At 62.5% G+C, this 114,178-nt stretch carries 104 protein-coding genes and 2 pseudogenes (2 of these 106 only partly in view); 54 read left to right on the top strand and 52 right to left on the bottom strand.

Annotated features, from left to right (window positions below; translation table 11 throughout):
• A protein-coding gene (polA, locus tag IT775_RS03320) for a DNA polymerase I (protein WP_212699657.1) crosses the window boundary here: on the bottom strand, positions 1-141 show its 5' end (the start). Its footprint begins 2,661 nt before the window's first position; 141 of the gene's 2,802 nt are visible here — the first part of the coding sequence; it begins with the start codon at positions 139-141; its stop codon lies beyond the left edge, outside the window.
• A 135-nt stretch (positions 142-276) separates the two neighbouring features.
• Positions 277-459: a zinc-finger domain-containing protein gene (locus tag IT775_RS03315; protein WP_212699656.1), complete on the bottom strand. Its 183-nt coding sequence runs from the start codon at positions 457-459 to the stop codon at positions 277-279.
• A 76-nt stretch (positions 460-535) separates the two neighbouring features.
• Here IT775_RS03315 and IT775_RS03310 point away from each other — a divergent pair, with 76 nt between their 5' ends.
• The 3 genes from IT775_RS03310 (at position 536) to IT775_RS03300 (ending at position 3,368) form a co-directional block, all read left to right on the top strand.
• Positions 536-1,462, top strand: a complete 927-nt coding sequence (locus IT775_RS03310) for an ABC transporter ATP-binding protein (RefSeq protein WP_212699655.1) — start codon at positions 536-538, stop codon at positions 1,460-1,462.
• A 9-nt stretch (positions 1,463-1,471) separates the two neighbouring features.
• Positions 1,472-2,389 carry a cation diffusion facilitator family transporter gene (locus IT775_RS03305; protein WP_212699654.1) on the top strand — a complete coding sequence of 306 codons (918 nt, stop codon included), beginning with the start codon at positions 1,472-1,474 and terminating at the stop codon, positions 2,387-2,389.
• A gap of 82 nt (positions 2,390-2,471) precedes the next feature.
• Complete coding sequence (locus IT775_RS03300; protein WP_246525283.1) at positions 2,472-3,368, top strand: acyl-CoA thioesterase; 897 nt, start codon at positions 2,472-2,474, stop codon at positions 3,366-3,368.
• Positions 3,369-3,377: 9 nt separating this feature from the next.
• Here IT775_RS03300 and IT775_RS03295 read toward each other — a convergent pair whose 3' ends face one another.
• The 3 genes from IT775_RS03295 to IT775_RS03285 form a co-directional block, all read right to left on the bottom strand.
• Positions 3,378-4,067 (bottom strand): helix-turn-helix transcriptional regulator, encoded by a 690-nt coding sequence (locus IT775_RS03295; RefSeq protein WP_212699653.1) that lies wholly within the window; start codon positions 4,065-4,067, stop codon positions 3,378-3,380.
• Positions 4,067-4,438 (bottom strand): VOC family protein, encoded by a 372-nt coding sequence (locus IT775_RS03290; protein WP_212699652.1) that lies wholly within the window; start codon positions 4,436-4,438, stop codon positions 4,067-4,069. Before IT775_RS03290 ends, IT775_RS03295 begins: the two co-directional genes overlap by 1 nt.
• A gap of 126 nt (positions 4,439-4,564) precedes the next feature.
• A complete protein-coding gene (locus IT775_RS03285) occupies positions 4,565-5,158 on the bottom strand; it encodes a DUF1285 domain-containing protein (RefSeq protein ID WP_212699651.1) in 594 nt (197 codons plus the stop codon).
• Positions 5,159-5,227: 69 nt separating this feature from the next.
• On the opposite strand from IT775_RS03285, the gene IT775_RS03280 reads away from it, so the two are divergent.
• Genes IT775_RS03280 through IT775_RS03265 form a run of 4 tightly spaced genes read left to right on the top strand, consistent with a single transcriptional unit; the run spans position 5,228 to position 11,920 of the window.
• The gene (locus tag IT775_RS03280; protein ID WP_212699650.1) at positions 5,228-6,235 is read left to right on the top strand and encodes an AAA family ATPase; all 1,008 of its coding nucleotides are present in this window, start codon (positions 5,228-5,230) and stop codon (positions 6,233-6,235) included.
• Complete coding sequence (locus tag IT775_RS03275; protein WP_246525281.1) at positions 6,232-7,107, top strand: DUF58 domain-containing protein; 876 nt, start codon at positions 6,232-6,234, stop codon at positions 7,105-7,107. The genes IT775_RS03280 and IT775_RS03275 overlap by 4 nt, the downstream gene beginning before the upstream one ends.
• Positions 7,077-9,875, top strand: a complete 2,799-nt coding sequence (locus tag IT775_RS03270; protein ID WP_246525279.1) for a DUF4159 domain-containing protein — start codon at positions 7,077-7,079, stop codon at positions 9,873-9,875. The genes IT775_RS03275 and IT775_RS03270 overlap by 31 nt, the downstream gene beginning before the upstream one ends.
• The gene (locus tag IT775_RS03265) at positions 9,872-11,920 is read left to right on the top strand and encodes a hypothetical protein (RefSeq protein ID WP_212699649.1); all 2,049 of its coding nucleotides are present in this window, start codon (positions 9,872-9,874) and stop codon (positions 11,918-11,920) included. Before IT775_RS03270 ends, IT775_RS03265 begins: the two co-directional genes overlap by 4 nt.
• 108 nt (positions 11,921-12,028) lie before the next feature.
• On the opposite strand, the gene IT775_RS03260 is transcribed toward IT775_RS03265, so the two are convergent.
• Genes IT775_RS03260 through IT775_RS03250 form a run of 3 tightly spaced genes read right to left on the bottom strand, consistent with a single transcriptional unit; the run spans position 12,029 to position 13,560 of the window.
• Entirely contained in the window at positions 12,029-12,391 is a 363-nt protein-coding gene (locus IT775_RS03260; RefSeq protein WP_212699648.1) for a hypothetical protein, read from the bottom strand.
• 35 nt (positions 12,392-12,426) lie between these two features.
• On the bottom strand, positions 12,427-13,146 hold the full coding sequence (locus IT775_RS03255) for a DUF599 domain-containing protein (RefSeq protein WP_212699647.1): 720 nt from the start codon (positions 13,144-13,146) through the stop codon (positions 12,427-12,429).
• 3 nt (positions 13,147-13,149) lie between these two features.
• Positions 13,150-13,560, bottom strand: coding sequence for a CopD family protein (locus tag IT775_RS03250; protein ID WP_212699646.1), 411 nt, complete (start codon positions 13,558-13,560; stop codon positions 13,150-13,152).
• Positions 13,561-13,677: 117 nt separating this feature from the next.
• Here IT775_RS03250 and IT775_RS03245 point away from each other — a divergent pair, with 117 nt between their 5' ends.
• The 6 genes from IT775_RS03245 (at position 13,678) to IT775_RS03220 (ending at position 20,730) form a co-directional block, all read left to right on the top strand.
• Positions 13,678-15,117 (top strand): FAD-linked oxidase C-terminal domain-containing protein, encoded by a 1,440-nt coding sequence (locus tag IT775_RS03245; protein ID WP_212699645.1) that lies wholly within the window; start codon positions 13,678-13,680, stop codon positions 15,115-15,117.
• A 64-nt stretch (positions 15,118-15,181) separates the two neighbouring features.
• The gene (locus tag IT775_RS03240; protein WP_212699644.1) at positions 15,182-16,309 is read left to right on the top strand and encodes an FAD-binding protein; all 1,128 of its coding nucleotides are present in this window, start codon (positions 15,182-15,184) and stop codon (positions 16,307-16,309) included.
• 3 nt (positions 16,310-16,312) lie between these two features.
• Positions 16,313-17,614, top strand: a complete 1,302-nt coding sequence (gene glcF / locus IT775_RS03235; RefSeq protein WP_212699643.1) for a glycolate oxidase subunit GlcF — start codon at positions 16,313-16,315, stop codon at positions 17,612-17,614.
• 61 nt (positions 17,615-17,675) lie between these two features.
• Positions 17,676-18,491 carry a trypsin-like serine peptidase gene (locus IT775_RS03230; protein ID WP_212699642.1) on the top strand — a complete coding sequence of 272 codons (816 nt, stop codon included), beginning with the start codon at positions 17,676-17,678 and terminating at the stop codon, positions 18,489-18,491.
• Between the two features lie 391 nt (positions 18,492-18,882).
• Positions 18,883-19,350, top strand: a complete 468-nt coding sequence (locus IT775_RS03225; protein WP_212699641.1) for an Hsp20 family protein — start codon at positions 18,883-18,885, stop codon at positions 19,348-19,350.
• 138 nt (positions 19,351-19,488) lie between these two features.
• Entirely contained in the window at positions 19,489-20,730 is a 1,242-nt protein-coding gene (locus IT775_RS03220) for an aminotransferase-like domain-containing protein (RefSeq protein WP_212699640.1), read from the top strand.
• A gap of 218 nt (positions 20,731-20,948) precedes the next feature.
• On the opposite strand, the gene IT775_RS21545 is transcribed toward IT775_RS03220, so the two are convergent.
• On the bottom strand, positions 20,949-21,377 hold the full coding sequence (locus tag IT775_RS21545; protein WP_212699639.1) for a hypothetical protein: 429 nt from the start codon (positions 21,375-21,377) through the stop codon (positions 20,949-20,951).
• Positions 21,378-21,461: 84 nt separating this feature from the next.
• Between IT775_RS21545 and IT775_RS21540 the strand changes: the two genes are divergently transcribed.
• A complete protein-coding gene (locus tag IT775_RS21540) occupies positions 21,462-22,073 on the top strand; it encodes a Hint domain-containing protein (RefSeq protein WP_212699638.1) in 612 nt (203 codons plus the stop codon).
• Positions 22,074-22,144: 71 nt separating this feature from the next.
• Here the strand turns inward: IT775_RS21540 and IT775_RS03205 are convergent, their stop codons facing one another.
• Complete coding sequence (locus IT775_RS03205; RefSeq protein WP_212699637.1) at positions 22,145-23,626, bottom strand: NAD-dependent succinate-semialdehyde dehydrogenase; 1,482 nt, start codon at positions 23,624-23,626, stop codon at positions 22,145-22,147.
• Positions 23,627-23,706: 80 nt separating this feature from the next.
• Between IT775_RS03205 and IT775_RS03200 the strand changes: the two genes are divergently transcribed.
• Positions 23,707-24,501, top strand: a complete 795-nt coding sequence (locus IT775_RS03200) for an alpha/beta hydrolase (RefSeq protein WP_212699636.1) — start codon at positions 23,707-23,709, stop codon at positions 24,499-24,501.
• A 92-nt stretch (positions 24,502-24,593) separates the two neighbouring features.
• On the opposite strand, the gene IT775_RS03195 is transcribed toward IT775_RS03200, so the two are convergent.
• Positions 24,594-25,595, bottom strand: coding sequence for a P1 family peptidase (locus IT775_RS03195; RefSeq protein WP_212699635.1), 1,002 nt, complete (start codon positions 25,593-25,595; stop codon positions 24,594-24,596).
• Positions 25,596-25,758: 163 nt separating this feature from the next.
• Here IT775_RS03195 and IT775_RS03190 point away from each other — a divergent pair, with 163 nt between their 5' ends.
• From IT775_RS03190 to IT775_RS03135, 12 genes and pseudogenes are all read left to right on the top strand, one after another.
• Positions 25,759-26,967 (top strand): aminopeptidase P family protein, encoded by a 1,209-nt coding sequence (locus IT775_RS03190; RefSeq protein ID WP_212699634.1) that lies wholly within the window; start codon positions 25,759-25,761, stop codon positions 26,965-26,967.
• Positions 26,968-27,147: 180 nt separating this feature from the next.
• Positions 27,148-28,224 (top strand): coiled-coil domain-containing protein, encoded by a 1,077-nt coding sequence (locus tag IT775_RS03185; RefSeq protein WP_212699633.1) that lies wholly within the window; start codon positions 27,148-27,150, stop codon positions 28,222-28,224.
• Positions 28,225-28,234: 10 nt separating this feature from the next.
• Positions 28,235-28,726: a DUF4279 domain-containing protein gene (locus tag IT775_RS03180; RefSeq protein WP_212699632.1), complete on the top strand. Its 492-nt coding sequence runs from the start codon at positions 28,235-28,237 to the stop codon at positions 28,724-28,726.
• Positions 28,727-28,865: 139 nt separating this feature from the next.
• On the top strand, positions 28,866-29,996 hold the full coding sequence (locus tag IT775_RS03175; RefSeq protein WP_212699829.1) for a hypothetical protein: 1,131 nt from the start codon (positions 28,866-28,868) through the stop codon (positions 29,994-29,996).
• A gap of 97 nt (positions 29,997-30,093) precedes the next feature.
• A complete protein-coding gene (locus tag IT775_RS03170; protein WP_212699631.1) occupies positions 30,094-32,031 on the top strand; it encodes an ATP-binding protein in 1,938 nt (645 codons plus the stop codon).
• Positions 32,028-32,840 carry a hypothetical protein gene (locus tag IT775_RS03165; RefSeq protein ID WP_212699630.1) on the top strand — a complete coding sequence of 271 codons (813 nt, stop codon included), beginning with the start codon at positions 32,028-32,030 and terminating at the stop codon, positions 32,838-32,840. The genes IT775_RS03170 and IT775_RS03165 overlap by 4 nt, the downstream gene beginning before the upstream one ends.
• Positions 32,837-32,944, top strand: a pseudogene (locus IT775_RS03160) (DUF6638 family protein); the annotation flags it as partial. The gene IT775_RS03165 and the pseudogene IT775_RS03160, both read left to right, overlap by 4 nt.
• A 17-nt stretch (positions 32,945-32,961) precedes the next feature.
• Complete coding sequence (locus IT775_RS03155; RefSeq protein WP_212699628.1) at positions 32,962-33,285, top strand: hypothetical protein; 324 nt, start codon at positions 32,962-32,964, stop codon at positions 33,283-33,285.
• The gene (locus IT775_RS03150) at positions 33,282-34,649 is read left to right on the top strand and encodes a DUF6638 family protein (RefSeq protein ID WP_212699627.1); all 1,368 of its coding nucleotides are present in this window, start codon (positions 33,282-33,284) and stop codon (positions 34,647-34,649) included. The genes IT775_RS03155 and IT775_RS03150 overlap by 4 nt, the downstream gene beginning before the upstream one ends.
• Positions 34,650-34,658: 9 nt before the next feature.
• Complete coding sequence (locus tag IT775_RS03145; protein ID WP_212699626.1) at positions 34,659-34,925, top strand: hypothetical protein; 267 nt, start codon at positions 34,659-34,661, stop codon at positions 34,923-34,925.
• 12 nt (positions 34,926-34,937) lie between these two features.
• A complete protein-coding gene (locus IT775_RS03140; protein ID WP_212699625.1) occupies positions 34,938-35,585 on the top strand; it encodes a DUF1523 family protein in 648 nt (215 codons plus the stop codon).
• A gap of 301 nt (positions 35,586-35,886) precedes the next feature.
• The gene (locus IT775_RS03135) at positions 35,887-36,852 is read left to right on the top strand and encodes a homocysteine S-methyltransferase family protein (RefSeq protein WP_212699624.1); all 966 of its coding nucleotides are present in this window, start codon (positions 35,887-35,889) and stop codon (positions 36,850-36,852) included.
• Positions 36,853-36,868: 16 nt separating this feature from the next.
• Here the strand turns inward: IT775_RS03135 and pdxR are convergent, their stop codons facing one another.
• Entirely contained in the window at positions 36,869-38,323 is a 1,455-nt protein-coding gene (gene pdxR / locus IT775_RS03130) for a MocR-like pyridoxine biosynthesis transcription factor PdxR (protein ID WP_212699623.1), read from the bottom strand.
• 109 nt (positions 38,324-38,432) lie between these two features.
• Between pdxR and IT775_RS03125 the strand changes: the two genes are divergently transcribed.
• The 3 genes from IT775_RS03125 to IT775_RS03115 all read left to right on the top strand — a co-directional run bounded on the left by IT775_RS03125 (position 38,433) and on the right by IT775_RS03115 (position 40,754).
• Complete coding sequence (locus IT775_RS03125) at positions 38,433-39,323, top strand: ketopantoate reductase family protein (protein WP_246525277.1); 891 nt, start codon at positions 38,433-38,435, stop codon at positions 39,321-39,323.
• Between the two features lie 95 nt (positions 39,324-39,418).
• On the top strand, positions 39,419-39,730 hold the full coding sequence (locus tag IT775_RS03120) for an ArsR/SmtB family transcription factor (protein WP_212699622.1): 312 nt from the start codon (positions 39,419-39,421) through the stop codon (positions 39,728-39,730).
• Positions 39,723-40,754, top strand: coding sequence for a permease (locus IT775_RS03115; protein WP_212699621.1), 1,032 nt, complete (start codon positions 39,723-39,725; stop codon positions 40,752-40,754). Before IT775_RS03120 ends, IT775_RS03115 begins: the two co-directional genes overlap by 8 nt.
• A 43-nt stretch (positions 40,755-40,797) precedes the next feature.
• On the opposite strand, the gene IT775_RS03110 is transcribed toward IT775_RS03115, so the two are convergent.
• From IT775_RS03110 to IT775_RS03100, 3 genes are all read right to left on the bottom strand, one after another.
• A complete protein-coding gene (locus IT775_RS03110) occupies positions 40,798-41,358 on the bottom strand; it encodes a HupE/UreJ family protein (RefSeq protein ID WP_212699620.1) in 561 nt (186 codons plus the stop codon).
• Between the two features lie 103 nt (positions 41,359-41,461).
• Entirely contained in the window at positions 41,462-41,812 is a 351-nt protein-coding gene (locus tag IT775_RS03105; RefSeq protein WP_212699619.1) for a hypothetical protein, read from the bottom strand.
• 266 nt (positions 41,813-42,078) lie between these two features.
• On the bottom strand, positions 42,079-43,476 hold the full coding sequence (locus tag IT775_RS03100; RefSeq protein ID WP_212699618.1) for an aminotransferase family protein: 1,398 nt from the start codon (positions 43,474-43,476) through the stop codon (positions 42,079-42,081).
• A 385-nt stretch (positions 43,477-43,861) separates the two neighbouring features.
• On the opposite strand from IT775_RS03100, the gene IT775_RS03095 reads away from it, so the two are divergent.
• The 4 genes from IT775_RS03095 to IT775_RS03080 all read left to right on the top strand — a co-directional run bounded on the left by IT775_RS03095 (position 43,862) and on the right by IT775_RS03080 (position 50,538).
• Entirely contained in the window at positions 43,862-44,872 is a 1,011-nt protein-coding gene (locus tag IT775_RS03095) for a glycosyltransferase (RefSeq protein WP_343231103.1), read from the top strand.
• 143 nt (positions 44,873-45,015) lie between these two features.
• On the top strand, positions 45,016-47,931 hold the full coding sequence (locus IT775_RS03090) for a calcium-binding protein (protein ID WP_212699616.1): 2,916 nt from the start codon (positions 45,016-45,018) through the stop codon (positions 47,929-47,931).
• Between the two features lie 108 nt (positions 47,932-48,039).
• Positions 48,040-49,551 (top strand): calcium-binding protein, encoded by a 1,512-nt coding sequence (locus IT775_RS03085; protein ID WP_212699615.1) that lies wholly within the window; start codon positions 48,040-48,042, stop codon positions 49,549-49,551.
• 204 nt (positions 49,552-49,755) lie between these two features.
• Positions 49,756-50,538, top strand: a complete 783-nt coding sequence (locus IT775_RS03080) for a hypothetical protein (protein ID WP_212699614.1) — start codon at positions 49,756-49,758, stop codon at positions 50,536-50,538.
• Positions 50,539-50,583: 45 nt separating this feature from the next.
• Here IT775_RS03080 and glf read toward each other — a convergent pair whose 3' ends face one another.
• Positions 50,584-51,723 (bottom strand): UDP-galactopyranose mutase, encoded by a 1,140-nt coding sequence (gene glf / locus IT775_RS03075; RefSeq protein WP_212699613.1) that lies wholly within the window; start codon positions 51,721-51,723, stop codon positions 50,584-50,586.
• Between the two features lie 223 nt (positions 51,724-51,946).
• Here glf and IT775_RS03070 point away from each other — a divergent pair, with 223 nt between their 5' ends.
• From IT775_RS03070 to IT775_RS21240, 3 genes are all read left to right on the top strand, one after another.
• On the top strand, positions 51,947-54,286 hold the full coding sequence (locus IT775_RS03070) for a M10 family metallopeptidase (RefSeq protein ID WP_212699612.1): 2,340 nt from the start codon (positions 51,947-51,949) through the stop codon (positions 54,284-54,286).
• 146 nt (positions 54,287-54,432) lie between these two features.
• Positions 54,433-55,905, top strand: coding sequence for a calcium-binding protein (locus IT775_RS03065; protein ID WP_212699611.1), 1,473 nt, complete (start codon positions 54,433-54,435; stop codon positions 55,903-55,905).
• A 188-nt stretch (positions 55,906-56,093) separates the two neighbouring features.
• Positions 56,094-58,376 carry a hypothetical protein gene (locus tag IT775_RS21240; protein ID WP_212699610.1) on the top strand — a complete coding sequence of 761 codons (2,283 nt, stop codon included), beginning with the start codon at positions 56,094-56,096 and terminating at the stop codon, positions 58,374-58,376.
• Positions 58,377-58,432: 56 nt separating this feature from the next.
• Here the strand turns inward: IT775_RS21240 and IT775_RS03055 are convergent, their stop codons facing one another.
• The 3 genes from IT775_RS03055 to IT775_RS03045 all read right to left on the bottom strand — a co-directional run bounded on the left by IT775_RS03055 (position 58,433) and on the right by IT775_RS03045 (position 62,755).
• Entirely contained in the window at positions 58,433-59,584 is a 1,152-nt protein-coding gene (locus IT775_RS03055) for a hypothetical protein (RefSeq protein WP_212699609.1), read from the bottom strand.
• A gap of 109 nt (positions 59,585-59,693) precedes the next feature.
• Complete coding sequence (locus tag IT775_RS03050; RefSeq protein WP_212699608.1) at positions 59,694-61,478, bottom strand: hypothetical protein; 1,785 nt, start codon at positions 61,476-61,478, stop codon at positions 59,694-59,696.
• 104 nt (positions 61,479-61,582) lie between these two features.
• Entirely contained in the window at positions 61,583-62,755 is a 1,173-nt protein-coding gene (locus tag IT775_RS03045; protein WP_212699607.1) for a hypothetical protein, read from the bottom strand.
• Between the two features lie 144 nt (positions 62,756-62,899).
• Here IT775_RS03045 and IT775_RS03040 point away from each other — a divergent pair, with 144 nt between their 5' ends.
• The 4 genes from IT775_RS03040 to kdsA all read left to right on the top strand — a co-directional run bounded on the left by IT775_RS03040 (position 62,900) and on the right by kdsA (position 69,114).
• The gene (locus IT775_RS03040) at positions 62,900-66,379 is read left to right on the top strand and encodes a GH12 family glycosyl hydrolase domain-containing protein (protein ID WP_212699606.1); all 3,480 of its coding nucleotides are present in this window, start codon (positions 62,900-62,902) and stop codon (positions 66,377-66,379) included.
• Between the two features lie 147 nt (positions 66,380-66,526).
• Entirely contained in the window at positions 66,527-67,486 is a 960-nt protein-coding gene (locus tag IT775_RS03035; protein ID WP_212699605.1) for a KpsF/GutQ family sugar-phosphate isomerase, read from the top strand.
• The gene (locus IT775_RS03030; protein ID WP_212699604.1) at positions 67,483-68,274 is read left to right on the top strand and encodes a 3-deoxy-manno-octulosonate cytidylyltransferase; all 792 of its coding nucleotides are present in this window, start codon (positions 67,483-67,485) and stop codon (positions 68,272-68,274) included. Before IT775_RS03035 ends, IT775_RS03030 begins: the two co-directional genes overlap by 4 nt.
• A gap of 3 nt (positions 68,275-68,277) precedes the next feature.
• Positions 68,278-69,114: a 3-deoxy-8-phosphooctulonate synthase gene (gene kdsA / locus IT775_RS03025; RefSeq protein ID WP_212699603.1), complete on the top strand. Its 837-nt coding sequence runs from the start codon at positions 68,278-68,280 to the stop codon at positions 69,112-69,114.
• A gap of 40 nt (positions 69,115-69,154) precedes the next feature.
• Here the strand turns inward: kdsA and ilvD are convergent, their stop codons facing one another.
• On the bottom strand, positions 69,155-70,996 hold the full coding sequence (gene ilvD / locus IT775_RS03020; RefSeq protein ID WP_212699602.1) for a dihydroxy-acid dehydratase: 1,842 nt from the start codon (positions 70,994-70,996) through the stop codon (positions 69,155-69,157).
• Positions 70,997-71,087: 91 nt separating this feature from the next.
• On the bottom strand, positions 71,088-72,263 hold the full coding sequence (locus IT775_RS03015; protein WP_212699601.1) for a nucleotide sugar dehydrogenase: 1,176 nt from the start codon (positions 72,261-72,263) through the stop codon (positions 71,088-71,090).
• A 42-nt stretch (positions 72,264-72,305) separates the two neighbouring features.
• On the opposite strand from IT775_RS03015, the gene IT775_RS03010 reads away from it, so the two are divergent.
• Positions 72,306-72,500, top strand: coding sequence for a hypothetical protein (locus IT775_RS03010; protein ID WP_212699600.1), 195 nt, complete (start codon positions 72,306-72,308; stop codon positions 72,498-72,500).
• On the top strand, positions 72,482-73,597 hold the full coding sequence (locus IT775_RS03005) for a polysaccharide biosynthesis/export family protein (RefSeq protein ID WP_246525275.1): 1,116 nt from the start codon (positions 72,482-72,484) through the stop codon (positions 73,595-73,597). Before IT775_RS03010 ends, IT775_RS03005 begins: the two co-directional genes overlap by 19 nt.
• 132 nt (positions 73,598-73,729) lie before the next feature.
• On the opposite strand, the gene rfbA is transcribed toward IT775_RS03005, so the two are convergent.
• The 5 genes from rfbA to IT775_RS02980 form a co-directional block, all read right to left on the bottom strand.
• Positions 73,730-74,602 carry a glucose-1-phosphate thymidylyltransferase RfbA gene (gene rfbA / locus IT775_RS03000; RefSeq protein ID WP_212699599.1) on the bottom strand — a complete coding sequence of 291 codons (873 nt, stop codon included), beginning with the start codon at positions 74,600-74,602 and terminating at the stop codon, positions 73,730-73,732.
• Positions 74,599-75,441: a dTDP-4-dehydrorhamnose reductase gene (gene rfbD, locus IT775_RS02995; RefSeq protein ID WP_212699598.1), complete on the bottom strand. Its 843-nt coding sequence runs from the start codon at positions 75,439-75,441 to the stop codon at positions 74,599-74,601. Before rfbD ends, rfbA begins: the two co-directional genes overlap by 4 nt.
• Entirely contained in the window at positions 75,438-76,499 is a 1,062-nt protein-coding gene (gene rfbB / locus IT775_RS02990; RefSeq protein ID WP_212699597.1) for a dTDP-glucose 4,6-dehydratase, read from the bottom strand. The genes rfbD and rfbB overlap by 4 nt, the downstream gene beginning before the upstream one ends.
• Entirely contained in the window at positions 76,496-77,062 is a 567-nt protein-coding gene (gene rfbC / locus IT775_RS02985; protein WP_212699596.1) for a dTDP-4-dehydrorhamnose 3,5-epimerase, read from the bottom strand. The genes rfbB and rfbC overlap by 4 nt, the downstream gene beginning before the upstream one ends.
• A gap of 86 nt (positions 77,063-77,148) precedes the next feature.
• Complete coding sequence (locus IT775_RS02980; RefSeq protein WP_212699595.1) at positions 77,149-77,901, bottom strand: ABC transporter permease; 753 nt, start codon at positions 77,899-77,901, stop codon at positions 77,149-77,151.
• 281 nt (positions 77,902-78,182) lie between these two features.
• Here IT775_RS02980 and IT775_RS02975 point away from each other — a divergent pair, with 281 nt between their 5' ends.
• Positions 78,183-79,331 carry a KpsE/RkpR family capsule polysaccharide export protein gene (locus tag IT775_RS02975; protein WP_212699594.1) on the top strand — a complete coding sequence of 383 codons (1,149 nt, stop codon included), beginning with the start codon at positions 78,183-78,185 and terminating at the stop codon, positions 79,329-79,331.
• 15 nt (positions 79,332-79,346) lie between these two features.
• Positions 79,347-80,003, top strand: a complete 657-nt coding sequence (locus IT775_RS02970; protein WP_212699593.1) for an ABC transporter ATP-binding protein — start codon at positions 79,347-79,349, stop codon at positions 80,001-80,003.
• Positions 80,004-80,087: 84 nt separating this feature from the next.
• On the opposite strand, the gene IT775_RS02965 is transcribed toward IT775_RS02970, so the two are convergent.
• From IT775_RS02965 to IT775_RS02895, 15 genes and pseudogenes are all read right to left on the bottom strand, one after another.
• Positions 80,088-81,119, bottom strand: a complete 1,032-nt coding sequence (locus IT775_RS02965; protein ID WP_212699592.1) for a glycosyltransferase family 10 domain-containing protein — start codon at positions 81,117-81,119, stop codon at positions 80,088-80,090.
• Positions 81,116-82,147, bottom strand: a complete 1,032-nt coding sequence (locus tag IT775_RS02960) for a hypothetical protein (protein ID WP_212699591.1) — start codon at positions 82,145-82,147, stop codon at positions 81,116-81,118. Before IT775_RS02960 ends, IT775_RS02965 begins: the two co-directional genes overlap by 4 nt.
• Positions 82,144-83,112: a glycosyltransferase family 2 protein gene (locus IT775_RS02955; RefSeq protein WP_212699590.1), complete on the bottom strand. Its 969-nt coding sequence runs from the start codon at positions 83,110-83,112 to the stop codon at positions 82,144-82,146. The genes IT775_RS02960 and IT775_RS02955 overlap by 4 nt, the downstream gene beginning before the upstream one ends.
• Positions 83,109-83,642, bottom strand: coding sequence for a hypothetical protein (locus IT775_RS02950; RefSeq protein ID WP_212699589.1), 534 nt, complete (start codon positions 83,640-83,642; stop codon positions 83,109-83,111). The genes IT775_RS02955 and IT775_RS02950 overlap by 4 nt, the downstream gene beginning before the upstream one ends.
• A 371-nt stretch (positions 83,643-84,013) precedes the next feature.
• Entirely contained in the window at positions 84,014-85,447 is a 1,434-nt protein-coding gene (locus tag IT775_RS02945) for a mannose-1-phosphate guanylyltransferase/mannose-6-phosphate isomerase (RefSeq protein WP_212699588.1), read from the bottom strand.
• 47 nt (positions 85,448-85,494) lie between these two features.
• Complete coding sequence (locus tag IT775_RS02940) at positions 85,495-86,193, bottom strand: sulfotransferase family 2 domain-containing protein (protein ID WP_212699587.1); 699 nt, start codon at positions 86,191-86,193, stop codon at positions 85,495-85,497.
• A gap of 119 nt (positions 86,194-86,312) precedes the next feature.
• Positions 86,313-87,323, bottom strand: a pseudogene (gene fcl, locus IT775_RS02935) (GDP-L-fucose synthase); the annotation flags it as partial.
• Between the two features lie 42 nt (positions 87,324-87,365).
• A complete protein-coding gene (locus tag IT775_RS02930) occupies positions 87,366-87,920 on the bottom strand; it encodes a hypothetical protein (protein ID WP_212699586.1) in 555 nt (184 codons plus the stop codon).
• 13 nt (positions 87,921-87,933) lie between these two features.
• Entirely contained in the window at positions 87,934-88,248 is a 315-nt protein-coding gene (locus tag IT775_RS02925) for a hypothetical protein (RefSeq protein ID WP_212699585.1), read from the bottom strand.
• Entirely contained in the window at positions 88,245-89,360 is a 1,116-nt protein-coding gene (gene gmd / locus IT775_RS02920; RefSeq protein WP_212699584.1) for a GDP-mannose 4,6-dehydratase, read from the bottom strand. Before gmd ends, IT775_RS02925 begins: the two co-directional genes overlap by 4 nt.
• 57 nt (positions 89,361-89,417) lie before the next feature.
• Complete coding sequence (locus tag IT775_RS02915; RefSeq protein ID WP_212699583.1) at positions 89,418-90,113, bottom strand: acyltransferase; 696 nt, start codon at positions 90,111-90,113, stop codon at positions 89,418-89,420.
• A complete protein-coding gene (locus IT775_RS02910) occupies positions 90,110-90,853 on the bottom strand; it encodes a sulfotransferase family protein (protein WP_212699582.1) in 744 nt (247 codons plus the stop codon). Before IT775_RS02910 ends, IT775_RS02915 begins: the two co-directional genes overlap by 4 nt.
• Before the next feature lie 38 nt (positions 90,854-90,891).
• Positions 90,892-92,586, bottom strand: coding sequence for a WcbI family polysaccharide biosynthesis putative acetyltransferase (locus tag IT775_RS02905; protein WP_212699581.1), 1,695 nt, complete (start codon positions 92,584-92,586; stop codon positions 90,892-90,894).
• 62 nt (positions 92,587-92,648) lie between these two features.
• Positions 92,649-95,537, bottom strand: coding sequence for a glycosyltransferase family protein (locus IT775_RS02900; RefSeq protein WP_212699580.1), 2,889 nt, complete (start codon positions 95,535-95,537; stop codon positions 92,649-92,651).
• Entirely contained in the window at positions 95,534-96,274 is a 741-nt protein-coding gene (locus IT775_RS02895) for a hypothetical protein (RefSeq protein WP_212699579.1), read from the bottom strand. The genes IT775_RS02900 and IT775_RS02895 overlap by 4 nt, the downstream gene beginning before the upstream one ends.
• Before the next feature lie 373 nt (positions 96,275-96,647).
• Here IT775_RS02895 and IT775_RS02890 point away from each other — a divergent pair, with 373 nt between their 5' ends.
• The 3 genes from IT775_RS02890 to IT775_RS02880 are packed head-to-tail and all read left to right on the top strand — an operon-like array spanning position 96,648 to position 99,815.
• A complete protein-coding gene (locus IT775_RS02890; RefSeq protein ID WP_212699578.1) occupies positions 96,648-97,799 on the top strand; it encodes a hypothetical protein in 1,152 nt (383 codons plus the stop codon).
• The gene (locus IT775_RS02885) at positions 97,792-98,877 is read left to right on the top strand and encodes an FkbM family methyltransferase (protein WP_212699577.1); all 1,086 of its coding nucleotides are present in this window, start codon (positions 97,792-97,794) and stop codon (positions 98,875-98,877) included. Before IT775_RS02890 ends, IT775_RS02885 begins: the two co-directional genes overlap by 8 nt.
• Complete coding sequence (locus IT775_RS02880) at positions 98,874-99,815, top strand: sulfotransferase family protein (protein WP_212699576.1); 942 nt, start codon at positions 98,874-98,876, stop codon at positions 99,813-99,815. Before IT775_RS02885 ends, IT775_RS02880 begins: the two co-directional genes overlap by 4 nt.
• Before the next feature lie 14 nt (positions 99,816-99,829).
• Here the strand turns inward: IT775_RS02880 and IT775_RS02875 are convergent, their stop codons facing one another.
• Genes IT775_RS02875 through IT775_RS02865 form a run of 3 tightly spaced genes read right to left on the bottom strand, consistent with a single transcriptional unit; the run spans position 99,830 to position 101,317 of the window.
• Complete coding sequence (locus IT775_RS02875) at positions 99,830-100,135, bottom strand: hypothetical protein (protein ID WP_212699575.1); 306 nt, start codon at positions 100,133-100,135, stop codon at positions 99,830-99,832.
• 12 nt (positions 100,136-100,147) lie between these two features.
• Entirely contained in the window at positions 100,148-101,017 is an 870-nt protein-coding gene (locus tag IT775_RS02870) for a DUF2793 domain-containing protein (RefSeq protein ID WP_212699574.1), read from the bottom strand.
• 51 nt (positions 101,018-101,068) lie between these two features.
• Complete coding sequence (locus IT775_RS02865) at positions 101,069-101,317, bottom strand: DUF2793 domain-containing protein (RefSeq protein ID WP_212699573.1); 249 nt, start codon at positions 101,315-101,317, stop codon at positions 101,069-101,071.
• Between the two features lie 394 nt (positions 101,318-101,711).
• Between IT775_RS02865 and IT775_RS02860 the strand changes: the two genes are divergently transcribed.
• On the top strand, positions 101,712-102,980 hold the full coding sequence (locus IT775_RS02860) for a glycerate kinase type-2 family protein (RefSeq protein ID WP_212699572.1): 1,269 nt from the start codon (positions 101,712-101,714) through the stop codon (positions 102,978-102,980).
• A 25-nt stretch (positions 102,981-103,005) separates the two neighbouring features.
• Here IT775_RS02860 and IT775_RS02855 read toward each other — a convergent pair whose 3' ends face one another.
• From IT775_RS02855 to IT775_RS02840, 4 genes are read right to left on the bottom strand one after another with little or no spacing between them, the layout of a single operon-like run.
• Positions 103,006-103,941 carry an OmpA family protein gene (locus tag IT775_RS02855; protein ID WP_212699571.1) on the bottom strand — a complete coding sequence of 312 codons (936 nt, stop codon included), beginning with the start codon at positions 103,939-103,941 and terminating at the stop codon, positions 103,006-103,008.
• Entirely contained in the window at positions 103,941-104,513 is a 573-nt protein-coding gene (locus IT775_RS02850) for a peroxidase-related enzyme (protein WP_212699570.1), read from the bottom strand. The genes IT775_RS02855 and IT775_RS02850 overlap by 1 nt, the downstream gene beginning before the upstream one ends.
• Positions 104,510-105,244 (bottom strand): GNAT family N-acetyltransferase, encoded by a 735-nt coding sequence (locus IT775_RS02845; RefSeq protein ID WP_212699569.1) that lies wholly within the window; start codon positions 105,242-105,244, stop codon positions 104,510-104,512. The genes IT775_RS02850 and IT775_RS02845 overlap by 4 nt, the downstream gene beginning before the upstream one ends.
• The gene (locus IT775_RS02840; RefSeq protein WP_212699568.1) at positions 105,241-105,963 is read right to left on the bottom strand and encodes a competence/damage-inducible protein A; all 723 of its coding nucleotides are present in this window, start codon (positions 105,961-105,963) and stop codon (positions 105,241-105,243) included. Before IT775_RS02840 ends, IT775_RS02845 begins: the two co-directional genes overlap by 4 nt.
• A 46-nt stretch (positions 105,964-106,009) precedes the next feature.
• On the opposite strand from IT775_RS02840, the gene sfsA reads away from it, so the two are divergent.
• Both sfsA and map read left to right on the top strand, forming a co-directional pair.
• Positions 106,010-106,711 carry a DNA/RNA nuclease SfsA gene (gene sfsA / locus IT775_RS02835; RefSeq protein ID WP_212699567.1) on the top strand — a complete coding sequence of 234 codons (702 nt, stop codon included), beginning with the start codon at positions 106,010-106,012 and terminating at the stop codon, positions 106,709-106,711.
• Positions 106,712-106,790: 79 nt separating this feature from the next.
• On the top strand, positions 106,791-107,639 hold the full coding sequence (gene map, locus IT775_RS02830) for a type I methionyl aminopeptidase (RefSeq protein WP_212699566.1): 849 nt from the start codon (positions 106,791-106,793) through the stop codon (positions 107,637-107,639).
• A 99-nt stretch (positions 107,640-107,738) separates the two neighbouring features.
• On the opposite strand, the gene IT775_RS02825 is transcribed toward map, so the two are convergent.
• A complete protein-coding gene (locus IT775_RS02825) occupies positions 107,739-108,602 on the bottom strand; it encodes a DUF2189 domain-containing protein (RefSeq protein ID WP_212699565.1) in 864 nt (287 codons plus the stop codon).
• Positions 108,603-108,924: 322 nt separating this feature from the next.
• Between IT775_RS02825 and IT775_RS02820 the strand changes: the two genes are divergently transcribed.
• Together IT775_RS02820 and IT775_RS02815 are read left to right on the top strand one after the other, a co-directional pair.
• Positions 108,925-110,409, top strand: coding sequence for a SulP family inorganic anion transporter (locus IT775_RS02820; RefSeq protein WP_212699564.1), 1,485 nt, complete (start codon positions 108,925-108,927; stop codon positions 110,407-110,409).
• Positions 110,410-110,419: 10 nt separating this feature from the next.
• Positions 110,420-111,268 carry a universal stress protein gene (locus IT775_RS02815; protein WP_212699563.1) on the top strand — a complete coding sequence of 283 codons (849 nt, stop codon included), beginning with the start codon at positions 110,420-110,422 and terminating at the stop codon, positions 111,266-111,268.
• Between the two features lie 67 nt (positions 111,269-111,335).
• Here IT775_RS02815 and IT775_RS02810 read toward each other — a convergent pair whose 3' ends face one another.
• Positions 111,336-112,511, bottom strand: coding sequence for an acetyl-CoA C-acyltransferase family protein (locus IT775_RS02810; RefSeq protein WP_212699562.1), 1,176 nt, complete (start codon positions 112,509-112,511; stop codon positions 111,336-111,338).
• Positions 112,512-112,603: 92 nt separating this feature from the next.
• The gene (locus IT775_RS02805; RefSeq protein ID WP_212699561.1) at positions 112,604-113,335 is read right to left on the bottom strand and encodes a metallophosphoesterase family protein; all 732 of its coding nucleotides are present in this window, start codon (positions 113,333-113,335) and stop codon (positions 112,604-112,606) included.
• A 375-nt stretch (positions 113,336-113,710) separates the two neighbouring features.
• Here IT775_RS02805 and IT775_RS02800 point away from each other — a divergent pair, with 375 nt between their 5' ends.
• Positions 113,711-114,058, top strand: a complete 348-nt coding sequence (locus tag IT775_RS02800; RefSeq protein ID WP_246525271.1) for a hypothetical protein — start codon at positions 113,711-113,713, stop codon at positions 114,056-114,058.
• Between the two features lie 61 nt (positions 114,059-114,119).
• Here the strand turns inward: IT775_RS02800 and serA are convergent, their stop codons facing one another.
• Positions 114,120-114,178: the 3' end of a phosphoglycerate dehydrogenase gene (gene serA, locus IT775_RS02795; protein ID WP_212699559.1), read on the bottom strand. 1,537 nt of this gene lie beyond the right edge of the window; 59 of the gene's 1,596 nt are visible here — the last part of the coding sequence; its start codon lies off the right edge, out of view — the gene reads right to left on this strand; it ends in the stop codon at positions 114,120-114,122.

The raw sequence follows: 114,178 nt of genomic DNA, 5'->3' as shown, positions 1-114,178 counted from the left end.
CAGCATGTTGCAGAACCCGGCCACCGCCCCGATCGGCAGCCCGTCGGATTTCCGCGTCAACGGCGGCAGCGCGTGATAGGCGCGGAAGATGAAGGCCGATCCGTCGATCAGGTGCAGGTGGCAGCCCTTGCCAAACGTCATGCTTTTTCTCCGATCCTGAGGCGCATGGTCCTACATGCCATGCGACCAGCCGGATCGCCAGATGGCAATCCGGTTTCTGCTTTCATCGTTCGATAAATCTTCGAATGCGGCGCCGGGGCACGCGGGTTTCGGGGATCAGCCCTGATCCGCTTTCGATCCCTTCAGGATGTATTTCGCATCGCAATAGGGGCATTCGACATAACCGGCGTCTTCCGGGATATGCAGCCAGACGCGGGGGTGGCCCAGGGCGCCTTCGCCGCCGTCGCAGGCGATCTTGGAATTCTCGACAATCTTGGTTTCGGGCGCTTGGGTCGTCATCCGGGGCGTTTCCTTTTGGCTGCAAAAGAATTAGGTGCTGTTATGAGCGATCACAACGCCAGGGGCAAGTAGGGCCATGAGCAGCAATGCCATCGAAATCCGAGGTCTGCGCAAGACCTATCGCGGCAGCAAGGGGCAGCCGGAAAAGCAAGCACTGAAGGGCATCGACCTGGATATTCCGCAGGGGTCCGTCTTCGGGTTGCTGGGGCCGAACGGGGCCGGCAAATCGACCCTGATCAACATCCTTGCCGGTCTGGTGGTGAAAACCGCGGGCCAGGTGACGATCTGGGGCTTCGATCAGGATGTGAACCCGCGCCAGAGCCGCGCTTCGATCGGGGTGATGCCGCAGGAACTGAACCTCGACGCCTTCTTCACGCCGCGCGCGGCGCTGGACGTGCAGGCCGGGCTGTATGCGGTGCCGAAATCGCAGCGCCGGACCGACGAGATCCTGAAGCTGATCGGGCTGGAGGACAAGGCCGATGCCTATGCCCGCACCCTGTCGGGCGGGATGCGGCGGCGGCTTCTTTTGGGCAAGGCATTGGTGCATGCGCCGCACATCCTGGTGCTGGACGAACCGACGGCGGGGGTGGATATCGAGCTGCGCCAGATGCTGTGGACCAACATTCGCAAGCTGAACGATGAGGGCATGACCATCATCTTGACGACCCACTACCTGGAAGAGGCCGAAGAGATGTGCGACGAGATCGCCATCATCAACCAGGGCGAAGTGGTGGCGCGCGACAGCAAGACCAACTTGGTGAACCGGATCGATGCCAAGACCATGGTGATCCATGCCGAAGAGACCGTCACGACCCTGCCAGAGGCCCCCGGCATCACGGTGGAAACCCGCCCCGACGGTGCCGTCGCGCTGAGCTATCACGCTCATCAGACCAGTGCCGAACAGGTGCTGGCGGCGGTGCGCGACGCCGGGATCAGTATCCGCGACGTGAAAACCGAAGAGGCCGATCTGGAAGACGTGTTCCTCGAACTGACCCGGAGCTGAGGGCGCGACATGCCGCATGATCACCACCACGGCCATCATCATCCCCATCCCGATCTGGACGGTGGCGACCGGCGGGTGGCGTGGGCGGTTGCGGTCAACATCCTGCTGACTCTGGCGCAGATCGTGGCGGGGGTGATTTCAGGATCGCTGGCGCTGATCGCCGATGCGATCCATAACCTGTCCGATGCCCTTTCGCTGTTCATCGCCTTCTTCGCCCGGCGCATCGGCAAACGGCCGGCGGATGCGACGATGACCTTCGGCTATGGTCGGGCCGAGGTGGTGGCGGCGCTGATCAACTACACCACGCTGATCGTGGTGGCCTTCTACCTCGCCGCCGAGGGGGTGCAGCGGTTGTTCAACCCGGTCGAGGTCGAGGGCTGGATCGTGGTTGCCGTGGCCGCCGTCGCGCTGGTGATCGACACGGTCACGGCGCTGCTGATCTGGCGGCTGAGCGGCGACAGCGTCAACATGCGCGCCGCCTTCCTGCACAACCTGGCCGACGCACTGGGGTCGGTGGCGGTGATCGTCGGCGGTACGCTGATCCTGCTCTATGACTGGCGGCTGGTCGACCCGATCGTGACGCTGCTGATTTCGGGCTACATCCTGTGGCATTCCTGGCAGGGTATCCTGCCAGTCATTCGAATCCTGATGATGGGGGCACCGGAAGATACAGACCTGGAAGACGTCGCAGCGACCCTGCGCGGGATCGACGGGGTCGGAGATATCCATCATCTGCATATCTGGCGCATGCAGGAACACGAAACGGCGCTGGAAAGCCACGTGGTGCTGGACGGATCGGTCGAGGCGGAAGCGGTCAAGAAGACCGTCAAGCAAACGCTGAAAGAGCGTCACGGCATCGTCCATGCGGTATTGGAGCTGGAAAGCTTCGGAGCGGTCTGTGCCGACACCCAGCTGATCGGTCACTGAGACACGCGCCGGCTGCCGACGTCCCGTTTGCCCTTGCACTTTCGACCGCATTGGAGTCGATTAACGGGCAATGAAGGCTGCGATGGGAAAGAAGATGGCGGAACAGACCGACACCGACATGGTCAAATGGCTTCACGACGTTCTTGAAGTCGAAACGGTCGAAGACAATTTCTTCCGCGGCATCGCCACGCCGCAGGGGCGGGGCCGGTCCTTTGGCGGGCAGGTGATCGGGCAGGCTCTGATGGCGGCGATCCGGACCGCCGATCCGGACCGGCCGGTGCATTCGCTGCACGCCTATTTCATGCGTCCGGGCGACGCGACCAAGCCGGTTCTCTACCGCGTGGAACGCGACCGCGATGGGCGCAGCTTCGCCACCCGCCGGGTGGTGGCGATCCAGTCGGGCAAGCCGATCCTGAACCTTGCCGCCTCCTTCCATGTTCGGGAGCCCGGGCTGGCGCACCAGGCGCAGATGCCCGACGTACCCATGCCCAAAGACCTGATAAGCGATGAACAGCTGGGCGAACGGATGCGCGATGACCTGCCCGAGGCGTTCCTGAACTGGCTCAACATGCCGCGCCCGATCGAAATGCGCCCGGTCGGTTTGCGGCCGCCCTTCACCCGCGAAAAGCAGGATCCGGTTCAAAACATGTGGATCAGGGTGCGCGGGGATTTCGGCGACGATCCCGACCTGCACCGCGCGGCGCTGGCCTATACCTCGGATTACGGGCTGCTGGGCACCTGCGTGTTGCCCTTCGCCAAGGCCTTCGTCGATCCCGACATGCAATTCGCCAGCCTCGACCACGCGATGTGGTTCCATGACGATTTCCGCATGGACGAATGGCTGCTTTACGCGATGGACAGCCCTTGGGCCGGTGGCGCGCGCGGCTTCAACCGTGGTCAGATCTTCACTCGCGACGGGCGGCTTGTCGCCTCGACCGCGCAGGAAGGGCTGGTGCGGAACGTCACGCCAAGGGATTAAGACAAGGGATTAAGACCGGCGCTTGTAGGCTTCCAGCCGGTAGAAATCGCGCAGGGTCTGGCCCGGGCGCGGTCTGAATACGTCGCCTTCGCTCAAGGCTTGAATGCGATCGAGCCGGAACATGCGGAAATCCTCGCGCAGCTCGCACCAGCAGACCATGGTCCAGACCCGGCCCCAGAACCACAGCCCCAGCGGCCGCACGCTGCGGCTGGACGCGCTGCCGGTTTCGTCCTCGTAAGCGATATGCAGGCTCGTGTGGGAATTGGCGGCGGCTTCGACCCGGTCGATCCGGTCGCGCAATTCATCGGTCATGTCGTGCAGCGCCAGCGCATGAACCTGCACCTCTTTCGCCCTTGATCGGGCCGCTTCGGGCAGCACCGCGTTGATCTTGACCAGCGCTTCCTCGGCCGCTGCCGCCATCGAGGTGCCGCCCCAGGCGCGGATCATCCGCGCGCCGGCGACCAGCGCCACGATTTCATCCGACGAAAACATCAGCGGCGGCAGGTCGTAGCCGTCGCGCATGACGTAGCCGACCCCGGCCTCGCCCTCGATCGGCACGCCGGAGCCGATCAGGTCGGCCACGTCTCGGTAGATAGTCCGCGGCGTGACCTCCAGTTTCTCGGCCAGTTGCGCCGCCGTCACCAACCGCCCGCCGCGCAGATACTGAACGATCTGGAACAGGCGGTCGGCGCGGCGCATCAGGCGGTCGCCGGTTCAAACAGGCCCAGCGAATTGCCGTCCGGGTCCTGGGCATAGACATAGCGGCCCGGCGGGATCGCGACCGGTTTGCTCAGCACGGTGCCGCCTGCCGCCGCGCAGCGTTCGGCTGCGTCTTCCAGCGCGCCGGGCACCGCCAGATGAAGGGTCGGGCCCTGGCCGGTTTCGGCCGGTTTGCCCGGATAGAGATGCCCGCCCACCGTGTCCATCGCGTTGCCCAGAATGGCGATGCGGTTGGGGCCGGATGCGTCCAGCTTCATGTCGTATCCAAAAACGGTTTCGTAGAAGGCCATGGATTTCTGCATATCCGAAACCGGGATTTCGGACCAGACGATGATTGGTTGTTGGGTCATTGCGCGAACTCCTTGTGTGAATGACAAGGAGGGTATGACACAGGGCTGCTGACAGCATTCTGTCAGCATGGTTTCAGGGGGCTGGAAAAAGTTTGCCACAGCCGAGCGGGGCGATGGAAATGGGGATCAATCGGGCAATTCGTCCGACGGGATCACCGGGAAGAATTCGCCGCCCGACCACAGCCCGAACCAGCTTTGGCCCTCCACCTCGTGATGGGTGCCCAGATCGATCAGCCGGTAGAAACTCTTGCGGTCGATCAGCGCTTCGAGGTTGGCGCGCACCAGGACATAGGGCGAAGGTTCCCCGGTCTCGGCGTTGCGCTCAACGCGGATCGGCGCCTGCGGCCCCGCCTTGGTGTAATCGCCGACATTGGTGGTGAAGCTCAGCACCTGATCGCGACCCGTCCCCTCGACCTCGAAATCCACCGCGACGAAGGGCGCGTCGTCGACGGTGATGCCGACCTTTTCCACCGGGGTGACGAGGAAGTACTTGTCATCGTCCTTTCGCAGAATCGTGGAAAACAGGTGGACAAGTTCGGGCCGCCCGATCGGGGTGCCCTGATAGAACCAGGTCCCATCGCGGGCGATGCGCATGTCCAGATCACCGCAGAACGGCGGATTCCACAAATGCACAGGCGGCAGGCCCTTGCCCTTGGAAGCGGCGCGGGCGGCGGCGGTCAGGCTTTCGGTCGATGGCTTCACGGACATTTGTTCGCTCATAGTTTTTGCCATTTGCGTTTGGCGCGATACACTCGTTTCCAACAATATAGTTCACGGTGGAGTTTGACCATGTCCGATGCCAACGACCTGCTGGCCGAAATCGAAGCGCTTGAAGTCAAGCTGGCGGAGGCGAAGGCATCGATCACCCGGCGCTTCATCGGTCAGGAACAGGTCGTCGACCTGACCCTGTCGGCGCTTCTGTGCGGCGGTCACGCGCTGCTGATCGGGTTGCCGGGGCTGGGCAAAACCCGCCTTGTCGATACGCTGAGCACGGTGATGGGGCTGGACGGCAACCGCATTCAGTTCACCCCCGACCTGATGCCGGCCGATATCCTCGGCTCCGAGGTTCTGGAAACCGATGCCGAAGGCCGCCGGTCGTTCCGGTTCGTGCCGGGGCCGATTTTCTGCCAATTGCTGATGGCCGATGAAATCAACCGGGCCAGCCCGCGGACGCAATCGGCGCTGCTGCAGGCGATGCAGGAACATCACATCACCGTGGCGGGCGAAAACCGGGCGCTTGGCGCACCGTTCCACGTGCTGGCGACGCAAAACCCGATCGAACAGGAAGGCACCTATCCTTTGCCCGAGGCGCAGCTTGACCGCTTCTTGGTGCAGATCGACGTCGCCTATCCCGACCGGCAGACCGAACGCGATATCCTGCTGGCCACAACCGGGGTTGCGGAAGAAAAGGCGCATGAGGTTTTCACCGCCGAGGAACTGATCCGCGCCCAGTCCCTTTTGCGGCAGATGCCGGTCGGCGACAGCGTGGTCGAGGCGATCCTCGATCTGGTCCGCGCCTTCCGCCCCGATGACGAAACCGCCGACGAACGGGTGAAACAGACCGTTGCCTGGGGACCGGGGCCGCGCGCGGCGCAGGCCCTGATGCTGACGGTGCGGGCGCGCGCCATGCTGCAGGGGCGGCTGGCGCCGTCGGTCGAAGACGTCGTCGCGATGGCGCGCCCGGTGCTCAGCCATCGGATGGCGCTGAACTTCGCCGCCCGGGCGCGCGGTGACAACCTTGCCGATCTCATTGAAACCACCGTGGCGCGCACCACCCGGATCGAGGCCGCAGCTTGACCCCGTCACCGCCCCTCCGGGCGCGGGCCGAGGAACAGGCCGCGCTGCTGCCGCCGCTGCTGGCACGGGCCGAACATCTGGCCGGAAACATGCTGCTGGGCGAACACGGGCGGCGGCGCTCCGGCATGGGCGACGATTTCTGGCAATACCGGCCGCTGCAGCCGGGCGATACGCGGCGCATGATCGATTGGCGCCGCTCGGCCCGCGGCGATACGCAGTATGTGCGCGAACGCGAATGGCAGATCGCGCAAAGCGTGATGCTGTGGGTCGATCAGGCCGCTTCGATGCGCTACGCGTCGAACAAGGACCTGCCGGAAAAGGCCGACCGGGCACGGCTTCTGGCGCTGGCAGTGGCGATCCTGCTGGTGCGGGGCGGCGAACGGGTCGGGCTGACCGGTACCCTGCTGCCGCCGCGCCGGGGCAACAACCAGGTGCTGCGCCTGGCCGAGCTTTTTTCCCACGATGACGCGGCAGATTACGGCGTGCCAGAAGCCCGCGCGATGATCCCGCAGGCGCGTGCCGTGTTCCTGTCCGATTTCATGGGCGATATCGACGCGGTGCGCGAGGTGCTGACCAAGGCCGCCGATCGCGGCGTGCGCGGTATCCTGCTGCAGATACTGGACCCGTCCGAGGAAGCGTTTCCGTTCCAGGGCCGCACGATCTTCGAAAGCGTCGGCGGCACGGTGTCCCATGAAACGCTGAAAGCGGGCGAATTGCGCGACCGCTATCTGAAACGGCTGGAACGGCGCAAGGCGGCGCTGGCCGATCTGTGTGCCGTCACCGGCTGGCAGTTCCACACCCACCACACCAGCGACAGCGCGCAGGTGGCGCTGCTCTGGCTATGGCAGGCGCTGAACCGGGGAACGGCGTGATGGGCGGGCTGGCGCAGATCGGGTTCGCCGCGCCCTGGCTGTTATGGGCGCTGGTGGTGCTGCCGGTTCTGTGGCTGCTGCTGCGCGCGGTGCCGCCCGCACCGTTGCGCCGCCGCTTTCCCGGCGTGGTGCTTCTGCTGGGGCTGAAGGACGACGACAGCGTTACCGACAAGACGCCGTGGTGGCTGATCCTGCTGCGGATGCTGGCGGCGGCGGCGGTGATCGTTGGGCTGGCCGGGCCGATGCTGAATCCCGACACGGATGAACAGGCGCGGTCCAGCCCGCTGCTGCTGCTGCTGGATGGCGGCTGGGCGGGGGCGCGCGACCGGGACGCGCGGATCGAACTGGCCGATCGTTTGCTGGCCGACGCGGATCGCGACGGCCGCACCGCAGCGCTGCTGATCCTGACCGATCCGCAACCGCCGGTGTTCCAGCCGGCGGGCGATCTGCGGCAGCAACTGGCCGGGGTGCAGCCGGTGCCGTGGGCGCCTAGGGAAACGACGGTTGCCAAGGCGCTTGACGCGCTGCGTCGGATCGAGGGCGGGTTCGACACGGTCTGGATGTCCGACGGGTTGGATTTCGCCGGGCATGACCAGCTGGTCGCAGACCTCGCGCAGCGCGGTCGGGTGCAGGTGTTCGAAGATGGGCGCGGCGCGGTGGCGCTGCTGCCGCCAACCTACGAAGACGGCCAGATCGTTCTGACGGCCACCCGCAGCCGGGCGGACAGCGGCCTGTCTCTGGACTTGCGAGCGCATGGCCGCGACCCGGCTGGTGCGGAACGGGTGCTGGCCACCCTGCCGCTGCGGATCGAAGCCGGCGCGACAAGTGGCGAGGCCCGCCTGTCGCTGCCCGCCGAACTGCGCGCGCGGGTCAACCGGTTCGACATCGCGGGGCAGCGCAGCGCAGGCGCCGTGGCCATAAGCGATGACAGCCTGCGCCGCCGCGAAGTGGCGCTGATCACCGGGCGCGACGACCGCGAAGGGCTGGAGCTGCTGTCGCCGCTGCATTACCTGCAACAGGCATTGGAACCTTCCGCCGACCTGTTGCATGGCGCGCTGACCGATATCTTGCCGGCCAATCCCGATGTGATCGTCCTGGCCGATGTCGCCGGTCTGCCTGCTGCCGAGGAACAGGCGCTGCGCGACTGGGTCGAGGCGGGCGGCTTGCTGCTGCGCTTTGCCGGGCCGCAGCTGGCCGCCAGCGACCTCAGCCGCCGCGAAGAACACCCGCTGATGCCGGTTCGGCTGCGGTCCGGCGGGCGCACGGTGGGCGGCGCGATGAGCTGGGGCGAACCGAAGACCTTGGCCCCCTTCGCAGAATCCAGCCCGTTCTATGGCCTGCAGATTCCCGAAGACGTTACCGTGTCGTCGCAGGTGATGGCGCAGCCCGATCCGTCGCTGGCCGACCGGGTGATCGCGGAACTGTCCGATGGCACGCCTCTGGTGACCGCGAAACCGCTGGGGCAGGGGCGGGTGGTCCTGTTCCATGTCTCGGCCAATGCCGAATGGTCGACCCTGCCCTTGTCGGGCCTTTTCGTGCGGATGCTGGACCGGTTGGCGGTGTCGTCGGTCACCGGGCAGCCCGAGGTCGGGGACCTTGCCGGATCGGTCTGGCAGCCGCTGAGGGTGCTTGACGGGTTCGGCCGGTTGCAGGATGCGGGGAACCTCGCCGGTGTGGCGGGCGAGGACCTTGTCGCGGCACCGCTCGGCCCCGATCTGCGCCCCGGCCTGTACGAAGGCGAAACCCGGCGGCTTGCCCGAAACGTGATGCGCCCCGACAGCATGCTGATCGCCGCCAACTGGCCCGCCTCGGTTTCGGTGGCGGGGCTGGAACGGCCCGAACAGGTGCCGCTGGCGGGATACCTGCTGGCGCTGGCGGTGCTGATCCTGCTGGCCGACGTGATCGCCGCGCTGGCGCTGTCGGGGCGGTTGTCGCTGCGCAGCCGGCCGGCGGCATTGGGCCTGGTTCTGGGGCTGGCGTCGCTGTTCCCCTATCAGGCGCGGGCCGAGGATGACGATTTCGCGCTGAACGCCACTTCCGAACTGGTTCTGGCCTACGTGATAACGGGCAACCGCAAGGTCGACGATGTGTCGCGCGCGGGATTGATCGGCCTGTCCGACACGCTGTTTTTCCGCACCTCGGTCGAACCGGCCCTGCCGGTGGGGGTCGATCTGGAACGTGACGAACTGGCGTTTTTCCCGCTGCTTTACTGGCCGATCACCGAGGATCAGCCGATCCCGTCGGTCGAGGCCTATGACCGGCTCAACCGTTATCTGCGCACCGGCGGCATGATCCTGTTCGATACCCGCGACGCCGATATCGCCGGCTTCGGCGCGGCCAGCCCGAACGGGCGCAAGCTGCGTCAGCTGGCCGAACCCTTGGCGATCCCGCCGCTGGAATCCTTGCCGGGCGATCACGTGCTGACCCGCACCTTCTACCTGCTGCAGGATTTCCCGGGCCGGTTCGCGGGCCGCGATGTCTGGGTCGAAGCGGCGCCGCCGGGGGCGGAAAAGATCGAGGGGATGCCGTTCCGCAACCTGAACGACGGGGTGACGCCGGTGGTGATCGGCGGTAACGACTGGGCGGCGGCCTGGGCCACCGACGATCAGGGCAATTCGCTGTATCCGGTCGGGCGGGGATTCTCGGGCGAACGCCAGCGCGAACTGGCATATCGCTTCGGTGTCAACCTGGTCATGCATGTGCTGACCGGCAACTACAAATCCGACCAGGTCCATGTGCCTGCGCTGCTTGACAGGTTGGGCCAATGACCGGGGAAATCACATTCGATCCGCTGTTGCCATGGACGGTGCTGGCCGTGCTGGGGGCGGTGGTGCTGATCGCCGCCGGGCTGGCCCTTTGGCGCGGACTGGCGGGGTGGGCGCTGCGCCTGCTGGCGGGGGCGGTGATCGTCGCGGCGCTCGCGGGGCCGTCGTTGCGGCAGGAAGACCGCGACGCGCTGAGCGATATCGTGCTGCTGCTTGAAGACAAGTCGGCCAGCCAGAAGCTTTCCGATCGCGCCGCGCAAAGCGCCGAGGCCGCCGATCTGCTGGAAGCGCGGCTGACCGCGCGCCCGAATACCGAGGTGCGGCGGGTGGAGGTCGGCGACGGACCGGACAATGCCGGGACCATGCTGCTGGGCGCGCTGAACGAGGCGCTGGCGCAGGAACCGCGGGGCCGGATCGCCGGGATCGTTGCGATCAGCGACGGGCGGGTGCACGATCTGGACCGGGTGCCGGATCTGCCCGCGCCGATGCACCTGCTGCTGAGCGGGCGGCCGGACGATTGGGACCGCCGACTGGTGGTCGATACAGCCCCGGCCTTCGCCATTCTGGGCGAACCGGTCACGTTGAAATTCCGGATCGAGGATACCGGCAACGCGCCGCCCGGCCTGTTCGAGGTTCCGCTGGAAATCGCGCTCGACGGGCAGGAACCCAGCCGGGTGATGGTGCCGCTGGGCGCGAGTTTCGAATTGCCGATCACCCTGCCGCATGGCGGGCGCAACGTGATCCAGTTCTCGACCCCCGAAATGGATGGCGAACTGACCGGCCGCAACAATTCCGCGCTGGTGCAGATCAACGGCGTGCGCGACCGGTTGCGGGTGCTGTTGGTCAGCGGCGAACCGCATCCCGGCGGGCGGACATGGCGCAACCTGTTGAAATCCGACAGTTCGGTCGACCTGGTGCATTTCACCATCCTGCGGCCGCCGGAAAAGCAGGACGGCGTGCCGGTGGCGGAACTGTCTCTGATCGCCTTTCCGACCCGCGAACTGTTCCTCGAAAAGATCGACGATTTCGACCTGATCATATTCGACCGCTACCAGCGACGCGGCATCTTGCCGTCTCTCTACCTTGAAAATGTCGCCCGCTACGTCCGCGACGGCGGTGCGGTCCTGATCGCAGCGGGGCCGGATTTCGCCAGCGCCGCGTCGCTGTTCCGCTCACCACTGTCCGCGATCGTGCCGGCGAGCCCCACAGCGCGGGTGATCGAACAGGGCTACCGGCCCGAGGTCACCGATCTGGGCGACCGTCACCCGGTGACCGCCGGGCTGCGCGGTGAATGGGATGGCGACTGGGGGCGCTGGATGCGCCAGATCGAGGTCGACCCGCAGGATGGCAACGTGGTGATGACCGGGGCGGAGGACGCGCCGCTGCTGATCCTGAACCGGGTCGGCGACGGACGGATCGCGCTTCTGGCCTCGGACCAGGCCTGGCTTTGGGCGCGCGGCTTCGAAGGCGGCGGGCCGCAGCTGGAACTGCTTCGGCGGCTGGCCCACTGGATGATGAAGGAACCCGAACTGGAAGAAGAGGTGCTGACCGCCTCGGCCGTGGGGCAGGACATGCGCATCCTGCGCCGGACGCTTGAAGACGTGGCCGGCCCGGTCGAAGTGACCTCGCCGTCGGGCGAAACTGTGACGTTTGAGATGCAGAAGGTCGCGCCGGGACAGTTCGAGGCGCAATATCAAGGTGCGGAGATCGGGCTGTATCGCTTGCAACAGGGCGAGGTCGAAGCGGTTATCGGGCTGGGCCCGGCCGCGCCGCGCGAATTCGAGGCAACCATCGCCACCGGCGAGGTGTTGGCCCCGGTGATCGATCCGCTGCGCGGCGGGGTGCTGCGCCTGTCGGACGGGGTGCCGCGCATCCGTGACGTACGCATGGGCCGTCCCGCTTCTGGCCGCGGATGGATCGGGATCACGCCGCGCGAGGCGGCGGAAACCCGGTCGGTCACCCGCATCCCGTTATTGCCGCCCTGGCTGGTCCTGATCTTGACGCTGGGTTTGATTCTGGCTGCATGGTTGCGTGAAGGGCGGCGATAGCGGCCGCCGGCAAGACGCGGCCGGAACGCGGGTCGGGCCGGCCAAAGCGCCCAGGCCCGGGCGATGTCGCGTTTGGGGAGGGTCGGACCGCTCGGGGCTGGCCGGTGATTATGGTTTCAGCCGAAGCCGGAACGTTTCCCCGGACCATCCATCCTCCGAACAACGGGCGCGGATGAAAACCTCGCGGATTCCGTCGGGCACCACCACACTGCGGAGCGACCGTGTGAAGGGTTGTTCGTTCACATGCGGGTGCATCAATTCGCGCACCCCGAGCCGGTGGCCCGTCGAATCCACAACCTCCCAGCCGTCGGCATAGTGATCCCAGCCGGTATCGGGATGCGTCATGGTCACGTCGATGCGCCACCCCATTGCAGACCGGGTCGTTTCGACCGCGATTATGCGCGGCGAACCTGCCTGGGCATGGCCGGTGGACAGGGTGAGGCAGAACAGGGGAACGATCAGCCGTTTCATCGCATCATCTTAGCAGTCCAGCCGGCCAGTTGGGGTCACGACTGCGTGTGTCCCATGTGGTCGTCATCGCCCACCAGAACCGACCGCGAATGCGACGCGAATTCCCGCCGCCACAACACCGCGCAAGTCACCGCCGTGGCGACGATCAGCGGGATGGCCCCCACCAGCCAGGCGGCGCTGGCCAGCGCGAAATAGATCGAGCGCAGTCCCTGATTGTAGCTGCGTGCGGCGGTGATGTTGATCTCGGCTGCCTTCATCGCGCGCGGCAGGGCGAGCGGATCGTCGATTTCGTTGGGGACCGACCCCATCAAAACCGCACAATAGCCGAAAAGCCGGTGCGACCAGACGAAATTCAGGAATCCCTTGGCAAGGAACAGCAGCGTGATCAGCAGCTTGACCTCCCAGACGAATGTCGGATCGGCGCTGAGCGTCAGGTCTTGGGCTACGCCGGCCAACTGTTCGGCATTGCCGATCGCGGCCAGCGCCCCGCCGATGGCGATCAGGGCGGCAGAGGCGAAAAAGGACGTGCCCTGGCGCAATGTCGATAGGGTCTGGGCATCGAAAATGCGCGGTTGGCGGGTCACCATCTGGCGCATCCATTCGCGCCGGTATTCCGCCATCAGGACCGATACCGAAGGTCTTTTGCGGCCCGGATGCTGGATCAGCCAGCCGATCACGCCCCAAGTCAGGAACAAGAACGCCAGTGCGGCGAAATCCGGGGCGGCGAACAGGGCCAGGCGGTCGCCGATCAGCATGGCTCAGAACGGTTTCACCACCACGACCCAGAGAATCGCGATGGCGCCGAAAACGCTGACTTCGTTGAAAATGCGCAGGAACAGGTCGCTTTCGCGGAACACGCCCTTGCGGGCGGCCATGACCAGTTTTCCGGTCCAGGCGTAATGCGCCGCAAGCGCCGCGACCAGCGCAAGCTTGAGCCAGACCCAGTCGGGAAAACCCAGCGACCAGCCAAGCCAGATCCCCGTCGCCAAGGCGATCACGCCCAGCCCGGCGGAAAAGCGGTACAGGCGAATCGTGAGATCCCCCAAGGGCCCGAAATCCCCCAGCCGGTCATATTCCCGCTTCCAGTAGATCAGCGCCCGCGGCACGGCGAATATGCTGGTCATCCAGCCCATGACGCATAAAATATGTATGATTTTTACCCACTGCATGGTGCTTTACTGCCCGCGACGCCCCATTTAGGCAAGAGCGGCAGTCGAGCGGGCCGAAAAGAATTGCGGTCGCCGCAATATTGGTTATATTAATTTACCAATTCTAGGAGGTGCGTCATGGATATGCCAAGGCCCGACGCCAATATTTTGGCCAAGAAACCGGTACTGGTAAAACGACTGCAACAGGTTCTGCCCAAGGATGCGGTGATCCATGAAGAGGCCGAAACCCGCGCCTACGAATGCGATGCGCTGACCGCTTATCGCTGCCCGCCGCTGGTGGCGGTGCTGCCTTCGAATACCGAAGAGGTGGCGGCAGTGATGAAGATCTGCCACGACATGGGCGTGCCGGTGGTGCCGCGCGGCGCGGGCACTTCGCTTGCGGGCGGGTCGCTGCCTACCGCCGACAGCGTGATCCTCGGCGTGGCGCGGATGAACGAGGTGCTGGAGACGGATTACGAAAACCGCTTCATCCGGGTCCAGACCGGGCGCACCAACCTCAGCGTCACCGGCGCGGTGGAGGAAAACGATTTCTTCTATGCTCCCGACCCGTCGTCGCAGCTGGCCTGCGCCATCGCGGGCAATGTCGGCATGAATTCGGGCGGCGCGCATTGCCTGAAATACGGCGTGACCACCAACAACCTGATGGGCGTGACCATGGTGCTGATGGACGGGACCGTGGTGGAACTGGGCGGGGCGCATCTGGATGCCGGCGGGCTGGACCTGTTGGGCGTTGTCTGCGGATCCGAAGGCCAGCTGGGCGTGGTGACCGAGGCGACCCTGCGCATCCTGCACAAGCCCGAAGGGGCGCGGCCCGTTCTGATGGGCTTCGATTCAAACGAGGTCGCCGGCCAATGCGTCAGCGATATCATCAAGGCCGGCGTGTTGCCGGTGGCGATCGAGTTCATGGACCGCCCGGTCATCCGCGCGACCGAGGCTTTCGCCGGTGCCGGTTATCCCGATTGCGAGGCGCTGCTGATCGTCGAGGTCGAGGGCAGCGAGGCGGAAATCGCCGAACAGCTGGACAAGATCCTGACCATCGCCCGGTCGCACAACCCGGTCGAGTTGCGCGAAAGCACCAATGCCGATGAAAGCGCCCGGATCTGGTTGGGGCGCAAATCGGCCTTCGGCGCGATGGGGCAGATCAACGATTACATGTGCCTCGATGGCACGATCCCGGTGAACCAGCTACCTTACGTGCTGCGCCGGATCGGCGAGATGAGCCAGCATTACGGGTTGGGCGTGGGCAACGTGTTCCACGCGGGCGACGGCAACATGCATCCGCTGATCCTGTTCGATGCCAACAAGCCCGGCGATCTGGAACTGTGCGAACGCTTCGGCGCCGATATCCTGAAGCTCTGTGTCGAGGTGGGCGGCTGCCTGACCGGCGAACACGGGGTGGGGATCGAGAAGCGTGACCTGATGGTCGATCAGTTCGATCCCGACGATCTGGACATCCAGATGGCGGTGAAGGACGTGTTCGATCCCGATTGGTTGCTGAACCCTGCCAAGGTGTTCCCATTGGCGGCAAGCGAAACGCGGCGGATGGCGGCGGAATAGGGGGCTTTGCCACCCTGCGCGCGGCGCGCATTCCCCCCAGGATATTTTTCAAAAGAAGAAGATCATGAAACCACAGACAGAGGCCGATCTGGCCGAGATCATCGCAGGCGCATCGGGGCCATTGCAGGTACAGGGTGGCGGCACCCGGCCGATCGGGGTGCCGGTCGAGGGTGCGCTGCTGCAAACCGGCGGGTTGAGCGGGATCGACCTGTATGAGCCCGGCGCGCTGACCATCGTGGTCAAGGCGGGCACGCCTCTGGCGGAGGTCGAGAAGGTGCTGGAGGCCGAGGGCCAGCGCCTGCCGTTCGAACCGATGGACCACCGGGGGCTGCTGGGCAGCACCGGCGAACCGACGGTGGGCGGCATGGCGGCGGCCAACGTGTCGGGGCCGCGGCGGATCCAGGCCGGGGCGTGCCGCGATTTCATGCTGGGCGTGCGGTTCGTCGACGGCATGGGCCGGGTGTTGAAGAACGGCGGCCGGGTGATGAAGAACGTGACTGGTTACGATCTGGTCAAGCTGATGGCAGGGTCCCATGGCACGCTGGGCGTGATGAGCGAGGTCAGCTTCAAGGTGCTGCCAAAACCCGAAACCGGCGCCGTGATCCTGATCGAGGGGCTGGACGATGGGCGCGCCGTCGCGGCGATGTCGGCCGCGTTGGGATCGCCTTTCGACGTGACCGGGGCTGCGCACACGCCGAAGGGGATCGACGGCGCGCCGGTGACCATGATCCGCATCGAGGGCTTCGAGAAGTCGGTGGCCTATCGCGCGGAACGGATGAAGGCGCTGCTGGCGGAATTCGGCGAAATCGAGGTGGAAACGCAGGCGGAGCGGATCGCCGCGGGATGGAAATGGGTGCGCGACGTCGAAGCCTTCGCGGACCAGCCCGGCGATGTCTGGCGCATTTCGGTGAAACCGTCGGACGCGCCCGCGGTGGGCGCGGCGCTGCAGGCCAGGGGGCTGCTTTACGATTGGGGCGGCGGATTGATCTGGGCGCTGGTCGAGGCGGGTCGTGATATCCGGCCCGCGATGGCCGGTGTGGGTGGTCATGCGACTCTGGTCCGCGCCAGCGATGAAACGCGGCGGACCGTCCCGGTGTTCCAGCCGGAACCGGGACCGGTGGCGGCCCTGTCTCAGGGCGTGCGGGCCAAGTTCGATCCGCGCGGTATCCTCAATCCGGGGCTCATGGGGTAAGCGATGCAGACGAATTTCACCGAAGAACAGCTCAAGGATCCCGGCATCGAGCGGGCCAACGAGATCCTGCGCGCCTGCGTCCATTGCGGGTTCTGCACCGCGACCTGCCCGACCTACCAGGTTCTGGGCGACGAATTGGACAGCCCGCGTGGCCGGATCTACCAGATCAAGGACATGCTGGAAAACGAACGCGTGCCGGACGCCAAGACGGTCAAGCATGTCGACCGCTGCCTGTCCTGCCTGGCCTGCATGACGACCTGTCCCTCGGGCGTGCACTACATGCACCTGGTCGATCATGCGCGCGACTATATCGAGAAGAATTACAAGCGCCCCTTCTCCGACCGTGCCCTGCGCTGGATCCTGGCGCGGATCCTGCCCTATCCCGGCCGGTTCCGGCTGGCGCTCTTGGGGGCGAAGATCGGGCGGTCCTTTGCCTTCCTGATGCCCGATGCGCGGTTGAAGGCGATGCTGGAAATGGCGCCGAAACACATCCCGCCGGTCAGCCGCAACGACGATCCGCAGACGTTTCAGGCGGAACAGCCGCGGCGCAAGCGGGTGGCCTTGATGACCGGTTGCGCGCAGCGTGCGCTCAACACCGATATCAATGACGCCACGATCCGGCTGCTGAAGCGGCTGGGCTGCGACGTGGTGATCCCCAAGGGGCAGGGCTGCTGTGGCGCGCTGACCCATCACATGGGCAAGACCGATGAAAGCCACGCGACGGCGGCCAAGAACATCCGCGCCTGGGTGGCGGAAATGGATGGCGACGGTTTAGATGCCATCGTCATCAACACCAGCGGCTGCGGTACCACGGTGAAGGATTACGGCCACATGTTCCGCAACGATTCGCTGGCCGCAGATGCCGCGCGGGTGTCGGACATCGCGATGGATGTGTCCGAGGTGCTGATGCAACTGGACCTGCCGGAAGGGGCCGACAAGGGCATGACCGTGGCCTACCACGCCGCCTGTTCGCTGCAGCACGGGCAGAAGATCAAGACCCACCCCAAGGACCTGCTGAAAAAGGCCGGGTTCACCGTGGTCGAACCGGCCGACAGCCATCTGTGCTGCGGCTCGGCGGGGACCTACAACCTGATGCAGCCGGAGATTTCCAAGCAGTTGAAGGATCGCAAGGTGCGCACGCTGGAGGCCAAGGATCCTGACGTGATCGCGGCCGGCAATATCGGCTGCATGATGCAGATCGGGTCGGGCACCGGCGTGCCGGTGGTGCATACGGTGGAGCTTCTGGACTGGGCGACGGGCGGGCCGCAGCCGCCGGCACTGGGCGGTGCGCCGATATTGCGCTGACGCCCTAATTTCGCCAAAACTCGGGGCTAGGCAGATGGGACGTCACAAAGGACCCCGCCGCATGCTGCACCGAATTGTAGTCTTGGTATCGTTTCTGTTTGCCGCCGGTATCGCGCAGGCGCAGGACACGATGCTGCGCCGTCTGTCTACCGGCGAAGACAGCAAGGGATGGGAAGCGGTCGGGCGACTGGACCTTGCCGGAGCCGGATTCTGCACCGGGGCGCTGATCGCGCCCGACTTGGTGCTGACCGCGGCGCATTGCCTGTTCGACCCCGAAAGCGGCAACCGCATCGACCAAAGCCGGATCGAATTCCAGGCCGGGATGCGCAATGGCCGGGCCGAGGCCTATCGCTGGGTCCGGCGCGCGGTGGTGCATCCTTCCTACCGTTACGACGGGCCGGTGTCGGCCGAACGGGTGCGCAACGATCTGGCGCTGCTGGAACTGGAGCAGCCCATTCGCAACGGTACGGTGACGCCTTTCAAGGTGGCTCGGGTGGCGCGGCCGGGCGATCAGGTCGGCGTGGTGTCCTATGCCCAAAACCGGGCCGAGGCGCCCTCGATGCAGGACGTCTGCAGGGTGAAGGGGCGGCAGCAGGGCGTGTTGGTGATGTCCTGCGATATCGATTTCGGGTCCTCGGGATCGCCAGTTTTCAGCTTCGCGGGCGGGCAAAAGCGGATCGTGTCGGTGATTTCCGCCAAGGCGCAGGCCGAAGGTGAGCGGGTCGCCCTGGGCAGCCAGATCGACGGCAGCATCGATTTGCTGCGCAGCCAGCTTGCAAACGGTGTCGGCATCCTGAAACCGACCATATCGCAGGCCCGGCGCGTCCGGGTGGGCGATGCGCGCGAGACATCCGGCGCGAAATTCCTGAAGCAATGAAACCCACCGGTACCGTCATGGCAATCCTTGCCGTTCTGGCGCTGGCGCTGCCCGCCGCCGCGGACTGGCTGTGGCGGCTGACGGATCGTTAAGACCTGTTGGGGTGGGGGCGGTCGGGCGGCTGGATCCGGATAGCAGGGGGTTTTGCACCGGCAGTCCCTGATTGCGGCCGATCCGGTTGCGGCCCCGGACCGGCGGATCAAGCGGTTGAAGGCAGGTGCCGGGTGCTACGGTGCCGGGGCGCGTTTCATCCGCCCCGGTGGGGGTTGAAACCGCTTTTGGCGCTTCCCACATCTGGATGACCGGGGTGCCCTACGGGCCCCGGTTTCATCACGGCCTGTCCAGTCGGAAGGCCATCCACAGGTATCGCTCAGATGGAGGATCACCGTTTATGCGTAGTTTTGATTTTGCACCGCTTTATCGCGCCAGCGTCGGTTTCGACCAGATCGCCGACATGATGGACCGCGTTTTCGCCAACGAGGCGCCGCAGCCCAGCTATCCGCCCTACAATATCGAAAAGACCGATGAAAACGCCTACCGCATTTCGATCGCGGTGGCCGGTTTCACCGATGCCGACCTGTCGGTCGAGGTCAAGGAAAACGCGCTCGTCGTTGCCGCCCGCAAGGCGGATGACGAGAAGGAACGCGTCTACCTGCATCGTGGGATCGCAACCCGCGCATTCGAGCGCCGCTTCACGCTGGCCGATCATGTGCGGGTGACCGGGGCCACCCATGCCGACGGCATGCTGCATATCGATCTGGTTCGCGAAATGCCCGAGGCGTTGAAACCGCGCCGCATCGAGATCGCCAGCGGCAAGGCCGCTGAAAAGGACGTGGTCGACGCCAAGACCGTCAACTGAACCGGGTTGTAGCGTGATGAGTACGGGGCGGACCTTGGTTCGCCCCTTTTTCATGTCCGGGATGCCGATCACGATTTATGTCAGGTAGATTGACTTAAAATCCGAAGCGGCTCATCCTCGGTCGAAAAAGGAAATCGAATGTCGCTTGATCAGCTTTTCGCCACGCGCATGGGGCGCATGAAGGCGTCAGAAATCCGGGAGCTTCTGAAGCTGCTGGATCAGCCCGATGTCATTTCCTTTGCCGGCGGTATCCCCGATCCGGCCCTGTTCCCGGCGGCGGCGTTCCGCGATGCGATGGTGCGGGCTCTCGGCGACGTGCAGGCGGGCGTTTCGCTGCAATATTCGACCTCCGAAGGATACCCGCCGCTGCGCCGCTGGATCGCGGATCACATGCGCGGGCTGGGTGTGGAATGCGGCGAGGACAACATCCTGATCACCTCCGGGTCGCAGCAGGCGCTGGATTACCTCGGCAAGCTGTTCCTGTCGCCCGGCGATACCGCACTGGTCGGCTGGCCGACCTATCTGGGCGCGCTTGGCGCGTTCAACGCTTATGAACCGGTCTACGATCGGCTGGACCCGAAAAGCAACCGTGCGCCCTCGGATTTCAGGGCCCAGGCCGAAACGCGGGGTGGGCGGGTGAAATTCGCCTACCTGTCGCCGGATTTCGCCAATCCGACCGGTGTGACCCTGACGCGCGAGGAGCGGGAAAGCGTCCTGCGGCTGGCCGATGACCTGGATTGCGCGGTGATTGAGGACGCCGCGTATCAATCGCTGCGCTATGATGGCGAACCGGTGGCGCCGATCCTGGCGCTGGAACTGCAACGGCGCGGCGATATCGACGCCTGCCGCACCGTATATTGCGGGTCGTTTTCCAAGACGCTGTCGCCGGGGCTGCGCATCGGTTGGGTCTGCGCGGCGAAAACGCTGATCAACCGGATGGTGCTGTTGAAACAAGCCGGCGATTTGCACACCCCGACCCTGAATCAGATCGTTGTGGCCGACGTGGTCGCTGATGGGTTCGAGGATCACGTCGAAACCCTGCGCGCCCATTACCGGGTCAAGCGGGACCGGATGCTGGCGGCGCTGGAGCGGCACATGCCGGCGGGTGTCGAGTGGACCCGCCCCGAGGGCGGCATGTTCGTCTGGATGACCTTGCCCGAGGGGTTGGACGGGGCCGCCCTGCTGGCCGAGGCGCTGCGCAGCGAACGGGTCGCCTTCGTGCCCGGCGCGGCGTTTCATGCCGACGGGTCGGGGCGAAATACACTGCGGCTGAATTTCTCCAGCCCCGGCCCGGATGAGATCGAGGAGGGCATCACCCGGCTTGGGCAGGTGCTGCGGGCATCGATGGCGGTTGCGCGGGCCGGGGCGCAACAATCCTGATTGCAGCTGACACCTGATTGTTCGCCGTTCTTGTCAGCGGTTGCGCCGGTGCCGTGACGGCAGGAATTCGCGCGGTCCGCGTATGGGAAATACCACAACCGATCATGCCGTAAGACATCTGTCGCGCGTCCCCGATTATTTACTGCAATCCGATAAGACAGCGGCCAACTCAGCCGTTCGTACTGTTGAAATGGTCTGTCCTGCCTGTGACGGCGGGGTCATCCCGCGGCAATGTCTTTATGTGGTGGGACAAAGTTGTGTGCAACTGTTGCCGGGTAGGGGGGGTATGAATGAGTGATGGGAAAAAGGGTGGCGGCCACCGTGAAAAAGGCGGGCATGATGATGAGCACGATCACGAAGATGGCCATCACGAAGGCGGCGGTCACGACGATGAAGAGTACCATCACGACCACCGTCACGACGATGAGGAACATGACCACGATGATGACCGCCACGGTGACGACGATGACGAGAAGGATGACGACCGCCACGGTGACAAGCATGATCACGAAGGTCATGGTCACCACGGCGGCAAGCATGGGCATGAGGGTGGCGGCCACCACGATGACAAGCACGATCACAAAGATCATGGCCACCACGGCGGCAAGCACGGGCACAAGGATGGCGGTCATCACCACGACAAGCACGATCGCGAAGATGATGAATCAGGTCATCATGAACACAGCGATCACTCGGGGTCTTGCGACGAACACAACCCGCCACCCTGCTTCGTGAAGGGAACGCTGATCGAAACGCCCGGCGGCGCGATGCCGGTCGAAAGGCTCGGGGCGGGGGACAGGGTGATATGTGCCGATGGATCGGTCCTGCCGATCCTGTGGGCCGGTGGTCGCGTTCTTGACGAAGCCGAACTGCAGGCGCGGCCGCAGCTGCGCCCTGTGGTGTTCCGGTTTGGCAGCCTCGGCAACCGGCGCGAATTGCGCTTGTCGCCGCAACATGCGGTGGCTCTGCATACGGTCGAGGGTACAAGACTGGCGCGCGCCATCCATCTGGCCCGGCGTGGCGATGGGGCGTTTCGCGTGGCGCAAGGGGTGAAATCGGTTTCCTATCACCACCTTCTGTTGCCCCGGCACGCGCTGTTGCTGGCCGAGGGCGCGGTGGTCGAAAGCATGTGGCCCGGTCCGATTCCGATGGCGGCGGTGGGCGTTGAAAACCGCGCCGACATCCTGCGCTGCGCGCCGCGACTGAAGCCTGCGCTGGACGGCGATGCGGCGGTCGAAAGCCTTTACGGTCCGCGCGCCGCGCCGGTGCTGAGCGGTCGCGAGGTCAAGGCGATGGCGCGGATAGAGGCGCCGCAAAGGCGCCGGTTGCAGCAGGCCGCCTGACCTGACACTTGGCCAAGGAAAAAGGGCGGGGTGTTGGTCCCGCCCTTTTCATGTCCTGCCTGTGTTGTCGGTCACACCGAAATGCAGACATATTTCATTTCGAGATATTCCTCGATGCCGTGATGGCTGCCTTCGCGGCCCAGACCCGATTGTTTGACGCCGCCGAACGGCGCCACCTCGGTCGAGATGATGCCGGTGTTTACGCCGACGATGCCGTATTCCAGTGCCTCGGCCACCTTGTAGACGCGGCTCAGGTCCTTGGCATAGAAATACGAGGCGAGGCCGAAGATGGTGTCGTTGGCCATCGCGATCACCTCGTCCTCGTCCTTGAAGCGGAACAGCGGCGCCAGCGGGCCGAAGGTTTCATCGGTGGCGAACAGCATGTCGTTGGTCGCGCCGGTCACGATGGTGGGGGGCAGGAAATTGCCCGGCCCCTGCATCGGGTCGCCGCCGCCCAGGATAACCTTGGCGCCCTTGGCGGTGGCGTCGGCGACATGTTCCTGCACCTTCTTGATCGCGTTGTCGTTGATCAGCGGCCCCAGGTCTGTGCCCGCTTCCAGCCCGTCGCCCATCTTCAGCTTCTCGACCGCCGCTTTCAGCTTCTCGGCGAAGGCGTCATAGACGCCGTCCTGCACATAGATCCGGTTGGCGCAGACGCAGGTCTGGCCGTTATTGCGGAACTTGCACATGATCGCGCCTTCGACGGCGGCGTCCAGATCGGCGTCGTCGAACACGATGAAGGGCGCGTTGCCGCCCAGTTCCATCGAACATTTCATCACCTGGTCGGCGGCCTGGCGCAGCAGGATGCGGCCCACGTTGGTCGACCCGGTGAAGGTGATCTTGCGCACGGTCGGATTTTCGCAGAATTCCTGACCGGTTCCGGGCGCGTCGGTGGTCGGCACGATCGACAGGATGCCCTTGGGCAGGCCCGCGCGTTCGGCCAGAACGCCCAAAGCCAGCGCCGACAGCGGTGTCAGCTCCGACGGCCGCGCCACGAAGCCGCAACCAGCGGCCAGCGCCGGGCCAACCTTGCGGGTGATCATCGCGTTGGGAAAATTCCACGGCGTGATCGATGCGGCGACGCCGATCGGCTGTTTCATCACCGTGATCCGCTTGTCACGCTGGTGGCCGGGGATGGTTTCGCCATAGATCCGCTTGGCTTCCTCGGCGAAGAATTCCACGAAGGAGGCGCCATAGGCGATTTCCCCCTTGGCCTCGGCCAGCGGCTTGCCCTGTTCGGCGGTCAGGATGGTGGCGAGGTCGTCCTGGTTTTCCATCATCAGGTCGAACCAGCGGCGCAGCACGGCGGCGCGTTCCTTGCCGGTCCAGCTGGCCCAGTCCTTCTGTGCTTCCGCAGCCTTTTCGATGGCATAGGAAACCTGCGCGCGGGTCGGGTCCGCGACGTTGGCGATGACGTCGCCGCGTGCGGGGTTGGTGACCTCGTAGGTGGCGCCGGTTTCGGAAGCGACCCATTCCCCGGCGATGAACGCCTTGTCCGCCAAAAGTGACGGATCCTTCAACAGAGATTTAAGATCGGTTTTTTGATCCAGCATCGGCTTCCCCTCCGGTTTTTTAACTGGCACAGGGAAAACATCTGGCGCTAGGGTTGTCCAGAGAAAGTGAGAGGCAAAACATGGAATTGGACGACGCCTACGCCAATGCGGCGCATATTGAGGGTGCAGAGGCTTATCCGGGCCGTTGGGCCGAGGCTGCGGCGGGGTTCCGCGAAGGGATGCTGGAACAGGGGCTGGCCGAGCTTGCCATTTCCTATGGCGACAGCCCGCGACAGGTGTTCGATCTGTTTCAGCCCGCGGGCAAGGCCAAGGGACTTCTTGTCTTCGTGCATGGCGGTTACTGGCTGAAATTCGACAAATCTTACTGGTCGCATCTGGCCGCCGGGGCGCTGGAAAAGGGCTGGGCGGTGGCGATGCCGTCCTATGACCTGTGCCCGGATGTGAGCATTGCCGATATCAGCCGCCAGATCGCCCATATGATCCCGCAGGCGGCGGCGATGGTTTCGGGGCCGATCCTGCTGGCCGGCCATTCGGCGGGCGGGCATCTGGTGGCGCGGATGGCGACGCCCGGGATGCTGCCGGCGCAGGTGGCGGTGCGGGTGGCGCGGATCATGCCGATTTCGCCGGTGGCTGATCTCAGGCCGATGGTGAAGACCTCGATGAATGCCGATTTCAAGATGGAAATGTCCGATGCAGCGATGGAAAGCCCGACCCTGATGCTGCCGATGCCGGGGATGGACGTCGTGGTCTGGGTCGGCGCCGAGGAACGGCCCGCGTTCCTGGAACAGGCGACCGCCTTGGCCGAGGCCTGGCGCTGCGATTGCGTGGTCGATCCGGGGCGGCACCATTTCGACGTGATCGACGGGCTGGCCGACACCGACAGCCGGATAATCGCGCGACTGCTGCCGGAGTAAGACGCCGGAAACGGGACTCCTTTGTGGTGCCCCGGTCCGGAACAATGCCGTCGGGCCAGCGCCACCCCGCGGACTGGCGCTGGCCCGGCTCGCTAGCCGTGTTTGTCCGACCAGCAAGGTTGCATGTCGCCCGTTGCGGGGCTTGCATGGAACACCGCCCTTGCGATGGCGCGGGCCATGCAGGTGGCGGCGGCATGGCCGAGATAGAGCGTATCTGCGATTGGATGCCCCAAGGATTTCGCGCCCGAGGCGGCGGCGAAGATTAGGTCGCCATCCATCGGCGTATGGGACGGGAAAAGCGCCCTAGCAAATCCGTCATGCGCCGCTGTGGCGAGCCGGGTGCATTGCGCCTGGCTGAGCGTAGCATCGGTGGCGACGATGCCGATGGTGGTGTTGGCATGGGCGGCCAGTTTGGTCGGCGGCAGGTGCGGTTCGGGATAGTCGGTGGCCACGCCACGCCCGCCGAATTCGTCACCCTGTTCGAACGGTGCGGCCCAGAAATGCGGCCCCTCGCCGACCACCGCCGAGCCGAGCGCGTTGACCGCCACCAGCGCCCCCACCGTATGCCCCGAGGGCAGCGTAACCGAGGCCGATCCCAACCCGCCCTTGAAATTAGCGGTGGTCGCGCCCGCACCCGCGCCAACGCTGCCCAGATCGAACTGGGGCGATGCGTTCGACAGCGCCTCGGTCCCCAGGCGCTTATACGGATTTTCCGGCCAGTCCTTGTCGCCGCCATTGATCAGGTCGAACAGGATCGCGCCCGGCACGATCGGCACCAGCTGATCGCCAACCGCAAACCCGCACCCCTGTGCTCGCAAAGCGTCTGCCACGCCCGACGCCGCATCCAGCCCGAAGGCCGATCCGCCCGACAGCACCAGCGCATTGACCTGTTCCACCGTCTTGTCGGCGGCAAGCAGGTCGGTTTCCCGCGTCCCCGGGGCGCCGCCCATCACATGGACCCCGGCGGTGAAGGGCGCGTCCGCCACCAGCACCGTCGCGCCGGTCTTGATCCTATCGTCCTGCGCGTTGCCGACGCGGAACCCCGCGACATCGGTGATCAGATTGCGGGCACCGGGGCGGGGTTGAACGGTCATGGTCTGAAAATTCCTCTGATTGGTCGCAAAACATCTTGCCAGATCGTGCGGGATGGGCAAGGAAAGGCTCAGGGCGAGGCGATGGCGTCGCCACATGGCCGTACGCCATGCGCCCGGAACCCGTCCTGAACGCCGGGACCTTTCTTTTCCAAGGAGGGTCGAAATGACATCCCGTCCAGAAATGTACCGTTTCCACAATGGCGAAAAGGCCAAGCTGCAGTTTTCGTCCGACGAATACGAGGCGCGCCTTGCCGGTCTGCGCAGCACCATGGCCGACAATGGGGTTGACGCGGTCGTGTTGAGCTCGATGCACAATATCGCCTATTACAGCGGCTTCCTTTATTGCGCCTTCGGCCGGCCCTATGCGCTGGTGGTGACCGCGACCGACAACGTGACGATCAGCGCCGGCATCGATGCCGGGCAACCCTGGCGGCGCTGCCACGGCGACAACATCACCTATACCGACTGGCAGCGCGACAATTACTGGCGCGCGATCCGGTCCGTGACCGGAACCGGCAAGGTCGTCGGGTATGAGGCCGATCACTTGACGCTGCTGCAGAAGGGCAAGCTGGACGCCTTCCTGAAGCCGTCGCGCACGGCGGATGTGTTCGAGGCGACCATGCGCCAGCGCATGCACAAGAGCCCGGCCGAAATCTCGCTGATCCGTGAAGGCGCGCGGGTGGCAGATGTCGGTGGTTACGCGATCCGCGACGCTGTGAAGGAAGGCGTGCGCGAAATCGACGTGGCGATGGCCGGGCGTGACGCGATGGAAGCGGAAATCGCCCGCAGCTTCCCCGATGCCGAATACCGCGACACCTGGGTCTGGTTCCAGTCGGGGCTCAACACCGACGGCGCGCATAACCCGGTGACCAGCCGCGTTTTGCAAAGGGGCGATATCCTCAGCCTCAACACCTTCCCGATGATCAGTGGTTATTACACCGCCCTCGAGCGCACGATGTTCGTGGGCGAGGTGGACGAGGCCAGCCTGAAGATCTGGCAGGCCAACGTCGCCGCGCATGAATTCGGGATGAGCCTGCTGATACCCGGAGCCAGCTGTGCCGAGGTGACCGAGAAGATCAATGATTTCTTCGCCGCACGCGACCTGCTGCAATACCGGACCTTCGGTTATGGCCACAGCTTCGGCGTTCTGTCGCATTACTATGGCCGCGAGGCGGGGCTGGAACTGCGCGAGGACATCGACACGGTGCTGGAACCCGGCATGGTGATTTCGATGGAACCGATGCTGACCATCGCCGCCGATCAGCCGGGCGCGGGCGGCTACCGCGAACACGACATCCTGGTGATCACAGAGGATGGCAACGAAAACATCACCGGTTATCCCTACGGACCCGATTTCAACGTGGTCGGCTAGGGCATCCTGACCCGGTCGCGGCGGAAGGCGGACCCGATTCCGCCGCGATCGTCCCTGAAAAACCTTCCCATCTTCCAAGGCATTTGCCACACTTCGTGAAAATTGCACGCGCCGGGGGATGTAAATCGTCGTAACATTCCCCATATAGGCGTTAAGTTATTGACCCAACGGGAGAAGGTGATGGCAAATTTCGATGCCCAGGTGATGGAATCCCAGAAACAGATGGCCGAGGCGCAGGCAAAGGTCGCGGAGCTGACCACGCGTATCGAAACCGCGCGCGGCAAGATCACGGCGGGCGAAGACGCGATGATAGACATCGAAAACGCCACGCTGGAAGACGTGCACGCCCATACCGAGGTGATGAACGCCAATATCGCCGAACTGATCATGGGGCTGGACGACGTCACCGCCGCCTTTTCCAAGGATTTCGACGAAATGAGGACCAAGACGGGCTGGGAAAGCTTCGTCGGCGTGTTTTCCAAGGCGAAGTCCGAAGCGATGCGGCAGGACCGGATGCGCACCGCCAATATCGACGACAAGCTGCAGGATCTGATCGCGAAATCAGACGTGATCACCAAGCTGCTGGAAAGCCAGCTGACGACGCTGAACGACCAGAAATCGCAGGTTGAAACCAACCTGTCGGAAACGTTGGTGGAACGCGAATACACGGTCGGCGAACTGGAAGACATCCGCTCGCAGATCGTGGCGATGGACCCGAAGATCATCGAGCTGGAAAACAAGATTTCGGTCACCCAGGACGCGGCGGAGCGCACCAGCCTGGAAACCGATCTGGCCAATATGAACAAGGCCTATAACGATCTGGTGCAGTCCGAGCAGGTGAAGCTGGCCAAGTCCCAGACGCTGGAACGCTATATCGAGAAGGGCAAGACATGGGTCGATTCACTGCAGAACCAGGCGGCCACCCAGATGGTGCTGATCAACAAGCTGCAGACGGACACCAAGCAGCGTGTGGTGCTGTATGACGCGCTGTCGAAATCGCTGAAGACGGCGCAGCAGCAGGACGTGGCGCACCGGATCAACGAAATCGGCGTGCAGACCGACAAGGAAGCCCAGGCCGCCATGGCCGCGATCGGCACGGCGACGAACCAGCGCATGGCCGACATGATGGAAAAGCACGAGGAACACATGGTCTTCGCCCGCGAGGTGCTGGAAGCCAAGGCCAAGGCCGACGAACGTTTCGCCCGCCGGTTCCAGGCGATTGTCGAGAAGCACGACAAGAACCTGTATGGGGCGTAAGGTGGCTATGGTGTCGGAAAAGATCGACAGTCGCCAAGCATTCCTTTCGGCCTCCGAGTATCGGCAATACGCCTATTTCAGGGTGATGAGCAGCCTGCCGCTTGGACATGTAGGCGATGTTCTCGAATTGGAGCCGATCCGGTATTGGGACAAGGGCGACAGCTTCGAGAGCAGAGGCAAAACCTTTGAACGGAAGTTTTCGAATTGGGCGCTTGAGAGCGGATGCTTGGAGACCGAGCCTTTCGAGGCTCACTTCAATGCGCTGCTCGAAATGCTTGAACCAAGAGCACAGCAACTGGCGATCATCAACGAGCAACACGAATGCGCCATTGTTTGCGTCGCATACAGTCTCCAGAGTTGCGGTTTTGAAATGTCGGCAGATTTGATGCGGCGCTTGGCGGCTCTGGGATTGAGCGTTGAACTCGATGCTTACGGGATGACTGATCCGCATGACGAGATTGAGAACCTCCGGTCGCTAATTGAAACGGCGCAAAGCATCTAACTTGGTCTAAAGGACGTGAAATGAGTGCGATTTGCAACTCCAATCCCACCAGTGACCATGTTTGCCTGACCTTCTCACCCGCAAGGATGGGAATACGATGACGGATGACAAATCACTCCCGCGGCTCGATGCCTCGCACATGAAGCCTAAAGAGGTAAACCTCACCCAAGATCATGTAACGGTGACCGACACCTTCGCCAGCCGCCGCTATTTCCGCAAATTCGAGGTCATCACCTCGCATCTGGGCAGCATCGCGGCGCAGATGCAGGCTGAGGGCGATCTGGGCGCGGAGGAGGTCAAGATCCTCACCCGCTACATGGCTGAGATCGGTTTCACCTTCCGCGTGCTCAGCATGAAATACTTGCTGGCCGGGCGCGATACCGGGCAGTTCTTCGGGTCGCTTTCCATCGACACGGTCGACAGCGGTTTCCCGGTGTTCAACGAGCTTCTGGTGATGGCCAATGACGCGATGCAGGCCGAAAGCCATCTGGAAAACATGCCCTCGGTCGAGGCGCTGAAGCGGCAGATGGTGGGCCAGATCGTGGGCGAGCGGGAAATCCCGACCCGGCTGCAATTCGCGCTGTCGCAGCGGCTTTATTACGAGGAACTGGTCAAGGGGCGCCTGTTCTGGGCCCGCAACGATCCGCGCGCGGTCTGGCTGGGCGGGGATGAGCGGCGCCGTTACCTACTGCACTGGGCCGTTTACGACAGCGCGGTCAACCTGCCGGTCGTTTACCTGATGGAGCTGGAAGACACCGGCCGCCACGGGCTGCCCCGGGACGAAAAGCGCTGGCCCGAGGTGCAGGCGCACCTGATGGGGCAGGCTTTGGGTGGGCTGAAGCTGGTGACAATCGCCAAGGGTTTCGACGAACGCTTCGACGACCTGCACCCGAAACGGTTCCGTCGGCTGCATCTGGGGCCGATGTATTCGCACGCCTTTACCCGGCAGTCGGGACCCCTGCGCGAGGTTCTGGCCGAGGCGGAAAGCCCCGAGGGGCAGGATTGGGCGCTGGCCTGGACTGTGGAGGAGCTGGAAAGCGAGCGGGTGGAGGAGGAAAAATCGGGTTGGTTTTCCACCGTCGAACGCGAGGTTTTCGCGCTCGACCCGTTCGGCGGGCGCGGCGCGGATACCGGGGCCACGCGCACCGAGCGCAGCGTCATCCTGCCCGAAAGGCCCTATCAGGTGCTGGCGGAAAAGAACCCGGCCGGGTTCGCCAACGTGCGTAAGTTCGTGGTGAGCAATGCGGGGCGGGTTTTGAGCTACCGATGATCCCGAAACCGGCAAGCCATTGCGAAGATGTTGCCGGAAGATTTGAAGTTTTCCGCGCCTCCGGCGGGGGTATTTGAGCCAAGACGAAGGTGATTGAATGAGCCTGACAAGCGACCAGATGGAATTGCGCGAGGACGACATCCGCGTCCATTATCCTGCAGCCCTGGCGATGCTGGAGGGGATCGATCACACCCCGCGCATCGCCAAGGGGAAGGACGCCCCGGTGGCGCAGGGACGGTCCCCCGGCATCAGCGGGCATCGGCGCTTCCGCTCGACCACGCCCGGCATGGTGACGCGGTCGACCGCGCGGCCCGAAGGGGTCAAGCTGATCGAGCGGATCGAGCGGGCGGATGGCGATGACGCGCTGATTTCGCCGTTGCAGGCGCATGTGATGACCGCGCTGCGCCGGGCGCTGGCGATATCGCTGGCGATGGGGGCGGCCTATGCGGCGCAGACCGGTCTTGATGCGCTGAAACGGGCCAATCTGGAAGGCGCCTTGCCCGCCGACCGCAAGCAGGAGTTTTCCGGCCTGCTGGCGGCTGAATCGCTGGTTTGCCTGCATGTCTTCGCCAATGCCGCCGCCTTCCTGCTGGCGCCGCATATGAGCGAGGTGACGGTAGAGGTCGGTCAGGTCGAGGAGATCCTGACCGACAACGCGCAACTGGCGCTGCATGGGGCGATCTGGGAACTGGACCAGGAACTGGCAAGCTTCTCCAAGGACGACGCGACGCTGGTCGCCACCGTCACCGCCTTTGCCGAACAGTTGATGGAAAAGGTCGCCCTGCGCGCCCAGACGGTGGGGCGGCTGGAGGCCTTCGGGCGGGCAAGCTGGAAAGTCGAGGCGGACGATTTCACCATCCAGGGCTTCACCCCTGCGCGCAAGGCGCGGGGCACGACCCTGACCATGCAGTTCAAGAAACCGCATCAGGTGGTGGGCAACCACATCGCCAAGTATCAGGCGATGCGGCTGTCCAAGATGCTGATGGCCTATGATTTCGACCGCCGCCTGAACCCCTTTGCCGAACTGGGCGGCTTCATCTTCACCTTCATGGGCGACGGCAAGCCGGGGACCGGCAAGACCACGCTGATCCAGATGATGGCGGGGCTGATCCACGATTATTGCGCGGTCGCCGACTACCCGTTCCGCTACCAGAACCTGAGCACAGAGAATATCGACAGCTACCAGGGCAAGTCGGGGCAGAACGCCAAGGCCTTCATCGACAACATCATCGACCCGAACGTGATCGGCTTCGGCACCATCGACGATATCGACCAATTGGCGGGCAAGCGCGGCGACCGGCAGTCGAGCGCCGGGCAGTTGGAAATCACCGCCGTTCTGATGGAAAGCTTCGCCGGGGCCAACACGGTGGTGCGCGGCAACTGCACCTTCGGGATGTTTTCCAACTACCCCGAGAATGTGGACGACGCGCTGCGGCAAAGGGCCGGGGCGCGGTTCCTGGTCGATGGGCCGCAGACGCGCGAGGATTACATCGACATCCTGCACCTGCTGATGGGCAAGAACCACGACATCCCGCTGGGCGATCACGACCTGTACGCGGCGCAGGAAATCCAGAGGGCCGTCGCGCGGTCCTTCGAAGCGCATTCACGGCCGCAGGAAACGGGACTTCTGAACGTGTTCGACCGGGTGCATGACCGGATCGGGGAACTGGACACGATCACCAAGATGGGCACCTACCTGAAGGCCATTCAGGAGGCCGACGAGCGCTTCACCGGCCGGGCGATCAAGAACATCACCGACGCGGTGAAGGTTCGCGCGATGGATTTCGAACTGCCCGACGAATGGATGGAAAATCCCGAGATCTTCCTGTTCCAGAGTTACGAGCGGAAAAAGGACATGATCGCGGCTTTGCGGGTGCCGATCACCACCGACATGGTGCTGCAGGAAATCAACCGCTACGCCGACAGCGAATTCCGCTATGCCGACAAGTCGGACGAGGCCGCCATCGACGCGATGGTGCGGGAATTCGGACGGCAGGAAGAGGCGAAGAAGCGGTATCTGGAGGGGAAGGGATGATACGTTCGCTTTCCAACCATCCCGTTCGTGTCGGCTGGATTGTCACCGCAGTTATCGTGGGACTGGCGGTCTGGCTGGGATTTACGAAGCCATTGGGTTGCGTCGGTGACGACTGTCATACGAGGTTCGTGGTTCTTCTTTCTTCAAAGCCCAATGAGGTTGGGGATGCCTTGGCGGGATTTTCAGGGGCGCTGGCCTTTGTTTGGATCATCGTGACCGTTTGGTTGCAGAGCAAGGAACTGGCTGCGCAAAGGGAAGAATTAAACCTGACTCGGATAGAGATGCATGAGCAAAGTTTAGCAACGCAGGAAATGGCCAAAGCAATGTCTGCACAAACTCATGTATTTGAAGATGAGTTGAAACAACGAGAACAAATTAGAGCTGGCGAACTTCTCGAATACAAACTGAATCGATTAAAAATCGTTGCAAGATCGCTGGGGTTTGGCGCGGCAAAGCTTGGATCAACTGAAATTGCAGAAGTTGGTGAACTGGTCAATTTGAACGATTCTGAGTTGGAACTATCCACAGATATTCAAAACGTCATGGCGGCCGTTTTGAGAACGGATCAAGACGATCTAGAGACAATAGCGTCGAAACAGGAGGGCGACGTCGACTATTTTATTAAGCAGGTAGAAGAAATCAGTGCGCTTTTAAACGATGTCACTGAAATGCAGTTTGAATTAAGTGCCGGTCAGGTTCAAAGGCTTTACAATATGGATTTCGATCGACTGGAAACAGTTGTTTATGAAGCGCGTTCACACTTGTGGAACGAAAAGGTTTTGTTGAAGCAACTAAAGGCGACAATATGAAACGCCTCATCGACCGTGGCCTGATGTTGGGCAACCTGATCCATGTCAGCAGCCCCGCGCTGGTGGAGCGCTATAACCGCGCGCTCGCCCATCTGACCGGCAAGCCGGGCAGGAGGTGCGCATGGACGGGCCACTGACCCTGATCGACATCTACGTGTCGCTGTTCACCGTTCACTTGGTGTACACTTCCGTCGGCGTGGTCAGCGCCGTGATCGTGTCAATCGTACTGGTCCAGCGGTTTCCGCGCGCACCGTGGAAGGCGTTCATCATCAGCGTCATCGCGCTGTGGATCTGGATCACGGTGTTGTACGGTGGTTTGTGGTTGGGAGAAGCATTGTTCTGGGCGGGTATGGGGGCGACCTATACCGGACTTGTTTGGCTGCCGGTTCTGGCAGCGGTCCAATACGCCATGCGCCGTTATGGCTGGGGAATGGGAAAGCGATGAAACGCCTTATTGAAAAGGGCCTGATGTTCGGCAACCTGATCCATGTCAGCAGCCCCGCCTTGGTGGAGCGCTATAATCGCGCGCTCGAACACCTGACCGGCAGGCGAACGGAGCTTTCCGATTTTCACATCGACATTTCCGGCTATTCCCCGGAAGTGGGCGACGAGCTTTCCGATCCGCTCTATCTCAACCCCAACGGCGTCAATCGGCAGTTCATCCTGCTGACCACGGCGCAGAAGACCGCGCCGCTGTTGAACGTCAAGTTCTCCATGTCCCGGTCGATCCTGCGCCGGTTCATCGAGGAAAACGAGGCGCAGCTTTTCGCGCTGACCGCGCGCGACGCGGTGGCGGGGGAGCTGTTGAATTCCGTCTATTCGGTCAGCGACCCGAAGGCGCTGTTCGACATCCGCACGATCAGGATCGAGGCCGACACCACCGCCGGGACCGTCAAGGACGCCGAGGCGCTGGGCGAGAGGATCGACCGGTTCATGGCCGAGGACGACGCCTGGTTCGACGACGTTCTGATCGCCGAGATGATCGGGCTGGCCAAGAAAACCGGAGACGTGACCCGCAATCCGGTGCGGCTGAAACTGATGGAGTTCGCCCAGGACAATTACTGGACCGCCCATTTCGGCGGGCTCTACATCTTTCGCGGGGTGGATCATCCGGCGGCGATTTGCGCGGGCGACAAGGCCGATCTGGGCAAGCTGCCGATCAAGTACACGTTCGATTTCGCCGATCGCAACCAGATCGCCAAGTTCCTCGATTACAACGATCTGGTCGAACCGATCGTCAAGGCGCGCGGCATCGATGCCGGAGCGATCCTGCGGCAGAAGCTGGATTTCATCATCGTGGACGCGGCGCAGGATACCGGCATCGACCTGACCGGCGCCACCCGCCGCGATATCCGGGCGCTGGCCCGCGCCCATGCCGACACCCTGCCGCAGGAATTCCACGGGCTGCAGGCACTGCTGCGTTGGGCCGAGGAGGAAGGCCCGTGGCCGCGGATCACATCCGATCACCCGGCCTATTTCTACACCCTGCGCGCCGCCGATCATGCCGACCGCGATCTGGTCAACATGCTGCTGGCGGAACTGGCGCCCAAGGACGTGCGGCAATTGTTCATCTGCCACAAGGAAGCGTTCTACCGCGCCTATCGGGGCTGGAGCGAAGCGAAGAAATCCTATGTGGCGGATTTCCTCGACCGGGAGTATCAGGCGGACAAGGCGGGCGCGCGCACGGCGCTGTTCGGACATGACGCGCCGATGCGGGAAACGGATAAGGATGACCTGATTGACCGAGTCGGTCCCTGGGGCGCGGTTCGGCGTGACAGCGGCCGGGTCAAAGGCCCCTGGGGCGGATAGGAGGCGAAGATGCTGGCACTTGCGCGTTTGGTTGTTATCTGTTTCGTCGTCATGACGGTGGTCTACGTGGCGCTGTCGCTTTGGTCTCGGTCTGTGCGCAAGCGCAAGCTGGCCCGCGAATGGGATGAAGAGATTCGCGAGGGCGATCGCGACGCTTTCATCGATGACGGGCTCGAGGCCTATTCTCATTCGCTGCGGCGCCGGTTGATCCTGCTGGTCTATATCATTCCGGTGATCGTGATCGGGCTGATCGTCTATCTTGTGAATTTTTACTGAGGAGGACCCATGATGGTCTATTTCAAATGGGCGTTTCTGGGCACGTTCTGGCTGATCGTGGCGGCATTCTTCCACTATACGCTGCCGCAGCACGACGTGGTGCGGATCGTGAATACCTACGAGGAGCGCCAGGAACTGAACGACTGGACCCGCATGTTCTGGGCGACGCCTGACGATCAGTCGGTGGAGCTGATCAACCGCGATGTGCAGTTCATCCAGGCGGTGCGCCCGAATGGCGATGCGATCGTCTATCGCAACGAGGATACCGGCTGGGGATGGCCGCCCTATTTCAAATTCGACACGGCGAACCTCTATACCGAGGCCAACGATGCCATTTCGACCAAGGCGGCACCGGAATGGGTGAAGGTCAGGCATTACGGCTGGCGCAACGAATTCCTGTCGATCTTTCCCAATGCGGTGTCGATCAAGCCGGTCGCGGGGCCGGACGTCACCATCATCCCGTGGCTGAATATCGTGATCCTGACGATCTTCTTCGCCTTGGTCTGGGCGATCTGGGTGCGCTGGCGGCGGTTCCGCCGCAACCGGATCGATCCGCTTCTCGAGGATTTCGAGGACAGCTACGACGCGGCCTCGGATTCGATCGCGGAAAAGCGCGGGCGGCTCGGCCGGTGGCTGGGCAGCTGGAAATCGAAGAAGTGAACGGGGGCCCTTCGGGGCCCTTTTTGCCGGGGATGGTTGCCGCATCGCCGAAGCCTCAAACGCGGCAGGTGCCGGGCAAGGCCGATGCCGCGCGGGGTCGGCTGACCGGCCGGGCCATAGCCGGGTACCCGATAATCTGCTATTATGATTTTCAGAAAATTTGTTGCTGCACAGACTTTATTTGATCCAAGACGCAGCGCCGCCGGCCCCCGATGCCGGATTTGTCGGGGGCTATGCCCGGGCCATAACGCTACTTCCTTCCGGGCAAGGCCGCTTGCCTCGCAATAAAAGAAGGCGCCCCATGACAGCAAAACGCACCACTTTTCCCCGTGAAGAAGGTTTGCTCTATCTCTCCGAAGGCGGCACCGAAACCGAAGTCATGTATCGCCACGGCTACCAGCTTCGGGAATTCGCCATGTTCGAACTGATGGACAACCCCGCCGCGGTTGCGGATATGCAGGACATGTATCGCCGCTATCTCGATGTCGCGGCGAAACATGGGTTCGCGGCCCTGATGGCCGGGTTCGATTACCGCGCCAGCCCGGATTGGGGGCGCAAGCTCGGCTATTCGCCGGAAGGGCTGCGCGAGATGCAGCACAAGTGCATCGATTTCCTGCGCGATGTCGCCAAGCCCTATGCGGATCAACTGCCCCGGGTCGCCATCGCCGGCTGCGTCGGCCCGCGCGGCGATGCCTATTCGCTGAACCGCGACATCACGGCGGAGGAGGCCGAGGACTACCACGCGACGCAGATGGATACGCTGAAAGACTGCGGTGTCGATCTGGTCTGGGCCGCGACCATCAACAACATTCCCGAGGCTGTTGGGATCAGCCGGGCCGCGGCGACGGCGGGCCTGCCGGTGAACATGTCCTTCACCCTCGACAGCAGCCACAAGCTCAAATCCGGGCCCAGCCTGAGAGAGGCGATCGAGGCCACGGATGAACAGGCCGGCGCGGCGCGGCCCGATTCCTACGGCATCAACTGTTCGCACCCGTTGGAATTCGAACCGGCGCTGGAACCGGGCGACTGGGTGCGGCGCATTCGATCACTGCGGCCCAACGCGGCGAAGATGGACAAGGTGTCGCTGTGCCGGCTCGATCATATCGAGGAAGGCGATCCAGAGGAGCTGGGCCGGATGATGGGTGACCTGGCGCGGCGCTATCCGGATATTGACATGTGGGGCGGTTGCTGCGGAACATGGGACAAGCATTTCGACCGGATCGCCCATTATGTTCGCATGGCGCGTGCTGAAACCGTGTCCGCCTGAAACCTCTTCTTCGCCATCAACCCAACGCGTCGGCAATCAACCTGATCCCCTCGGCGATCCGTTCCGCCGGGATCGAGGAATAGGCCAGCCGGTAATAATTCTTCGGGGCATCCGGCCCGTTGAAGAACCGTTCGCCCGCCTCGAACAGGACCCCCTGCTGTCGCAGTCTGGCGGCAACCTCCGCCATGTCGGTCCCGTCCGGCGCGCGCATCCACAGGGACGACCCGCCAAAGGACGTGGTTCCGGCGATTTCCAATCCGTGCTGCCGGATTGCCTGTTCCATCACCGCCCGCCGTTCAGACAGTGCCTTGCTCATCCGCCTGATCTGCGCGTCGTAGTGGCCGAGGCTGAGGAAATAGGCGGCGGTACGCTGGATATGCCCCGGCGGGTGGCGCAGCACGCTGGCGCGCAGGGCGCGGGCTTCGCGGATGAAAGGTTCGGACCCGACCAGGTATCCCAGCCGCAGCCCCGGAAACAGCGACTTGGAAAAGCTGCCGACATAGATCACCCGGCCATCCGCATCGAGCGATTTCAAGGCAGGCGAGGCGGGCGAGAGGAAGGACATTTCGAATTCGTAATCGTCCTCGACGATCAGCGCGCCCATGTCACGCGCCCGGCTCAGCAACCGGCGGCGGCGCTCTACCGGCATGGTGGCCGAGGTCGGGCATTGGTGCGACGGCGTGGTGAATATGACGTCGGTTCCGTCTGGGATCGCTTCGGGCGGCAAGCCGTTTTCATCCACGTCGATTGGCGCCAGCCTGCAGCGCGACTGGGTCAGGATATCGCGCAGCGCCGGATAACAGGGGTTTTCGATCGCCGCCAGGCGCCGTTGGTTCAGCAGTACCTGCGAAGTCAGCCACAGCGCGTTCTGCGCCCCCAGCGTCAGCAATACCTCGGACGGGCGGGCGTGGATGCCCCGGCGCGGCAGGCTGTGGCGCAGGATGAACTCGATCAGCTGCGGATCGTCCTGATCATAGAGGTCCGCCGTCATCACCTGGAAATCCTTCTGGCCAAGCGCACGAAGGGCGCAAAGCCGCCAATGGGCGTGATCGAACAGCGTCGGATCGGTTTGCCCATAGAGGAAGGAATAGCGGTAGCGGGACCAGTCCAGCGGCCGTTCCAGCGCGAAATTCGAGGTATAGTGCTGCCCGATGGCGCGCGACCAGTCGACCGGCACACCGCCGCCCGGTTCGGACCGTTCCGGCATCGGTTCCGGCGCGTTGTCGGACACGAAATACCCCGACCGCCCGCGCGATGTCAGGTAATCGTTCGCCACCAGCTCGGTATAGGCCAGCGTCACGGTGATCCGGCTGATCCCAAGCTGCTGCGCCAGTTTCCGGGTCGAAGGCAGCTTTTCGCCGCGCCGGAACCGGCCCGACAGGATGCCCGCAGAGATCATCTGCTGCACCTGCGCCTGCAATGTGCCCTGCGCCTGCGGATCGAGGAAGAATGTCTCAACGGGGATCGTCATCGGAACAGAATATCTGGTATTAATGCGGGCGTAAACTGGCCTTATCGGCTTGCAGCCGGGTCCCGGTTTGCGGCAGGGTGGCGCCGGATCGGAAAACAGGGGATCGGACATGAAAATTGCGGTGATGGGGGCTGGTGCGGTCGGGTGCTACTACGGCGCGATGCTGGCGCGGGCCGGGTATGACGTGGTGCTGATCGGCCGCGCGCCGCTGGTCGAGGCGGTGCGCGCCAACGGGCTGATCCTTGAAATGGCCGGTGAACGGCACGTGATCGCGGTCGAGGCGAGCGAGGATCCCGCCACCATCGCCGGTGCCGGTATGGTCCTGTTCTGCGTGAAATCCAGCGATACCGAGGAGGCGGGCCGCCAGATCGCGCCGTCCCTGTCCGAGGGCACGCTGCTCTTGAGCCTGCAAAACGGTGTCAGCAATCCCGAACGGCTGCAACAGGTGACGGGGCGCCCGGTGATCCCCACGGTGGTCTATGTCGCGGCGGCGATGGCGGGGCCGGGCGTAGTGCGCCACGAAGGGCGCGGCGACCTGGCGATCGGCGGGCCGGGCAGCGATGCCGCCGCCGAGATTTTGAATGCTGCCGGTGTGGAAACCGTGGTGTCGCCCGACATCGTCGCGGCGCAATGGGTCAAGCTGATCCTCAACTGCGCCTATAACGCGCTGTCGGCGGTGGCCGACATGCCCTATGGCGCGCTGGTGGCGCAGGATGGCATTCCCGGCCTGCTGGAAGACATCGTCGCCGAATGCCGCGCGGTGGCCGACGCGGCGGGCGTCACCCTGCCGGGCGGATTGCTCGATAACGTGCGGGGAATCGCGAAGGCGATGCCGGGGCAATATTCCTCGACCGCGCAGGACCTGCGGCGCGGGCGGATGACCGAAATCGATTACCTGAATGGCGAAATCGTGTGCAAGGGCCGCGAACTGGGCGTGCCGACCCCGATCAACAAGACCCTGACGGCGCTGGTGAAACTGGCTGAATCGAAGCTGGACTAAGATCGCGCTGACCCCCGGTTTCGGCGCACTACTTGACGGGCTGGCTAACATAACTATAAAACTAGTTATATCGAATCAATCGAAAGGCCAAGCCAATGAACTGGGAAGAAGCGGCCAACGGATTTTCCGCCATGGGGTCGGAGGCGCGCCTGCAAGTGCTCAACATCCTCGTGCGTGCGGGCGAACCCGGCCTGACCGTCGGCGACATCCAGCAACGCACCGGAATCGCGCCCTCGACCCTGGCGCACCACCTGAAATTCCTCGCCGCCGGCGGGCTGGTCGAACAGGAAAAGGTCGGACGCAGCACGATCAACCGCGCCTGTTTCGACGAATTGAAGGAACTGGCGAATTTCATCCTCTGCGAATGCTGTGTTGACATGAACGGAAAGGCGGCGAACGATGGCTGATCTGACGCAAAACCCCGGCCGCAACTGGAAACCGGCCGACGTCCTGAAAACGCCCTGGGCGGTGATAGTCGCCCTGATCGCGGCGGTGGCGATCCTCGATCCTGGCAACCTGACCACGGTGATCGTCTTCGCCGCCAGGGCCTTGGCCCATACCGGGCAATACATCCTCTTCGCGGTGCTGCTGCTGGCCTATCTCAATGCCACCGGGGCCGAGGTCATGGTCGCCCGCGTCTTCGAGGGGCGCGAGGTGCGGATGATCCTGCTGGCCGCGCTGTTCGGCGGGCTGGCGCCGTTCTGTTCCTGCGAGGTGATCCCGTTCATCGCCGGTCTGCTGGCGCTTGGCGCGCCGCTCTCTGCCGTAATGGCCTTCTGGCTCAGCTCGCCACTGATCGACCCGCCGACCCTGCTGATCACCGCCGGTGCCCTGGGCTGGGATTTCGCCATCGGCAAGGCGGTGTTCGCTGTGGTGCTTGGCCTGTTCGGCGGTTTCGTGGTCAAGGGGCTGATCGGGCAGGGCGCCTTCGCCGACCCGCTGAAGCCGCGCAAAAGCTCCGGCTGCTGTTCCTGCAGCGGGCCGAAGCTGGACGGCAAACCGCATTGGCGCTTCTGGCAGGAATCCGAGCGCCGGGTACGGTTCCGCGAGGAATTCATTTCCAACGGGCTGTTCCTGCTGAAATGGCTGGCGCTGGCCTATGTTCTGGAGGCTTTGCTGGTCAACTACGTGCCCGCCGATCTGATCGCCCGCGCGGTGGGTGGCGAAGGGGTGCTGCCGATCGTCATCGCGGCGCTGGTCGGCATGCCCGCGTACCTGAATTCCTATGTCGCGCCGCCGCTGCTGGCGGGGCTTATGGACCAGGGGATGACGGCGGGGGCGGCGATGGCCTTCATGATCGCCGGGGCGGTCAGCTCTATCCCGGCGATGGCGGCGGTGTGGTCGCTGGTGAAACCGCGGGTCTTCGCAGCCTATCTTGGGCTGGGCATTGGCGGCGCGATCATCGCTGGGGTGCTGTTCCAGCTGGTTTGAGACCTGGAGAGGGGCGCTGCAGGGCGCCCCGACCCGTATCCGATCAGGCGAAGGCGATCATCAGCCCGGCCAGGGCGGTGCCGCCGCCCAGGATGCGCAGCGCCTTTTGCTGGCTTTTCAGCAGCAGGCCAACCCCGGCACCGATTCCGTGCAGCGCCGCCGTGGCAAATGCAAATCCGATCCCGAAGGTCGCCGCCTCGGCCGAGCCGAGCTCGCCGCCATGGGCATGGCCGTGAAACAGCGCGAACAGGCCGACAACCACCGCCGCGATCTTCGGTTCGGGCCGCACCGCCATGGTGACCAGCAGCCCAAGCGCCACCGAAGAGGCCAGGACCATCGGTTCCACCATCGGCAGCGGAACGCCTGCGAGGGCCAGTCCGAAACCGACCACCATCACGCTGACGAAGCTTGCCGGAACCGCCCAGATCGCGCGGCCGCCGATCTGGGCCGCCCACAGGCCGACGACGACCATGGCTAGGACATGGTCCAGCCCGAACAGCGGATGCGACAGGCCAGCGGCCACCGATCCGTGGGTATCGGGATCGAGATGCGCCAGCGCGGGCGTCGCGGCCAAGACGGCAGGAATAAAGATCAGTCGTTTCATGAGGTCCCTCATTTGGTCAACCGGCATCCCTGTGTGGATCATGCCTGAGCGGAAACAACCATGGGGCGGCATTCGCCACAAGGGAAAAGCGCTTGCCTCTGCCTCACTCCTGGGCGGTTTCGCCCTCCGGCGCGCAATTCTTATTCGGAACCAGTTTGTACCAACTCCGATCGGATGTCAGACTGACCCGCTTTTCGACGCAGACACTTTCCGCGATACCCATCAACGAGCCGCTTTCGCGCGCGCCCAATAACACGGTCCCGCCGGATGCCAGCGTCACTTCCAGTACCCATTTTTGCGATCCGCTCGTTGACGGCCGGGGCAGGACAGATTTCACAACCGCTTTTTCGTAACCGGCATGTCGGTTGGGTTCGATGATGAAGAAACTCACGATGCCCCATACGACCAGAGCGGAGCCGATGATTCCGATCACAAGCGGAACGTATTCGCGCATGAGCACATAGACCGAAAGGCCCCTCTCGGGTCCGAACCGTTCCCCGAGCCAAGATGCAAAACGCTCCCACATCCTGGTAAGATGGTGTGTATTTGCTGCCTACTCAAGGGCGTATTTTTGGCTACGCCTCGCGTTAAACGAATAAAGAAAGGGCAGACAGAAACACACCGGCCCGCCCTTCTTCTTTTCACAAATATCCCGGGGTGAATGCGTTGGAAACCCGCAGGATTTTCAACGCAGAGTGGCAGCGCCCCTCATCCCCGCTCTCAGCCGAACACCTTGGTCAGCGCCTTGTCCACCGCGTCGGTGATCGCGTCCACCTCCTGCGGCGTGACGATCAGCGCGGGCGAGAAGCACAGAACGTTGTTGCGTTCCGGGATCGACCGGTTCGACGCGCCGATGATCACGCCCAGGGCGCCGCATTCACCGACCACTGCGGCGATATCGGCCTCCGACACCGGTTCCTTGCTTTCGCGGTCCTTGACCAACTCGGCGCCCAGGAACAATCCCTTGCCGCGCACGTCGCCGATGACCTCGTGCTTCTCCATCAGCGCTTTCAGGTTGTCCATGAAGCGTTCACCCATCTTGGAACAGTTTTCCAGCAGGCCCTCATCCTCGATGATGCGCATGTTTTCCAGCGCCGCCGCCGGGCCGGCGGTGCAGCCGCCGAAGGTCGAGATGTCGCGGAAATGGTCCATCTTGTCGGAGGGATCGGACTTGAACATCTCGAACACCGCCTCGGAGGTCACGCAGCAGGCGATCGCCGCATAGCCCGAGGCCACGCCCTTGGCCATCGTCACGAAGTCGGGCTTGATCCCGTAATGCTGGTAGCCGAACCATTCGGTGCCGGTGCGGCCGATGCCGCAGACCACTTCGTCGATATGCAGCAGGATATCGTACTTGCGGCAGATCTCCTGCACCCGGTCCCAGTACCCTTCCGGCGGAGTGATCACGCCGCCGCCCGCTGTCACCGGTTCCAGGCAGAGCGCGCCGACGGTTTCGGGGCCTTCGCGTAGGATCACGTCTTCGATCAGGTTGGCCGCGGCGATGCCGAAGTCGCGCCCCGACAGGTGGCCAAGCCCCAGTTCTTCCTTGCGGTATTCCATGCAGTGGGGGACGCGCACGAAACCGGGCGCGAAGGGGCCGTATTGCATGTTGCGTTCGTCCTGCCCGCCCGCCGACATCGTGGCCAGCGTGCCGCCGTGGTAATCGCGGTCGCGGTAGAGGATCTTGTTTTTCTTGCCGCCGTATTTCTTGTGCGCGATCTGGCGCACCATCTTGAAGGCTTTCTCGTTCGCCTCGGACCCCGAGTTGCAGTAGTAGACGCGGGACATGCCCGGCATCTTCTCGATCAGCTTCTCGGCGAATTCGGCGCCCGGCACGTTGCCCGCTGCGCCGGCGAAATAGTTCATCTTGACCAGCTGGTCGCGCACCGCGTCGGCGATGCTTTCGCGGCCATAGCCGACATTGACGGTCCAGACCGCGCCGGACACCGCATCGATGTATTCCTTACCCTTCTGGTCCCAGACCTTCATTCCCTTGCCTTCGACGATGATGCGCGGTTCACCGGTTTCAAAGGGTTTGTGCTGCACCAGGTGGTGCCAGACATGGGCGCGGTCGGCATCCACCACCGCCTGAATGTCATTTTCGAATTTGCCGTCCATGATCGGGAACTCCATCTGTCACGGGGTGAGGCGCGGGCGGATTCGCACCTGCGCGTTTGAAACCATTTCACACGCGATGCGGGGGATTTTGATAGCGCCAGTTGCGGGTCACTTTTAAGTCCAAAACGAAGGCCTGCGATTTTGGCAACGTTTCCGGTGGCAGTCCCGTCGGTTGATACGATCGGCGGCGATGCGGCGCATGGCCCGGATCGTCCGGTCGATGGCTATCCGTCGGTCGATATCAAACTGATTGCGGTCTTGATGTTGGGCGCGGCGCCATGCGCGAACCAGGCGCAGCCTTGCAGGGGCGTTCCCCAGCCAGTGTTTGACATCACAGCGCATTTATGACTTCTGCGATGCGGAAGTTTCAGTCATGGAGAACCGGGTGACAGAGGAGAAAAGCGGGGCAGGACGGCTTGTTGCCGTGGTGGTCACCCATAACCGTTTGGCGCAGTTGCAGGTGACCGTGCAGCGTCTTCTGGAAGCACCCGCCTCCTGTCTGCAAGCCGTCGTTGTGGTCGACAATTGCAGCAGTGATGGCACTGCGGATTGGCTGGCCGCGCAGCGGAATCCGCGGCTCGATATCATTCGAAGCGATACCAACCTCGGTGGGGCGGGGGGGTTCGAAACCGGCATGCGCAGGGCGATGGAACGGTTCGATCCCGACTGGCTGGTGGTCATGGATGACGATGCCCGGCCCTGTCCCGATGCGCTGGCAAGTTTCCAGGCTGTCCCCCGGCAGGACGACCTGGCACTGGCCGCGGCGGTCTATTTTCCGGATGGCGCGGTCTGCGAGATGAACCGCCCGTCAATCAATCCCTTCTGGCACCCGCGGGCGTTCCTGCGCACCCTCTGGCAGGTTCTGACCGGGCGGGGTGCGCGGGACGGTTTTCACATTCCCTACAGGGCCTACGACGCAGAACACACGACCGAGATCGACCTGACGTCCTTCGTCGGATTGTTCATGTCCCGCCGCATGGTCCAGACGGTCGGGCTGCCGGACGGGCATCTGTTCCTTTATGGCGATGACGTCATCTATACGCTTGGTCTGCGCAAGGCGGGGTTCCGGATCGCTTTCGATCCCGGCCTGCGGTTCGAACACGACTGTTCGACCTTTGAAAATGACCGAAAGCGCGTCTTCAGGCCGCTCTGGAAGGTTTACTATACTTATCGGAACGGGCTGATGATGTATCACCGCGCCGCCGGCCCGCTGTTCTGGCTGATGGTGCCGGCGCTGGCGGTGAAATGGGCATTGGCCGGCAGCCGTTATGGGGCGGACCGGCCTCGCTACAACCGCCTGCTGCGCCGGGCCTTGCTGGATGCTTTGCGCGAAGACACCCGGCTTAGTCATGCGCAGGTGTTGAAACTGGCGTCTGGCGAACCGCATCGCACGTAAGCTTTTCCGGCGCTGCAAGAGCGGCGTTTGATAAAAAGCGTCTCGAATTACTTCTAAACGCCCCGACTTGGCCTCCTTGACGGCCTTGCGGTTCCCTGCCGATCCGGCATCCCCGTCAATGATGTGAAGTGTAGGGGGTGGCGATGCTGTCCTATAGCGGCGTTGTGGGTGGGGGGCTTGGTGTCCTGGGCACCGGGCTGGACCGGGCGGTAGTGGTCGATCTGGCGTCGGGACCGTTGGTTCTGGCGCGCTCCGGCGTGGAAGGCGGGCTTCTGGCGCTGCGTTTTGACGGCGCTGGCATGGCTTGGCTGCTCGACAGTCAGGTTCTTCCCGTCACGCTGTCCTCGGCCGAGGCGGTTCCGCTCACCGTTCTTGACGGCGCCGAGGGCACTTTCGTGGCGGTGGCGAAGGATGGCGGCGACCGGCTGCTTGGCTACCTGTTGGGGGAAGCCGGAATAGGTGCCCGCTACAGCCTGTCCGGCGACGGTCTTGGCGCGGTGCCGGGGCCGCGTTACCTGGACGCTGAGGGGTTTCTTTTTGCGGCGGGAAACGATGGCGCGCTGCGCTCTTACCTGTCAGATGGCGCGGGCTACCGGTCCGGTCCGGTGATCCAAGACGGGGCGCACAGCTTTTTTGCCGTTCCCGCCGGCCTGTCCCGGCTCACCCTGGCCGGGCAGGACTATCTGGTCTCGCTGTGCCGGGCGGATCCCGGTATCTCGGTGTTCGAAATCGCCGGAAACGGCCAGTTGGTGCAGCGCGACGGCAAGGGGTGGGACAGTGGGCTGGGCCTGTTCGACACGCCGGTGGCGTTGGCGACCGTGATGGTGGCCGGACGGGGGTATGCACTTGTGGCGTCGGCGGCGCAGAATGGCAGCGGCGCAGCGCTCAGCGTGATGGAGATTTCCGCCGCTGGCCAGATCAGGGTTACCGATCACATCCTCGATTCCCAGGCTACCCGTTTCGGCCAAGTCACCGCCTTGCAGGTGGTGCAGAACGGCGATTGGACCTATGTCGCCGTGGCGGGCGGGGATGGCGGGATCAGTCTGTTTGCCCTGTTGCCGGGCGGGCAGCTGGTGCATCTGCACAGTCTGGCCAGCGCGGTGGAGGCTCCGCTGGGTTCGGTGGCAACGCTGTCAGCCGCGATCGCCAATGGCGACCTGCAGCTGTTGCTGAGCAGTCACGATCAGGTTGGTTTCACCCAACTCCAAGCGGATCTGTCAGGGCAGGGGCAGTTGTTTCAGGCCGAGGCAAGCGGGGTGTTGCGCGCAGGACCGGGCGACGATCTGGTCATGGGCGGGCCGGGGGCGGACCGATTGCAGGGCGAGGCGTGCGACGACCTCCTGCGCGACGGCGCGGGACAGGATACGCTGGAGGGCGGAGCGGGGGCCGATCATTTCCTGTTGGTGGCCGACGGGGAACGCGACGTGATAACGGATTTCAACCCGTCAGAGGATCGGCTTGACCTGTCGCTGATCCCGATGCTCTACGGCGCTGGCCAGATTACCGTTTCGTCCCGGCCCTGGGGGGCGCTGCTGACGTTCCGCGGAGAAGAACTGGCGCTCTACAGTGCCGGAGGCGGGGCGTTTGACTTGGCCGGGATCGCCACCGGGCTTGTCTGGGACACCGACCGCCCGCCGCTGGTGCTGCGCCAAGAACATTATGGAAGCGAACGCGATGATGATCTGAACGGCCACGACGGATCGGATTTTATAATGGGGCTGGGCGGCAACGATTTCCTGCGCGGTCTGGCCGGGGCGGATGAACTGGACGGTGGAGAGGGAAATGACAGCATCGAGGCCGGAGCCGGACAGGATACCGTGTACGGCGGCCAGGGCCGCGATCTGATCTATCTCGGTGCCGATGACGACGTTGCCTCGGGCGGCAGTCAGGCAGACACGATCCATGCCGGGGCCGGACGGGATACGGTGGAAGGCGGCAACGGGCGTGACCTGGTATTCCTCGATGGGGGTGACGACCTGTTCGTCGACAAGAACCAGGATGGCGCCTATGGCAGCGACACGGTCTATGGTGGCGCTGGTGACGACAGCTTCGATGGCAGCGGTGGAGATGATTGGTTTTTCGGCGAGGACGGCCAGGACCAGATTTTCGGCGGCGACGGAAATGACCGGATCTTCGGCGGCGACAACTCCGACACCATTCATGGCGGCGCGGGCGATGACACCGTCTTTGGCGGCAATGGCCGCGACCGGGTTTACCTCAATCCCGGTGACGACCTGTTCGCGGACAATGCCCAGGGCGGCACACTAGGCCGCGACACGGTCTTTGGCGGCTATGGCAACGACACGATCCAGGGCGGCAACGGCGATGATGTCTTCTTCGGCCAATGGGGCGATGACCTGATCCACGCCCGTCTGGGCAATGACCAGATCTTCGGCGGCGACCAGTTCGACACCATTCATGGCGGCGCGGGCGATGACACCGTCTTTGGCGGCAATGGCCGCGACCGGATTTACCTCAATCCCGGTGATGACCTGTTCGCTGACAATGCCCAGGGCGGCGCACTGGGCCGCGACACGGTCTTTGGTGGCTATGGCAACGACACGATCGAGGGCGGTAACGGCGATGACGTATTCTACGGCCAATGGGGCGATGACACAATTTTTGCCCGTCTGGGAAATGACAGTGTCTATGGCGGCGATGACTTTGATTTCATCGATGCGGGCGATGGTGACGACCTAGTCCTTGGCGGCAACGGGCGCGACATCATCCGTCTGGGAAAGGGTGACGATGTCTATGCCGATACCGCTCAAACCGGCAATCTGGGTCGCGATACTATCACCGGTGGTTCGGGTGCCGATCGATTCGTTTTTCATGACACGCTCTCGGCCGACGTGATCACCGATTTCGAAGTTGGGGTCGATCGACTTGTCTTGACCGAAGGCCTTTGGGGAGGCAGGCTAACCCCTGCAGGAGTTGTGGAGTCTTATGGGAAGGATGTCGCGGGTGGAATCTTAATAGATTTCGGGTTGGGCCGGAGCATTATGCTCCTCGGGCTTAGCGACATGGCCAATCTCGCGGATGACATAATCCTGATTTGATAAAGCTCGAGCCACGCCCCGTTTGAGGCGTGCCTCTCTTATTCGACGACTAGATACAAAGCCCCGATGCATAGCGTGGACATGCTTGGGGCCTGCAAGGGGACACTAATGCTTTTCACGTTCAGCGGCACCAACAGCTATTTCTTCGAACAGGGTTTCTTCAATGCTTCAGGCACGATGGATGATACCGAGATCACCAGCCTAACCTCGACCCAGATCGTCGTCTACAACAGCGCGACGGGCTTCACCGTGACGATCTCGGGCAGCGGTTTCTATTACGACCCGATCGCGGACGAGGTGACCGCGGGCACCATAACCGGATTCAGCTTCAGCCAGGGCGGCGTGGTTCAAGGATCGATCAGCGATATTTCCTGGGCGGCAACGGATTTTGTCATTGCTCTAGACAGCTTGGATTTCGATGGCAATATCGCCCCGCTGGCAGCGCTGATCAACGCCTCGACACCGCTCAACGCGGATGCCAGCGGCGCTTCCGCCGGGGTTAACCAGGATGATGCCTGGACCAACCTGTTGCCCTTTGTGACCGCACCGATCACCATCACCGGGTCCGATTTCGGCGATAACCTTGCGGGGGCCAGCAGCAATGACACGATCAATGGCGGTCTCGGCAACGATGAACTGACCGGCGATGACGGCAACGACCTGATCCGTGGCGATGGCGGACTTGACACAATCTTCGGCGGCAACGGATTCGACACCATCCATGGCGGAGCCGGCGACGACACGGTCAATGGCGGCAACGGTCGCGACCGCGCGTTCCTGAACCAGGGCAACGACCTGTATCAGGACAATGGCCAGGGTGGCGATCTGGGTCGCGATACGGTGTTCGGTGGTTATGGCAACGATACGATCCAGGGCGGCAACGGCAATGACGATTTCCGCGGCCAATGGGGCAACGACCTGATCTTCGGCCGCAAGGGGGCCGACCTGATCCTGGGTGGCGACGGGTTCGACACCATCCATGGCGGCAGCGGCGACGACACGGTCAATGGCGGCAACGGCCGCGACCGGGTCTTCCTCAATCAGGGCAACGACCTGTATCAGGACAACGGTCAGGGCGGCGATCTGGGCCGCGATACGGTCCGTGGCGGCTTGGGCAACGACACGATCCAGGGCGGCAACGGCGATGACGATTTCTTTGGCGAAGCCGGCAATGACCTGATCTTTGGCCGCAAGGGGGCCGACTTGATCGATGGCGGTGGCAACTTCGACACGATCTTTGGCGGTGACGGCAACGATGAAATCCATGGTGGCTTTGGCCGCGACAGGATTTTCATGGGGAACGGGGACGATATCTATTTTGATAGCGCCCAAGGCGGCGATTTTGGTCAGGATACGATCAACGGCGGGGCGGGGGCGGATACCTTCGTCTTCGGTTCCGTGATCTCGTCCGACACGATCGCTGATTTCGAAACCGGCACGGACGTGTTGGAATTGGAACAGGATCTCTGGGGCGGCGGTCTTACCGCTGCACAGGTCGTTTCGGACTATGCCAGCGTTACCGTAGACGGGGTGTTGTTCGATTTCGGGGCCGGTCAGTCGATCCTGCTGTCGGGGCTGAGTTCCACCGCCGGGCTCGATGCGGATATCCTTCTGGTCTGATCCCGTCGGTAGGGCAGGGTGAAAAGGGCGGCCTTCTGGCCGCCCTTTTTGGTCTCTAAACCTGCCGATTGAACCTGCCGGAATCGACTGATAGCTTGCGGCCGGTACGGTGCCGGCGATCGGTGCCAATGGATCGGGGCAGGTGTGCTTCAGGAAATTTCCGCAATTATACAAGGGTTTGACTGCGATATTTGCGTCGATTTCGTGCTCGAGACCGAGAACTATTTTCTTGAGGCTCATGTCTTTGACCATGACAGGCTTTTCGTCACCTTCGAGTCAGCCGAACCACCGGGGCAACGCCCCAAGAAATTTCGCAGCGGCTGGGGCGCCGAGGCCCTGCGCAAGCACCGCGTTTCCTGCCTTTGCGTGAAGCCCAAGTTCGCCGACTGGTACGCGCGTCCGGACCTGCCCGAGGCGCTGGCGCGGCTTGAAGAGTTCTTTGCTCGGTTCCGGCGGGTGATCACCTACGGCGGCTCGATGGGCGGATTCGGGGCACTCGCTTTTGCCGACCTCGTCGGGGCCCATGACGTGATCGCATTAAATCCGCAAAGCACGCTCGATCGTCGCAAGGTGCCTTGGGAAAACCGCTTTGAACCGGCGCTGCCGTTCGACTTCACCGGACCCTATGGCGATGCGAAAGGCAAATTCGATCGCGCGGAACGGGTTTTTGTCCTCGTGGACCGCTGGTTCAGCCCCGACTGGAAACATATCGAACGGATCATGCGCGATAACATCATCGTGCTGAACACGCCCTTCCTGCGTCATCGCACGACCGAGCACCTGCGCAACATGCAGGTGCTCGGTCCGATCGTGGATGCCTTCATCCAGGACCGGTTCTCGGAACCTGAATTCCATCGCCATATGCGCGCCCGGCGGAGGCTGAACCGCTATTTCGACACACTGGGAAAAATGGCCGCAGACCGGCAGGCGCTTCGCAGTATCGTCGACCGGTGCAGGCAGAGGTCCGAGCTGATCGGCAATCCCTGAGAGGGGTGCAAAACGGTCAGCCCGGCGCCTGTCCTGCGGCCCCGCTCAGAGCGGCGATTTCACGAAGGCGGGAATTTCAGTTCCCTTTTCCAGGAACGCGGCCGCGGTATCCATCGCCTCGCGGATGGTCACATCCATGTCGAGATAGCGATAGGTGCCCAGCCGCCCGACGAAGGTGACGCCCTGGGTCTTTTCAGCCAGCTTGACGTAATCGGCCAGCAGCGCTTTCTCGTCGACCTGGCGGATCGGGTAATAGGGGATGTCGCCGGGTTCGCAGGCGCGGGAAAATTCGCGGTACAGCACCGACCCTTCGTGCTCTTCCCAGGGGCTGAAATGCTTGTGTTCGGTGATCCGCGTATAGGGCACGCTTTCTTCGCCGTAATTCATCACCGCGCAGCCCTGGTAATCGCCCTGGTAGGTGAAGCGTTCGAAATCCAGCGTGCGGTATCCCAGCCGGCCAAGTTCATAGTCGAACCAGCCATCCAGCGGCCCGGCATAGAAGACATGGTCATAATCGCCTGCCTGATCGCGGGTGAAATGGGTGTTCAGCCGCACAGTGATCGACGGGTGATCGAGGATCGCCTCGACCATCTGGGTGTAGCCATTTTCCGGCATGCCCTGGTATTTGTGGAAGAAGTAATTGTCGTCATAGTTGAACCGCACCGGAAGGCGTTTCAGGATCGAGGCGGGCAGCTGCGACGGGTCCATGCCCCATTGCTTGATCGTGTAGCCCTTGAAAAAGGCCTCATAGAGATCGCGGCCGACGAAGCGCAACGCCTGTTCTTCGAAGGTCTGCGGGTCCTCGATCGAGGTGTCGGCCTGTTCCTCGGTGATGAATGCGAGCGCCTCGTCCGGGCGCATGGTCTTGCCGAAAAACTGGTTGATCGTGTGCAGGTTGATCGGCAGCGAAAACACCTGGCCCTGGCTGGTGGTCTTGACCCGGTTCTTGTAGGGCAGGAAACGTTCGAAGCGGTTCACATAGTCCCAGACTTCCTGATCGTCGGTATGGAAGATATGAGGGCCGTAGACATGCACGTTGACGCCGGTTTCCGGATCCCGTTCGGTGTGGCAATTGCCCGCCACGTGATCGCGCGATTCAATGACCGTGATCTGGTGCCCGGCCTCCGCCAGCTGGCGGCCGATAACCGCCCCGGACAAACCGGCGCCGACCAAGAGAATATGCATCCCGAAAACTCCCTGAATTTCAACCTGCCCTCCCTGTGGCACAGAGCTTCCCGGTTGGCAATGCGAGGCCCGTCCCAAAGAGAAAAGGTTCACATTTGAGTTCAAAAATTTTTGCAGAATGCCGTTTATTATATATGGTCAAGCCAAGGCAGGCATCGCGCGCAATTGTGCGAGTGGGTTAAATCATTAGGCGAGCAATGCGAGTATGTGCGTCATTTGCATGATGTCCCAGGTATTCGATCCTTTCCGGCATGCGGGTGAAACGCGGACGGCCTTCGCCGCAATCGGCGAGGCGACCGATGCATCGGGCGGCTCGGCCACCGGTTACAGCCTGGAGACCGGAGACCGTTTCAACGGCACGATCGGCTTCAGCGACGACCGCGATTGGGTGGCGGTCACGCTGGAGGCGGGCGTCACCTATGAAGTCAGCCTGCGCGGCGAAGCCAGCGGGGTTGGAACGCTCGCCGATCCCTATCTGCGCCTCTACGACGCCTCCGGGGCACTGAAGGGTGAGAATGACGACGGCGGTACGGGGCTGGATTCCCGGCTGGTTTTCACCGCTGAGCAGACCGGTACTTATTACCTCGTGGCCGGGGCCTGGGTCGCGAACGACGGAACGAGCGCAGTAGGAAGCTATCAGATGGAAATCACGACTTACGCCGCGACCGCCGCGGATTCTCTGGACTCGATGGCCGAGTTTCTGACCCAGGGCTATTGGGGTTTCGATGCGCCCGTGCATTTCGACACCTCTGTCAGCAATGTGATCAGCGTGGACATCACCGGGCTGACCGCGGAGGGGCAGCAACTGGCCCGCTGGGCGTTTGAGGCGTGGGAACTCGTGGCGGATCTAGATTTCCGGGAAGTGACCAGCGGTGCCGACATCACCTTTGACGACGAACAGGCGGGGGCCTTCGCCAATTTTCGTTACATTGGGACCGAGATTACCGATGCCGAGGTGAATATCGGTCGGGACTGGCTGACCGATTACGGCACCTCTATCGATAGCTACAGCCTATCCACCTATATCCATGAAATCGGCCATGCCCTCGGGCTGGGGCATCAGGGCAACTACAACGATACAGCGGTCTATTCGCGGGACGCCATCTACAGCAGTGACAGCTACCAGTTGACGGTGATGTCCTATTTCAGCCAGACCGAAAACAGCACGGTCGATGCCAGCTATGCGCTGCAGTTGACCGCGATGATGGTCGACATTATTGCCATCCAGGATCTTTACGGTGCGTCTTCTCTGACGGCGGGAAATACGGTCTGGGGCGGCGCCAGCAGCAATGTGGGTGGCTTTCTTCAGACATATTTCGAGGGACTGGATGGCGGCAGCTTCGCACCCAGCTTCTATGACAACGGCCCCCTGACACTGACGATCTTCGATCAGGGCGGGGTGGATCTGCTTGATTTGAGTTTCAGCACAACGGGGGATCGCATTGACCTGCGCGGGGCGCAGTTTTCCGATGTGATGGGATTGACCGGAAATATCGGCATCGCCCGTGGCACGGTGATCGAAAACCTTTCGGCCGGATCGGGCAACAACCACATCACCGGCAATGACGTCAACAACGAGATAGATGCCGGGGCCGGAGCCGACACGGTTCACGGACAGGGTGGCAATGACAGGCTGTTTGGCGGTGTCGGCAATGACGTGGTCTATGGCGGCGATCAGTTCGACACCATTCATGGCGGCGATGGCAATGACACCATCGCCGGCGGCAACGGCCGCGACCGGATCTTCCTCAACCAGGGCAACGATCTGTACAATGACAACAGCCAGGGCGGTATTCTGGGCCGCGACACGGTCTTCGGTGGTTATGGCGACGACACGATTCGGGGCGGCAATGGCGATGACATTTTCCGCGGCGAATGGGGTGACGATCTCATCTTTGGTGGTGCCCAATTCGACACGATCCACGGCGGCGACGGCAATGACACGGTCAATGGCGGCTATGGTCGCGATCTGATCTATCTCAACCAGGGTAACGATCTGTATCTCGACAATGGCCAGGGTGGCGAACTGGGCCGCGACACGGTCTTCGGCGGTTACGGCGCCGACACGGTGCAGGGCGGCAACGGCGATGACGTCTTCCACGGCCAATGGGGCAATGACGTGATCCATGCCCGGCTGGGCAATGACAGCGTCTATGGCGGCGATAATTTCGACTTCATCGATGCCGGCGACGGCAACGATCTGGTCTATGGCGGCAAAGGTCGCGACACCATCCTTCTGGGCAATGGCGATGACGTCTATGTCGATACAGCCCAGACCGGAAACCTGGGGATCGACACCATCACCGGCGGCGCGGGGGCGGACAGGTTTGTCTACCACTCCGTGATGTCGGCCGACGTGATCGAGGACTTCGAAACCGGGCTGGATACTCTGCAACTGACCGAGGAACTCTGGAGCGGTGGCCTTTCCGCTGCGCAGGTGCTCAACACCTATGCCACCGTGACTGTCGACGGGGTGTTGTTCGATTTCGGTTCCGGCCAGTCGATCCTGCTTGCCGGACTGAGTTCCGTCACCAGCCTGGAGGGCGACATCCTGCTGGTCTGACTTCTTTCGCGTTGTTCGCGTGCAACAATTGTTTTCGATGTGACTATCTAAAGGCGTGACGCATATTTTTCTATCGCCTTTGGGTTTTCATTTCCTGTCCCGGACACTATCCATTCGGATATTGAAGAGATATTCGGGATGGATTGATGCTTTTTACCTTTGCCGGCAGCAACGATAGTTTCTTTCAGCACGGTTTTTTCGACCTGGGCGGTTCCGTAGGCGACTATGACGCGCGGAGGGTTAACTCCACCGTCATTTCGATGCTGAACAACGACACCGGGGTTACCTTCTCGCTGTACAGCAGTCATTTCACCTATAATCAATACAGCACCGTATCCCCGATCACCGGCACCATTCACACCATGACGTTCGATCAGGAAGGCATCGAGCAGGGATCGGTGCGCGACGTGGACTGGGAAATCATGGACTTCCTCAGATCACTGGATAGCGTTGTGCTGGGCAACTTCGGCCCTCTGGCCGGTCTGATTAATCAAGCTGGCGAAGCGGCGGGAGGGATCACCATAACGGCCGAGAATGCCAGCGCCGCGTTCGACATGGGGCAGAGTTGGAACAGCGAGTTGATGGCCCTGATCACTTCGAAGATTTCCATTGATGGATCAGCTTATGCGGATGTTCTGTTGGGGGCGACCCGAGGGGACGATATCCGCGGCAACGACGGGAACGACACGATCTGGGGCAACGAGGGCCACGATACGATCGATGGTGGCCTGGGCCGCGACCGGATCTATCTCAATCAGGGCAACGATCTTTTCATCGACAATGTTCAGGGTGGCGATATCGGGAGCGATACGGTCTATGGCGGCTTCGGCGATGACACGATCCAGGGCGGCAATGGCGGTGACAATTTCCAGGGGCAGGCGGGCAACGACCTGATCCATGGACGGAAGGGCGACGACCTGATTGCCGGGGGCAACGATTTGGACACGATCTTTGGCGGGGACGGGTTCGACACGATCTGGGCAGGCAAAGACGATGATTTGGTCAATGGCGGCAATGGCCGTGACCTGGTCCACCTCAACCAGGGCGACGACCTGTACATCGACAATTCGCAGGGCGGTTTCTGGGGGCGCGATACGGTCTTTGGCGGTTTTGGCGCCGACACCATCCAGGGCGGTAACGGAGATGACGCATTCCATGGAGAAGCGGATAACGACCTGATCTTTGGCCGGCTGGGCAATGACATGATCCGTGGCGGTACGGGTTTCGACACCATTCATGGCGGCGATGGCAACGACACGGTATACGGTGACTACGGTCGCGACAGGATTTTCATGGGGAACGGGGACGATACCTATGTGGATTCTGCCCAAGGCGGCAATTTGGGTCAGGACACGATCAACGGCGGGGCGGGGGCCGACACGTTCGTCTTTGGCGCCGCCATCGCGTCCGATACGATTGTCGATTTCGAAGTGGGTACGGATGTTCTGCAACTGACCGAGGACCTCTGGGGGGGCGGCCAATCCGCTGCGCAGGTGCTCAGCAACTATGCCTCCGTGACCGCCGACGGGGTGTTGTTCGATTTCGGGTCCGGCCAGTCGATCCTGCTTGCCGGGCTGAGTTCGGTTGCCGGTCTGGAGGGCGATATCCTGCTTCTCTGAGGCGCGGCCGCGCCCAGGGCCAGGCGGACCCGGGCGACGGCAATCCCGGTTGATTCAAATCATATGCAGTCAAGACGGGCTCTGGTTAACTGGCTTCCATACGGCAACAGTCCGAAAATGGGAGCGCTGAATTGTCCTATTCGACCTCGTCATTTCTTACCATTGGTGGTTCTCAAGGTGATGAGGCCGTGTTCGGCATCGGATCCGACACGACGGCCTATCCCACGCCCGAAAATTCCGCCTCGGGCTCTCTTGTCGGCACGGGCGTTTCTGCTGAACTCATATCCGCCGACCCTCTGACCGCCATCGACTGGGGCACGAAATTGCCCACCACGGTCGTCGATGTCTACTTTGCTCCGGCGGGCACCTATATCGACGGTGTTACCGATTTGGGCCTGGCGCAGGGCTTCACGGCATATGAGAAACAGCAATTTTTCTCGGTGTTCGAACAGATCGAAAAGTTCACCAATCTCAGCTTCCGGGAAACGACGTCGCAAACGCTGGCGGAATTCCGGCTGGGCAGCTTCGAGCTTGACGACTACGGTGCCATCGCTTTCATGATACCGCCCGGCGATCCCTTTGCAGGTTTTCTGGGCGTCGACCCCGATTACCTGAGCTGGTACGATATCGACAGCGGATACCCGTTGGTGTCACGCGGCGGCTTCATGTACGCGATCTTGCTGGAAGAAATTGGCCATGGGCTCGGGCTGGCGCATCCGCATGACGACGGTGGCACCTCGACGGTTCTCGAAGGTGTGGTGGCGTCGACAGGGTCCTATGGGGTCGGCGATCTCAATCAGGGTGTCTACACGATGATGGGCTGGACCGAAGGCTGGCCCGGAGGCCCCTACGGCGATCAGTATTATGATGGCACCTACACCTACGTGAACGACTTCGGCTATGAAGCCACTCCGATGGCGCTGGATATCGCGGTGCTGCAACAGAAGTACGGCGCAAACCTCGGCTGGGCCACCGGGAATGACGTTTACGTGCTGCCCGCATCCAACGGGCTTGGCACGTTCTACGAATGCATCTGGGATGCCGGCGGCACCGACACGTTGCGATACGAGGGCACATCCGACGCCATCATCGATCTTCGTGCCGCGACACTTCGGAGCGAGGCGGGCGGCGGCGGCTATGTCTCCTATGCGTCCGGAATCCGCGGTGGCTACACCATCGCTGCAAACGTGGTGATCGAAAACGCAACCGGCGGCGCGGGCAACGACATGCTGACCGGGAACGCCGCTGCAAACCTGCTGCGCGGCGGCGACGGCAATGACAGTGCCTATGGCGGCGACCAGTTCGACACGATCCACGGTGGCGACGGCAACGACACGATTGATGGCGGCAATGGCCGCGACCTTGTCTATCTCAACCAGCACGACGACCTGTATCTCGACAATGCCCAGGGCGGCGACCTTGGCCGCGACACGGTCTTCGGCGGTTTTGGCGCCGACACGATCCAGGGCGGCAATGGCGATGACGAATTCCACGGCGACTGGGGCGACGACCTGATCCATGCCCGGCTGGGCAACGACCTGGTCTATGGCGGTTCCCAGTTCGACACCATCTTTGGCGGCGACGGCAACGACACGGTCGATGGCGGTTACGGCCGCGACCTTGTCTATCTCAACCAGCACGACGATCTCTATCTCGACAATGCCCAGGGCGGTGAATTGGGCCGCGACACTGTTTTCGGTGGTTACGGCGCTGACACGATCCAGGGCGGTAACGGCGATGATGAATTCCACGGCGAATGGGGCGATGACCTGATCCATGCCCGGCTGGGCAACGACCTGGTCTATGGCGGTTCCCAGTTCGACACCATCTTTGGCGGCGACGGCAACGACACGGTCGATGGCGGTTACGGCCGCGACCTTGTCTATCTTAACCAGCACGACGATCTGTATCTCGACAATGCCCAGGGCGGTGAATTGGGCCGCGACACGGTCTTCGGCGGTTTTGGCGCCGACACGATCCAGGGCGGCAACGGCGACGACGAATTCCACGGTGAATGGGGTGATGACGTGATCTATGCCCGGCTGGGCAATGACAGTGTCTTTGGCGGTGATAATTTTGACTTCATCGATGCCGGCGATGGCAACGACATGGTTGATGGTGGCAATGGCCAGGACACGATCCGGCTGGGGCTTGGCGACGATGTCTATGTCGACACGGCCCAGGGCGGCGATCTGGGTCGCGATACCATTTCCGGCGGAGCGGGGGCGGACAGATTCGAATACCAGGCCGTGATTTCGTCCGATGTGATCGAGGATTTCGAAACGGGGCTGGACCGGCTGCAACTGACCCAGAGCCTCTGGGGCGGCGGGCTTTCCGCCGCGCAAGTGGTCAGCAGCTATGCCTCCGTAACAGGCGATGGGGTTCTGTTCGATTTTGGTGGTGACCAGTCGATCCTGCTGTCCGGACTGAACTCTGTTGCCGGGCTTGACGGCGACATCCTGCTGGTCTGAGGCAGTGCAGCCTCACGCGGGGACCGACAGGCCGGCGGGTAGGATGCGTTCGTCGATCAGCTTGATCGTTTTCTTCCGAATATCGTCGCCAGCCGGGACGGGGGCTGTTCCACCAACGTTTCCAGAAAATCGCGGATTTCAGGCTCCTTGAACTTGTTGCTGTTCCGGTGCACTTCCGCGGCGGCGTGGCGGAAGACCTCCAATTCGTCAAATGGCAGCGTTTCGCGCGCGGCCTCCAGATCGGAGAAGAAAGGGGTCTTGCCCGATGTCTCGCCCAGGAACTTGTGAACCTTGTCGAAACGGTCAACCATCTCCTGCCGGTTCTGCGCCCCGAAAAGTTCGATCTCGGAAGATTTCGGAAGGTCCAGTTTCGGCGTCAGTTCCTGTAGGCGAAGACGCAGGGCGCGGGCTTTCGGTGCGGGCAGCGCAAGGTTGCCCCGCCTTGCGATTTCGTAGAGGCCGCGATGCAGAGAAGCATTCGTGCGCCGCTCCGAGATCAGGTCCTCAGGAAATTCCAGCCCCGACTGGGCGATGAAATCCGCAACAGAGCCTCCGCTGGCTTGCACATCGGCGTAATCGCGCAGGATGAAATTGGCATTGGGGAGGGTGTTCAGCCAGCCTTCCAGCATCACCCGGTAATCGAAATGAATCCCATTGAATTGTTGCTGCAGGCCGCCTTCGCGCAGCGGTGCAATCTTGTGGGAGAACTTCAGCCTTTGACCGTGCCAGGAGGCAAGGTATTCGTCGATCCGCCGCAAGGTGGCGAGCACGGTGATCTCCGCCTTGGGCGGAAAGATATCCCGCAGGCTCTTGATCAGCCCGGTATCGATCGGCGCGAAATTGGCGAACACCTCGGCGGCCAGGATCACCGCCTGAGGCTGCAGGAACTCGATCTGCTGTCGGATCGCGCGGACCATCTGCGGTCGGCTCGGCAAGGCCTTGTGATAGACCGGGATCTTGCCTTTGTTGCGTTCCTCCATCATGCGATAGGCCAAGGCGTTATGCGGCTCGCGGGCATTGATTGGCAGAACGTCTTTCTGCGCGGTGCCGCGTCCCACGGCCTTGGCCAGCGACAGCGACATGCTTTCGAAATCAACGCTGGGGTAGAGAATTCCCGCCTGTGCCAGGGCGACGCTGTTCCGGGCCAGGAAATCTTGCAGCGACGTCGATCCGACCTTGTGATGTCCGATGAAGAGAATGACTTTCATTCGCTCGAAAAACCTCTTGCCGACATGCCTGCCTCAGGCAAGCATATGGACCCGGGCAACCCGGAAATGCAAGCGGGTCGGCCCCTTCAAAGGCTTGTTTCCGCTGGTTTCAGGCGGTGTCGTCGGTCCGCGTCATGTCCAGCTTTGCGCGCCAATAGGCCTCGGAGGTCAGCTCGTCATAACTTTCGCGATACTGGCTGAGCAGCCGGGGATAGCGCCACAACAAGGTCAGTGCCTGCACCGCGAACCGGAACCCTTCGCGCAAGAACAACCGCTTGGAATGGCGCACGGTGTAGGCTCTCTGCTCATCGCCGCTCAGATAGGTGATTTCGGCCGCGCCCCAGGTCCAGCCGACCTTGCCGCGATCCTCGGCCTGCAGCACGATCCGGTCGCCCCAGCGACCGAAGAATGGCAGCAGGTGACCGTTCAGCGTGACCTTCATGATCTGCCGCGCGAGCCAGCCGCGCGGCTTGCGACGGATACGTTCAGACGGGATGCGTGCAGGCGCCGGTTCCCAGATTTCATGACAGGTCAACGCCTTGATATCGGCGCGGCGCTGCGCCATGTCGGCGTGTTCGTCGAAGAATTCCGGTCCCTTCTGCACGTCGGACAGCGCCAGGTTGATCGCCGCCAGCGTATCGTAATGCATCCGCGGCAGGTTGCGCAGGAAGAACCACGCGGCCATCTTCAGGACGCGCAGACGTCCGATTTCCATTGAGGGCAGGCTCAGGTGATGTGCCAGGTGGCTGCGCAGGTCCAGGTACCAGGTCAGCGGGCTGTCCTTTTCGGTGAAGCTTTCCTGGAACGAAACCACCCCGGGCAGGGTCTGGATGTTGAAATCATGCACCAGGGAGAAGCTGACGTCGTCGCCGCGCACGAAGAACGGGAAAGGCAGATGTTTCACTTCTTCCAGCGGAAAGGCGAAATACCACCAGCCGCCATAGAAATTGTGCGGGTTGCGCGGGGTGGACGCGAATTCCATTTCGAACACCTGCGCCTGATCGCGCAGATCGGTGCCGCCGAAGACCGGTCGGCAGGCGCCGTGGAAAAGCGCGCCGTTTTCCCAGAGCGCCCAGGCATGGCGGTTCGAAATCATCGCCCCGGCGATCGCGGTGGCGGGATCATGCGCATAGGCCAGGAAAGCCCAGGTGCGTTCGACGGCCTCCATTGGCGTGGCAGCATCGTCATCCATGAACAAACAATGGCTGAAGCCGTTGTCCTTTGCCGCGAGCAGACCGCGGGCAAAGCCGCCGGCGCCGCCCAGGTTTTCGTTCCCGATTGCCGTCACCCAATCACTGTTCTCGATGTCGGCGCTGCGGCCGTTGTCGACAACGAACATGTGCAGACGGGAACCAAGCCGCGATTTTTGGGCAAATTCGGTGAACCGTTTCACGGTCTGCGCAACCGCTTCCTCCCGCCGGAACGTGGTCACCGAAAGCGCCAGTTTGGGATCGCGCCGCGGGGCTTGTCGCGTGTCCCAGGCCGCCCAGTCCAGCGCCCCGTCCCCCAAGGCGCGCAGTTCGAAATACAGCACACCGGTTGGTTCCACATGCCCGGCCAGGGGAATGTCGAAGCGGCGCGGCACATCCGGGGAAAGGGTGATGACCTCGTCGATCAGCCGGCCCCAAGACCGGTTCGGATAGGCGATGAAGACGGACAGTTCCACCTGGCCGGTGCCCAGCAGTTGAAGTCCGACATCGTCAAGGCCGCAATGGCTGTGCCATTTGCCGATGTTGAAAATGTTGAAATAGGTGTCGAACTGGATATGGGCGCCTTGCCGGAAATGAATCCTGTGCGTGCTCAGCGACACGCCGGCCGGGCCGTTGGTCCGCAGATAGAGGGCGCGTTCTGAGCAAAGCGCAGGTTCGGGCCAGGCCAGTGTCTGCAGCAGCACGGTCCCCGGAATCGCGGCCGGCCGGGCGGCCTTGCGTCGGGAGCCAGACCTGAGGCGGCGGGCGATAGGGGATAGGGAGCGGGCCACGCGAGGGTCGGGTCGGGTCATTTTTTCACGATTCCGATTTTGGACAACAGGTTTCCGGTCAGATCGGCGAATTCCTGCGTCGAAATCTGCCCCAGATTGCCCTGTTCCGGACGCGCCGGGCGCTCGGGAAAGAACGGTCCTTCGAGGTCGGGGAAGAAGGTTTCTTTGAGCCAGGCATTGGCAGGGCCGAAACGACGCATGATATGGTCGGCCAAGGCTTGATCCATGACCGGCCGGGGTTTGGTCGGCAGGAGGCTGATATAGGGGGTCAGCAAGGTGCGCTGCTCATTGGGCTGGCCGTCCTTGATGAAGGGAACATGGGGTTGCAGCTGGCGCAGGAATTCCAGTGCCGGTGCTGACAGGCCACGGTTGTCATCGGTCGAGATTTCAAAGCCGTCCATATCCGGTTCCCGGCTGCCCTGCACGATTGCCATGAAATCGGACAGGATATCGCCGTTGATGAACGCCCCGGGGGCGAAGCGGCGCACAATGATGTTTTCCCGGCCCCAGACTTCGATCCATTTGGACAATTGCCCGCGGTAGTAAAGGTAGGACGTCGGGCTGCGAGGCCCCAGGCAGACATCGACGAAATCGCGAAACCGCGCGGCGCTGAAGCCGCGGCGCATGTATTCGCCATACATTGACAGAATGGCGTCATCCTGGCGGCGCACATAGACAACGATTTTGATGTCTTCGAAATGTGGGGCCAGCATCTCTTTCAGCCGGGCGATTTCGTCCGGGTGATACATGTTGCCGGTAAGGTTCTCGGAGGACATGACCATGGTGTGGGCAAAATCATTGACCTGATCAATGTGCCAAAGCATCCGATCCTTGAGCTTGGTGCGGAACGCGCGCAGCTCATCCATCGAGCGGATGCCGTAGTCGCGGGCAAAATCATGCAGCTTGTTGGCGCAGGCGAAAAACAGGGTGATGTGATTGGGATCCGGCGCCAGAAGTTTGCCATAGGCGATGCCGCGATCGGCCAGCCAGTGCGGATTGGCGTCAAAGCTGTTCTGAATGAGCGTGGAGGCGGTTTTGGGCGTGCCAATATGACAAATGAGTTTCAAACCGAAAGCCCTGTTCCGTGAGTGTCGAACGCCATCAAATGGCCGCCTTCTCTTCCCATGAGGCGTGGATCGTTGCAAGGGGTGGGATAGGCGGAGACGCGCCTTTGCCTTCTCGTTGCCCAAGTTTTGCTGGTTTCTATCGATATAGCCTTATATGCGATTCGGACGATATGTGGGGTTCAAAAGTCTATATGCCCTAAAAAGATCAAGCTCCCGTTCGTAAGCGGATACGAGTCGAAGTCCCGGTATCGGTTGAAGGAGTGATTTATGCCCAGTGTCACAGGTGACAACGAGATCTGGATCGGACTGGACGGCTGGTATGTCCACAACAACACGTGGAACCGCCGCGATCTGGTCAACGGGACGGATTACACTCAATCAGTCGCCGTGACCGCGGCCGGATTTCCCGATGGCGTCACCATGGAATGGGACTGGCCCGAAGTCACCAACGACGCCTATGTCTATGGCTATCCGGAAATCGCCATCGGCCAGGTTCCCTGGAATCCCCTGGCGACCACCTTCGACCACTTCCCGGTCGAGGTTTCGAACATCGAAAACCTGGATCTGAATTTCGATTACACCGCCGTGCTGGAACAGGGCGGGGATTTCAACGTTTCCGTCTCGCTTTGGCTCAGCAACGATCCCGACGGCGGTTTCGACGCGGTGCAGAACGAGGTGATGATCTGGCTGACCAACAGCAGCCTCAACCCGGCCGGGTCGGATACCGGCGTCAACGGCAGCGACGGGCTGGGATCCTACGATATCTGGCTGAAGCAAAACCAGACCGACGCCTCGGGTCACAATGATCATGTCTGGGATTTCCTGTTGCCAGTCTATGGCAACGAGCACGATCCTTCGGGGATTACGCGGAATTCGGGCACGCTGGATATCGATGCGCTGCTGCGGGTCATGCAGCAAAACGGCCTGATCGACCCGGGTCTCTGGCTGCACAGCGTCGAATTCGGGCCCGAAATCGTGCAGGGCGTGGGCAGCCTGACCGTAAACGACCTGAGCCTGGTCTACGAAGAAACCACCGGGCTTGGGGAAAACCTGACCGGGGACATCAACGGCAATACCCTGAATGGGCGCCACGGCAACGACACGGTATCAGGCCTGGGGGGCGACGATTCCCTCATCGGGATGAGCGGCGATGACGTGCTGCGCGGCGGCGCGGGGGCCGATACGCTGCGGGGCGGATCGGGCAATGACGTGCTGGATGCGGGCACCGACGCGGTTCGAGATCTGATCGATCCGGGAAGTGGTGCCGACCGTATCATCGTTTCGGGCATCGGAGGCGTGGCCGACAATGTCCTGTTCACCTCTACCGGGAACAAGGTGATCACCGGCAGCGGCACCGGCGAAGCCTCGGTCGGTCACCACATGACCTTTTCCGATCAGCGGGCTGGCATCACTCTGGATCTGGCGGCGGGTACCGCCAGCAGCAGCCTGCTGAACGTCGATTTCACCCAGGCGCGGCACTTCAACGTGATCACGGGTTCGGGGCACGCCGATGTACTTAAGGGCGGCAACGTCGCTTTCGACCGTTGGGAGCAATTCACTGGCAATGCCGGCAATGACCATTTCGACGGCGGCAGCGGCATGGACGCGGTCAGCTTCTCGAGCGAGGTTGAGTGGGGCTATTGGGACGTGGCCCGCATGAAGCAGCATGTCGGCACTCGCGGCGCGGTGGTCAATCTGGAACTGGGTACCGGGACCGACGCCTTCGGCGATCACGACACCTTCGCCAATATCGAGGCGCTGATCGGCACCCGTTTTGCCGATCGTTTCACCGGCGGGGCGGAAAACAACTATTTCGTTGGCGACCAAGGCAATGACAGCCTTTCCGGCGGCGGCGGTGGCGATTCCTTCCTTGGCGGGCGCGGCGCGGATGTCATCGATGGCGGCGCGGGCCGCGACGGCATCAACTACCTGCGCGAAGTGACCCAGCTGGGCGGCACCCGCGGAATCGTGGCGCGGCTCGACCTCGGAACCATCCGCGACACGTTCGGCGCGATCGACCAGGTGCAGAATGTCGAGGAACTGATCGGCACCGAATTCGTCGACATCTTCCGGGGCGGCGCGGCGGCCGAAACCTTTTCCGGACGCGGTGGCAACGACAATTTCGCAACCGGGGCGGGGAATGATACCGCCTATGGCGGCGCGGGGCTCGACACGTTGTTTGGCGGCGCCGGAGCGGACCAGCTGTTTGGTGGCGCCGATAATGACAGATTGTTCGGCGCCGACGGCAATGACATGCTCTGGAGCGACAGCGGCGACGACGCAGCCTATGGCGGCGGCGGCAACGACACCGTCCACGGTCTCGACGGGGCGGACACGCTGCAGGGCGGCAATGGCCAGGATTCCGTCTATGGCGGCGCCGGCAACGACCTGATTCAGGACACCGCGGAAACCGGTGTGACCGGGGCTGACCTTCTGGTCGGCAATGAAGGTAACGACACCATCAAGGGTTGGGGTGGCAATGACACCGTGGCAGCCGGGGCCGGGGCCGACCGTGCCTTTGGCGGCATTGGAAATGATAATATCTATGGGGGCGATGGCGCGGACCAGCTGTTCGGCGACGCCGGCGATGACGAGGTTTCCGGCGGCACCGGCAATGACCGGATTTTTGGCGGGACGGAGAACGACACGCTTTATGGCGGCGACGGGGCCGATCGTCTGTACGGCAATCAGGGCGACGATTCGCTGCATGGCGGCGACGGCAAGGACAGCGTGTACGGCGGCTATGGCAACGATGTCCTGTTCGACACCGCCCAGGCAGGACCGGACGGCAATGACCTGTTCCGGGGCGAATGGGGCAATGACACGATCTACGGCGGCGGCGGCAATGACACCGCCATCGGCGGGATCGGGGCGGATCTGCTGCATGGCGGTGTCGGCGAAGACAGCCTGTACGGCAACCAGGGCAACGATACCCTGAACGGTTTCGAAGATGCCGATCAGGTCTTCGGCGGGTATGGCGATGATCTGCTTCTCGATATCGACGAGGCGGTGAACGATGTCTTCCGGGGCGAATGGGGCAACGACACGATCTATGGCGGCGGCGGCAACGATCGCGCCTTCGGCGGTGACGACAATGACCTGATCCACGGTGGCGTGGGGCATGACACGCTCTTTGGCAACCGGGGCGATGACACGCTGAATGGAAATGACGGCCGCGACGTGGTCCGCGGCGGGTTCGGCAACGACCGTATTTACGACGAGGCACAGACCGGCGTCGCGGGGGCGGATGCGCTCTATGGCGAATGGGGCAACGACACGATCGTGGCCGCCGGAGGCGATGACACGGTTTACGGCGGCTCCGGCAATGATGGGCTGACCGGCGGGCAGGGCAATGACGTCATCGATGGCGGGCAGCATGACGACACTCTCTGGGGCAATGATGGCAATGACCTGCTTTCCGGTGGTGCCGGCACTGACATGCTTTACGGCGGTACCGGCAACGATACTTTTATCGGCGGGGCGGGCGACGACTTCATGCGCGGCGACGATGGGGCGGATGTCTTCCGCTTCGACGATGCCAGCGGCAATGACACAATCGGGGCGTTCGACGGCGCCGGCGACCTTGTGGACCTATCCGGGATCAGTAGCGTTAACGGCTATCTCGATGGTTTCCAGCTGATCGATGCCGGTCCTCACGTTGAACTGGTGATCACCGCTACCGGACAGACCATCACGCTGAACTACGTCCCGCTTGCCGACATCTCGGCGGCGGATTTCCTGTTCTGAGGCATATGCCAACCTTTGCCGTCGGGTGCACGGGGCCCGGCGGCAAAGTTGTGCCCCGCAAGATTGCGCTTATAGTGATCCCATGCCCTCTGCGGTCAGGCACCTTCACAGTTGATCGCCAGATCGGCATGTGACATTGGAACCCACATGGATACTCAACGCTCCTCTCCAGCCATGACGGCCCGCAAGGTTCTGGAAACCGAGGCCGACGCGCTGCGGCTTCTTTCCGACCACCTGCCCGCCGATTTCGAACCGGCGGTGCAACTTATCCTTGCCACGAAGGGCCGGGTCATCGTGTCGGGCATCGGCAAATCCGGGCATATCGGCAACAAGATCGCCGCGACGCTCGCCTCCACCGGTACGCCGAGCTTCTTCGTGCACGCCTCAGAGGCCAGCCACGGCGATCTCGGCATGATCACCGAGGCTGATATCGTCTTGCTGATTTCCAATTCCGGAGAAACCCAGGAACTGGGCGACGTTCTGGCCCATTCCAAGCGGTTTTCGATCCCGCTGATCGCGATTTCTTCGCGCGCGGGCAGCACCCTGATGAAGGCCGCCGATTGCAAGCTCCTGCTCCCGCCGGCCCCCGAGGCCTGCCCGATGGGGCTGGCGCCGACGACGTCGACCACGCTGACGCTGGCGCTTGGCGACGCGCTGGCCGTGGCGCTGATGGAAGCGCGCGACTTCAAGGCCGAGCATTTCCGCACCTTCCACCCCGGCGGCAAGCTCGGCGCGCAGCTTTCCACTGTCTCCCAGCTGATGCATGGGGCTGATGCGCTGCCGCTGGTCGACACCGCGACCGCGATGGAGGACGTGCTGATCGAGATGACCTCGAAGGGCTTCGGCACAGCCGGGGTTCTGCGGGACGGGGCACTGGTGGGCATCGTGTCGGATGGTGATTTGCGCCGCAACATGGCCCGGCTGATGCAAAGCAGCGCCGGCGATGTCGCCACCATGAACCCGGTGACCGTGCCGCCCGACATGCTGGCCGCGCAGGCCTTGGCGGTGATGAACGAACGCAAGATCACCACGCTGTTCGTGGTCGAAGACGGCCGTCCGCTGGGCATTCTCCACCTCCATGATCTTCTGCGGGCGGGTGTCGCATGAAAACCGTGATCCTGATCCCGGCTCGCTATGCCTCGACCCGTTACCCGGGCAAGCCGCTGGCCGAACTGACCCTGCCTTCGGGCGAAAAGAAATCGCTGATCCGGCTGAGCTGGGAAGCGGCGAACCGGGTCAAGGGCGTTGACGAAATCCATGTCGTCACCGATGACGACCGCATCCGCGACCATGCGGAAGGCTTTGGTGCGAGCGTCATCATGACCAGCCCCGAGGCCGAAAACGGCACCGCCCGCTGCGCCGAGGCGCTGGACAAGGGCCATGTGGAGGCCGACCTGGTTGTCAACCTGCAGGGCGATGCGCCGCTGACGCCGGAATGGTTCGTCGAGGACCTGATCGCGGCGATGAAACAGGACCCCGAAGCACAGGTCGCCACGCCGGTGCTGCAATGCGATGCCCTGACCTATGGCCATTTCACCGAGGACCGCAAGGAAGGCCGCGTCGGCGGCACAACGGCGGTGTTCGACGCCAAGGGTCGCGCGCTCTATTTTTCAAAGGAAGTGCTGCCCTATATCGATCCGGGCAAGGTGCCGGAACACGATATCCCGGTCTATCACCATGTCGGCGTCTACGCCTATCGCCCCGCGGCTTTGCGCGCCTATACCTCCTGGCCGATCAGCCAGCTGGAGGTTCTGGAAGGGCTGGAACAGCTGCGGTTCCTGGTCAACGACACCACCGTGCGCTGTGTCGTCGTAGAAGGCCGCGGCCGGGTGTTCTGGGAACTCAACAATCCCGAAGATGTCGACCGTATCAATTCCGTGCTGAAGGAACTCTGAGCGATGGATGTGAGCCAAACCAAGACCGTCACCGTCGGCGACATCGCCATTGGCGGCAAGAATCCCTTTGCCCTGATCACCGGACCGTGCCAGCTGGAAAGCCTCGATCATGCCCGCATGATGGCGGAAAAGATCGCCGAGGCCTGCGCGCCGACGGGAACGAAGTTCATCTTCAAGGCCAGCTATGACAAGGCCAACCGGTCCTCGATTTCCACCCAACGCGGGCTGGGCATGGAAGAGGGGCTGAAAATCCTCGGCCAGATCAAGGATGAATTCGGCGTGCCGGTTCTCACCGACGTGCACGACGCGGGCCAATGCGCCCCGGCGGCCGAGGTCTGCGACGTGCTGCAGATCCCCGCTTTCCTGTGCCGGCAAACCGACCTTCTGCTGGCCGCCGGCAAGACCGGGGCGGCGATCAACGTGAAGAAGGGGCAGTTCCTGGCGCCGTGGGACATGGGCAACGTGGCCGAAAAGATCGCCAGCACGGGCAACGACCGGATCATGCTGTGCGACCGCGGCACGTCCTTTGGCTACAACACGCTGGTCAGCGATTTCCGCGGGCTGCCGATCATGGCCGCGACCGGATACCCGACGGTGTTCGATGCCACCCATTCGGTGCAGCAGCCGGGCGGGCAGGGCACCACCTCGGGCGGGCAGCGCGAATTCGCCCCGGTTCTGGCACGCGCCGCCTGCGCGGTGGGAGTGTCAGCGCTGTTCATCGAAACTCACCAAGACCCGGACAACGCGCCCAGCGACGGGCCCAACATGATCCCGGTCGATCAGATGGGCGCCTTGATCGCCAATCTGCGCGGCTTCGACGCGCTGGCCAAAGGGCTGTAAAGCAAAAGCGCCCCGAAAACGGGGCGCTTTCTTTTTCGTCTTATTCGTCGCCGGGAATGATCCGCACGCCGCCCTTGGCGGCGGAAGACGCCAGCATCGCGTAGGCCTTGAGCGCGGTCGACACCGCACGCGGGCGGTCTTCGGCCGGTTTCCAGGGCAGCGGCCCTTTCGCGGCGCGGCGCGCCTCCAGCACATCGTCCGCCACGGCAAGGTTGATGGTCCGGTTCGGGATGTCGATTTCGATCATGTCGCCGGTTTCCACCAGCCCGATCAGCCCGCCTTCTTCCGCTTCTGGGCTGACATGGCCGATCGACAGGCCCGAGGTGCCGCCCGAGAAGCGGCCGTCGGTCAACAGCGCGCATTTCTTGCCCAGACCTTTGGATTTCAGGTAGCTGGTCGGATACAGCATTTCCTGCATCCCCGGCCCGCCGCGCGGGCCTTCGTAGCGGATCACCACCACTTCGCCGGCGTCGACCTTGCCGGTCAGGATGCCGTTCACCGCGTCATCCTGGGATTCGAACACTTTCGCGGGGCCGGAGAACTTGAGGATCGATTCATCCACACCGGCGGTTTTCACGATGCAGCCGTCCAGCGCGATATTGCCGGAAAGCACCGCCAGCCCGCCATCCTTGGAAAAGGCGTTTTCGACATCGCGGATCACACCGTTTTCGCGGTCGCGGTCCAGTTCCTTGTACCGGTTCTGGGTGCTGAACGCCTGGGTGGTGCGAACGCCGCCGGGGGCGGCGCGGTAGAACTCATCAATCGCCGGATCGTTGGCGGTCATGATGTCCCACTTGGCGATCGCTTCGGCCATGGTGTCGGAATGCACCGTGCGGGTGTCGCCATGCAGCAGCCCGCCGCGGTTCAGTTCGCCAAGGATCGCCATGATACCGCCGGCGCGGTGAACGTCTTCCATGTGCACGTCCTGCTTGGCGGGCGCGACCTTGGACAGGCAGGGCACCTTGCGCGACAGCCGGTCCATGTCGGCCATAGTGAAGGGCACCTTGCCCTCATGTGCGATGGCCAAGAGGTGCAGCACGGTGTTGGTCGACCCGCCCATCGCGATGTCGAGAGACATGGCGTTCTCGAACGCCTCGAAGGTCGCGATCTCGCGCGGCAGCAGGCCTTTTTCCTCGCCCTCGTAATGGCGCTTGGTGATGTCCACGATCTTGCGGCCCGCTTCCAGGAACAGTTCCTTGCGGTCGGCATGAGTGGCCAGCATCGATCCGTTGCCGGGCAGCGCCAGGCCCAGGGCCTCGGCCAGGCAGTTCATCGAATTGGCGGTGAACATGCCCGAACAGGACCCGCAGGTGGGGCAGGCGTTCGCTTCGAACTCGGCCACCTGTTCGTCGGTGTAATGATCGTCCGCCGCGACCACCATCGCGTCGACCAGATCGACCGCCTGTTCCAGGTCGTTGATGGTGACCTTACCGGCTTCCATCGGGCCGCCGGACACGAAGATCACCGGGATGTTCAGCCGCATCGCGGCCATCAGCATGCCGGGGGTGATCTTGTCGCAGTTGGAAATGCAGACCATCGCGTCGGCGCAATGGGCGTTGACCATGTATTCCACCGAATCCGCGATGATTTCGCGTGACGGCAGCGAATACAGCATCCCGTCATGGCCCATGGCGATGCCGTCATCGACCGCGATGGTGTTGAATTCCTTGGCGACGCCGCCGGCCGCTTCGATCTCGCGCGCGACCATCTGGCCCAGGTCCTTGAGGTGCACGTGACCGGGCACGAACTGGGTGAAGGAGTTGACCACCGCGATGATTGGTTTGCCGAAATCGTCGTCGGTCATGCCTGTTGCGCGCCAAAGCCCGCGGGCACCGGCCATGTTGCGGCCATGGGTGGAGCGTCTGGATCGGTAATGCGGCATCTTCATCTTCCCTTGCTATAGCGTGGTCTGCGGACCGGTCAGGGGCTAGAGATACAGCAGATTGCTTTTGAAGAACAATGGCGGATTGCGTTCAATCCTGTCCGAACAGATCACGGGTGAAGACCCTGTCCCCCACATCCCCGATCTCCGGGGTCAGCCGGTTGGCCAGGATCAGGTCGGCGCGCGCCTTGAATTCGTCCAGATCGTGCAGCACTTCGGAGGCGAAGAAATCCGGCGCGTCCAGCGTCGGTTCGTAGACGATCACCGTGATCCCCTTGGCCTTGATCCGCTTCATGATGCCCTGAATCGAGCTTTGGCGGAAGTTGTCCGATCCGGCCTTCATCACCAACCGGTAGATCCCCACCGTCTTCGGCGCGCGGGCGATGATCTGATCGGCGATGAAATCCTTGCGGGTGTGATTGGCTTCGACGACGGCCGCGATCAGGTTCTGCGGCACGTTGGAATAGTTCGCCAGAAGCTGCTTGGTGTCCTTCGGCAGGCAATAGCCGCCATAGCCGAAGGAGGGATTGTTGTAGTGGTTGCCGATCCGGGGATCGAGGCAGACGCCGGCGATGATGTCGCGGGTTTCCAGCCCGCTGGACATCGCGTAACTGTCCAATTCGTTGAAGAAAGCCACCCGCATTGCCAGATAGGTATTGGCGAAGAGCTTTACCGCCTCGGCCTCGGACGACCCGGTCAGCAGTACGTCCACATCCTTTGCCGCGGCGCCTTCGGTCAGAAGGTCGGCAAATTCACGGGCCGCTTCCGTCTTGGCCCCGACGATGATGCGCGAGGGATAAAGGTTGTCCTGCAGTGCATGCCCTTCGCGCAGGAATTCCGGGCTGAATATGATGCGATCGCTGCCCAGATCCGCCGCCAGCTTCTCGGTGAAACCCACCGGAACGGTGGATTTGATGATGATCGTGGCCGCGGGATTGATCGCCACGGCCTGCGCAGCCACCGCCTCCACCGTGGTGGTGTCGAAATGGTGCGCGTCGGGATCGTAATCGGTGGGTGTGGCGATGATGATGAAATCGGAGCCGGCAAAGGCTTCTTCGACATCGGTCGTGGCCACCAGGTCCAGATCCTTGTGAGCCAGAAAATCCTCCACCTCGCGATCGATGATCGGGCTTTGCCGGGCATTGAGCATCCGCACCCGTTCCGGTTTCACGTCCAGCGCCCGAACGGAATTGTTCTGCGACAGCAGGATTGCATTGGACAGACCAACATAGCCGATCCCAGCCACCGCTATGATTCTCTGTGACATGACCCTGGATCCTTGATCTAAATATTTTGCAAGTATTCTAACTTGAATACCGGTGACAAAGCCGTGTGGGAAGCTGAAATCCCGGGCGCGACCCGGGCAAGGGGCTGCTTTGCGGGCAACAGTCGCCGCATGACAACAGGTTACTTTAAACATCTGTTCTTGTCGTCGCTTTGGCTCTACAACAGGATCGAAGCGCTGCCATTTCAGTTGGGAAGAAAATGCCGGGAAAATTTCTGAGCCTCGCCACCTTGGGTATGATCCTGTTTCTGTCGGCCTGCTCTCTGCCAAGGGGAGCCGCAATCGAGGCCGAGATCGCCAAGGCCGACGCCAGCGAGACCGGATTTACCGTGGAGCAGGTGAGCCGGGATAATATCGCCCATCTGCAAAACTGGCCGCGCACGGGTAACCATCAGGGTTATCGCTGGTTTGCGGCCCGGCGCGGGCCGCTGTCGAGCAGGATCCGGGCGGGAGACGAGCTCACCCTGACGATCTGGGACAATCAGACCAATTCGCTGGTTACGGATAGTGGCCAGAAATGGGCCAATATCAGCAAATTGCAGGTCGCCCCGGCCGGTACGGTTTTCGTGCCCTATGTCGGGGACGTGAAAATCAGCGGCATGACCCCCCAAGAGGCGCGGGAACTTCTTCAGGTCAGGCTCGACACCATCGCCCCGTCGTCCCAGCTGCAGCTGCAGATGAGCGCAGGCAGCGGCAACCGGGTGGACCTGGTCAGCGGCGTGCAAAAGCCCGGCAGCTATCCGCTGCCCGACCAGAACCAGACCTTGCTCAGCCTGATCGCCCAAGGGGGCGGCATCATACCGACGCTGCACCACCCGATTGTGCAGCTGATCCGTGACGGCCAGACCTATCGCATCCCGGCCGAACAGCTGTTTGCCGATGCCAGCAAAAACGTCACCCTGCGCGGCCGCGACAAGGTGATCGTGGTCGAGGACGACCGCTATTTCATCGCGCTCGGGGCCACCGGACGCGAACAGCAAATCGCGTTCAAGCAAGAAGAAATCACCGCGCTGGAAGCGCTGTCGATGACCGGCGGGGTCAATGACCGGCGCGCCAATCTCAAGGGCGTTCTGGTGCTGCGGGAATATCGCGAACAGGATCTGCGTGAGGACCAGTCGGGACCGTCCCGGCAGCAGACGATTTTTGTTCTCGACCTGACCAGCGCCGGGGGCCTGTTCGCGGCGCGGAATTTCCAGATATATCCGGGCGATACGCTTCTGGCGACGGAATCGCCGATCACGTCGGTGCAGACCGTCTTCGGCCTGATCGGTTCTGTGCTGGGCATTGCCAACGCAGCCGATAACGTCGCGAACTGAGCCAACGGGAACGCGTCTCTTTCGCGTCGGGCGCAGGCGCGTTCTCACGTTGCCGTGTCGGAAATTGGTGACAGGTCCCTGTCGGTGGAGCGGGGGCTGCAGAGACCTGTGTCGCGCGCGCGAAACCGTCTGTCAGTCCAGCAGCCCTTCGAGATAGGCGCCATAGCTGTTTTTGGCGAAGAGCCGGGCGCGTTCGGCCAAGTCCTCCGCGCTGACCCATTTCTTGGCAAAGGCAATCTCTTCTGGGCTGCCGACCTGCATCCCCTGCCGTTCCGACAAGGTGCGCACGAAATTCCCGGCATCCAGCAGGCTGGCATGCGTGCCGGTATCGAGCCAGGCAAAGCCACGGCCCAGTAGCTGCACATTCAGCAGCCCCTCATGCAGGTACATTTCCAGAAGGCTGGTGATTTCCAGCTCTCCGCGCGCCGAAGGTGTCACTGCCTTGGCCCGTTCTGGCGCGCTGCCGTCCAGGAAATAAAGACCCGTCACCGCATAGGGCGATGGCGGTTCGGCGGGTTTTTCAATGATCTCGGTTGCCTGGCCGTCCGCATCGAAACCGACCACGCCATAGCGTTGCGGGTCGGCCACGTGATAGCCAAAGACGGTGCCGCCCTGTGCCTGTGCATCAGCCTCGGCCAAATGGTCCAGCAAACCGTGCCCGAAGAAGATATTGTCACCCAGCACCATCGCCGATGGCGCGCCGGCGAGAAACTCTTCGGCCAGGATATATGCCTGGGCCAGCCCGTCGGGACTGGGCTGTTCGATATAGCTGAGCGAAATGCCCCATTGGCTGCCGTCCCCCAGGGCGCGTTGAAACTGTGCCCGGTCTTGCGGCGTGGTGATCAGGGCGATTTCGCGGATATCGGCCAGCATCAGGACGGACAGCGGATAGTAGATCATCGGCTTGTCATAGACCGGTAAAAGCTGCTTCGAGATTCCGATCGTGATCGGATACAGCCGCGTGCCGGACCCGCCAGCCAGAATGATGCCTTTGCGTTGGGTCATGTCTGCAGCTCCTGCAAAACTTCTGCCAAACCGGCGCGCCAATCGGGCGGGGCGATGCCGAAATCAGTCTCTAACGTTGCGCAATCGAGCCGCGAATTCAGCGGTCGCCTTGCCGGCGTGGGATAGTCGCGCGTATCGATCTCGTTCACCGTAACCGCACGGCCGGACAGTGCAAACACTTCGCGCGCGAAACCGGCCCAGCTGACCATGGGCCGACCCGCGAAATGATAGGTGCCGCCTTCGCGTCCTTCCTGCAATTGTCGCGCGATCTGCAAAAGCGCCGCCGCGATCGCGCGCGCCGGGGTTGGCCCGCCGACCTGATCGTCGACCACTTTGAGCGCATCGCGGGTTTCGGACAGCCGCAGCATGGTTTTGACGAAATTGCCCCCATGAGCGGAAAAGACCCAGGAACAGCGCAGGATCACATGGCGCGCACCGCTGTCTCGGATTGCCGTTTCGCCCGCCGCCTTGGACCGGCCGTAGGCATTGAGCGGCGCGACCGGGTCGGTGGGGCGCCAAGGCGTCCAGCCGCTGCCATCGAAGACGTAATCGGTTGAGATATGCAGCATGGGAACGCCAAGCCCGGCACAGGCCCGCGCCATTGCTCCGGGGGCATCGCCGTTGATCACCGTCGCCAGCGCCTCTTCTTCCTCGGCCTTGTCGACCGCGGTGTAGGCGGCGGCGTTGATCACTGCACTTGGCGCGATTTCGGCAATCCGCTTGGCGCAGGTGTCGGGATCGGAAAGATCCGCTTCTGCCCGGTCGAGAAATCGCGCGCCGGGGGCAAGGCGCTGCAATTCCGTGGCCACCTGTCCGGTTTTGCCGAAGACAAGGATCACGCACCGGCCTCCCCGGTTCCAAGCCGCCTGCCGACACCGTCACGATCCTGCAGCGCACGCCACCAGTCTTCGTTGCTCAGATACCATTGAACGGTCCGTTCCAGACCCTCCTCAACGGTGACAGACGGGCGCCAGCCCAGTTCCTCGCGGATGCGCGAGGGATCGATCGCATAGCGCGCGTCATGACCCGGCCGGTCCGAAACGAAGGTGATCTGCCCGGCATAGGGTCTGCCGTCCGCGCGAGGACGCAGGCGGTCGAGGATTCCGCACAGTGTCCTGACCAGTTCCAGGTTGGTGCGCTCGTTTTCGCCGCCGATATTGTAGGACCGGCCCGGCTGTCCGTTCTGCAACACGGTCAGCAGCGCGTCGGCGTGGTCTTCGACATAAAGCCAGTCGCGCACATTCGACCCGTCGCCGTAGATAGGCAGCGGTTTACCCGCCAAAGCACCCAGAATGATCACCGGAATGAGCTTTTCAGGGAAATGATAGGGGCCATAATTGTTGGAGCAATTGGTCAACAGGACGGGCAGCCCGTAGGTTTCATGCCAGGCCCGCACCAGATGGTCAGAAGAGGCCTTTGACGCGGAATAGGGGCTGCGCGGATTGTAGGGCGTGGTTTCGGTGAACTTGACGCTTGGATCGGCGGGCAGGCTTCCGAACACCTCGTCGGTGGAAACGTGAAGGAAACGGAACGTTTCAGGCCTGCCCCTGCGTTCCCATAGCGCGCGGGCCGACTGCAGCAGGTTGTAGGTGCCCTTCACATTGGTTTCGATGAACACTCCCGGCGCGTCGATCGATCGGTCGACATGGGATTCCGCAGCCAGATGCAGCACCGCGTCGGGGGCATGCCGGGCGATGCAGTTTTCAACCGCGGCCGCGTCCCGGATATCGACCTGTTCAAAGCTGTATGACGGGCTGTCGGCCACCGGCGCCACGTTGTCCAGACAAGCCGCATAGGTCAGCGCATCGAGATTGATTACCTCATGTCCCCGCCGAACGGCAAGGCGCACCACTGCGGACCCGATGAAACCGGCGCCACCGGTCACCAGAATTTTCATGCTGCCGCTCCGGCATAGGAAAACGGGCTGTCGAAGTCATCCAGGCGCGGGGCTCTTTCATCCTTTTCCGACAGGACCGGGGCGATACCCTCGAGCGGCCAATCGATGCCGCAGCTGTCCCAGCGGACCGCGCCGTCACAGTCGGGCGCATAGTAGTCGGTGCATTTGTAGATGATCTCGGTATCCGGTTCGAGTGTCATGAACCCATGCAGGAAACCCGCCGGGATCCACATCTGGCGGCCGTTTTCAAAGCTCAGCTCGGCGCCTGCCCACTGGCCGTAAGTGGGGCTGCCCTTGCGGATATCCACCGCCACGTCGAACAACCGGCCGTGGCCGCAGCGCACCAGTTTTCCCTGCGCATGGGGCGGCGCCTGGTAATGCAGTCCACGCACCGTCCCCGTGCGGTGAGAGAGCGAATGATTGTCCTGCACAAAATCCACCGCGATCCCCGCTTCTGCCAGTCGCGCACGGTTCCAGCTTTCACAGAAGAACCCCCGATCATCCGCAATTCGCGGGGGCGTGATAAGCTTCACAGCCGGTATCGCTGTGTCCGTAATCTTCATGCGCCTGCTCCTGCTCTGCCGTCGTTTTCAGAGTATCAACCCCCCTGACGCTTGTCACTTGGGCAGTGTGGCGGCGGCGCCGGGCATCAGTTGTTGATTATGTCGCGGTGATATCTGCGTAACAGGATCAGACCGAGCGGAAGCAGAACCATCGAGCAGGAAAGCACATAGAGGATTGAGACGTAATTGGGCGCGTACATCGGGTAAAACCCGGTGCGCAGCAATGCAATGATGTGAACCAGCGGATTGTACCACAGGATTTCCTGCACCGTCCGCGGCAGGTCCTCGATCAGGAAGATCACACCCGAGGCCAAGAAGAGCGGCCGGGTCACGATCGACCAAATCTGTTCCCATGCCGGAAACAGGCCGAACAGCACACAGTTTATCACCCCGACCGCCAGCCCCGTCAGCGATGCCAGCGAAAGGGCCGTCAGAATGGGCAGGACTTCCAGCGAAACATTCGCGTCGATAACGCTCAGCACACCCCCAAAGAGGATATAGGTCACCATGAAGCCGGTCAGCGTGTTGAGAATCCAGCGCGCCAGCACCGCATCCACCCAGGTGACGCTGGGATAGGCAAGTAGCGGCCTGGAAAAATTGAGCGTCCGCGCGATCATGCCAGAGGTGCCCTGGTAAAGCGAAAAGGGCATATAACCGGTCGCGTAGAACAGAAGAAAGCTGTTCCCGAGCGAGGGCGAGCGCAGCAGCATTGAAAAGCCGAAAGAAAGCACGAGTATGGCGCCGATAGGCTCCACAATGGCCCAGACATAGCCGCCGGGTGACCGGCCATACCGCGTGGACATTTCGCGCAACATCAGCGCCATGATCGAGCGGATCATTGCAAAACTGCGCTGCTTGCCCGGAGAGAGCGCTGGGCTGATGGTCTGCGGGTTGGAGGTGGGCAGGGGACTGCTCCATAACTACTGGCGTTTCCGCGTCCGATTATGTAGAAAGTAGGCAACGATATCAATTCGATTTGCGAAAAGCCAAGCCATTGACGGATAAGAAAAATATCCTGGCCCACCCAGGGAAACAGGCGGTCGAGGGCCAACCGGGGCCCAAGGCTGGTGGTGGTGGGCGGAAGCCGGGTGCGCCGAAACCCGGTCCCAAGGGGCCGCCGGTGGTTAATATTCGGCCGCTGGCCGAACAGGCCCGGATGAAGCACCGCCACTGGGGGCTCCTGGTCAGCTTCGTTCTGGCTGTGTTGCTCCCGCTGATGGTCACGATCTGGTATCTCTGGGCGGTCAGTATTGACCAATATGCCTCGACCACCGGTTTCACCGTGCGCAAGGAAGAAGCGGCGAATGCCAGTGACATCGTGGGCGGGCTGGCGCAGTTCGCTGGCGGCAGTACCGGTTCGGATACCGATATTCTTTATGAATTCATCCAGAGCCAGGAACTGGTGAATACCATTGATGCGCGCCTTGACGTGATCGGGCATTATTCCGCCTATTGGGGCCGCGACCCGCTGTTCTCGCTGTGGCCCTCGGCCGATGCTGAGGACCTGCTGTGGTACTGGCAACGCGTCGTGCGGATTTCTTATGACCAGTCCTCGGGGCTGATCGAACTCAGGGTGCTGGCGTTCGAACCAGATTATGCCCAGAAACTGGCCCAGGCGATCGTCGATGAAAGCCAGAAGATGATCAATGCGCTGAGCGCCCAGGCCCGCGAGGACGCGATGCGCTATGCGCGCGCCGACCTTGACGATGCGGTGGTGCGGCTGAAAAAGGCGCGCGAGGCGCTGACCTCCTTCCGGACCCGAACCCAGATCGTCGATCCGGAATCCGATCTCCAGGGTCGGATGGGGGTATTGAACAACCTTCAGCAGCAACTGGCCCAGGCGCTGATCGAGTATGACCTTCTCGTGGGCGGCATTAATCCTTCGGATCCGCGGCTTGAACAGGCACAGAAGCGGATTCAGGTGATCCGCGAACGTATTGCCGCCGAGCGTGCAAATTTTGCCACCGATCACGGGGAACTGGGGCAGGTTGGCGAAGATTACCCCAACCTGATCGCCGAATACGAAAGCCTGACCGTGGACCGTGAGTTCGCCGAGGAAACCTATCGCGCCTCGCTCGCTGCAGTGGATGTCGCGCGCGCAAACGCCTCGCGTCAGAGCCGCTATCTGGCGACCTATGTGCGCCCGACCAGTGCCGAAAGCTCGGAATTCCCGCGACGTTTCATGCTTGCGGGGCTGACGGCTCTTTTCCTGGTCTTGGGTTGGTCGATTATCGCGCTTATCTATTACAGCATCCGAGATCGCCACTAGGGCGGGGGCCGTGTAATGATCCGCTTCGAACATGTGAACAAGAGCTATTGGGCAAAGGGCGCGCGCAAGGTTGTCATCAACAACCTCAACGCAACGCTCCCTACCGGCAAATCGCTGGCTCTGCTGGGGCGCAACGGTGCGGGCAAGTCCACTCTGCTGAAGATGATCGCAGGGACATTGCAGCCGGATAGCGGGCGCATCGTCATAAATGGAACGATTTCTTGGCCGGTCGGGTTCGGAGGTTCGTTCCACCGCGATTTGACCGGCGCGCAAAACATCCGCTTCATCGCCCGGATTTACGGGGTGGATACCGACAGCCTTGTCGCGTTCGTTGAGGACTTTTCGGAACTGGGCAAGCATTTCTACATGCCGGTACGCAGTTATTCCTCCGGCATGAAGTCGCGTCTTGCCTTTGGCGCGTCGATGGGTATCGACTTCGACACCTACCTTGTGGACGAGGTGACGGCAGTGGGCGACGCCGCCTTCAAGCGGAAGAGCCGCGCGGTGTTCCGCGAGCGCGTGAAAACTTCCAGCGCAATTCTTGTCAGTCATGACATGGGGCAAGTGCGCAATTTCTGTGATGCCGGGATCGTTCTGGAAAACGGCATGCTTCAGTATTTCGACGACCTCGAAGAGGCGATCCAGACGCATCAGGCGCTGATGGCTGCCTGATCGGTGGATCAATGCCGCCGTTCACGATTGTACGCGTGACGTGGGGCGGGCCCTAGGGATCAGACCGGATCGGCCAGCCGCTGTTCAATTGCTTTCAAGGATCCTTTGCAATTCCTCCAGCACCGCTGTGCGCAGTCTTGTGCGCTCGGCCTCGATAAGGGCCGGGTCCGTGAACAGCGCCGCCAGCCGCACCTGCGCATCGTGGAAGGCATCGAAGAACGCATCGCCGAAACGTGCCGCGCGCAGAGTTTCGGCGGCTTCTGCGGGACTTTGCCCATGGAGGTTGATCCAGCTTTCCGGCGGCAGGCCGAATTCGTGTACCCGATGGCCGGGGCTGGCGTAATAGACCGGTCGTGCGCCGATGGCGAAGGCGTCGAAAATCTTTTCGGTGATGTAATCGGGGTGATGTGTGTTTTCCAGCGCGCCCATCAGTTGCGTGCTCCGGTCGAGTTGCCGTAGCTTGTCGCCGTGCCAGTCTTTGAGGTCGAAACGGGTCTGTCCGCCCTGCCAGCTCTGCCCCAGCCGGTTGACGCTTTCCCAGTCACAGGCCTCGGCCAGGTCGGTGCGCCAGGCACAAAGCCCGCTCAAGTCGGCTTCGGACCATTCGACGCTGTGGTAACGCTCGGGCCGGCGTTCGAACATGAAGGTAAGATTGCGCGCATAGTCGGCAAACGCAGCGCGCCAGTCCGACGCCCCCAGCGCCGCGTTGCGCCGGAAATGCCCGGCATAGGATTCGACAAAGCGCGGCGCGGTCAGCAGGTAATAGGGGATGCGGGCGAAATGGTAGATATCGGTGGTGCAATGATTGAGCTGATGCACCGGCAGCGCGCCCTGTGGCGTTTCAATTCGGATCAGCGGATCAAGGGGGCGGCCGCCCCAGATCGTATCCCAGAACGGTTCTTCGGACAGGATCACCACCGGGCGGCGACGCCGCCGCCAGTCATCAATCAGAAGGCGCGGCGCGGTTTCGACATCCATGCTGTGGGAAAAGAGATAGAGATCGGCCTTGGCCGGGCTGTCCACCAGCTGGATGTGGTCTGCGAAGAGCGGCGCCAGCGCTGCATAGCTGAGCGGTGTGCGATTGGCGTGGTGCCCGGTTTTAAAGATCCGGATCATGCCCGGCGCGTCCTGTGGAACAGGTCCATCAGGTAATCCGGCCCCGGCAGCGCGAGATCGAGATCGGAGCGCAGCTGTCCGATTTCGCCGGTCAGCGCCGCGACGCGCGCCCGGTCCTGCGCGGCAAAGACCACCGCGAGGTGCGACCGCGCAGATGCGGTGTCGCCGCGCTTCAGATCGGACAGGATCGCCCCTGTCTGACCCTCATGTGCCACGGCCTGCCGCCGCAGACGGCGGGGCAAGGCGGCAGTGAAGTCGCGTGCCGCATGCAGGAAACTCTCGGCATGACCGGGATCGAGCTGCGCCAGTATGTCGTCAAGCCGCAGCAGCGCGCGCGCCAGCCTGTCGGGCGCGGTGTCGCGCGGCGCAGCAGAGAGGTGCACGGAAAGGGCGGCGACTTGCGGGGCCGGGTCGCGAGGGGCGGGCAGCGGCGACAACAGGACCGGATCAGGGACGAAACCGATGCTGGCGGCCTGTTCAATCGCCGCTTCGTAGTCGTCGCCGGGCTGGCCATCCGCTGGCAGCAACCGCGCCGGATCGGGCATCAGCTGCAATGCGGCCGCGCGTGCCGCGTCGCCTTGCTGCGCGCCGAACATGGGCCAGCGGCCGACATCGGGGCAGGAGAGGACGCTGTGCGGCCCGGCCAGCATCCAGGCGCTATTGACCAGAACCAGGTCGGGCGCGCCTTGTTCGAGCATCGCGCGCAGGGCCTTGATCCCTTTTGCCACCGGCCGTGCCCTATCCGGCAGCACCAGAACCACTGCGCGATCCGACAAGCCGCGCAGAGCAGACCAACCGGCTTCGGGGGGGCGGCGGGTATCGGACAGCGCGACCAGACGGACGGTCACCTTTTCGCCCCAGCCGACCTCTTCGCCGAAGCGGCGCAGAAGCTGTGCGCCATCCACCGAGGCACCGGAGTCGCAAAGCAGAACTTCGTCGCCCGGCTCGGTCACCGCGGCCAGCGCCCCACAGCGCGCCCACAGATCATCACCACCGCTTTCGGCGATCATGAGGAAAGAAAGGTTCATGTCCGGCCCCTTTCCATCTGAAACACGATACGGCGCGCCAGCACCGGATCGGTCCGGGTGATCCGGGCAAAACGCGGTTCGTCCACATGGGTCAGCAGGAAATCGCGCGCGGCGCCGTCGAACCGGGCCAGCAGGCCGGGGTCGATATTGCCGCGGATCCAGTCGAACAAGCCGCTGACAAAGCGCAGGAAGGCGTCTGCGAGTTTCCCCGGGGCGTCTGCTGCCAGCGTGTTGAAAAGCCGGTCAAGCGGCCCGAAAACCGCAAGCCGTTCCTCGCCGCGGCGGTTGGTCAGCCGCTGCCCGCCAGCAGCGACGAAATGAAACGCTCCTACCCGGTCGGAGACCAGCACGTCACGGCCATGGCGGAAACTCATCCAGTGCAGTTCGATATCCTCGTGCACCAGCGTTTCGGAACAACGGATGCCATGTTTCCGCAGGAAACCGGTGCGGTAGATCTTGTTCCAAGGGTAATTCGCCGTCTCGGCCAAGGCGGCCGCCTGATCGGGGCTCACGGATCCGAGTTCACCGACCTGCACGCCGGCACGGCGCCAATGCGCCTCGTCCAGCGGCATCTGGCCCTGTCCGCCCCAGTGGTTCCGGCGACTGTCGGCGTGGCGGAACAGGCAGAAGTCGAATTCACGCCCCCGAAGGCGATGCGCCAGCGCCGCCAAGTCCGGTGTCAGCTGATCGTCGGCGTCGAAGAACAGCAGGTGATCGGTATCGACATGCTCGAGCGCGCGATTTCGGGCGACGCCGGGGCCACGGCAGGCTTCATGCCGCAGGATCGTCAGGCTGTCGCCCGGCCAGGCGCCGTCCGGGCAGACCTCTTCGCGGGTGACGGGCGTGTCCGAGGCGTCATCCACCACCACCACCCGATCGAAAATGCTCAGATCCCGGGCTTGTGCCAGAAGACGGCGCAAGCATTCGGTGTCGTTGTGGGTGGGGATGGCAAGTGTCAGCGTCATATCACGAAGACGCGCAGGTCGTGAAGCGACCAGCGGAAACTGTGCGTGGGCAGGAACAGGATGAGTTCGCGCCAAGGGGCATGAAGCGGCAGGTCGGGTTGGTTCTGCAGCGGCAGCGCGTCAAGGTGGCTTGCCTCCTCGGGCATGGCCAGGATGTGCTTGTTATAAAAACGATCGACGAAGCCGTCTTCGGTGCCCGAGCGCAGGCAGGGCTGTACGGTGATCGGTTCAGGCGCGGCGACACGGCAGGCAAAGCCGACAAAGCTGCCAGGTGCGTATTCGCCACCGCCCAGTGACAGGTGCAGCGCAAGCCAACTGCCCGCGCCCGCGGTGGTGACATCCAGATCCAGCAGTCGCCCCTCGGGCGACGTGTAACGCCCACCTGCCTTCAGCTCGGGATCCGCGCGCAGCACCACGCCGGGCAGCAGCCGGGTTTCGTTGCCGATTCCGCCCTCGGCCGTGCCATTCCGCAGCACGGACAGGGCATGGTTGATCTGGGCGTCAGGGCCGATTGCGATATTCCCGGTCATCACAGCTCCATTTCCGTAAATGCATTCCGTCGCACGGCAACCCGGACAGAACGGCGATGTTTCGAAGTCCGGCCGAAACCGTCTTGAACGTTCCGATATGGCAACCAAGCATTCACGCGAATGCCCCTGTTATTTCTTTTATTCTCTTAAAAGCAGAAGCGCCCGGGAAAATTCTTAGCTACGGCGCCCACGGAAGGCAACTCGCGTGCGCCTTTGGCCGGTCGCAAGGAATTTCCGGGCATTCATGAAAAGCTCAGAACTTCATCGTCCTCTGCCCCTGTCCGAAGCTTTTACCCGCGCATTGCCGGCGCCATCGCGTCACGTGTCCGCGAGGAAGGGAAAGAGACGCCGCATCGGGTACGCCCGGGGCGTCAGTCCCGGGCATAGACATCCTCGTACCGGATGATGTCATCTTCGCCGAGATAGGATCCGGTCTGCACCTCGATCAGCACCATCGGCATCTTGCCGGGATTTTCCATCCGGTGCACCTCTCCGAGCGGCACGTAGACCGACTGGTTCTCGCTCACCAGCTTCACGTCCTCGCCCACGGTCACCTGGGCCGTGCCCTCGACCACGATCCAGTGCTCTGAGCGGTGGTGATGCGATTGCAGGCTCAGCGCCGCGCCGGGATGCACCACGATGCGCTTGACCTGGAAGCGGTTGCCGATCACCAGGCTTTCGAACCAGCCCCATGGACGGTGATCCTTTGGGAAGGCCTCGGCCTGGCGGGCCTGCTTTTGTTTCAGTGCGGCGACGGCTTTCTTGACCTCCTGCGCGCGCGAAGCATCGGCGACCAGCACCGCGTCAGGCATGGCCACGGCGATGATGTTCTTCAGCCCGATGCCCACAACTTCGAGTTCGTGATCTTCCGAACGCAAAAGGGTGTTTTCGCATTCGATCGCCGTGGCCGGGCCGGAAACGGCGACGCCGCTTTCGTCCCGCAAACTAGCGCGCCAGACCGCATCCCAGCCGCCCAGGTCGGACCAGTCACTTGCGAAGGGCACCACTGACAGGTTGTCGGCCCGTTCCATCACCGCGTAGTCGATCGAGATATCTTCGGCTTCGGCCCAGGGTTCGGGCGCCAACCGCAGAAAGCCCAGATCGGGCTTGCCCTGTTCCACCGCCTCGGTGACCGGGGCGATCAAACCCGGAGCGTGGGAGCGGAACGCCTCGAGGATCGCCTTGACCGAGAACAGGAAGATGCCGGCATTCCACAGATAGGTGCCCGCCTGAACCATTTCCTCTGCCCGCGTGGCGTCGGGTTTTTCGACAAAGCGCTTGAGGCCGATTGCCCGCGGGCTGAAGTCGCCCGGATCGCCATCGAGTTCCAGATAGCCATAACCGGTTTCGGCATGGCCGGGCTTGATGCCGAACGTCACCAGACGGCCCTCGCGCGCGGCTGGCACACCGGCGTCCACCGCGGCGCGGAAGGCGGTGCTGTCGGGGACGACGTGATCGGACGGGGCCACCAGCATCAGTCCCTCGGGGTCGGTCTTTTCCAGCCACAGCGCGGCGGCCAGGATCGCGGGGGCGGTGTTGCGACCTTCGGGTTCGATCAGGATGGCGCCGGGATCGATCCCTATCTCGGCCAGTTGTTCGGTAACAATGAAACGGAACTGCGAATTCGTCAGAATCAGCGGGCCCGCGAAACCTTCTCCCGACAGGCGTTCGGCCGAGGCTTGGAACAGTGTCTTGTCGTCGATCAGAGGTACGAACTGCTTTGGGTAGCTTTTGCGTGAAAGCGGCCAAAGCCGCGTACCGGACCCGCCACAGAGAAGAACAGGATGGATTTTTGAAATGGTCATGGTCTGGGTTCCTCAGGTCGTTCGCGCAGCATGGCCGTGTGCCGAAGTCAGCTCACCGGCAGATAGTCCAAATGCCCTGCTTTTCTTACGGTTTCGTAAAGTGCCATGTCTTCGGCATGCTTGCGGTGCAGTTCCTTCAGCAGTTGATCGGGGAAATCATCTTTGCTGAGGGGGGTGAAATCGGGGAAATCGGCATGGCGATCCTTTGTCATGTTCCGCTTACGCTCGAAAACCTGCTTTGGGACATCACGCTGCACCATGATCTTCACTATCTCGGCACTGGTCGGTTCAATGTTGTCGATCGAGGCGATGATGTATCGCCATTTCGGCACCGTGCCGTCATGTGGTTTGAGGAAGCCGGTCTGGGCATTGGCCTCCATGGATCGTACATATTCGATGCCGTCCGACGCCCGCACCTGTTCGTGCAGCTGATGCGCGGGATTGAGGGCGACGTAGTTGTACCACGAAATGAGACGGTCGATCGGATCCCGGATAACGGTCAGGAAAAGCAGATCCCTCGCTTCGACATCAATCTGCGGATTCTCGGTCAGGTATCTCATCGGGACATGCCCCGACAGATACTTCCAGTCTCCGGGCAGTTGATAATCCGGGAACGCATCCGGCGGGACGCCTGCAGCCCTGTAAGCGTTGACGCACTTTATGCCATCCCGCTCCAGCTCTGCCGCGAGGTTTTCCCTCACCGAAGTGCCGGCCGTCTTTGGGATATGGCAGAAAATCAAGCGCATCCAGTCAACCTTTCAAGAGCCCCGGCAAGATTGGAGAGCCCGCCGAGGCCCATGTAGTGATATTCGACGTTTTTAACGTCTTGGTCCTTGTTGGCAACACGCCATCGTGGCGCCCGTCTTCAACGTTCGCGCAGTTCAGCGGCATCCTGCGTCAGGAACCACTCATAGGTGCGACGTATACCCTCTTCCAGCCCGGTTTTCGCCTCCCAACCCAAGCGCGACAGGCGGCTGACATCCATCAGCTTACGCGGGGTGCCGTCGGGTTTCGAGGTGTCGAAGCTCAGCTTGCCGTTGAAGCCGGTCGTGCGCGCCACCGTTTCGGCCAGTTCGCGGATGGTGACATCCGAACCTGATCCGACGTTGATATGGCTCAGCATCGGCTGGGTTTCGCGCTGATAGGTCTCGTCGTCGAGATCCATCACGAAAAGCGACGCTTCGGCCATGTCGTCGACATAAAGGAATTCGCGCATCGGCGTGCCGGTGCCCCAGATCGCTACCTCGTCCAGCCCCTGCTGCGCCGCCTCGTGGAAGCGCCGGATCAGCGCGGGCAGGACGTGGCTGTTCTCGGGGTGGAAATTGTCGCCTGGTCCGTAAAGATTGGTCGGCATCACCGAACGGTAGTCGCGCCCGTATTGCCGGTTGTAGCTTTCGCACAGCTTGATGCCGGCGATCTTGGCGATGGCGTAGGGTTCGTTGGTGGGTTCCAGCGTGCCGGTCAGCAGCGCGTCCTCGGCCATCGGCTGCGGCGCGTGCTTGGGGTAGATGCAGCTCGATCCCAGTTGCAGCAGCTTCTGCACACCGGCGGCATGGGCCTGATGGATCACGTTGCATTCGATCATCAGGTTTTCATAGATGAACTGCGCCGGATAGCTGTTGTTGGCGACGATTCCGCCGACCTTGGCCGCGGCGAGGATCACCGCATCGGGCTTTTCGGTTTGCATGAAATCGCGCACCGCGTCCTGATCCGTCAGGTCCAGCTCGGCCGAGGTTCGGTTGATCAACTCGTTGGTTCCGCGGGCTTCAAGCTGGCGCAGGATCGCGCCGCCCACCATGCCCCTGTGTCCCGCTACGTAGATGCGCATGTCATGCCTTTCAGATATCTTTAGTCTGCAAGTGCCACCGTTGCCGCCACCCGGTCCGGTGGCGGTATGCCGGCAGAAAAACCGCCATGGTCATGTCATCAATAGCGGCTCGATGTCGCGGAATTCGACCGAGAACCGGTCGCCCTGGAAAAACAGGTTCAGCTCCGCCCCTTTGTTGCGTTCGGCCGAAGCAGGGTCGATCGGCATGTAGGCGAGCCGCTCGAACCCGCCGCCGGGCGATATCACGTATTCGCTGCTGAACACGTCCTGAAAACCGCCTTCCGGCCAGAACCAGCGCAGGCAGGGGCGGCAGGACAGGAAACCGTCGGATGCGCCCCGGACGAGCAGCCCCAAGTAGCGCCCCCCGCGCAGGGCCTCGGGGCGCAGACGGCACCCGAGGGTGACCCAACGCGCGCTGTCGCCGCCTTCCAGTGACAGGCGGAATCCTGCCTCCGTCGGCGTGCAGGACAGCGCTGCGGAACTGTTCGGATCGGTTGACAGCCACAGTCCGTCGGCCAAGTCGCGATGCCCGACCAAGCCGCTCAGTTCCGGCGTTTCTGCAAGCATGGTGGTGAAGCGCGCAACCTCGGCGGCGAGCGGGCGCTCGGGTGCCTGGCCCGGCGTGGCCTGTTCGGTTTCGGTCATGGTCTGCCCTCTTTCAAGTCACGTTCTGCCGCGGTGCCCGGCCGGCTGCGGGATTGCGCCAAGAGATAACCGAGCCCAGTCCCCCGCGCAACGCCATGTCGGTCAGCGCCCCCGGTTCCGACATCATGATCGCGTTCGCGAAATCCAGCAGGAATCTGGCGCAATGCTGATGCCCCTCGGGTGTGGCATGCCCGATATGGCGGGGGCTTTCGCGCAGCGTCATCTTGCGAATTGGCAATCCGTCGCGCCGGTCGCATTCGGCATGCACTCCCGTTCGGCAGTCATTGTCCGAACCGCTGCCAGCCCGCGACAGCCCCCAACCGCTCACTCCAGCGAAACGGGGACCTCCATTCCGTGGCTTTTGAGCAGGGCATGGCGCCGCGCGGCCTTCAGATCCTCGGCCACCATTTCGGCGCACATTTCCTGGGTGGTGATTTCGGGCACCCAGCCCAGTTTTTCCTTGGCCTTGGCGGGGTTGCCCAGAAGGGTTTCCACTTCGGCGGGACGGAAATAGCGCGGGTCGATCCGTACGATCACGTCGCCCGGCTTCACCGCCGGCGCGTCGTTGCCTTCGACCGCCTCGACGATGCCGGTCTCATCCACGCCCTCGCCTTCGAAGCGCAGGGTGATGCCCAGTTCCGCAGCTGACCAGGTGATGAACTCGCGCACCGAATACTGCTTGCCGGTGGCGATGACGAAATCGTCGGCCACGTCCTGTTGCAGCATCATCCACTGCATCCGGACGTAATCCTTGGCGTGGCCCCAGTCGCGCAGCGCGTCGATATTGCCCATGTAGAGGCAGGGTTCCAGCCCCTGGGCGATATTGGCCATGCCGCGGGTGATCTTGCGGGTCACGAAGGTTTCGCCGCGACGCGGGCTTTCGTGATTGAACAGGATGCCGTTGCAGGCGTACATGCCATAGGCTTCGCGGTAGTTCACCGTGATCCAGTAGGCATACATCTTGGCCACCGCGTAAGGGCTGCGCGGGTGGAACGGCGTGGTTTCGGTCTGCGGGATTTCCTGCACCAGCCCGTACAGTTCCGAGGTCGAGGCCTGGTAGAAACGCGTCTTCTTTTCCAGTCCGAGGAAGCGGATCGCTTCCAGCAGACGAAGCGTGCCGATGGCGTCGACATCGGCGGTATATTCGGGGGCCTCGAAGCTGACCGCGACATGGCTTTGTGCGCCGAGGTTATAGACCTCGTCGGGCTGCACTTCCTGCAAGATGCGGGTCAGGTTGGAAGTGTCGCTGAGGTCGCCGTAATGAAGCTTGAACCGGGCATGATCGACATGCGGGTCCTCATAGATGTGATCAATCCGCTGTGTGTTGAACAGCGAGGCGCGGCGCTTGATGCCATGCACCTCATAGCCCTTGTCCAGAAGGAATTCCGCCAAATAGGACCCGTCCTGGCCAGTGACACCGGTGATAAGGGCTTTTTTCATGTGTTTTTCCATCATCGACTATTCAAAGATCAGCAGTTCTGGTCGTCATCGGGTCGGCTACTCCCCGTCCTGCGGAATATCCATAAGCTTTCTTTCCGCCGTAGAGAACCCTCGGGGCGAGCGTGACCAAGAAACTTTTTCCCGGATAGGACGCGCCGGAACGCCGGCGAATATCGTGTTGTCGGGCATGTCCGATGTCAGTACCGCGCCAGCCGCCAGGATTGCCCCTTTGCCGATCGATACGTCGGGCATGATCATCGTGCGGCGGCCGATCCAGACATGATCGCCGATGGTGATCTTGCGGCGACCGCCATTGCAAATCTGCATCGTCTCCAGATCGATGATGCCATGCTGGTCATTCGACTGCACAAGGATTTCATCTGACCACAGCCCGTCCTTTCCCACGACAATGTCGGCCTCGTCGCAGACGATCCGCGCCTGGTTGATCGTCGTGCCGGCGCCGATCTGAACCGTGCCCTCGCGCCACATCCGGAGGTCGAGGTTCACCGGGCCGCGTGTGTCGAGCCGCACGCTGCCCGTGCCGGGCCCCAGCGTGACGCGAAGCCGACCGGCGAAATTGGGTTCTGTTACGACGATCCGGTAACCGCGGCGCAGTCCCGGTACCGGCGGCGACAGAACCGAAATCTTGTCCAGAGCCCGTTCCGGCGCCTGCAGAGTGCAGTCCTCGAATAGGTCACGCTGTTCCGGCGGAACAAGCCCGGCAATGTCCCGTTCGACCAGTTCGCTGCTCATCGGTAGGCCTCGCCCCAGAAATCGGAGGCCTTGCCGCACAGCGAAAACAGCTGTTGAACGTCTTCCGACAGGGTTTCGACGATCTCCTGGCGGCGCTCTGGGGAAATGTCATCCAGCCGCCAAACGCGGGTATCGCTTGCTTTCTTACGCTGGTTGAAGATCCGGTTCTCAATGGTTTCCGCACATTCCTCGACGCCGAGGAAGCGGTAAACGTCGTTAAGGGTTGGCACGAAGTCGGACTTCAGGTCCTCGAGGAACACCACCTTAACTTTCTCGGCCGGGAACAGATCAAGATACGCCTGGATCTGGTAATGATAGCGTGTACGGTCGACGAAGAATTTCCGGTGGCCCGGGTTCCGGAGCGATTCTTCGATATCGGTGAACCTGTCAGGGAAGGCGCGCGCCCAGTGATTGAAGTGCGACACGATCCGCGACAGCGGTTCGCGTACGATATAAAGAATAGACATATCCGGATTGTAATCGCGGATGCGGGGGGCAACCTGCGGAAACTCGTCGCGGAAGGAGTATTGCGGCGTTGCCTCGAAATAGACCTCAACGCCCTCTTGCTGGGGGAAATTCGACAAGTACCATTCGGCGCCCTGATCGAATTTCGTCGAGAAATACATAAGCTCCTTCACTCGCGATCCGAAAATCGCGGGATGAGCATCTAGGTAATTGTAGAGCGATGTGGACCCGGCTTTACCTGCCCCGATGACGATGGCGTTGGGAATGGTGTTCATGTCAGGCCTTTTTGGAAAATGGTTTGGTCAGGGTGGCGTTAGTCAAGCATCCAGGCATATTCTGATCCCTGCATCGCGGCCTCGAGTTCGTCAAAGTTCGTCAGGTCCTTTTTCAACGACCCGCTCGTTTTCTTGAGCGACACCCGCGCAGGTTCGTACTCCAGCCCGAGGTAATCCACGATCTTGTGGTAGGCGTCCAGAGGATCGGATTCGATGTCGTCCTCGTAAGTCAGCTCGAGGTACTTGATGCCGGCATTGCGGAAATTCGTCAGAACCTCGTTTTCCCGCGCCAGCGACTTTGCGATCAGCTCGGGGAAGGTGTCCGCCTTCTGGCCGGTGTCGTAATCCACCAGATTGCTGAAATCGATGCTGAAGGTTTTGTCCCGGTATGCCTGGTCTTCGCCTCCGACGTGATAGACCTTGGTCTGTGCCGCTTTGTAGACGCTACAGATCCGTTTCAGCACGTTTTTCCGGCGCAGAACGATATGGATATATTCGTTCGGATCGGTCGTTGCGCGGGCATAGTCGATCATGTTGCAGCTGGGATTTTGCAGGAAATTCATCAGCTTGATCTCATGTCCGACCAGAAGATCGGGATTCTGCGCATGTACCTTGGCAACCTCGGCGTCGATCATCCCGATCATCTGGTCCAGCGTGAAATCATAGGTCTCGCGCGAATTGATCCACTTCAGCGAAAAATATTCCTCCAGCCAGGCGATCTTGCTGTGCTGCTTCAGCGCTCCCGTCAGAACGGTAGAGCCACTGCGCCCGAAATGGGTCATAACGATCTTCTTCGGCGAGTCTGTTTTCATGGGCTTCGGTCTTGCCTCTTCTGCTTGCCTGATCTCTCCCGGGTCCACCGGCGCGATGCGCCCGGACAGGTAGTGGGGAGTGGCGATATCGAATTTTTGTGGGTCGTGCTCGGCGGTGAAGAAATCGACGCTGCGTCCGACGAATTCGTCCATTTCCATATGTGCTCCACCCAGGCGCGCGGGCTGCTTGAACACGGTTTTTTCCGGCCTCGGCAGGCCCAGTCTCTCGGCTACAACGGGATGCAGCGGCCAATACGCGTCGGAATAAAGGTTGTGCGTCGCCCGCGTCACCAGCGCCCGGTCGCAATCCTGCCCTGTGGTACGCCGGATGAAATCCTGTGCAATGTAGTTGATCAGCCCCTCAGTGGGGTGGTTGAAGGACAGAAACTGCCCCGCGATGGTTCCCATCGCCGCGGCCTGTTCGATGTAGGAGCTGATGGCGATATCGGTGTTTTCCTCGCGCGCCTTCAGCTCCGTCAGGTTGTCGTTCCACACGCCTTCGACATCGAGCCGGTCGAAAGCCACACCGGAAACATAGCGCCGCACGATCTCGGGGCGGGTGAAGCCCGAGCGGACTTCTTCGAGTATCAGCGCGCTGTGATAATCGCCCAGCACCGCTGCGGTGCGCGCGATTTCGTTGTCGTAGCGCAGATAGGCCATGTCGGGCATCAGCCCGGAAAAGAACGGGGTCGGCAGGCTGAACAGCCGTTCGCCCAGACGGCTGCGCAGCTTATCTGTGGACAGCGCGCCGAAATAGTCGCCATGTTCCAGCGTTATGACATAGTCGTAGCGTTCGACGTCCCCGGCCAGCTTTTCGCGTTCCTCCTCGCTCATGCTGTAGAGCTCGGCGGAATCGACGCTCGCGAACAGGCCCGACTCCCGCAGGGCCAGTGCCAAGCTGACATGAGTACAATTCGCCATCACCAATACATGTGCTTCAGACGAACTGCGGATCCTGTCCATGACCTTGCCTCCCGAATAAATCAAAGCTTTGCGTACCATTCGGACTCGGCGATGTCACGGCAGAAACCTTCATAGCTCAGGTCGATCTCCTGACGCCGTACGAGAAGATACTGGTGCGCCTCGTCGACCATTCCGGGGGTCGACAGCAGTATCGCCGCCTCGTTCTCATCGCAGGCATAAAGCGGGTAGTCGGGGCCGAGGTACTCCACCACCGCGGGCAGCGGGTTGACCAGGATCGGCGTCGCGCGGGCGACGCATTCGATCACCACGTTGTTGGCCGCCGTCGCATAAAGCAGGCACAAAACGACTGATCGCGACAGCAGCCGATCGTATTCCTCGTTGGGAACCATTTTCCGCATGTCCACGGCGGGATCGCGATGGTCCCCGAAGACGGCAATTTCGTGATCCATGAAAGCTTCGGTGTGGCTTTTCAGCAGCATCACACGGTCATGCCCCGGCGCCTTCAGCTTATGGATTGCCTGCAGCTTGCGCAGCCAGTCCCCGACCTGAACGACGCGCGGTTCGGCATGATAGGCCTCGGGGTGAAACATCTCGACCGCCAACTCGCTGGGATGGCGGACCGATAGGGTTGGCAGCGTGGGGTCGAAGGCCTTCAGGTCGGCTTCAAGATCGGCAGCCAGCGTGATGATGCCGCGGCAATGGGGGCGCGACGCCTTCCAAAGGGGCGTTTCGAAGAAAACCTCCGGGCTGACATCAGGGTTGAACCAGTCCGGCGCGTCGAACGGAACGTGCAGGATGCCCACCCAGTCCCGGGTGATCGGGGTGGGGGAGTCCGACTGCGCCTCGCCGGGATCGGCGCCCCAGACGAAATGCCGTTCGATGAAGGGCAGGAACAGCACCCCTTCGCCATCCGTGCGTCCCAGCGGTTCCAGAGACTTTACCGTGCGGTTGAAGCTGTTGCGGTGGTGCCCGTAAAACAGCTCGTGCCCCGACAGGTTCAGCTTAGGCGGCGCCGGTTGCGCAGACCGGGAGGCATGCGCCGCGGTGCCGTCGCGGCGGGCTGTGAACATCTCGATGAAGTCACTCTCCACCACGTCGTGGAGACGCTCCAACTCATTGCCGCGCCGGTTATGCGAGGTCGGATTGACGAAATAATACCCCAGCGGTTCGGGATTGAGCCAGCCATACCCGCCATCACGCAGCGCCTTCAGCCAGAACGCCCAGTCGGCAAAGGTGCCGTAGCGCGCCTCGTCGAACCAGCCATAGCGGTCATGCAGCGAACGGCGCCAGACCGGCATGCAATGGGGCATGTTATGCGGCACCAGTTTGGCCGGATCGTCTTCGGACAGGTAGGCCAGGTCGTAGAGCCGGAAACGTCCCGGTCGTTCGCTGTACCAGCCCTCGCGTTCCTCGGGCAGGCTGCCGTCAGCGGGGAAGTCATAAAACGGGTTCAGTGCGGTCGCCGCCACCAGCGCCTCGGGGTGCTGTTCGAGGTCGCGCAACAGGGCAACCACATGGGTCGGGTCGCGCAGGTCGTCGACATTCGCGTTCGAGACATAGTCGTGCCGCGCCATCCGGATTCCGAGGTTCCAGCACGCATAGAGGCCGGGATCGTTTCGATTCCAGAACACCGTGGCATTGGAATGCTCGGCCATCAGCCCGTTCAGCAACCGGGCTTCCAGTTCGGACATGTTGGCGACAAGGAAGGTATGATCGATCAGGCTGTCATAGCCTTCCAGCGCAACCGAGTTGTTGATGAAACCCTGAAGGAAATCGTCCGACCGGAAGACCGACGTGACCAGCGTGCATCCCAGCGGGTCAGGCCGCTTCATGCCCGGCGCGCCGGTACCGACGAAGACGCAATCAGCCTCGGTCAGCACTTCGGGCGCGGCGCGCGACAGGTCGTTCACGAAGGCGATGCTGTTGAAGCTGTATTGGCGACCCAGCAGGTACCCTTCGCGCACCCCCTGCAGCGGCCGGTCCGCCGGGCTGATGGTGATGCCGGGACAGTCGGCCAGCACCGCCGCATGGCGGCGGAAGAAATCTCGCACATCGCCGGCGCAGACGATTTGACCCTCGCGGTTATCGTCCGCGCAGATCCGGGCGAGTTCGGCGATGGTCTCATCCGGGCATTCGACCATCGCTTCGTCGGCGGTCAGGATGATCGTCGGGCTGTTGGTGTGCAGCGGTCGCGGCCGGTAGCCGGCCTTCAGCCATTCGGTGCTGATCCACGGAATCCGATAATAGTTGAACGGGTCGATCCCGTTCTGCGACATGTGCTGTTCCAACAGGTTGCGAACGCCTTCCTCCTGGTTCTTCTCCTTGTAGAAGGCATCGTCCTTGGTCGGTTCGTGATGCTGGATCGTCACGTCGAGACAGGGATTGAACAGCGTGTAGCCCGAGGAAATCAGGTCATGCGCGAGGAACATGTCGCAGTTCATTTGTCCGGGGCAATAGAACAGTTCGCGCTTCAGCTCGACTGGCCGGTGAAAAACCCATGCGTCGGCCGAAATATAGTTCGGCACCCCCGAAGCTTCGAAAAGCTCGATCCGCGGCCCTTCTTCGGACTGCTCGTGTCGCGCCAGAGTAAAAACCACCTGCCCCGGCAGGTCGTTCAGATGGCCGAACCCGGCCTGCAACCGCTCGGCATCGCTTTCGGTTGGAATGCTGATATCGGCATTCATGATGGCGATGCAGTCCGCCCCCGCCGCCAGCAACCGGTTGCCCGCCTCGAAAAGCGCGCCGAAGGTCGGACGGTCGGACACCTTCTCGATGTGCAGGCGCGTGGCAAGTTGTCCCATCTCCTCGGGCAGCCATGCAGGGTCGCCCTCGGTCAGCACGAAGACTTCGCGCACCGCCGGGTTTTTGAGATTCTCGCGCACGGCATTCAGCACCGGCTCCCGCCGCACCGGGGCCATGTCACCGATGGTCACAAGGATGGAAATCACTCTGCGGTCTCCCCGGACAAAAGATGGTACAGAAACCGCTGCGCATGCCGCCGCTCCGGATAGCCGGATCCCGCCAGCCGTCGAAGCAGGTGTCGGCCGCGTGCCGTGTCGCCCTGGCGCAACCGGGACAGGGCGGCCCCGATCAGGTTGAAAGGCAGCGATGGGTCAAGGCGACACGCGGCCTCGAACCATTCGCCGTCCAGCAGGGTCGAGCGCCCGATCGCCCCCGGATCTCCGGTCTGTTCGGCAATCAGGTCCAGGTAGCGTTCATAGTCGATAAGCGCATCGGTGCGTTGCAGCGCCAAAACCGTCTCTCTCGCACGCTCGAGCGCTGGAAAAAGGTGCTTGCCCGCCGCCGGACCGCGCACCGACAGCGCGAAGTTGTTGATCACGAACGCTTGGCCGTCCCGGCGGAATTCCGCGCGCACGGGCACGTCCGACGACCAGTCGATGACGATCTCGCCACCGGTCGATTTGCCGGGCAGCGCCCGCAGCTCGGTGGCCGTTGCTGTGGTGGGCCGAACCGGTGTCGGCGATGCGGTTTCCGGGAACGGGATGTTGCAGGTGCCGGCGATCGTCTCCAGCAGCTTGAACCGCTTGCCGTCGATGCTCTCGTCTCCGGTCCGATAATTGTCCCGGAGATCGTCCAGCAGCGAAGAAGCGATCAGTATTTCCCCGGAGAGGGCGTTTTCCCGTGCCTTGCCCAGACGTTCCCAGAATTCCCTTGAGTTTGGCATTCCTGGCAGCGTTCCTCTTAGTCTACTTTCGCGGCATTGCGGTCAGACAGATTTTCATCTTCCCGCCACCGAAAACCGGTCCTTCCGGTTCGCGTTTGCCGCGTGAAAAAACACATCTGTCCCCCTGAAGCAAGCGCCTAGCCGGGAAGGGTGCGGAAATAGCCGAAATTCGCACAATCATTCCGCGCAAACGGCTGACAAGACGAAATGGCTCGTATATAGCCCGTCCTCGATTGATAAATAGTGAAGACTTCCGCATGGTTTCTCACAAGCGTCTTTCGGGATCTGTCCCGACTGGGTTATTCTCGGATTGCCGGTCTCGTCTGGCCCTTGTGGCGACGCGGCGCCGTCCATGAGAGCGAAAAGGAACGCAATGGCTTCAACAGACATCTCCGACAGCCCGGAAAGAACAGCCGCCATGCAGCCAACGATCCTCTGGCATCCCGAGACCCAGGATTGCGGCCCCTTGTCCCGCCTGCTGTCGAAGGAAAAGGGGGTGCGCGTGCTGACCGACCGGGCAGAGGCCGAAGCCCAACTGGAGGCCGCGCCAGAGGCCCGTCTCCTGGTGTTGCACCAAGGCCCGTTGAGCGCGCTGAGCCAGGCGATGAAACAGGGCATCCCGCCGAGCGTTGCGCTGGCCCAATGGGGCGCAATCGCGCAGGAAATTCTTGACCTGATCCGCCGTCACCGGCACCAGGTTCTGGTCTTGGAAGCCAACGCTGTCTCCCGTCACGCTGATGCTGTCTGCGAACTGCTGGATCTGCCCGATGGCGTTCTCGACGCGACCGAGGATGCGCAGCCTCATGAGGAGGCCGTGCTCAACCTTCTGGCCGCCCAGACCTTGCTGACCGATCTCACCGCCCAGGGTCTGGCCGACGAACTCGAAGCCAGCACGACCGACCTATCGCGGGGGAGCGACCCCGTTTGGGTGGATGCCGATGCGCTGTTCCACGATTATCGCGCGGCCCAGGACGCCGATCGCGGCACCGCCGACGCGCTCCGGGAAGAGCTGCAAAAGCAGGAAGTGCATGCGGCGAAGCTGCAGAAGCAGATCGACGCACATCTCGTGGCGCAGCGGGCCGCCGAGGACAGAGCCACCGCGCAGGAAAAGGCACTGAAGGAAACGGAATCCAAGAACGTGCTGCTGCTGGAGCAGGTCAGTGTGATGCAGCACGAGATGGAGCACCTGCTGACACAGCGGGAACAGCTTCAGCAGCGGCTCGATCAGTTGAACCACGGGATGGATAGCTACGTCGCCCAGACCACCGAGTTGCGCGAAAAACTGGCAACCAAGGACCTCGTTCTGACCGAGAAGAACCGCGAAATCAGCGCCTTGGCGAGAAATATACACACGCTCACGACCCAGGCGGCCGAACTGCGGGGGTGGCTCGACGGCACTCGGGCGCGACTGCACGAGAAACAGGACCATATCGATGCAATCATGCGCTCGAAATCCTATCGGCTGACGGCGCCACTGCGCCGGATACGCGCCGCGACCAAGCGGAAAGGGGCAGGCAATGACTGAAGGCTGGGAGAAGTGGATCACCGATCTCGGCGCAGAACCGCTTGGTACCCTGCTGCATCTGGGCGCTGGCCGGGGCCGGTTGCTGGAAACGACCTGCGCCGCCGACGCGGAGCGGATCGTGTTGGTCGAACCTTACCAGGACGATGCTGCCGCTCTGGTCCGGCGGACCGCAGGCGATGAACGCGTGACGGTGATGCCGGTGGCGATCGGGGCCAAGACAGGCCGCGCCAATCTGCACCGGTTCAACATGGCCGCGCTTTCCAGCCTGCGCGCTCCCGGCGCGCTGCGCGAACTCTTCCCCGGCTTGCGTGAAACCGCCTTGGTCGAAGTTGAAACGCTGACCGCTGCCGACCTGATGAAGCAATTGCCGGCGCCGGACAACCGGTCCGACGTCCTGCTGCTGGATACGCCCGGCGAAGAGGCTGAGATATTGAAGGGGCTCATCGCCATCGACGGGCTGGTCCGTTTTCGAGATATTTTCCTGCGCACGGGGCGCAACGCGCTCTATGAAGGCGGGACGGGGCTGCCCGACCTGATCGCTTTGCTGAGAAAAGAGGGGTTCACGCCGCGCAGGCGTTGCGACACGGATCCCGATTTTCCCGAACTGCATTTCCGCATCGAGCCCGTCGTGCAAAACAACCGCGCGCTGTGCGCCGAGCTTGCGGAAACCCGCGGGCAGTTGGTCGCCCGCGAAGCCAGGATTGCGGAACTCGAGACGGCTCTCGACAACGCGCTTGCCGAAGCCAAGACCAAGCAGACCGAGATGCAGGACCGTTTCATCGCTCTTCGCAGTAGCGAGGAGAAAGCCAAGCAGGATCTGTCGCTTGCCCTACGGCTGCAATCCATGCGCGATGCAGATATCTCAGCGCTGGAAAAGAAATACGCGGAGGTTCTGCAGCAAAAGGAATCCCAGGATCAACTGCTCAGAAAGCTGACCGCGCGGCTGAGCAGCGCTGCCAAGTATCTTCAGCAGCAGGAACTCGGCGAGATCCGTGCCGACGATCCTCAGCTCGAAGAAAAAACCGCCGAACCCGGTGAGGGCAATGGGCGTAGCCGCAAGGCGGGCGGGCGCAAATGAGCAAGGACGAAGCGGCACGCCGGGCGTTCCAAGCCGAGATCGAAGAGGCCCTCGAGCTGCTGCGCGAAGGCGCGCCAGACAAGGCGGCGTCCGAACCCGAGCTGCCGGCCCTGTCTCTGCCCAGCCTGCTCGATCAATGTCGGGAATTGATCGGTGCACCGCAGGACAACGCCTTGCCGCCGCTGCGCAGCGTGCATCACTTGGCCTGCACCGGTGGCACGCTGATCAGCCGCTGCATCGCCGCTCTGCCCGGAACCCAGATGCTCAGCGAAGTCGATCCGCTCAGCCCGATGGCACACCGGCTGCCCTTCCGGCCCACCGATGTGATCGGTCTGGCGATGTGCGGTTCACGCCCGCCCGACGAAGAGACGACGCTGCGCATGTTCCACGCCGCGTTCGAAATTCTCTACGACAATGCCCGCCACCGAGGCCATGACCTCATCCTGCGCGATCATGCGCATAGCCAGTTCTCCTTCGGGCCCGAAATCCGCCCACGTCCCACCCTGCGCGAAATTCTTGCCGAACGATATCCGTTGCGCTCGGTGGTGACGGTACGCCACCCGATCGATTCCTTCGCCAGCCTCAAGAAGAACCGCTGGGTGGATTTCTCCCCCGGCACACTGGAGGAATACGCCCGGCGTTACCTCTCCTTCCTGGATCGGCACGACGGTGTCGAGGTCCTGTGCTACGAAGATTTCGTCGCTGCGCCTGAGAAGATCATGCAGCGTATCGCCGAGGTGCTGGATTTGAGCTACGACAGCAGCTTTCTGCAATTGTTCCCGGCCATCCGCCTTTCCGGCGACAGCGGGCGCCGGGGTGACACCATCGCCCCAAGACCGCGGCGCAGCCTGTCCGCCGATCTGATTGCCCAGGCCGCCGACAGTCCTTCCTACAAGGCGCTGTGTGACCGTCTGGGCTACGATACGACGCCCAGCTGACCTGCCATCAAATCCTAACGATCGATTTCGTAAGGTGGCAGGTCCACCGGGCCGTCCCGCTCCAGTATCAGTAGGGCGGGAAACAACGTTTCACTCGGTGTCTGCGCCCCATGCGGTAGCAGCAGGGTCAATCGAAGCGCGCCCGAAGCCCGCTCAACGTCAGAGGCCAGCCAGTCACAGCCCACGGCTTCGCGCGGCAGTGCGCCGCCTTCGGGCACGGCCGAAAAATCGAACTCCTCGCCGTTCAGGGTCAGGATATCGCCGGTCCTGCTGATACTCAGCCGTTCGTCATGGCGGATGGGTAAGAATGCAATTTGCATGGATTTCTCCGATCAGGTGAACCAGCGGCCGATCGCCAGATAGTGCCAGCGGAAATCCTCGGTCCGCGAAATTGCCGATATGGCGCGCAATGATCCGACGGTGAGAGCCGTTGCCGAAGGCACCCCGTTCGCCACCAGCCAGCCATCGATATTGGTGGCGAAATGCCCACGAAAGACGGTCACGAGCCCCGCAGCGCTGGCAAAGGCGGCTGGGAATGTCGGCGCCGCGATCGTGCCCGACCGGTACAGGCTGCCATAGGGCGTCGTGACCGCGAGGCCCGTCTCGGTGAATTCATGCCAGCAGATCTGCGTGCCGTCGGCTAGCCGCATGTAATGACCGTTTGCATTCGACCCCTGCTCGATCACCGCGCCTGTCGGGACGCCAGCCATTTGCGCCACACCGCCCAGAAGGTTGCCCGGCCCGTACGCATGTTGCGCCAGTGCCAGCCGCCCCGCGGTTGTATCCGTGGCCGAGGATTGCACCGCCGCCCCGCTGATCGGTACGTTCAGCGCCAGCTCGGTATCCTTCAGCCGCAGCCGTTCCATCCCTGCCGGTGCCAGCGAAATGGATTGTAAGGCCGGGTCGATCGCCAGCGCTTCTTGCCAAGCACTGCCATCTGCACTGACCTTGACAGAGAACCTCGTGTCGCCCGCCAACCCCATTTCGGCGTGGCCGGTCCAGTTCGACTGGAACAGTAGCGCCGCCGTATCCGCTGTGCCGGCCTTGTTGACCTTTATCCGGTGATCGTTGCCTTCGTGACTGAACAGGCTGGCCTCCGCAGCCACCGATAGCCGGTTGGTCGGGTCCGAAACGGATCCGATGCCCAGCCCACCGAGGTTCTGGAACTGTGTTACCCAGTTCCCTTCCGAATAGACACGCAATTCCTGTTCCGCGATGCCCCAAGCGCGCCACCCCTCCTGCGGGAAGACGAATTACCAGGCGTTTTCGCCTCGAATGGCAAGTTTCCCTTCCTGTCCGGCCCAGTCCCCGGTTGGAGCGGGTCCTAGCGCGTAAATCTCGCCTTCCGCGGGTTGGCTCGGGGGGGTGGAGACCTCGAACGTCAAAACGCTGAGCTGAACTAACGCATCAAGCTGAACAAGCGCTTCGTTATGGGTGACGTGTTTTTGCGCCTGCGAGGGCTGCAGATAGGGCAAAGAAAGTCGGGGCGATAGGTCGGTCATCGAAAGCTCCTGCAAGCGGTCGTGCAAGCCAGTTATTCGGGCAGCCTTACGAAGATGACCTGAACTCCCCGCCCGCACCGCTAACCAGTTGGCAACCCCGCCTCACCCGGGCTTTGCAGAACAGTTTTCGGGTTACGGATTTGTTCGCCCATTGTCAGTTCAATATTGCGGTTCCACCCGTCAGCGGTCCTGTCTGGGCCTCCCTAGTCCGTATGAAACGCCATTAGACCTCTGACCGACCTTGTCCAAACCAGCCTTGAAAGGCGTGATGGCGCGCTGGAACCGGTGCTTGGGGCGACACGCCTCCGGCGGAAGGATTTCCAGAACGAGACACGGGGATGCTTTTCATTGCCCGATCCGCTGCCTAGGGTGGCCGTGAAAGAGGGAGAATGGAATGGATGAACGGGCCTTCCTGACGGGGTTGTTCGACGCGGCGATCCGGGCGGCGGATGCGAAAACTGCGCTTCGCGCCCATCTGCCCGACCGCCCGCGTGGTCGTACGGTGGTGATCGGCGCGGGCAAGGGCGCGGCACAGTTGGGCGCGGCCTTCGAGGAGCTGTGGGGCGATCCGGTCGAAGGGGTGGTCGTCACCCGATACGGCTATGGCTGCGATTGCCGTTACTTACGGGTGCTGGAAGCCGCCCACCCGGTTTCTGACGAGGCGGGCGCCCGGGCCTCCGAGGCTCTTTTCGCGGCTGTCGAGGGGCTGGGCGAGGACGATCTCGTCGTCGCCCTGGTCTGTGGCGGCGGATCGGCCTTGTTGGCAGCGCCTGCCGAGGGGCTGACGCTTGACGACGAAGTTGCCCTGAACGAGGCGCTGCTGGCCAGTGGCGCGCCGATCGGGGCGATGAACGCGGTGCGCAAGCAGGTCAGCCGGATCAAGGGCGGGCGTCTGGCGGCGGCGGCATACCCGGCAAAAGTCGTGTCGCTGATCGTGTCGGACGTGCCCGGCGACGACCCGGCGCAGGTGGCCAGCGGCCCGACCGTACCAGATAATGTGGGCCGGGCCGAAGCGCTGGCGGCGATCCGCGACTACGGTATCAACTTGCCGCAACGCCTGACCGATTTCCTGGCTTCGGCGCCCGAGGACGCGCCGGCCCCCAGCGATCCTCGCTTTGCCCGCAACGCGGTCCATGTGATCGCTTCGGCAACCCGGTCGCTGGAAGCGGCGGCGGAACTGGCCGAGACCGAGGGCATCCCGGCCGCGATCCTGTCCGACACGATCGAGGGCGAAGCCCGCGAAGTGGCCAAGATGCATGCCGCCATCGCCCGCGAAGTCGCGGCAAAAGGGCGGCCGTTCGTGCCGCCGATCCTGCTGCTGTCGGGCGGTGAAACCACTGTGACCCTGCGCGGCAAGGGCCGGGGCGGGCGCAACAGTGAATTCCTGCTGTCGCTGGCGCTGGAAATCGATGGCGTCGCGGGCATCACCGCTCTGGCCGCCGATACCGATGGGATCGACGGGTCCGAAGATAATGCCGGTGCATTCGCCGATGGTGCCAGCGCGCGGGCGATGCGGGCCGCGGGGATCGATCCGGCAGCCGCGTTGGCGAACAACGATGCCTACACCGCCTTCGAGGCGGTGGGAGAGTTGTTCGAACCCGGGCCGACCGGGACGAATGTCAACGATTTCCGCGCGATTCTGATCCGGCAAAGGGCAGACTGATCCCCAGCGAGAAAGCCGCGCTTCGCTATTCGGTGTTCAGCAGCACCGCCTCGACGCGTCGGTTGGCTTCACGGCCTTCTTCGGTCTGGTTGGGGGCGATCGGGGCGAGGTATCCCATGCCCTCGGCGCTGAGCTGTCCACGCGGCACGTTATAGCGGCTGACCAATCGTTCCAGTACCGAGGCGGCGCGCTTCTTGGACAGCGCGATGTTGTTGTCCAACGCCCCTACCGCATCGGTATGGCCAACCAGCGCGACGCGCCGGACCGGGTTTTCCAGAAGGAAATCCGCCAGTGCTTGGAGCGAGGGGGAGGTCCGGTCGTCCAGCGTCGACGATCCGGTTTTGAACGCCAGGTCATCCAGAACGACATGGCCCTGGGAAACCAGCAGGCCGATTGTATCACCGGGAACGGTCGCTGGGGGGCTGGGTTGTGCAAGGGCGGCGCCGTTGGTGTCGGTCTTAATCGATTGCGCGGTATCGGTCACCCGGATCAGTTGGATGAAACCGGCATTGGCGCTGTGGCTGACCAGCAGGCCCAAGTGATCCTTCGGTCCGTTTCGTGCCGACAGGAACCGGAAATCGCCGAGGTCGACATGCATCGACGGGGCGGGAAGGACTTCGGTTTCGAACCGGAAATCAAACCCGCCACAACCAAGCGTGTCGCATTCAAACAGGATGTCATAACCCGCTTCCTGCAGCTGCTCGCGCAGGGGCGTCAGCAGTTGCAGCGACGTCAGCCCCTGCGTTGCCACCCGCCAGCTTTGCCTTGAAACATGCCCCTCGAGGCTGATGACGGGCATTTGGCCGCCGGCATAGGGGGCTATCGGCAGATCGTAGCTGTCAAGTTCTGTGCGTTCATCGCTCAGCGCTGTGGCCGACGCGGGCAGGTTCAATTCCAACGCCCCGGCCGGGCCGCAAAGGCCAAGGCCGAGAGCGAGGATTATGAAGCCCGGGCCGCGCATCAACGATGGCTGGCGTGGTATTCGTCGTTGGGGCGCATGTCGATGGCGGCGGCGACCCGGTTGGACATGTTGTAGAACCCCACCGTGTTGGCGATGTCGAAAATATCGCGATCGTTGAATCCCGCGTCGCGCAGCGCCTGGCGGTCTTCTTCCTCGATCGTGGCGGGCGCGTTGGTCAGCAGCACTGCGAAATCCAGCATCGCCTTTTGCCGCGCCGACAGGTCGGCGACGCGGTAATTCATCACCAGCATTTCGCCCAGCTTGGGATCGCCCGACAATTCCCGCACCGCGGCGCCGTGGGCGGTTAGGCAGTAGAAGCACTTGTTTTCCGAACTCACCACCACCGCGATCATTTCGCGTTCCAGCTTGCTGAGCCCGCTTTCGGCCAGCATCACGTTGTTGTAGAGGCCCGAAAAGGCGTTTAGCTTGTCGATATCGAAGGCGTGCGCGGTCAGCACATTGGGCACCAGCCCCAGCTTTTCCTCGCAGATGTCGAAATACTTCTGTGTCTTCTCGGGAAGCGGGTCGACGGGTTGCAGGTTCAGTGCGGTGATCGCGGTTTTGTCGCTCATGACAGGTCCCCCTGATGTTTTCGGTAATGGTATTGTCCGGCAAGGGACATGCCCAGGCTCTGGTATAATCTATTGGCCGCTTCGTTTTCTTGTGTGCAGACGACGGAAAGGTGTCTGGCGCCATTGTCGCGCGCCCAGAAGGCGGCCAGCCGCATGAACCAGCGCGCCATGCCCTGTTTGCGCTGATGCGGCAGAACTTCAAGCGCGTGCAGCATGGCGATGCCATCGTGAATACCGACAAAGGCGCTTCCGGCGGGGCTGTCGTTCAGCCGTCCCAGCAGCGATGTCTTGGGCGGCGCGACCCGGTTCATCACCGCGATCCGGTCCGGTCCGATGCCACCCGCGGCCCAGATATCGATCTGGATCGCCAGCGGTTCCCAGACCGCGAAGGCGGTCACGGGCGGGGGGAATTCGGTGGCGATGTCATCCACCGGGGCGATCCAGAAATTCACCGGGTCGACCACCACATAGCCCCGATCGGCCAGCATCGCGTCCAGTTCCTGCTGACCATCGCGGATCTGGAACAGGCGCGGCTGGCCAAGATCCTGCATCGCCTGTTCCGCCTGCGGGATATCCTCGGGCGTGACCGGGTCAAGCGCGGTCGCCGCCGATACCCTTTGTCCGCCGTCCTGTCCTTCGCGGATCAGCCACGGACCCAGCCTGCGGGTCGAGGCGGCGGGCCAGGTTGCGTCGATCACGTCGTAAAGCTGTTCGATGCCGGGTGTCGTCATGCGGCCACCATTTTCGCAAGCGCTGACATCGCCGCGTCGACCTGTGCGCCGTCCTGACCACGCACGACGATATTGGTGCCGTAAATACCATTCTGACTGAACGGGTAAGACCCGAAGGACAGGTCGGGAAACTCCTCGGCCAGCTTGCCCAGCGGCGCCGCGATGTCGCCTTCGCCGCGTTCCACCCGCAGGCTTTGCGACAACAGCGGGGCGCCTCCGGTCAGGGTGGGCAGGACGCTGGCCACCATCGCTTCGAAGATGGTCGGAACGCCGGCCATGACATGGACGTTTTGCAGGGTGAAACCGGGCGCCACCGAAATCGGGTTGTCGATCAGCGTCGCGCCGTCGGGGATGCGCGCCATCCGCAGTCGCGCTTCGTTCAACTCGGCCCCGGTGCGTTCGTAATGCGCCGCCAGCAAGGCGCGGGCATCGTCGCGCACCCCGATCGGGGTATCGAAAGCCGCAGCGATGGAATCGGCGGTGATGTCGTCATGTGTCGGGCCGATCCCGCCCGAGGTGAAAACATGGGTGTGGGCCTGTGAAAGCGCCCGGACCGCCGCGACGATGGCGTCGGTGTCGTCGGCGACGAAACGTGCCTCGGCCAGCGTGATGCCGTGCTTGGTCAGCTCGCCTGCAAGGTGGTGCATGTTGCTGTCGCGGGTGCGGCCCGACAGGATTTCATCGCCGATCACCAGCATGGCGGCGGTTGGGTTGCTCATGTCGCCCCTCCTTGCGAAAACTCACATCCCGGTATAGGCGCGGGACATGCGCTTTCAAACCCCTCTTGTGCCCGCAGTGCTGATCCGCCGCTACAAGCGGTTCCTGGCTGATGCCCGGCTTGAGGACGGCCGAGAAATCACCGCCCATTGCGCCAATCCCGGATCGATGATGGGGCTGGCAGAACCGGGCATGCGGATCTGGCTGGAACCCAATGACGATCCGAAAAAGAAGCTGAAATATGGCTGGCGGCTGGTGGAGCACGCGGGCGGCGATTTCACCGGCGTCGACACCTCGGTGCCGAACCGGGCGCTGAAGGCCTCGCTGATGGCGGGCGAGGTGCCGGGGCTGGAATACCCCGAGGTGCGTCCGGAGGTGAAATACGGTGAAAACAGCCGCATCGATTTCCTGCTGTCCGATGGTGACAGACGCGCCTTTGTCGAGGTGAAATCGGTGACGCTCAGCCGTCAGGCGGGATTTGCCGAATTCCCCGACAGCGTCACCGCGCGGGGGCTGAAACATCTGGACGAACTGTCGGTGGTGGCCGCAGGGGGCGACCGGGCGGTGATGCTGTATCTGGTGCAGCGCACCGATTGCGATCGGGTCGGCATCGCGGGCGATATCGACCCGGCCTATGCGGCGGGCCTGACCCGGGCGCGCGCGGCCGGGGTCGAGGTTCTGGCCTTCGATTGCAGGATTACGCCGCAGGAGGTCGAACTGGGCAAGCCGCTGCCCTTCGTCACCGGGTGAGCTGGCACGATCCCTCGTGGGGAGTCGCGGAGGCATTCGTCCTCTGGTCCTTGCGGATCAACTGTCTTAAGTAAGAGCAATGATTTTGGATTACGGCAAGAAGGTGGACCCGGTGAACGAGACGCATCAGGGACGTATCACGCGTGACGGCATTCGCATTCACGAAGCGGGCGATTTCGCCGGCATGCACAAGGCTGGCCATCTGGCGGCGCAGATCCTCGACGAGATCGCGGAACATGTGTTCCCCGGCCAGACCACCGGCGAACTTGACCGGATCATCGAAGACAAGGTGAATGCCGCCGGAGCGAAATCGGCTACCATCGGCTACAAGGGCTATAAACACGCCAGCTGCATCAGCATCAACCATGTGGTCTGCCACGGCATTCCCGGCGACAAGAAGCTGAAGGATGGCGACATCCTGAATATCGACGTGACGGTGATCGTCGACGGCTGGTTCGGCGATACCAGCCGGATGTATGTCGCCGGCAAGCTGAGCCGCAAGGCCGAGCGGTTGATCCAGGTGACCCATGACGCGCTGTTCAAGGGGATCGAGATGGTCAAGCCGGGCAATACGTTCGGCGATATCGGCCATGCGATTCAGACCTATGCCGAAGCGCACCGGATGAGCGTGGTGCGCGATTTCTGCGGTCACGGGCTGGGCCGGGTGTTCCATTCGCCGCCCAACGTGTTGCATTACGGGCGTCCCGGCACCGGCCCGGTGCTGGAAGAAGGCATGTTCTTCACCATCGAACCGATGGTGAACTTGGGGCGGCCGGAAACCAAGGTGCTGGCCGATGACTGGACCGCGGTCACCCGCGACAAGTCGCTGAGCGCGCAGTTCGAGCATTCGATCGGGGTCACGGCGGATGGCTATGACATCTTCACCCTGTCGCCGGCGGGCCGGTTCCACCCCACTTACGACCTTTGATACCGGTCGGGGTGGAAGGGGCGCTGCCCCTCTGCGTTGAAAATCCGCGGATTTCCAACGCATTCACCCCGGGGTATTTCGGCCAAGAAAAAGGGCAGGTCAGTCCGAGAAACGCACCGCCGCCCGGTACAGGTGCCAGGTGGCATGGCCGAGGATCGGCAGCGCCAGGATCAGCCCGAGAAAGACCGGGATCGTCGCGACGATGAGGATTGCCGCGACGGTGAGGCCCCAGAAGCAGACCGCGCGCGGGCTTTGCCGGGCGAGCCGGAAAGAGGCCGCCACGGCGACGGGCAGGCCGACGCGGCGATCGATCAGCATCGGAAACGAAATCAGGCTGCTGAACAGCACCAGCAACGCGAAGACGACACCGACGGCAAGCCCGATGGTTATCATCGCATAGCCTTCGGACGTGGTCAGAACAGCGGTGGTGAAGCTGCGCCATGAACTCGGCAGCTCCGGGCCAAGTGTCACCTGATAGATCCAGGCCGCCGCATAGAGCCAGATCGCATAAAGTGCGATCAGGTAGAGCCCGAGCACCAGCACCGGCCCGGCGACCGCGGGGCGAAACACCGCGAGCGCCTGCGCCCAGTTGACGGTTTCGCCCGCTTCGCGACGGCGGCTGAGTTCGTAAAGCCCAATCGCGACAAACGGCCCGATCAGGGCAAAGCCCGCCGCCATGGGAAAGATCAGGTGCAGCATGTTTTGTTGAAACGCCATGAAGGCCAGCAGGATTCCGATGGCGGGATAGATCAGTACCATCACCATCACGTCGCTGCGGAAATGGGCGAAGTCGTCGACGCCCTTGCGCAGCGCCATGCGGATGTCGGCCAGCGTTAGCGGGCGTATTTCCGGCAACGCCGGATCGTGGCTGCCGATGTTTTCGGCGGCTGTTTCGATTGCATGTCCCGCATCCGAGAGAACCGCGGCCCCCCAGCTGAGCGGATTTCCGATTGTCTTGACCATAGTCAGTCCTCCCTTTTTCAAGGCAGACCGGTGTCGTGCACCGCTGTTGGCCGCGACTTCGGATCAGGAAGGCGTGGTCGTAAGAAAAGACACCGGCCTTTGTTCAATATAGCACGAAACGCGTCACGGGCGGCTCAAATTGTCTCGATTGGCGTTTTCTGCCCCTTGAATGCCCCTCTGGCCCGGCGCGTGGGTTGCGATCCTGATACGGCGGGATATAAGCGCCGCAAGTGCGGGAACGGGCCCAAAAAGGCCCAGATTTGCCGAATTCGAAAGAAACTGATCAACCGGCGCTTCTTTTGGCGGCCGGAAACGGAGGCCGATGATGTCCCTTTCTTCCTACAGGCATGAATGGTTCGGAAACATCCGCGCCGACCTGCTGTCGGGTCTGGTGGTAGCCCTTGCGCTGATCCCTGAAGCGATCGCCTTTTCGATTATCGCCGGGGTGGACCCGAAAGTGGGGCTTTACGCGTCGTTTTCCATCGCCGTGATCACCGCCTTCGTCGGCGGCCGTCCGGGGATGATTTCGGCGGCCACCGCCGCCACCGCCGTGCTGATGGTGACGCTGGTGAAGGATCACGGCTTGCAATACCTGCTGGCCGCGACGATCCTTGCCGGGGTGCTGCAGGTGGGAGCCGGATTGCTGAGACTGGGCTACGTGATGCGTTTCGTGTCGCGCTCGGTGATGACCGGGTTCGTCAACGCGCTGGCGATCCTGATCTTCATGGCGCAACTGCCGGAACTGATCGACGTGCCGCCGCTGACCTATGTGATGGTCGCCGCCGGGCTGGTCATTATCTACACCTTCCCGCTCTTGACCAAGGCGATCCCGTCGCCGCTGGTCTGTATCGTGATCCTGACCATCGTGTCGCTCGGGCTCGGGCTGGACCTGCGCACTGTGGGCGACATGGGTGAACTGCCCGACACATTGCCGATCTTCCTGTTGCCCGACATTCCGCTGAACATGGAAACGCTGATGATCATCCTGCCCTATTCGGCGGCGGTGGCTGCAGTGGGCCTGCTGGAAAGCCTGATGACGCAGAACCTGGTGGACGAGCTGACCGATACCAATTCGGACAAGAACCAGGAATGCATCGGCCAGGGCGTGGCGAATTTCTGCACCGGTTTCATCGGCGGCATGGCCGGTTGCGCGATGATCGGCCAGTCGATGATCAACGTGAAATCGGGCGGGCGCGGGCGGCTTTCGACCTTCATCGCGGGCGGTGTGCTGCTGATCCTGGTGGTGTTCCTGGGCGACCTGGTGGCGCGCATCCCGATGGCCGCATTGGTGGCGATCATGATCATGGTGTCGGTCGGCACATTCAGCTGGTCCTCGATCAAGAGCTTGCGCGAACATCCGGCCTCGTCGAGCATCGTGATGGTGGCGACGGTGGTCTTCGTGGTCTTCACCCATAACCTGGCGATCGGGGTTCTGGTCGGCGTGCTACTGTCAGGTATTTTCTTTGCCTGGAAGATCGCGCAGCTTTTCGCGGTCCGTTCGGAGCTGTCCGAGGATGGCCGCGAACGACGCTACATCGTCGAAGGGCAGCTGTTTTTCGCGTCGTCCGAGGATTTCATGAAGGCCTTCGATTTCCGCGAAGCGCTGGAAAAGGTCGTGATCGACGTCAGTCGCGCGCATATCTGGGACATTTCTTCGGTTGCGGCGCTGGATATGGCTGTGCTCAAGTTCCGCAGGGATGGGTCCGAGGTGGAAATCATCGGGATGAACGAAGCGTCGCACACCATCGTCGACAAGCTGGGCGAACATGACAAGCCCGGCGCAATGGACAAGCTGCTGGCGCATTGAGGGGGCGGATATGAGCAAGATCATCGCATTGGTGGACGGGTCGGATTATTCCGAAAGCGTCTGCCACCATGTCGGCTGGATCGCCGGCCGGATCGGCGCTTCGGTCGACCTGTTTCACTTGCTGGGACGGCGCGAGGGAACCAATGGCGATCTGAGCGGCAACCTGCGGCTTGGCGCGCGGACAAAGATCATGAGCGATCTGGCCGAGCTTGACGCGCAGCGCGCCAAGCTGGCGCAGGCGCAGGGGCGTGCAATTCTCGACGACGCCAAGGCGCTTATCGAAGCCGATGGCGTGTCCGGGATTACCCCGCATCTGCGTATCGGCGATATCGTGGAAACGGTGACCAGCCAGGAAGAGGATGCCGACCTGATCGTGATCGGCAAGCGTGGCGAGGCGGCGGATTTCGCGCGGATGCATCTTGGGTCGAACCTGGAACGGATCGTGCGGGCGGCCAAGACGCCGGTTTTCGTCGCCAACCGCGCCTTCAAGCCGATCGAGAAGGTGCTGATCGCCTTCGACGGCGGGGTGAGCGCGATGAAGGCGGTGGATTACGTCGCCCGCAATCCGCTGTTCGCGGGGCTGGCCTGCACCGTGGTGACGGTGGGCAAGCCGAGCGAGGCTGTTCAGCGCGGGCTGGAAGACGCCAAGGCGACGCTGGCCGCCGGTGGCCACGCGGCCGACGTCAAGGTGGTCGAGGGCCAGCCGGAAACGGCCCTGGGCGACCTGGTCGATGATGAAGGCTTCGACCTGCTGGTGATGGGGGCCTATGGCCACTCCCGCATCCGCAGCCTGATCATCGGATCGACGACGGAACAGATGATCCGCACCTGCAAGGTGCCGGTGGTGCTGATGAAGTAAAAAAGGCGGGTGCGCAGCACCCGCCTATCGTTTTCAAAGCCGGGGCGGTGTTTCCGCCCCGGTTTTTTTACAGACGCTCGATCGCCAGCGCGATGCCCTGACCGCCGCCGATGCACATGGTGATCAGCGCCTTGGACCCACCGATGCGTTCCAGTTCATAGAGCGCCTTGACTGTGATCAGGGCGCCGGTGGCGCCAACCGGGTGGCCAAGCGCAATGGCGCCGCCGTTGGGGTTCACCTTGGCCGGGTCCAGATCCAGCCCCCGGTTCACCGCGATGGCCTGCGAGGCGAAGGCTTCGTTCGATTCGATCACGTCGAAATCGCTGGCCTTCAGGCCCGTTTTCTTCAGCAGGTTTTCCACCGCCGGGATCGGCCCGATGCCCATCACCTCGGGGCGCACACCCGCATGGGCGTAACCGATGATCCGCGCCTTGGGCTTCAGCCCGGCCTTTTCCGACGCCTCGGCGCGGGCCAGGACCAGCGCCGCCGCGCCGTCATTGATGCCCGAGGCGTTGCCGGCCGTGACGGCACCGTCCTTGCGGAAGGCAGGACGCAGACCGGCAAGCCCTTCGATCGTCGACGGTTTGGGATGTTCGTCGGTATCGAACATCACCATCTCGCGCTTGCGCTTCACCTCGACCGGTACGATCTGCGATTTGAAATGCCCCGCTTCGATGGCCGCCGCCGCGCGTGTCTGGCTTTCCATTGCGAAGGCATCCATGTCTTCGCGGCTGACTTGGTGTTCGGTGGCGACGTTTTCGGCGGTGACCCCCATATGGCCGGTGCCGAACGGGCAATTCAGCGCCCCCAGCATCATGTCGAGCGTCTGGACGTCGCCCATTTTCTGGCCCCAGCGTTGCGCCGGCACGATATAGGGCGAACGGCTCATGTTTTCGGCGCCGCCTGCGACGGCGAAATCGGCATCGCCCAGCATCAGGCTCTGCGTGGCCGACACGATCGCCTGCGCGCCCGACCCGCACAGCCGGTTCACGTTCATCGCCGGGGTGCTGTCGGGAATGCCTGCATCCATCGCCGCCACGCGCGAAAGATACATGTCGCGCGGTTCGGTGTTGATCACGTGGCCAAAGACCACGTGGCCGATCTGCGCCGCCTCGACGCCGGAGCGCGCCAGCGCTTCGCGGGTGGCGATGGCGCCCAGCTCGGTCGGGGGAATCCCCGCAAGCGATCCGCCGAAAGTGCCGATTGCGGTGCGTGCACCGTCCAAGATTACGATATCGGTCATATGTCCTCTCCCATACAAGGTTGCGGCAAACCTAGCGGATCGGACGCGCAAAGACAGTGGGAACGTTCCGTCAGAAGCCGGCTATCGTAGTTTTACCTAGGTCGCAGCGCTTGCCGGCCCAGTGGCGTCAATGTCCAGGCTTTGCCCGCTTCGAATACCGCTGCGGTAATCGGCTGGCCATAGCCCGCCCCGCTGTCGAGGTTGACCCGGTTGCCGTGATGTTCGGCGGTGGGCCGGTGGGTGTGGCCATGCACCACCAGCCAGGGATGCGTGTCTTCGTATTCCAGGAATTCGTTCCGGATCCAGATCATGTCCTGCGGGTCCTGCCGGTCCAGCGCCACCCCGGGTCGGATACCGGCATGGACGAACAGAAACTGGCCCATTTCCTTGCTGAACGGGCGCGATTTCAGGAAATCCAGATGCCGCTGCGGCACCCGTTCCTGCGCGTCCTTCCACAGGTTTTCGAGCGGGCGGTCCAGGTCTTCCACCCCGTAGGAGGCCAGGGTGGCCAGCCCGCCGACCCTTTCATGGAACCAGTCGATGCCGGGCCGGATGCGGGGATGATCCGCGACGCCGTTTTCGAGGAAATTCTTGAACATCTCGTCGTGATTGCCGCGCATCACGGTCCAGTTGCGGCCTGTCTCGATCCCCGTCATCAGCCGCTCGATCACCTTGCGGCTGTCCGGGCCGCGATCGACCATGTCGCCGAGGAAAATGACCGTCGCGTCCGTGCCGCCGTCCTTTTCGATCAGGTCGATCGCCCAGTCCAGTTGCTCGAGATAGCCGTGAATATCGCCCACCGCATAGATCGGGGTTTCGGTCATTATTTGTCCTCGGGGTTTTCTTCGCCGTGCCGAAGCTATCGCGGATTGATCCGGATCGGAAGGGAGGATCGCAAGGTGGAACCGCCTGTCCTGCTGGACCCGTCGGTCGTGGTTTGGGGCGGCTGCGTATCTCTGGCTTGGTCGAAATGGGAAATTCCATCATGATGACAGGATTTAGCGTCAAGGCCCGATGGTATTCAGAGCGTCACTTTGAACAAAAAGATCCGGAACGCGGGCGTTCAGCGCGATTAATCCGGGCCAGACCGAAGGTGTGTGAACGGTTGAATTGATACCCAAAAAAAGCCGGCCGGCAGCGGCGGGCCATCGATCACAACAGAGGAGCGAAGGACGATGAAAGGGATACCTTTTTATTTCATGATTTTGGCCGTTATTGCGGTCGTGCTCGGGATGGGCTGGGGCATACAAATGTCGGCCAGTCAAAATCACAGCCTGGCACCGGCGCATGCGCATTTGAACCTCGTGGGCTGGGTGACGATGTCGATTTTTGCCTTTTACTATCACCTGGTGCCTGCCGCCGCCGAAGGCATCTTGCCCCAAATTCATCTGGGCGCCGCGTTTTTCGGCGTGGCGGCCATGGTGCCGGGGATCGTTATGGCGCTGCGTCAGCAAGGCGAAACGTTTGCCAAGGTCGGATCGGTTTTGACGCTGATTTCGATGCTGATTTTCCTGGCAGTGGTGTTGAAATCGCGCGCACGGGCCTGATCCAAAAGAAAAGGCGCCGCCCCGGACGGGAGCGGCGCCAATCAATGTCGTGTGCGGGTGATCAGGCGACGTCGAAGGACAGCGGCCGGATCTGCTTGAACAGGCCCGTCGCGGCCAGGT

Source organism: Thalassovita aquimarina (assembly GCF_018219815.1).
In the GTDB taxonomy this organism is placed as follows: Bacteria; Pseudomonadota; Alphaproteobacteria; order Rhodobacterales; family Rhodobacteraceae; genus Thalassobius; species Thalassobius aquimarinus.
This window is presented reverse-complemented; position numbering and strand designations above follow the sequence as displayed.

What these genes read in the sequence shown, in the direction of transcription:
- IT775_RS03315 (WP_212699656.1), bottom strand. Translation starts at nt 459, where the DNA reads ATGACGACCCAAGCGCCCGAAACCAAGATTGTCGAGAATTCCAAGATC.
- IT775_RS03310 (WP_212699655.1), top strand. Translation starts at nt 536, where the DNA reads ATGAGCAGCAATGCCATCGAAATCCGAGGTCTGCGCAAGACCTATCGC.
- IT775_RS03305 (WP_212699654.1), top strand. Translation starts at nt 1,472, where the DNA reads ATGCCGCATGATCACCACCACGGCCATCATCATCCCCATCCCGATCTG.
- IT775_RS03300 (WP_246525283.1), top strand. Translation starts at nt 2,472, where the DNA reads ATGGGAAAGAAGATGGCGGAACAGACCGACACCGACATGGTCAAATGG.
- IT775_RS03295 (WP_212699653.1), bottom strand. Translation starts at nt 4,067, where the DNA reads ATGCGCCGCGCCGACCGCCTGTTCCAGATCGTTCAGTATCTGCGCGGC.
- IT775_RS03290 (WP_212699652.1), bottom strand. Translation starts at nt 4,438, where the DNA reads ATGACCCAACAACCAATCATCGTCTGGTCCGAAATCCCGGTTTCGGAT.
- IT775_RS03285 (WP_212699651.1), bottom strand. Translation starts at nt 5,158, where the DNA reads ATGAGCGAACAAATGTCCGTGAAGCCATCGACCGAAAGCCTGACCGCC.
- IT775_RS03280 (WP_212699650.1), top strand. Translation starts at nt 5,228, where the DNA reads ATGTCCGATGCCAACGACCTGCTGGCCGAAATCGAAGCGCTTGAAGTC.
- IT775_RS03270 (WP_246525279.1), top strand. Translation starts at nt 7,077, where the DNA reads ATGGCAGGCGCTGAACCGGGGAACGGCGTGATGGGCGGGCTGGCGCAG.
- IT775_RS03265 (WP_212699649.1), top strand. Translation starts at nt 9,872, where the DNA reads ATGACCGGGGAAATCACATTCGATCCGCTGTTGCCATGGACGGTGCTG.
- IT775_RS03260 (WP_212699648.1), bottom strand. Translation starts at nt 12,391, where the DNA reads ATGAAACGGCTGATCGTTCCCCTGTTCTGCCTCACCCTGTCCACCGGC.
- IT775_RS03255 (WP_212699647.1), bottom strand. Translation starts at nt 13,146, where the DNA reads ATGCTGATCGGCGACCGCCTGGCCCTGTTCGCCGCCCCGGATTTCGCC.
- IT775_RS03250 (WP_212699646.1), bottom strand. Translation starts at nt 13,560, where the DNA reads ATGCAGTGGGTAAAAATCATACATATTTTATGCGTCATGGGCTGGATG.
- IT775_RS03245 (WP_212699645.1), top strand. Translation starts at nt 13,678, where the DNA reads ATGGATATGCCAAGGCCCGACGCCAATATTTTGGCCAAGAAACCGGTA.
- IT775_RS03240 (WP_212699644.1), top strand. Translation starts at nt 15,182, where the DNA reads ATGAAACCACAGACAGAGGCCGATCTGGCCGAGATCATCGCAGGCGCA.
- glcF (WP_212699643.1), top strand. Translation starts at nt 16,313, where the DNA reads ATGCAGACGAATTTCACCGAAGAACAGCTCAAGGATCCCGGCATCGAG.
- IT775_RS03230 (WP_212699642.1), top strand. Translation starts at nt 17,676, where the DNA reads ATGCTGCACCGAATTGTAGTCTTGGTATCGTTTCTGTTTGCCGCCGGT.
- IT775_RS03225 (WP_212699641.1), top strand. Translation starts at nt 18,883, where the DNA reads ATGCGTAGTTTTGATTTTGCACCGCTTTATCGCGCCAGCGTCGGTTTC.
- IT775_RS03220 (WP_212699640.1), top strand. Translation starts at nt 19,489, where the DNA reads ATGTCGCTTGATCAGCTTTTCGCCACGCGCATGGGGCGCATGAAGGCG.
- IT775_RS03205 (WP_212699637.1), bottom strand. Translation starts at nt 23,626, where the DNA reads ATGCTGGATCAAAAAACCGATCTTAAATCTCTGTTGAAGGATCCGTCA.
- IT775_RS03200 (WP_212699636.1), top strand. Translation starts at nt 23,707, where the DNA reads ATGGAATTGGACGACGCCTACGCCAATGCGGCGCATATTGAGGGTGCA.
- IT775_RS03195 (WP_212699635.1), bottom strand. Translation starts at nt 25,595, where the DNA reads ATGACCGTTCAACCCCGCCCCGGTGCCCGCAATCTGATCACCGATGTC.
- IT775_RS03190 (WP_212699634.1), top strand. Translation starts at nt 25,759, where the DNA reads ATGACATCCCGTCCAGAAATGTACCGTTTCCACAATGGCGAAAAGGCC.
- IT775_RS03185 (WP_212699633.1), top strand. Translation starts at nt 27,148, where the DNA reads ATGGCAAATTTCGATGCCCAGGTGATGGAATCCCAGAAACAGATGGCC.
- IT775_RS03175 (WP_212699829.1), top strand. Translation starts at nt 28,866, where the DNA reads ATGAAGCCTAAAGAGGTAAACCTCACCCAAGATCATGTAACGGTGACC.
- IT775_RS03170 (WP_212699631.1), top strand. Translation starts at nt 30,094, where the DNA reads ATGAGCCTGACAAGCGACCAGATGGAATTGCGCGAGGACGACATCCGC.
- IT775_RS03165 (WP_212699630.1), top strand. Translation starts at nt 32,028, where the DNA reads ATGATACGTTCGCTTTCCAACCATCCCGTTCGTGTCGGCTGGATTGTC.
- IT775_RS03155 (WP_212699628.1), top strand. Translation starts at nt 32,962, where the DNA reads ATGGACGGGCCACTGACCCTGATCGACATCTACGTGTCGCTGTTCACC.
- IT775_RS03150 (WP_212699627.1), top strand. Translation starts at nt 33,282, where the DNA reads ATGAAACGCCTTATTGAAAAGGGCCTGATGTTCGGCAACCTGATCCAT.
- IT775_RS03145 (WP_212699626.1), top strand. Translation starts at nt 34,659, where the DNA reads ATGCTGGCACTTGCGCGTTTGGTTGTTATCTGTTTCGTCGTCATGACG.
- IT775_RS03140 (WP_212699625.1), top strand. Translation starts at nt 34,938, where the DNA reads ATGGTCTATTTCAAATGGGCGTTTCTGGGCACGTTCTGGCTGATCGTG.
- IT775_RS03135 (WP_212699624.1), top strand. Translation starts at nt 35,887, where the DNA reads ATGACAGCAAAACGCACCACTTTTCCCCGTGAAGAAGGTTTGCTCTAT.
- pdxR (WP_212699623.1), bottom strand. Translation starts at nt 38,323, where the DNA reads ATGACGATCCCCGTTGAGACATTCTTCCTCGATCCGCAGGCGCAGGGC.
- IT775_RS03125 (WP_246525277.1), top strand. Translation starts at nt 38,433, where the DNA reads ATGAAAATTGCGGTGATGGGGGCTGGTGCGGTCGGGTGCTACTACGGC.
- IT775_RS03120 (WP_212699622.1), top strand. Translation starts at nt 39,419, where the DNA reads ATGAACTGGGAAGAAGCGGCCAACGGATTTTCCGCCATGGGGTCGGAG.
- IT775_RS03115 (WP_212699621.1), top strand. Translation starts at nt 39,723, where the DNA reads ATGGCTGATCTGACGCAAAACCCCGGCCGCAACTGGAAACCGGCCGAC.
- IT775_RS03110 (WP_212699620.1), bottom strand. Translation starts at nt 41,358, where the DNA reads ATGAAACGACTGATCTTTATTCCTGCCGTCTTGGCCGCGACGCCCGCG.
- IT775_RS03105 (WP_212699619.1), bottom strand. Translation starts at nt 41,812, where the DNA reads ATGCGCGAATACGTTCCGCTTGTGATCGGAATCATCGGCTCCGCTCTG.
- IT775_RS03100 (WP_212699618.1), bottom strand. Translation starts at nt 43,476, where the DNA reads ATGGACGGCAAATTCGAAAATGACATTCAGGCGGTGGTGGATGCCGAC.
- IT775_RS03090 (WP_212699616.1), top strand. Translation starts at nt 45,016, where the DNA reads ATGCTGTCCTATAGCGGCGTTGTGGGTGGGGGGCTTGGTGTCCTGGGC.
- IT775_RS03085 (WP_212699615.1), top strand. Translation starts at nt 48,040, where the DNA reads ATGCTTTTCACGTTCAGCGGCACCAACAGCTATTTCTTCGAACAGGGT.
- glf (WP_212699613.1), bottom strand. Translation starts at nt 51,723, where the DNA reads ATGCATATTCTCTTGGTCGGCGCCGGTTTGTCCGGGGCGGTTATCGGC.
- IT775_RS03070 (WP_212699612.1), top strand. Translation starts at nt 51,947, where the DNA reads ATGTCCCAGGTATTCGATCCTTTCCGGCATGCGGGTGAAACGCGGACG.
- IT775_RS03065 (WP_212699611.1), top strand. Translation starts at nt 54,433, where the DNA reads ATGCTTTTTACCTTTGCCGGCAGCAACGATAGTTTCTTTCAGCACGGT.
- IT775_RS03055 (WP_212699609.1), bottom strand. Translation starts at nt 59,584, where the DNA reads ATGAAAGTCATTCTCTTCATCGGACATCACAAGGTCGGATCGACGTCG.
- IT775_RS03040 (WP_212699606.1), top strand. Translation starts at nt 62,900, where the DNA reads ATGCCCAGTGTCACAGGTGACAACGAGATCTGGATCGGACTGGACGGC.
- IT775_RS03035 (WP_212699605.1), top strand. Translation starts at nt 66,527, where the DNA reads ATGGATACTCAACGCTCCTCTCCAGCCATGACGGCCCGCAAGGTTCTG.
- IT775_RS03030 (WP_212699604.1), top strand. Translation starts at nt 67,483, where the DNA reads ATGAAAACCGTGATCCTGATCCCGGCTCGCTATGCCTCGACCCGTTAC.
- kdsA (WP_212699603.1), top strand. Translation starts at nt 68,278, where the DNA reads ATGGATGTGAGCCAAACCAAGACCGTCACCGTCGGCGACATCGCCATT.
- ilvD (WP_212699602.1), bottom strand. Translation starts at nt 70,996, where the DNA reads ATGCCGCATTACCGATCCAGACGCTCCACCCATGGCCGCAACATGGCC.
- IT775_RS03015 (WP_212699601.1), bottom strand. Translation starts at nt 72,263, where the DNA reads ATGTCACAGAGAATCATAGCGGTGGCTGGGATCGGCTATGTTGGTCTG.
- IT775_RS03005 (WP_246525275.1), top strand. Translation starts at nt 72,482, where the DNA reads ATGCCGGGAAAATTTCTGAGCCTCGCCACCTTGGGTATGATCCTGTTT.
- rfbA (WP_212699599.1), bottom strand. Translation starts at nt 74,602, where the DNA reads ATGACCCAACGCAAAGGCATCATTCTGGCTGGCGGGTCCGGCACGCGG.
- rfbB (WP_212699597.1), bottom strand. Translation starts at nt 76,499, where the DNA reads ATGAAAATTCTGGTGACCGGTGGCGCCGGTTTCATCGGGTCCGCAGTG.
- rfbC (WP_212699596.1), bottom strand. Translation starts at nt 77,062, where the DNA reads ATGAAGATTACGGACACAGCGATACCGGCTGTGAAGCTTATCACGCCC.
- IT775_RS02980 (WP_212699595.1), bottom strand. Translation starts at nt 77,901, where the DNA reads ATGATCCGCTCGATCATGGCGCTGATGTTGCGCGAAATGTCCACGCGG.
- IT775_RS02970 (WP_212699593.1), top strand. Translation starts at nt 79,347, where the DNA reads ATGATCCGCTTCGAACATGTGAACAAGAGCTATTGGGCAAAGGGCGCG.
- IT775_RS02965 (WP_212699592.1), bottom strand. Translation starts at nt 81,119, where the DNA reads ATGATCCGGATCTTTAAAACCGGGCACCACGCCAATCGCACACCGCTC.
- IT775_RS02960 (WP_212699591.1), bottom strand. Translation starts at nt 82,147, where the DNA reads ATGAACCTTTCTTTCCTCATGATCGCCGAAAGCGGTGGTGATGATCTG.
- IT775_RS02955 (WP_212699590.1), bottom strand. Translation starts at nt 83,112, where the DNA reads ATGACGCTGACACTTGCCATCCCCACCCACAACGACACCGAATGCTTG.
- IT775_RS02950 (WP_212699589.1), bottom strand. Translation starts at nt 83,642, where the DNA reads ATGACCGGGAATATCGCAATCGGCCCTGACGCCCAGATCAACCATGCC.
- IT775_RS02945 (WP_212699588.1), bottom strand. Translation starts at nt 85,447, where the DNA reads ATGACCATTTCAAAAATCCATCCTGTTCTTCTCTGTGGCGGGTCCGGT.
- IT775_RS02940 (WP_212699587.1), bottom strand. Translation starts at nt 86,193, where the DNA reads ATGCGCTTGATTTTCTGCCATATCCCAAAGACGGCCGGCACTTCGGTG.
- IT775_RS02930 (WP_212699586.1), bottom strand. Translation starts at nt 87,920, where the DNA reads ATGACCGAAACCGAACAGGCCACGCCGGGCCAGGCACCCGAGCGCCCG.
- gmd (WP_212699584.1), bottom strand. Translation starts at nt 89,360, where the DNA reads ATGAAAAAAGCCCTTATCACCGGTGTCACTGGCCAGGACGGGTCCTAT.
- IT775_RS02915 (WP_212699583.1), bottom strand. Translation starts at nt 90,113, where the DNA reads ATGAGCAGCGAACTGGTCGAACGGGACATTGCCGGGCTTGTTCCGCCG.
- IT775_RS02910 (WP_212699582.1), bottom strand. Translation starts at nt 90,853, where the DNA reads ATGAACACCATTCCCAACGCCATCGTCATCGGGGCAGGTAAAGCCGGG.
- IT775_RS02905 (WP_212699581.1), bottom strand. Translation starts at nt 92,586, where the DNA reads ATGGCGAATTGTACTCATGTCAGCTTGGCACTGGCCCTGCGGGAGTCG.
- IT775_RS02895 (WP_212699579.1), bottom strand. Translation starts at nt 96,274, where the DNA reads ATGCCAAACTCAAGGGAATTCTGGGAACGTCTGGGCAAGGCACGGGAA.
- IT775_RS02890 (WP_212699578.1), top strand. Translation starts at nt 96,648, where the DNA reads ATGGCTTCAACAGACATCTCCGACAGCCCGGAAAGAACAGCCGCCATG.
- IT775_RS02885 (WP_212699577.1), top strand. Translation starts at nt 97,792, where the DNA reads ATGACTGAAGGCTGGGAGAAGTGGATCACCGATCTCGGCGCAGAACCG.
- IT775_RS02880 (WP_212699576.1), top strand. Translation starts at nt 98,874, where the DNA reads ATGAGCAAGGACGAAGCGGCACGCCGGGCGTTCCAAGCCGAGATCGAA.
- IT775_RS02875 (WP_212699575.1), bottom strand. Translation starts at nt 100,135, where the DNA reads ATGCAAATTGCATTCTTACCCATCCGCCATGACGAACGGCTGAGTATC.
- IT775_RS02865 (WP_212699573.1), bottom strand. Translation starts at nt 101,317, where the DNA reads ATGACCGACCTATCGCCCCGACTTTCTTTGCCCTATCTGCAGCCCTCG.
- IT775_RS02860 (WP_212699572.1), top strand. Translation starts at nt 101,712, where the DNA reads ATGGATGAACGGGCCTTCCTGACGGGGTTGTTCGACGCGGCGATCCGG.
- IT775_RS02855 (WP_212699571.1), bottom strand. Translation starts at nt 103,941, where the DNA reads ATGCGCGGCCCGGGCTTCATAATCCTCGCTCTCGGCCTTGGCCTTTGC.
- IT775_RS02850 (WP_212699570.1), bottom strand. Translation starts at nt 104,513, where the DNA reads ATGAGCGACAAAACCGCGATCACCGCACTGAACCTGCAACCCGTCGAC.
- IT775_RS02845 (WP_212699569.1), bottom strand. Translation starts at nt 105,244, where the DNA reads ATGACGACACCCGGCATCGAACAGCTTTACGACGTGATCGACGCAACC.
- IT775_RS02840 (WP_212699568.1), bottom strand. Translation starts at nt 105,963, where the DNA reads ATGAGCAACCCAACCGCCGCCATGCTGGTGATCGGCGATGAAATCCTG.
- sfsA (WP_212699567.1), top strand. Translation starts at nt 106,010, where the DNA reads ATGCGCTTTCAAACCCCTCTTGTGCCCGCAGTGCTGATCCGCCGCTAC.
- map (WP_212699566.1), top strand. Translation starts at nt 106,791, where the DNA reads ATGATTTTGGATTACGGCAAGAAGGTGGACCCGGTGAACGAGACGCAT.
- IT775_RS02825 (WP_212699565.1), bottom strand. Translation starts at nt 108,602, where the DNA reads ATGGTCAAGACAATCGGAAATCCGCTCAGCTGGGGGGCCGCGGTTCTC.
- IT775_RS02820 (WP_212699564.1), top strand. Translation starts at nt 108,925, where the DNA reads ATGATGTCCCTTTCTTCCTACAGGCATGAATGGTTCGGAAACATCCGC.
- IT775_RS02815 (WP_212699563.1), top strand. Translation starts at nt 110,420, where the DNA reads ATGAGCAAGATCATCGCATTGGTGGACGGGTCGGATTATTCCGAAAGC.
- IT775_RS02810 (WP_212699562.1), bottom strand. Translation starts at nt 112,511, where the DNA reads ATGACCGATATCGTAATCTTGGACGGTGCACGCACCGCAATCGGCACT.
- IT775_RS02805 (WP_212699561.1), bottom strand. Translation starts at nt 113,335, where the DNA reads ATGACCGAAACCCCGATCTATGCGGTGGGCGATATTCACGGCTATCTC.
- IT775_RS02800 (WP_246525271.1), top strand. Translation starts at nt 113,711, where the DNA reads ATGATTTTGGCCGTTATTGCGGTCGTGCTCGGGATGGGCTGGGGCATA.